Annotated in this window: 101 protein-coding genes, 2 tRNA genes, 2 pseudogenes and 1 riboswitch (1 of these 106 running past the window's edge); of the genes and pseudogenes, 55 read left to right on the top strand and 50 right to left on the bottom strand. The window is 69.9% G+C overall.

The window, feature by feature from the left end:
* A protein-coding gene (locus OOJ98_RS30625) for an MFS transporter (RefSeq protein ID WP_267058380.1) crosses the window boundary here: on the top strand, nt 1–1,127 show its 3' portion. Its footprint begins 193 nt before the window's first position; 1,127 of the gene's 1,320 nt are visible here — the last part of the coding sequence; its start codon lies off the left edge, out of view; it ends in the stop codon at nt 1,125–1,127.
* Between the two features lie 289 nt (nt 1,128–1,416).
* On the top strand, nt 1,417–2,142 hold the full coding sequence (locus OOJ98_RS30620) for a hypothetical protein (RefSeq protein ID WP_267058379.1): 726 nt from the start codon (nt 1,417–1,419) through the stop codon (nt 2,140–2,142).
* Nucleotides 2,143–2,225: 83 nt separating this feature from the next.
* Here the strand turns inward: OOJ98_RS30620 and OOJ98_RS30615 are convergent, their stop codons facing one another.
* Genes OOJ98_RS30615 through OOJ98_RS30600 form a run of 4 tightly spaced genes read right to left on the bottom strand, consistent with a single transcriptional unit; the run spans nt 2,226 to nt 5,781 of the window.
* The gene (locus OOJ98_RS30615; protein ID WP_267058378.1) at nt 2,226–2,948 is read right to left on the bottom strand and encodes an ABC transporter permease; all 723 of its coding nucleotides are present in this window, start codon (nt 2,946–2,948) and stop codon (nt 2,226–2,228) included.
* Nucleotides 2,949–2,976: 28 nt separating this feature from the next.
* Nucleotides 2,977–3,888 carry an ABC transporter ATP-binding protein gene (locus OOJ98_RS30610; protein ID WP_267058377.1) on the bottom strand — a complete coding sequence of 304 codons (912 nt, stop codon included), beginning with the start codon at nt 3,886–3,888 and terminating at the stop codon, nt 2,977–2,979.
* Nucleotides 3,885–4,772: an ABC transporter permease subunit gene (locus OOJ98_RS30605; protein ID WP_267058376.1), complete on the bottom strand. Its 888-nt coding sequence runs from the start codon at nt 4,770–4,772 to the stop codon at nt 3,885–3,887. Before OOJ98_RS30605 ends, OOJ98_RS30610 begins: the two co-directional genes overlap by 4 nt.
* Nucleotides 4,762–5,781 (bottom strand): ABC transporter ATP-binding protein, encoded by a 1,020-nt coding sequence (locus OOJ98_RS30600; RefSeq protein ID WP_267058721.1) that lies wholly within the window; start codon nt 5,779–5,781, stop codon nt 4,762–4,764. Before OOJ98_RS30600 ends, OOJ98_RS30605 begins: the two co-directional genes overlap by 11 nt.
* 257 nt (nt 5,782–6,038) lie before the next feature.
* Between OOJ98_RS30600 and OOJ98_RS30595 the strand changes: the two genes are divergently transcribed.
* From OOJ98_RS30595 to OOJ98_RS30580, 4 genes are read left to right on the top strand one after another with little or no spacing between them, the layout of a single operon-like run.
* Nucleotides 6,039–6,887, top strand: coding sequence for a M24 family metallopeptidase (locus OOJ98_RS30595; RefSeq protein WP_267058375.1), 849 nt, complete (start codon nt 6,039–6,041; stop codon nt 6,885–6,887).
* Between the two features lie 2 nt (nt 6,888–6,889).
* The gene (locus OOJ98_RS30590) at nt 6,890–8,659 is read left to right on the top strand and encodes an SDR family oxidoreductase (protein ID WP_267058720.1); all 1,770 of its coding nucleotides are present in this window, start codon (nt 6,890–6,892) and stop codon (nt 8,657–8,659) included.
* Nucleotides 8,656–9,588: a metal-dependent hydrolase gene (locus tag OOJ98_RS30585; protein ID WP_267058374.1), complete on the top strand. Its 933-nt coding sequence runs from the start codon at nt 8,656–8,658 to the stop codon at nt 9,586–9,588. The genes OOJ98_RS30590 and OOJ98_RS30585 overlap by 4 nt, the downstream gene beginning before the upstream one ends.
* An 11-nt stretch (nt 9,589–9,599) precedes the next feature.
* Nucleotides 9,600–10,562, top strand: coding sequence for a MerR family transcriptional regulator (locus OOJ98_RS30580; RefSeq protein ID WP_267058373.1), 963 nt, complete (start codon nt 9,600–9,602; stop codon nt 10,560–10,562).
* Nucleotides 10,563–10,715: 153 nt separating this feature from the next.
* Here OOJ98_RS30580 and OOJ98_RS30575 read toward each other — a convergent pair whose 3' ends face one another.
* Nucleotides 10,716–12,092 (bottom strand): carotenoid oxygenase family protein, encoded by a 1,377-nt coding sequence (locus OOJ98_RS30575; protein ID WP_267058372.1) that lies wholly within the window; start codon nt 12,090–12,092, stop codon nt 10,716–10,718.
* 2 nt (nt 12,093–12,094) lie between these two features.
* Nucleotides 12,095–12,652 (bottom strand): hypothetical protein, encoded by a 558-nt coding sequence (locus tag OOJ98_RS30570; RefSeq protein ID WP_267058371.1) that lies wholly within the window; start codon nt 12,650–12,652, stop codon nt 12,095–12,097.
* 114 nt (nt 12,653–12,766) lie between these two features.
* Between OOJ98_RS30570 and OOJ98_RS30565 the strand changes: the two genes are divergently transcribed.
* The 3 genes from OOJ98_RS30565 (at nt 12,767) to OOJ98_RS30555 (ending at nt 14,434) form a co-directional block, all read left to right on the top strand.
* On the top strand, nt 12,767–13,282 hold the full coding sequence (locus OOJ98_RS30565) for a PadR family transcriptional regulator (protein WP_267058370.1): 516 nt from the start codon (nt 12,767–12,769) through the stop codon (nt 13,280–13,282).
* A gap of 77 nt (nt 13,283–13,359) precedes the next feature.
* Nucleotides 13,360–13,950 carry an RNA 2'-phosphotransferase gene (locus tag OOJ98_RS30560; RefSeq protein WP_267058369.1) on the top strand — a complete coding sequence of 197 codons (591 nt, stop codon included), beginning with the start codon at nt 13,360–13,362 and terminating at the stop codon, nt 13,948–13,950.
* A gap of 25 nt (nt 13,951–13,975) precedes the next feature.
* Nucleotides 13,976–14,434 carry a hypothetical protein gene (locus tag OOJ98_RS30555; protein ID WP_267058368.1) on the top strand — a complete coding sequence of 153 codons (459 nt, stop codon included), beginning with the start codon at nt 13,976–13,978 and terminating at the stop codon, nt 14,432–14,434.
* 14 nt (nt 14,435–14,448) lie between these two features.
* On the opposite strand, the gene OOJ98_RS30550 is transcribed toward OOJ98_RS30555, so the two are convergent.
* Nucleotides 14,449–15,348, bottom strand: coding sequence for an LLM class flavin-dependent oxidoreductase (locus OOJ98_RS30550; protein ID WP_267058367.1), 900 nt, complete (start codon nt 15,346–15,348; stop codon nt 14,449–14,451).
* Nucleotides 15,339–16,223 (bottom strand): DUF72 domain-containing protein, encoded by an 885-nt coding sequence (locus tag OOJ98_RS30545; RefSeq protein WP_267058366.1) that lies wholly within the window; start codon nt 16,221–16,223, stop codon nt 15,339–15,341. The genes OOJ98_RS30550 and OOJ98_RS30545 overlap by 10 nt, the downstream gene beginning before the upstream one ends.
* A gap of 183 nt (nt 16,224–16,406) precedes the next feature.
* On the opposite strand from OOJ98_RS30545, the gene OOJ98_RS30540 reads away from it, so the two are divergent.
* A complete protein-coding gene (locus OOJ98_RS30540) occupies nt 16,407–17,276 on the top strand; it encodes an HAD-IIB family hydrolase (RefSeq protein WP_267058365.1) in 870 nt (289 codons plus the stop codon).
* A 120-nt stretch (nt 17,277–17,396) separates the two neighbouring features.
* Here the strand turns inward: OOJ98_RS30540 and OOJ98_RS30535 are convergent, their stop codons facing one another.
* From OOJ98_RS30535 to OOJ98_RS30520, 4 genes are all read right to left on the bottom strand, one after another.
* Nucleotides 17,397–19,154 (bottom strand): GAF domain-containing sensor histidine kinase, encoded by a 1,758-nt coding sequence (locus OOJ98_RS30535; protein ID WP_267058364.1) that lies wholly within the window; start codon nt 19,152–19,154, stop codon nt 17,397–17,399.
* Between the two features lie 19 nt (nt 19,155–19,173).
* Complete coding sequence (cydD, locus tag OOJ98_RS30530; protein WP_267058363.1) at nt 19,174–22,686, bottom strand: thiol reductant ABC exporter subunit CydD; 3,513 nt, start codon at nt 22,684–22,686, stop codon at nt 19,174–19,176.
* A 115-nt stretch (nt 22,687–22,801) separates the two neighbouring features.
* Complete coding sequence (gene cydB / locus OOJ98_RS30525) at nt 22,802–23,803, bottom strand: cytochrome d ubiquinol oxidase subunit II (RefSeq protein ID WP_267058362.1); 1,002 nt, start codon at nt 23,801–23,803, stop codon at nt 22,802–22,804.
* An 18-nt stretch (nt 23,804–23,821) separates the two neighbouring features.
* Nucleotides 23,822–25,330: a cytochrome ubiquinol oxidase subunit I gene (locus OOJ98_RS30520; protein ID WP_267058361.1), complete on the bottom strand. Its 1,509-nt coding sequence runs from the start codon at nt 25,328–25,330 to the stop codon at nt 23,822–23,824.
* A 251-nt stretch (nt 25,331–25,581) separates the two neighbouring features.
* On the opposite strand from OOJ98_RS30520, the gene OOJ98_RS30515 reads away from it, so the two are divergent.
* Entirely contained in the window at nt 25,582–25,962 is a 381-nt protein-coding gene (locus OOJ98_RS30515) for a cyclophilin-like fold protein (RefSeq protein WP_267058360.1), read from the top strand.
* A gap of 21 nt (nt 25,963–25,983) precedes the next feature.
* Here OOJ98_RS30515 and hisC read toward each other — a convergent pair whose 3' ends face one another.
* Nucleotides 25,984–27,066, bottom strand: a complete 1,083-nt coding sequence (gene hisC / locus OOJ98_RS30510) for a histidinol-phosphate transaminase (RefSeq protein WP_267058359.1) — start codon at nt 27,064–27,066, stop codon at nt 25,984–25,986.
* Between the two features lie 408 nt (nt 27,067–27,474).
* On the opposite strand from hisC, the gene OOJ98_RS30505 reads away from it, so the two are divergent.
* The 3 genes from OOJ98_RS30505 to OOJ98_RS30495 all read left to right on the top strand — a co-directional run bounded on the left by OOJ98_RS30505 (nt 27,475) and on the right by OOJ98_RS30495 (nt 31,160).
* Nucleotides 27,475–28,626 (top strand): LacI family DNA-binding transcriptional regulator, encoded by a 1,152-nt coding sequence (locus OOJ98_RS30505; RefSeq protein WP_267058358.1) that lies wholly within the window; start codon nt 27,475–27,477, stop codon nt 28,624–28,626.
* 243 nt (nt 28,627–28,869) lie between these two features.
* Nucleotides 28,870–30,147 (top strand): metallophosphoesterase, encoded by a 1,278-nt coding sequence (locus OOJ98_RS30500; protein ID WP_267058719.1) that lies wholly within the window; start codon nt 28,870–28,872, stop codon nt 30,145–30,147.
* A 173-nt stretch (nt 30,148–30,320) separates the two neighbouring features.
* Nucleotides 30,321–31,160 (top strand): hypothetical protein, encoded by an 840-nt coding sequence (locus tag OOJ98_RS30495; RefSeq protein WP_267058357.1) that lies wholly within the window; start codon nt 30,321–30,323, stop codon nt 31,158–31,160.
* A 65-nt stretch (nt 31,161–31,225) separates the two neighbouring features.
* Here the strand turns inward: OOJ98_RS30495 and thiC are convergent, their stop codons facing one another.
* Nucleotides 31,226–33,004 (bottom strand): phosphomethylpyrimidine synthase ThiC, encoded by a 1,779-nt coding sequence (gene thiC, locus OOJ98_RS30490; RefSeq protein WP_267058356.1) that lies wholly within the window; start codon nt 33,002–33,004, stop codon nt 31,226–31,228.
* Nucleotides 32,997–33,131, bottom strand: a riboswitch (TPP riboswitch). (Overlaps the previous gene by 8 nt.)
* A gap of 71 nt (nt 33,132–33,202) precedes the next feature.
* Between thiC and OOJ98_RS30485 the strand changes: the two genes are divergently transcribed.
* On the top strand, nt 33,203–34,549 hold the full coding sequence (locus OOJ98_RS30485) for a YibE/F family protein (RefSeq protein WP_267058355.1): 1,347 nt from the start codon (nt 33,203–33,205) through the stop codon (nt 34,547–34,549).
* A gap of 4 nt (nt 34,550–34,553) precedes the next feature.
* Here the strand turns inward: OOJ98_RS30485 and OOJ98_RS30480 are convergent, their stop codons facing one another.
* From OOJ98_RS30480 to OOJ98_RS30465, 4 genes are all read right to left on the bottom strand, one after another.
* On the bottom strand, nt 34,554–34,988 hold the full coding sequence (locus tag OOJ98_RS30480; RefSeq protein ID WP_267058718.1) for an SsgA family sporulation/cell division regulator: 435 nt from the start codon (nt 34,986–34,988) through the stop codon (nt 34,554–34,556).
* Between the two features lie 101 nt (nt 34,989–35,089).
* Nucleotides 35,090–35,860: an IclR family transcriptional regulator gene (locus OOJ98_RS30475; protein ID WP_267058354.1), complete on the bottom strand. Its 771-nt coding sequence runs from the start codon at nt 35,858–35,860 to the stop codon at nt 35,090–35,092.
* 286 nt (nt 35,861–36,146) lie between these two features.
* A complete protein-coding gene (locus OOJ98_RS30470; RefSeq protein ID WP_267058353.1) occupies nt 36,147–36,365 on the bottom strand; it encodes a DUF5326 family protein in 219 nt (72 codons plus the stop codon).
* Between the two features lie 150 nt (nt 36,366–36,515).
* Nucleotides 36,516–36,833: a cupin domain-containing protein gene (locus tag OOJ98_RS30465; protein ID WP_267058717.1), complete on the bottom strand. Its 318-nt coding sequence runs from the start codon at nt 36,831–36,833 to the stop codon at nt 36,516–36,518.
* A 50-nt stretch (nt 36,834–36,883) separates the two neighbouring features.
* Between OOJ98_RS30465 and OOJ98_RS30460 the strand changes: the two genes are divergently transcribed.
* The 4 genes from OOJ98_RS30460 to OOJ98_RS30445 all read left to right on the top strand — a co-directional run bounded on the left by OOJ98_RS30460 (nt 36,884) and on the right by OOJ98_RS30445 (nt 40,136).
* Entirely contained in the window at nt 36,884–37,264 is a 381-nt protein-coding gene (locus OOJ98_RS30460; RefSeq protein ID WP_267058352.1) for a phage holin family protein, read from the top strand.
* Nucleotides 37,265–37,343: 79 nt separating this feature from the next.
* On the top strand, nt 37,344–38,471 hold the full coding sequence (locus tag OOJ98_RS30455; protein WP_267058351.1) for a cystathionine gamma-lyase: 1,128 nt from the start codon (nt 37,344–37,346) through the stop codon (nt 38,469–38,471).
* A 226-nt stretch (nt 38,472–38,697) separates the two neighbouring features.
* Complete coding sequence (locus OOJ98_RS30450) at nt 38,698–39,594, top strand: LysR family transcriptional regulator (RefSeq protein WP_267058350.1); 897 nt, start codon at nt 38,698–38,700, stop codon at nt 39,592–39,594.
* A gap of 59 nt (nt 39,595–39,653) precedes the next feature.
* Nucleotides 39,654–40,136, top strand: coding sequence for an NUDIX domain-containing protein (locus tag OOJ98_RS30445; protein WP_267058349.1), 483 nt, complete (start codon nt 39,654–39,656; stop codon nt 40,134–40,136).
* Between the two features lie 9 nt (nt 40,137–40,145).
* Here OOJ98_RS30445 and OOJ98_RS30440 read toward each other — a convergent pair.
* A pseudogene (locus tag OOJ98_RS30440) lies at nt 40,146–40,271 on the bottom strand (hydrolase); the annotation flags it as partial.
* Between the two features lie 146 nt (nt 40,272–40,417).
* Between OOJ98_RS30440 and OOJ98_RS30435 the strand changes: the two are divergent.
* On the top strand, nt 40,418–40,939 hold the full coding sequence (locus tag OOJ98_RS30435; RefSeq protein ID WP_267058348.1) for a DUF2269 domain-containing protein: 522 nt from the start codon (nt 40,418–40,420) through the stop codon (nt 40,937–40,939).
* Nucleotides 40,940–40,944: 5 nt separating this feature from the next.
* Nucleotides 40,945–41,799 carry a GNAT family N-acetyltransferase gene (locus OOJ98_RS30430; RefSeq protein ID WP_267058347.1) on the top strand — a complete coding sequence of 285 codons (855 nt, stop codon included), beginning with the start codon at nt 40,945–40,947 and terminating at the stop codon, nt 41,797–41,799.
* Between the two features lie 85 nt (nt 41,800–41,884).
* Here OOJ98_RS30430 and OOJ98_RS30425 read toward each other — a convergent pair whose 3' ends face one another.
* Both OOJ98_RS30425 and OOJ98_RS30420 read right to left on the bottom strand, forming a co-directional pair.
* Entirely contained in the window at nt 41,885–42,316 is a 432-nt protein-coding gene (locus tag OOJ98_RS30425) for a heme-binding protein (RefSeq protein ID WP_267058346.1), read from the bottom strand.
* A 35-nt stretch (nt 42,317–42,351) separates the two neighbouring features.
* Complete coding sequence (locus OOJ98_RS30420) at nt 42,352–43,563, bottom strand: MFS transporter (protein WP_267058345.1); 1,212 nt, start codon at nt 43,561–43,563, stop codon at nt 42,352–42,354.
* Nucleotides 43,564–43,700: 137 nt separating this feature from the next.
* Between OOJ98_RS30420 and OOJ98_RS30415 the strand changes: the two genes are divergently transcribed.
* Nucleotides 43,701–44,159, top strand: coding sequence for a MarR family winged helix-turn-helix transcriptional regulator (locus OOJ98_RS30415; protein ID WP_267058344.1), 459 nt, complete (start codon nt 43,701–43,703; stop codon nt 44,157–44,159).
* Between the two features lie 85 nt (nt 44,160–44,244).
* The gene (locus OOJ98_RS30410; RefSeq protein ID WP_267058343.1) at nt 44,245–44,697 is read left to right on the top strand and encodes a GNAT family N-acetyltransferase; all 453 of its coding nucleotides are present in this window, start codon (nt 44,245–44,247) and stop codon (nt 44,695–44,697) included.
* Nucleotides 44,698–44,792: 95 nt separating this feature from the next.
* Here OOJ98_RS30410 and OOJ98_RS30405 read toward each other — a convergent pair whose 3' ends face one another.
* On the bottom strand, nt 44,793–46,196 hold the full coding sequence (locus tag OOJ98_RS30405) for a serine hydrolase (protein WP_267058342.1): 1,404 nt from the start codon (nt 46,194–46,196) through the stop codon (nt 44,793–44,795).
* A gap of 125 nt (nt 46,197–46,321) precedes the next feature.
* Here OOJ98_RS30405 and OOJ98_RS30400 point away from each other — a divergent pair, with 125 nt between their 5' ends.
* A complete protein-coding gene (locus OOJ98_RS30400) occupies nt 46,322–47,089 on the top strand; it encodes a dienelactone hydrolase family protein (RefSeq protein ID WP_267058341.1) in 768 nt (255 codons plus the stop codon).
* Nucleotides 47,090–47,162: 73 nt separating this feature from the next.
* On the opposite strand, the gene OOJ98_RS30395 is transcribed toward OOJ98_RS30400, so the two are convergent.
* Together OOJ98_RS30395 and OOJ98_RS30390 are read right to left on the bottom strand one after the other, a co-directional pair.
* Nucleotides 47,163–48,116: an NmrA family NAD(P)-binding protein gene (locus OOJ98_RS30395; RefSeq protein ID WP_267058340.1), complete on the bottom strand. Its 954-nt coding sequence runs from the start codon at nt 48,114–48,116 to the stop codon at nt 47,163–47,165.
* Entirely contained in the window at nt 48,113–48,937 is an 825-nt protein-coding gene (locus OOJ98_RS30390) for a polysaccharide deacetylase family protein (RefSeq protein ID WP_267058339.1), read from the bottom strand. The genes OOJ98_RS30395 and OOJ98_RS30390 overlap by 4 nt, the downstream gene beginning before the upstream one ends.
* An 88-nt stretch (nt 48,938–49,025) precedes the next feature.
* On the opposite strand from OOJ98_RS30390, the gene OOJ98_RS30385 reads away from it, so the two are divergent.
* On the top strand, nt 49,026–49,376 hold the full coding sequence (locus OOJ98_RS30385; RefSeq protein ID WP_267058338.1) for a helix-turn-helix domain-containing protein: 351 nt from the start codon (nt 49,026–49,028) through the stop codon (nt 49,374–49,376).
* 35 nt (nt 49,377–49,411) lie between these two features.
* Here the strand turns inward: OOJ98_RS30385 and OOJ98_RS30380 are convergent, their stop codons facing one another.
* Complete coding sequence (locus tag OOJ98_RS30380) at nt 49,412–50,620, bottom strand: NAD(P)/FAD-dependent oxidoreductase (protein WP_267058337.1); 1,209 nt, start codon at nt 50,618–50,620, stop codon at nt 49,412–49,414.
* A complete protein-coding gene (locus OOJ98_RS30375; protein WP_267058336.1) occupies nt 50,617–51,078 on the bottom strand; it encodes a hypothetical protein in 462 nt (153 codons plus the stop codon). Before OOJ98_RS30375 ends, OOJ98_RS30380 begins: the two co-directional genes overlap by 4 nt.
* A gap of 100 nt (nt 51,079–51,178) precedes the next feature.
* Here OOJ98_RS30375 and OOJ98_RS30370 point away from each other — a divergent pair, with 100 nt between their 5' ends.
* A complete protein-coding gene (locus tag OOJ98_RS30370; protein ID WP_267058335.1) occupies nt 51,179–51,793 on the top strand; it encodes a PadR family transcriptional regulator in 615 nt (204 codons plus the stop codon).
* Between the two features lie 155 nt (nt 51,794–51,948).
* Here OOJ98_RS30370 and dnaB read toward each other — a convergent pair whose 3' ends face one another.
* Complete coding sequence (gene dnaB / locus OOJ98_RS30365; RefSeq protein ID WP_267058334.1) at nt 51,949–53,442, bottom strand: replicative DNA helicase; 1,494 nt, start codon at nt 53,440–53,442, stop codon at nt 51,949–51,951.
* A gap of 423 nt (nt 53,443–53,865) precedes the next feature.
* On the opposite strand from dnaB, the gene OOJ98_RS30360 reads away from it, so the two are divergent.
* Nucleotides 53,866–55,215 (top strand): MATE family efflux transporter, encoded by a 1,350-nt coding sequence (locus OOJ98_RS30360; RefSeq protein ID WP_267058333.1) that lies wholly within the window; start codon nt 53,866–53,868, stop codon nt 55,213–55,215.
* Between the two features lie 150 nt (nt 55,216–55,365).
* Here the strand turns inward: OOJ98_RS30360 and rplI are convergent, their stop codons facing one another.
* The 4 genes from rplI to rpsF form a co-directional block, all read right to left on the bottom strand.
* The gene (gene rplI, locus OOJ98_RS30355; RefSeq protein ID WP_100575643.1) at nt 55,366–55,812 is read right to left on the bottom strand and encodes a 50S ribosomal protein L9; all 447 of its coding nucleotides are present in this window, start codon (nt 55,810–55,812) and stop codon (nt 55,366–55,368) included.
* Nucleotides 55,813–55,830: 18 nt separating this feature from the next.
* Nucleotides 55,831–56,067, bottom strand: coding sequence for a 30S ribosomal protein S18 (gene rpsR / locus OOJ98_RS30350; RefSeq protein ID WP_003956534.1), 237 nt, complete (start codon nt 56,065–56,067; stop codon nt 55,831–55,833).
* Nucleotides 56,068–56,108: 41 nt separating this feature from the next.
* Nucleotides 56,109–56,705 (bottom strand): single-stranded DNA-binding protein, encoded by a 597-nt coding sequence (locus OOJ98_RS30345; protein WP_267058331.1) that lies wholly within the window; start codon nt 56,703–56,705, stop codon nt 56,109–56,111.
* 74 nt (nt 56,706–56,779) lie between these two features.
* On the bottom strand, nt 56,780–57,070 hold the full coding sequence (rpsF, locus tag OOJ98_RS30340; protein ID WP_067162183.1) for a 30S ribosomal protein S6: 291 nt from the start codon (nt 57,068–57,070) through the stop codon (nt 56,780–56,782).
* A gap of 264 nt (nt 57,071–57,334) precedes the next feature.
* On the opposite strand from rpsF, the gene OOJ98_RS30335 reads away from it, so the two are divergent.
* The 3 genes from OOJ98_RS30335 to OOJ98_RS30325 all read left to right on the top strand — a co-directional run bounded on the left by OOJ98_RS30335 (nt 57,335) and on the right by OOJ98_RS30325 (nt 60,010).
* Nucleotides 57,335–57,649, top strand: coding sequence for a hypothetical protein (locus OOJ98_RS30335; RefSeq protein ID WP_267058329.1), 315 nt, complete (start codon nt 57,335–57,337; stop codon nt 57,647–57,649).
* A 145-nt stretch (nt 57,650–57,794) separates the two neighbouring features.
* Complete coding sequence (locus OOJ98_RS30330; protein WP_267058328.1) at nt 57,795–58,913, top strand: peptidoglycan bridge formation glycyltransferase FemA/FemB family protein; 1,119 nt, start codon at nt 57,795–57,797, stop codon at nt 58,911–58,913.
* A gap of 65 nt (nt 58,914–58,978) precedes the next feature.
* Nucleotides 58,979–60,010, top strand: a complete 1,032-nt coding sequence (locus OOJ98_RS30325) for an alanine racemase (RefSeq protein ID WP_267058327.1) — start codon at nt 58,979–58,981, stop codon at nt 60,008–60,010.
* Nucleotides 60,011–60,095: 85 nt separating this feature from the next.
* On the opposite strand, the gene OOJ98_RS30320 is transcribed toward OOJ98_RS30325, so the two are convergent.
* Nucleotides 60,096–61,604 (bottom strand): glycosyltransferase family 87 protein, encoded by a 1,509-nt coding sequence (locus tag OOJ98_RS30320; RefSeq protein ID WP_267058326.1) that lies wholly within the window; start codon nt 61,602–61,604, stop codon nt 60,096–60,098.
* A gap of 135 nt (nt 61,605–61,739) precedes the next feature.
* Nucleotides 61,740–64,421, bottom strand: a complete 2,682-nt coding sequence (locus tag OOJ98_RS30315; RefSeq protein ID WP_267058325.1) for a transglycosylase domain-containing protein — start codon at nt 64,419–64,421, stop codon at nt 61,740–61,742.
* Nucleotides 64,422–64,796: 375 nt separating this feature from the next.
* On the opposite strand from OOJ98_RS30315, the gene OOJ98_RS30310 reads away from it, so the two are divergent.
* The 3 genes from OOJ98_RS30310 to OOJ98_RS30300 all read left to right on the top strand — a co-directional run bounded on the left by OOJ98_RS30310 (nt 64,797) and on the right by OOJ98_RS30300 (nt 67,968).
* On the top strand, nt 64,797–65,480 hold the full coding sequence (locus tag OOJ98_RS30310; protein WP_267058324.1) for a PadR family transcriptional regulator: 684 nt from the start codon (nt 64,797–64,799) through the stop codon (nt 65,478–65,480).
* 50 nt (nt 65,481–65,530) lie between these two features.
* Nucleotides 65,531–66,613 (top strand): inositol-3-phosphate synthase, encoded by a 1,083-nt coding sequence (locus tag OOJ98_RS30305; RefSeq protein WP_267058323.1) that lies wholly within the window; start codon nt 65,531–65,533, stop codon nt 66,611–66,613.
* Nucleotides 66,614–66,696: 83 nt separating this feature from the next.
* A complete protein-coding gene (locus OOJ98_RS30300; RefSeq protein WP_267058322.1) occupies nt 66,697–67,968 on the top strand; it encodes an MFS transporter in 1,272 nt (423 codons plus the stop codon).
* A 105-nt stretch (nt 67,969–68,073) separates the two neighbouring features.
* On the opposite strand, the gene OOJ98_RS30295 is transcribed toward OOJ98_RS30300, so the two are convergent.
* A complete protein-coding gene (locus tag OOJ98_RS30295) occupies nt 68,074–69,516 on the bottom strand; it encodes a CCA tRNA nucleotidyltransferase (RefSeq protein WP_267058321.1) in 1,443 nt (480 codons plus the stop codon).
* Between the two features lie 217 nt (nt 69,517–69,733).
* On the opposite strand from OOJ98_RS30295, the gene OOJ98_RS30290 reads away from it, so the two are divergent.
* The 7 genes from OOJ98_RS30290 to trxA all read left to right on the top strand — a co-directional run bounded on the left by OOJ98_RS30290 (nt 69,734) and on the right by trxA (nt 79,324).
* Nucleotides 69,734–72,049, top strand: coding sequence for a DUF6049 family protein (locus OOJ98_RS30290; RefSeq protein ID WP_267058320.1), 2,316 nt, complete (start codon nt 69,734–69,736; stop codon nt 72,047–72,049).
* A 44-nt stretch (nt 72,050–72,093) separates the two neighbouring features.
* A complete protein-coding gene (gene murJ / locus OOJ98_RS30285; protein WP_267058319.1) occupies nt 72,094–74,259 on the top strand; it encodes a murein biosynthesis integral membrane protein MurJ in 2,166 nt (721 codons plus the stop codon).
* Nucleotides 74,260–74,387: 128 nt separating this feature from the next.
* Nucleotides 74,388–76,124, top strand: a complete 1,737-nt coding sequence (locus OOJ98_RS30280) for a protein kinase family protein (RefSeq protein WP_267058318.1) — start codon at nt 74,388–74,390, stop codon at nt 76,122–76,124.
* A gap of 25 nt (nt 76,125–76,149) precedes the next feature.
* Nucleotides 76,150–76,878: an RNA polymerase sigma factor SigM gene (gene sigM / locus OOJ98_RS30275; RefSeq protein WP_267058317.1), complete on the top strand. Its 729-nt coding sequence runs from the start codon at nt 76,150–76,152 to the stop codon at nt 76,876–76,878.
* Nucleotides 76,875–77,828: a hypothetical protein gene (locus tag OOJ98_RS30270; protein ID WP_267058316.1), complete on the top strand. Its 954-nt coding sequence runs from the start codon at nt 76,875–76,877 to the stop codon at nt 77,826–77,828. The genes sigM and OOJ98_RS30270 overlap by 4 nt, the downstream gene beginning before the upstream one ends.
* A gap of 149 nt (nt 77,829–77,977) precedes the next feature.
* Complete coding sequence (trxB, locus tag OOJ98_RS30265) at nt 77,978–78,937, top strand: thioredoxin-disulfide reductase (RefSeq protein WP_267058315.1); 960 nt, start codon at nt 77,978–77,980, stop codon at nt 78,935–78,937.
* A 51-nt stretch (nt 78,938–78,988) separates the two neighbouring features.
* Nucleotides 78,989–79,324 carry a thioredoxin gene (gene trxA, locus OOJ98_RS30260; RefSeq protein ID WP_267058314.1) on the top strand — a complete coding sequence of 112 codons (336 nt, stop codon included), beginning with the start codon at nt 78,989–78,991 and terminating at the stop codon, nt 79,322–79,324.
* A 101-nt stretch (nt 79,325–79,425) separates the two neighbouring features.
* Here trxA and OOJ98_RS30255 read toward each other — a convergent pair whose 3' ends face one another.
* From OOJ98_RS30255 to rpmH, 9 genes are all read right to left on the bottom strand, one after another.
* Nucleotides 79,426–80,043 carry a GNAT family N-acetyltransferase gene (locus OOJ98_RS30255; protein WP_267058313.1) on the bottom strand — a complete coding sequence of 206 codons (618 nt, stop codon included), beginning with the start codon at nt 80,041–80,043 and terminating at the stop codon, nt 79,426–79,428.
* Between the two features lie 306 nt (nt 80,044–80,349).
* A complete protein-coding gene (locus tag OOJ98_RS30250) occupies nt 80,350–81,441 on the bottom strand; it encodes a ParB/RepB/Spo0J family partition protein (RefSeq protein WP_267058312.1) in 1,092 nt (363 codons plus the stop codon).
* Nucleotides 81,438–82,514: a ParA family protein gene (locus OOJ98_RS30245; protein WP_267058716.1), complete on the bottom strand. Its 1,077-nt coding sequence runs from the start codon at nt 82,512–82,514 to the stop codon at nt 81,438–81,440. Before OOJ98_RS30245 ends, OOJ98_RS30250 begins: the two co-directional genes overlap by 4 nt.
* 314 nt (nt 82,515–82,828) lie before the next feature.
* Nucleotides 82,829–83,554: a 16S rRNA (guanine(527)-N(7))-methyltransferase RsmG gene (gene rsmG / locus OOJ98_RS30240; RefSeq protein ID WP_120722438.1), complete on the bottom strand. Its 726-nt coding sequence runs from the start codon at nt 83,552–83,554 to the stop codon at nt 82,829–82,831.
* A 113-nt stretch (nt 83,555–83,667) separates the two neighbouring features.
* Entirely contained in the window at nt 83,668–84,180 is a 513-nt protein-coding gene (locus OOJ98_RS30235; protein ID WP_267058311.1) for a R3H domain-containing nucleic acid-binding protein, read from the bottom strand.
* A gap of 14 nt (nt 84,181–84,194) precedes the next feature.
* Entirely contained in the window at nt 84,195–85,487 is a 1,293-nt protein-coding gene (yidC, locus tag OOJ98_RS30230) for a membrane protein insertase YidC (RefSeq protein WP_267058310.1), read from the bottom strand.
* 3 nt (nt 85,488–85,490) lie between these two features.
* Nucleotides 85,491–85,826, bottom strand: coding sequence for a membrane protein insertion efficiency factor YidD (gene yidD / locus OOJ98_RS30225; protein WP_267058309.1), 336 nt, complete (start codon nt 85,824–85,826; stop codon nt 85,491–85,493).
* Nucleotides 85,823–86,194 carry a ribonuclease P protein component gene (gene rnpA / locus OOJ98_RS30220; RefSeq protein WP_267058308.1) on the bottom strand — a complete coding sequence of 124 codons (372 nt, stop codon included), beginning with the start codon at nt 86,192–86,194 and terminating at the stop codon, nt 85,823–85,825. The genes yidD and rnpA overlap by 4 nt, the downstream gene beginning before the upstream one ends.
* An 18-nt stretch (nt 86,195–86,212) precedes the next feature.
* Nucleotides 86,213–86,350: a 50S ribosomal protein L34 gene (rpmH, locus tag OOJ98_RS30215; protein WP_006381191.1), complete on the bottom strand. Its 138-nt coding sequence runs from the start codon at nt 86,348–86,350 to the stop codon at nt 86,213–86,215.
* Between the two features lie 381 nt (nt 86,351–86,731).
* Between rpmH and dnaA the strand changes: the two genes are divergently transcribed.
* The 9 genes from dnaA (at nt 86,732) to OOJ98_RS30170 (ending at nt 99,299) form a co-directional block, all read left to right on the top strand.
* Nucleotides 86,732–88,555 (top strand): chromosomal replication initiator protein DnaA, encoded by a 1,824-nt coding sequence (dnaA, locus tag OOJ98_RS30210; protein ID WP_267058307.1) that lies wholly within the window; start codon nt 86,732–86,734, stop codon nt 88,553–88,555.
* A gap of 970 nt (nt 88,556–89,525) precedes the next feature.
* A complete protein-coding gene (gene dnaN / locus OOJ98_RS30205) occupies nt 89,526–90,656 on the top strand; it encodes a DNA polymerase III subunit beta (RefSeq protein WP_267058306.1) in 1,131 nt (376 codons plus the stop codon).
* A 129-nt stretch (nt 90,657–90,785) separates the two neighbouring features.
* A complete protein-coding gene (gene gnd, locus OOJ98_RS30200; protein ID WP_267058305.1) occupies nt 90,786–91,661 on the top strand; it encodes a phosphogluconate dehydrogenase (NAD(+)-dependent, decarboxylating) in 876 nt (291 codons plus the stop codon).
* Between the two features lie 42 nt (nt 91,662–91,703).
* Nucleotides 91,704–92,825: a DNA replication/repair protein RecF gene (gene recF / locus OOJ98_RS30195; RefSeq protein WP_267058304.1), complete on the top strand. Its 1,122-nt coding sequence runs from the start codon at nt 91,704–91,706 to the stop codon at nt 92,823–92,825.
* On the top strand, nt 92,822–93,373 hold the full coding sequence (locus OOJ98_RS30190) for a DUF721 domain-containing protein (protein ID WP_267058303.1): 552 nt from the start codon (nt 92,822–92,824) through the stop codon (nt 93,371–93,373). Before recF ends, OOJ98_RS30190 begins: the two co-directional genes overlap by 4 nt.
* 389 nt (nt 93,374–93,762) lie before the next feature.
* Nucleotides 93,763–95,826 carry a DNA topoisomerase (ATP-hydrolyzing) subunit B gene (gene gyrB, locus OOJ98_RS30185; protein WP_323177949.1) on the top strand — a complete coding sequence of 688 codons (2,064 nt, stop codon included), beginning with the start codon at nt 93,763–93,765 and terminating at the stop codon, nt 95,824–95,826.
* Between the two features lie 44 nt (nt 95,827–95,870).
* Nucleotides 95,871–98,486, top strand: a complete 2,616-nt coding sequence (gene gyrA / locus OOJ98_RS30180; RefSeq protein WP_267058301.1) for a DNA gyrase subunit A — start codon at nt 95,871–95,873, stop codon at nt 98,484–98,486.
* 3 nt (nt 98,487–98,489) lie between these two features.
* Nucleotides 98,490–99,128 (top strand): DUF3566 domain-containing protein, encoded by a 639-nt coding sequence (locus tag OOJ98_RS30175; RefSeq protein ID WP_267058300.1) that lies wholly within the window; start codon nt 98,490–98,492, stop codon nt 99,126–99,128.
* A gap of 97 nt (nt 99,129–99,225) precedes the next feature.
* Nucleotides 99,226–99,299: transfer RNA gene (locus tag OOJ98_RS30170), tRNA-Ile, on the top strand.
* A gap of 219 nt (nt 99,300–99,518) precedes the next feature.
* Here the strand turns inward: OOJ98_RS30170 and OOJ98_RS30165 are convergent.
* From OOJ98_RS30165 to OOJ98_RS30155, 3 genes are all read right to left on the bottom strand, one after another.
* Nucleotides 99,519–103,550 carry an AAA family ATPase gene (locus OOJ98_RS30165; RefSeq protein WP_267058299.1) on the bottom strand — a complete coding sequence of 1,344 codons (4,032 nt, stop codon included), beginning with the start codon at nt 103,548–103,550 and terminating at the stop codon, nt 99,519–99,521.
* Nucleotides 103,551–103,968: 418 nt separating this feature from the next.
* Complete coding sequence (locus tag OOJ98_RS30160) at nt 103,969–104,571, bottom strand: hypothetical protein (RefSeq protein WP_267058298.1); 603 nt, start codon at nt 104,569–104,571, stop codon at nt 103,969–103,971.
* Nucleotides 104,572–104,654: 83 nt separating this feature from the next.
* On the bottom strand, nt 104,655–105,104 hold the full coding sequence (locus OOJ98_RS30155; RefSeq protein WP_267058297.1) for a DoxX family protein: 450 nt from the start codon (nt 105,102–105,104) through the stop codon (nt 104,655–104,657).
* 182 nt (nt 105,105–105,286) lie between these two features.
* Between OOJ98_RS30155 and OOJ98_RS30150 the strand changes: the two genes are divergently transcribed.
* On the top strand, nt 105,287–106,510 hold the full coding sequence (locus OOJ98_RS30150; RefSeq protein WP_267058296.1) for an amidohydrolase family protein: 1,224 nt from the start codon (nt 105,287–105,289) through the stop codon (nt 106,508–106,510).
* Between the two features lie 82 nt (nt 106,511–106,592).
* A complete protein-coding gene (locus tag OOJ98_RS30145) occupies nt 106,593–107,513 on the top strand; it encodes an FkbM family methyltransferase (protein ID WP_267058295.1) in 921 nt (306 codons plus the stop codon).
* A 34-nt stretch (nt 107,514–107,547) separates the two neighbouring features.
* On the opposite strand, the gene OOJ98_RS30140 is transcribed toward OOJ98_RS30145, so the two are convergent.
* Together OOJ98_RS30140 and OOJ98_RS30135 are read right to left on the bottom strand one after the other, a co-directional pair.
* Entirely contained in the window at nt 107,548–108,309 is a 762-nt protein-coding gene (locus OOJ98_RS30140; RefSeq protein ID WP_267058294.1) for a glycosyltransferase family 2 protein, read from the bottom strand.
* A 315-nt stretch (nt 108,310–108,624) separates the two neighbouring features.
* The gene (locus OOJ98_RS30135; RefSeq protein WP_267058293.1) at nt 108,625–108,999 is read right to left on the bottom strand and encodes a DUF6344 domain-containing protein; all 375 of its coding nucleotides are present in this window, start codon (nt 108,997–108,999) and stop codon (nt 108,625–108,627) included.
* A 222-nt stretch (nt 109,000–109,221) separates the two neighbouring features.
* On the opposite strand from OOJ98_RS30135, the gene OOJ98_RS30130 reads away from it, so the two are divergent.
* Nucleotides 109,222–109,356, top strand: a complete 135-nt coding sequence (locus OOJ98_RS30130) for a DLW-39 family protein (protein WP_003958712.1) — start codon at nt 109,222–109,224, stop codon at nt 109,354–109,356.
* Between the two features lie 137 nt (nt 109,357–109,493).
* Nucleotides 109,494–110,852, top strand: a complete 1,359-nt coding sequence (locus tag OOJ98_RS30125; RefSeq protein WP_267058292.1) for a hypothetical protein — start codon at nt 109,494–109,496, stop codon at nt 110,850–110,852.
* Nucleotides 110,853–110,874: 22 nt separating this feature from the next.
* Here OOJ98_RS30125 and OOJ98_RS30120 read toward each other — a convergent pair whose 3' ends face one another.
* Nucleotides 110,875–112,812 (bottom strand): serine/threonine-protein kinase, encoded by a 1,938-nt coding sequence (locus tag OOJ98_RS30120; protein WP_267058291.1) that lies wholly within the window; start codon nt 112,810–112,812, stop codon nt 110,875–110,877.
* A 31-nt stretch (nt 112,813–112,843) separates the two neighbouring features.
* A complete protein-coding gene (locus OOJ98_RS30115; RefSeq protein ID WP_267058290.1) occupies nt 112,844–113,392 on the bottom strand; it encodes a DNA-binding protein in 549 nt (182 codons plus the stop codon).
* 152 nt (nt 113,393–113,544) lie between these two features.
* On the opposite strand from OOJ98_RS30115, the gene OOJ98_RS30110 reads away from it, so the two are divergent.
* A tRNA-Ala gene (locus tag OOJ98_RS30110) sits at nt 113,545–113,617 on the top strand.
* A gap of 1,375 nt (nt 113,618–114,992) precedes the next feature.
* A pseudogene (locus OOJ98_RS30105) lies at nt 114,993–115,343 on the top strand (hypothetical protein); the annotation flags it as partial.

Raw genomic sequence — 115,343 nt, 5'->3', positions numbered from 1 at the left:
AATCGTTCGGCCTCTCGTCGACCGCGAGCAGCCTGGTGACGTCCGTACCGGTGCTCTTCCTGGGGCTCGGCGCGCTGGTCGCGCCGTGGCTGGCCCGCCGCTTCGGCAGCGAGCCGGTGCTGCTGTTCGCGCTGCTGCTCCTCGCGGTCGGCATCGTGGTGCGGGTGGCGCCGTCGGCGGTGGCGCTGTACGGCGGCGGGGTGCTCGTCGGCACGGCGATAGCCCTGCTCAACGTGCTGATGCCCGGTCTGATCAAGCGCGACTTCCCCGACAAGGCGGCGTCGATGACGTCGGTCTACACCGGCGCGATGATCGCGGGCGCGACGCTCGTGGCCGCGTCGTCGGTGCCGCTGGAGAAGGCGTTCGGCGGCAGCTGGGAGGCCTCCCTCGCGGTGTGGTCGCTCCTCGCGGTGCTCGCGGCCGTGGCGTGGCTGCCGCAGGTCGTGATCGCACGGGGGCGTACGGGCCACGAGGTGCGCGTCGGCGCCACGGCGGGCTCCGCCTCCGGTGCCGCGTCCGGGTCTGCAGGGTCTGCAGGGTCTGCAGGGTCTGCAGGCAGGAGCGTGTGGCGCTCCGCTCTCGCCTGGCAGGTCACCCTCTTCATGGGCCTCCAGTCGCTCTGGTCGTACGTCCTGATCGCGTGGATGCCGACGATCTTCACGGACCACGGCATGAGCCGCTCCACGGCCGGCGTGATCTTCGCGTTCAACAACTTGATCCAGGTGGCGGGCGCGTTCGGCGTGCCGCTCCTGGCCGGCCGGATGCGTAGCCAGCGCCCGCTGATCGTGCTGGTCACGTCGCTGGTCGCCGCGGGTTATGCGGGCCTGATGATCGCCCCGGTGAGCGGCGCCTGGCTGTGGTCGGGGGTGCTCGGCATCGGACAGGGCGGGGCGGTGGGCCTGGCCCTCACCCTGATCGTGCTGCGCTCGGGCGACGCCCGTACGGCGGCCCGGCTCTCCGGCATGGCCCAGACGGTCGGCTACCTCCTGGCCGCCGCCGGCCCGCTCGCCGCGGGCGCCGTCCACCAGGCGACGGGCGGCTGGACCGTACCGATCGCCCTGGTCCTCTGCGTCTGCGCGGCGGCCCTGGCGGTGGGCCTCTTCGCGGCCCGCGACCGGACGGTGTGAGGGCTCGACGCGTGGGGCGGGGGCGCGCCGGGCAGGGCGGCCTGGCGAAACGTCTGTTCCCAACATGTGTTCCCCGGATGCGTGACCTGTACGAAAGTCCGCTCGTTGTACCCGGTGCGTGGAGGCAACTGGGGTTAGCGGCGTCGTACCTTTCGTGAATTCGGGGATTGCCGGTCGCGGTACGGACCGGTCATTGAGTCAGTGGCGTAGATGAGCGGACCTCCACCCCCGCGGCCCGGGGTGAGGGCGTCCCTGTCATGCACCGACGACCATGAACGGAAGGCCGACCATGCCATCCGAAGTCGCCCTACTCGAATCGCGCACCCTGCGCGCCGACCACCTGGGACGCGTCGACGTCCTGGAGAAGGTCAGGGCGTTGCAGCTGCTACCCGATGGTCTGCACGTGACCACGGAAGGCGTCGCCCAGTACTTCGCTGTCCACAAGGACGCTGTGCACAGCATCGTCAGGCGACACCGCGAGGAGCTGACCTCCAATGGAATGACCACTCTTAGTGGCAATGACCTGCGCGTTGATGACGTGGTCAAGTTGACCACGCCACCCTGCGCCACCCCGGAAAGTTATCCACAGGGGCGCTCGCACCTCCGCCTCTTCACCCGCCGAACCGTCCTCAACATAGCCATGCTCCTTCGCGACAGCGAAGTGGCGCGGTGTGTGCGGACCTACCTCCTCGACACCGAGGAGTCCCCCCGCACCCGGACCGTCATCGCGAGCGACCCCCGCTACGACGGCCTCGACCACCGGGTCACCGATCTGGAGAGCTCCATGGCCCGGATCGGGCCCGCCCTCCAGGAGCTCGGTCCGGTGCTGAGCCGGATGTCGACACGGCTCGACTCCATGGACCGGCGGCTGGAGTCCGTGGACCGGCGGCTCGACGCCACCAACCGTGTCGTCGGGTCCATGAGCGTCCGCGTCACGGATCTCTCCGAGGACATCGCCGACCTCAAGCGCCGGCTGCCGCACCCTCCGCCCCCGCCCCGTAAGCGCCACAGGTAGCGGGAAGCCCCGGACGGACAATAAAGCGGGGCCCGGCGACCGCGATGCGGTGCCGGGCCCCGCCCCTGTCCGGGGAGCCCCCGTCACTCCTCCCCGGCCAGCTTCAGGGTGCGCAGCTTCTGGCCCGCGTACCAGGTGGCCACCACGGTCACGCCCACCAGGAGCGTCACCGCGAGCGGCAGCCCCACGTCGGAGGAGATGACTCCGTTCTCGCCGATCCGCTGGGCGAGCGCGAGCGACCACTGCTGCACGCTCAGCGTGCGGGCGCCCGGCACCAGGTTGCCGAAGAGCGCCTCCCAGACCAGCGCGTACACCAGGCCGAAGACCACGGCGTGCCGGGTGATGGTGCCGAGGAGCAGGAAGACCGCGGCGTACGCGATGGAGGCGACCAGGGCCGCCACGGTGTAGGCGATGGCGATCTGCTGGCCGTTGCCGTTCAGGATGAACCCGGCGATCAGCGTGGGGATCGCGGAGAACGCCATCGTCACGGCGATCGCGACGATGAGCTTGGTGAAGATGATCGTCGACCGGCTCACCGGCTTGGCGAGCAGATAGACGATGGAGCCGTCGTCGATCTCGGGGCCGATCGCGCCGGTGCCGGCGATGACACCGATCAGCGGCACCATCGTGGCGAGCGCGAAGCTGCCGAGGAGGTCGGCGGCGACCTGGTCGTCGGCTCCGCTGCTGAACGACCGTACGGCGACGGAGATCACGATCAGCAGGGCCGGCAGGACGAAGAGGATGGCGGCCCGGCGGCGGCCGAGCAGAGCCCGGTAGGTGAGCCGGGCGACGGTCGGGTTGTACATGGGAACGTCCGCTCCTTTCTGGAGGCGCTCAGGCCGCTACGAGGTAGGAGAAGACGGATTCGAGGGACTCGTCCGAGGGCGAGACCGTCAGCAGCCGGATGCCGTTCGCCTTGGCCACCTGCGGAAGCAAGGTGGTGAACCGGCCGAAGTCGACGGCCTGGACGCGCAGCGCGCCCTCCTTGAGGTCCACCTCGATCCCGGCGGTCGAGGGGTCCGCGATCAGCGCCGCGGCCAGCGCGCGGTCGTCGCTGGAGCGGATCAGATAGCGGTGCGGGCGGTCCGTCATGAGGCGGCGGATCTTGCGGAAGTCGCCACTGGCCGCGTGCCGGCCGGCCACGATGACCTCGATGTGCGAGGCGAGCTGCTCGACCTCTTCGAGGATGTGCGAGGAGAACAGGACCGTGCGGCCCTCGGCCCCCATCCGCCGCAGCAGCTCCATGAGTTGCATGCGCTGGCGCGGGTCCATGCCGTTGAACGGCTCGTCGAGCAGCAGCACCGACGGGTTGTGGACGAGGGCGGACGCCATCTTGACGCGCTGGCGCATGCCCTTGCTGTACGTCTGGATCTTGCGGTCCTGCGCGTACTCCATCTCGACCGTGGCCAGGGCCTGCCCCGCCTCACGCGCGCCGAGGCCGTGCAACTCGGCGTTGGCGACGACGAATTCGCGGCCCGTGAGGAAGTCGTACATGGCTTCCCGCTCGGGGACGATGCCGATCTTCTTGTAGACGGACTCGTTGCGCCAGATCTGCTCGCCGTCGAGCGTGACCGTTCCCGTGGAGGGCGCGAGGAAACCGCCCATCATGTTGATGAGGGTCGACTTTCCGGCCCCGTTGGGGCCGAGCAGCCCGGTGACGCCGGGGCCGATCGTCATCGTGACGTCGTTGACCGCCACCACGTTGCCGAACCAGCGTGAGGTGTGGTCGATGTCGATGGTGGTCACAGCCCCACCTTCCGGTAGCGGCGGGTCAGCACGGCGTACGAGCCGTAGATGAGCGCGAGGACGACGAGCAGGTAGACCACACCGGTCCCGGATCCCGGGCCCTGTTGACCGGGGAAGTTGGAGCTCGCCCCGAGGAACGCGGTCTGCACGCCGTCGATGAGCGTCATGGGGGAGAACAGCCCGATCCACTGGACCGCTCCGGGGGAGCCCTGGTTGAAGGCGATGGCCTGGACCGCGGAGACGGCGCCGTAGGAGACCGTCAGGACGGCGATGACGGCGGCGACTCCGAAGCCGCGGCGCGGCGTCAGGGCGGCGATGACCAGGCCGAGCCCGGCGAAGAGGAGGGAGAGCAGTGCCACCGAGACCAGCCCCTCGGCGAACCCCTTGGTCTGGTCCGCGAAGTCGAGTTTGGCGAGAAGGGCGCCGATGTAGAGGATCACCAGGGGCGCGCCCGTGATGATGAACAGCGCCGACGCCATGGCGGCGAACTTGGCCAGGACGTAGTCGACGTGCTCGATCGGCCGCGAGAAGTACAGCGGAACCGTCTTGAAGCGCAGGTCGCGTGAGACGGACTGGGGCGCCTGTGCCGCGATGAACAGGCCGATGACGGCCTGCAACAGGACCGCGTACCGCGTGTACTGCACGGGCAGGGCACTGCCCTTCGTGGCGACGGCGACCGCGACGATGATGGCCGCGGGCACGCACATCACCGCGAACAGGAGCATCGGCAGGACCTTGGACTTGGCGCTGCGGCCCAGTCCGTACGTGCCGCGCAGCGACTGCGAGAAGAGCGCGCGGCGCGCATAGGCCCGCCCGAGGCGCGGCCCGTCGTAGCTGCGGTAGCCGATGTTGTGGATCTGGGTCTGGGCGCTGTCAGTTGCCATCGTGGCCGCCTCCCTTCTGCTCGGTGCCGGCCGCGGTGGCTGCCCATGCGGCGGCGCGTTCGGAGACCGGCTCCCGTGCCGGGGTCTGGAACACCTCGGCGATGTGGTGGCGGCGCTGTTCCATCCGTACGAGACCGAGGCCGAGGCGGGCGACGGTGTCGCGGACCGTGTCGTAGACCTCTTCACCGGTGGCCTCGACGAGGAGGATGTGCCCGGCGCCGGGCAGCCCGTCCTCGATGCCCGCGTGCAGGGTGAGGCCGGCCTCGGCCAGGGCCTTGCGGACCGCCTCCGTGCCGTCGGCGTGGGTGTCGGAGTCGGTGACCTCGACCGCGAGGGTGGTGGTGGTCTGGGTGAAGTCGCTGGTGGAACTGGAGCGCAGCAACCGGCCGCCGTCGACGACCACGACATGGTCGCAGGTGCGCTCCAGCTCGCCCAGGAGGTGCGAGGTGACGAGCACCGAGATGCCGAAGTCGGTGTGGATGCGGCGGATCAGGCCGAGCATCTCGTCGCGTCCGACCGGGTCGAGACCGTTGGTCGGCTCGTCCAGGAGGACCAACTGCGGGTCGTGGACGAGGGCTTGGGCGAGCTTCACACGCTGCTTCATGCCGGTCGAATAGCCGCCGATCGGGCGGTAGCGCTCCTCGTAGAGGCCCACGTGGCGCAGCGTGTCCGCGGTGCGTTCGCGGGCCGCGGTCGCCGGCAGCCCCGACATGCGCGCCATGTGCACGACGAACTCGGTGGCCGAGACGTCGGGCGGCAGGCAGTCGTGCTCCGGCATGTAGCCCACCCGCTCCCGGATCTCGGCGCCGCTGGTGGCGACGTCCAGGCCGAGCACGGCGGCGGTGCCCTCCGTGGCGGGCGAGAGACCAAGAAGGATCTTGATCAACGTGGACTTGCCGGCTCCGTTGGCGCCCACCAGCCCGGTCACACCGGGTCCGATGTCCAACGAGAGCCGGTCAAGCGCGGTCACCCTGGGGAACCGCTTGCTCAGGCTTTCGGTCGCGATCACAGTCACGTCATCGACGGTAGTGGCGCGGGCCACATGAATCGTCAGCCCAGACGGCTGGATCGATGTCCGACTCCAGAGGTACGGCCCCGTAGGGGACCCCGTACGTGAGGCTGATGGGTTCCCCGTCCCGAGCGACGCGGTTGTCCACAAACACGCCGTTGTCCACAGGCTGACGCAGGCCTCTTGACGCAGCCGCTGAGCATTGTCACATTCATCAGTGTCAAGTTACGCACGCGTAGGGCGACAGGGGTGGACGGATGCCATCGGCAGTGAAGGCTCGGCCCGACACGCGGCTGAGCGGGTTCAGAGAGGTGCAGAGCCTCGCGTACGAGTGCGCGGAGGCGGTCGCCGCCCAGCTCAAGCCGGGAGTGACCGAGCGGGAGGCGGCCCGCATGCAGCGGGAGTGGCTCGGTGAGCGGGGCGTGCGGGACTGGTTCCATCTGCCGTTCGCCTGGTTCGGTGACCGCACGGCGTTCGTGAACTTCCGGGTGCCGCTGCAGTTCTTCCCCACCAACCGGCGCCTCGAGGCGGGGATGCCCTTCATCCTCGACATGGCCCCGGTCTACAAGGGCTTCACCGCCGACGTCGGCTACTCGGGCTGCCTCGGTCTCAACCCGGTGCACGACCGGCTGCTGGCCGACCTGGAGGCGCACCGCGCGCTGATCCTGCGCGAGATACGCGAGAAGCGGCCGCTGCGCGAGATCTACGAGAGCGTGGACCGGCTCATGGTCCGCCAGGGCTATGCCAACCGGCACCGCGCCTATCCGTTCGGCGTGATCGCCCACAAGATCGACCAGGTGAAGGAGCGCCGCTGGTCGCCGAAGGTCTTCGGATTCGGCACCCAGGCGCTGAAGGGCCTGGCGAGCGACGCGCTCCACGGCCACCGGGACGGCTGGTCGCCCCTGTGGTCCCCCTACAAGTTCTCCGACCACCCGCCCCACCCGGGGCTGTGGGCGGTCGAGCCGCACCTCGGCTTCCGGGGTACGGGCGCGAAGTTCGAGGAGATCCTGGTCGTCACCGACTCCAGGGACCCGGAGCAGAGCGCGTTCTGGCTGGACGACGACCTGCCGCATGTGCGGCGCTGGGCCGAGGAGAAGGCGGCGTGAGCGTGACGAACGGGCATATCGAGGGGCCGCGCGAGCGCTGGGTGCGGACCGGCGGCATAGAGCTGTGCGTGGCGGAACTGGGCGACGACGCCCAGCCGACCGTGGTGCTCGTGCACGGCTACCCCGACAGCAAGGAGGTGTGGTCCGAGGTCGCCCGGCGGCTCGCCGAACACTTCCACGTGGTGCTGTACGACGTCCGCGGCCACGGCCGTTCCACCGCGCCGGCGCCGTTGCGCGGCGGCTTCACCCTGGAGAAGCTGACCGACGACTTCCTGGCGGTCGCGGACGCGGTCAGCCCCGGCCGGCCGGTCCATCTGGTGGGCCACGACTGGGGGTCGGTGCAGGGCTGGGAGTTCGCGACCGTCGAGCGCACCGAGGGCCGCATAGCCTCCTTCACCTCGATGTCGGGCCCCTCGCTCGACCACTTCGGCCACTGGATCAAGCAGCGGATGCGCCGCCCGGGACCGCGCGCGACGGCCCAACTGCTCGGTCAGGGCGCCAAGTCCTGGTACGTGTACATGCTGCACACACCGGTCCTTCCCGAGCTCGCCTGGCGCGGTCCTCTGGGCAAGCAGTGGCCCAAGATCCTTCAGCGGGTGGAGAAGGTGGCCGCCGACGGCTATCCCACGGGCTCGCTGCCGCAGGACGCGGCGCACGGCGCCTGGCTCTACCGCGACAACGTCCGCACCCGGCTGCGCCGCCCCCGCCCCGACGCGTACGCGCATGTGCCCGTCCAGCTGATCACTCCGCTCGACGACGCCTTCCTCTCGCCGAAGCTCTCCGCCGGCCTGGAGCACTGGGCGCCCCGCCTGGTGCGGCGCACCCTGCCGGCCAAGCACTGGGTGCCGCGGACGCGGCCGGACCAACTCGCCTCCTGGATCAGCGAGTTCGTGCGCGCCAACGAGGACGGCATCCCGGCGCAGGACGCCGTCGCGACGGGACCGCACGCCGACCGGTTCGGCGGGCAGCTCGTCCTGGTGACGGGCGCCGCGAGCGGCATCGGCCGCGCCACGGCCTTCGCGTTCGCCGAGGCGGGGGCGCGCGTCGTCGCCGTGGACCGGGACGCCGAGGGCGCCATCCGGACCGCCGAGATGTCCCGCCTGATCGGCGCGCCCGAGGCCTGGGGCGAGGCCGTCGACGTCAGCGACGAGCAGGCGATGGAGAAGCTCGCCGCGAAGGTGGCCTCCGAGTACGGCATCGTCGACGTCCTGGTCAACAACGCCGGGATCGGGCTCTCCGGTTCGTTCTTCGACACCACCGCCGAGGACTGGAAGAAGGTCCTCGACGTCAATCTGTGGGGCGTCATCCACGGCTGCCGCATCTTCGGCAAGCAGATGGCCGACCGCGGGCAGGGCGGCCACATCGTCAACACCGCCTCGGCCGCCGCCTACCAGCCCTCCCGCGCGCTGCCCGCCTACAGCACCTCGAAGGCGGCGGTCCTGATGCTCAGCGAATGCCTGCGCGCCGAACTGGCCGGACAGGGCATCGGTGTCTCGGCGATCTGTCCCGGCCTGGTCAACACCAACATCACCTCGACCACGCGCTTCGCCGGGGCGGACGCCACGGAGGAGAAGCGCCTCCAGAAGAAGACCTCGCGCCTGTACGGACTGCGCAACTTCCCGCCGGATAAGGTCGCTTCGGCGATCCTGCGCGCCGTGGTGAAGAACCAGGCGGTGGTGCCGGTGACACCCGAGGCGCGCGGCGCCCACCTCATGTCCCGGTTCACCCCGAGGGCACTGCGCGCGATCGCCCGGCTGGAGCCGCCGCTGTGAGCACGGAGCGCCGAGAGGGCCCGCAGGGCGAGCAGCACCACCCGATATCCCCGCGCCGGGTCTCGTTCGACTGGGACGGGACGCCGCTGCACTGGATACCGGACGAGCCCACGGCCACCCATGTCATCAATGTGCTGCACCTGCTGCTGCCGGCGGGCGAGCGCTGGTTCGTGAAGGTGTTCAAGGAGGCCCTGCCGCTGGTCACCGACCCGGTGCTGCTCAAGGACGTCAAGGGGTTCATGGGCCAGGAGGCCACCCACAGCGTGCAACACGCCTACGTCCTGGACCATCTGGCACGCCAGCGGCTCGACACGGAGCCCTACACGCGGCACGTCGACTTCCTCTTCGAGAAGCTCCTCGGCGAGGCGCCGCCGTTCGGCGCCCCGATCCCGACGCAGGAATGGCTGCGCTTCCGGCTCTCGCTGATCGCCGCCATCGAGCAGTTCACGGCCGTCCTCGGCACGTGGGTGCTGGACGCCGAGGGCCTGGACGGGGCCGGCTGCGACGCGGTCATGCTCGATCTGCTGCGCTGGCACGGCGCGGAGGAGGTCGAGCACCGGGCCGTCGCCTTCGACATGTACCAGCACTGCGGCGGCGCGGGCCTGCCCCGGTACGCCCGCCGGATCGAGGGGATGGCCGTCGTCGCCCCGGTGCTGTTGTGGCTGTGGGCGTGGGGAGCCTCCTATCTGATCCGGCACGACCCCCAACTCGCGGGCCGGGCACGCTATTCACTGCGTGAGCACAACCGGGCCGTACGCCGTGGTCTGCTGCCCACCTGGAAGGAGCTGGGCTCGGCCATACCCCGCTACCTGCGCCGGTCGTACCATCCCTCGCAGGAGGGCTCCCTGCGCAAGGCCGTCGAATACCTCGCGACCTCGCCGGCGGCCCGAGCGGCGGCGGGCGCGGTGGGCCGCGCCGCCCTGGGTTAGAGGGAGTGGGTTTGTCCGGGCAGTCAGCAGTTCAGCAGGTGGCGCCGCAGCCCCCGGCTCCGGCCGAGTACCGGATCGAGGACCTGGCGCACGCCAGCGGCGCCACGGTCCGCACCATCCGCGCCTACCAGGACCGCGGACTGCTGCCCCGGCCCGAGCGGCGCGGTCGCTCCAACGTGTACGGCGACACCCATCTGGCCCGGCTGCACCAGATCGCCGATCTGCTCGACCGCGGCTACACCCTGGCCTCCATCAAGGAGCTCCTGGAGGCCTGGGACGCCGGCCGCGGGCTCGGCGGCGTGCTCGGCCTCGTCGTCGAGGTCGACGGGCCGTGGACCGACGAGGAGGCGGCGCGGATCTCCCGCGCGGATCTCGACGCGACCTTCGGCGGCGATCCCGACGACGACGCGGTCGCCGAAGCGGTCGAGCTCGGCATCCTGGAACGCATACCGGACAACGACACCGAATTCCTCGTGCCCAGCCCTCAAGAGCTGGCGGTGGCAGCCGAGTTGCACGCCGCCGGCGTCCCGCTCGCCGCCATCTCCGGTCACCTGCGCGAACTGCGCGGCCAGGTCGAGCACATCGCGGCCCGCTTCCTCGACTTCACCACGGAACATGTCTTCGCCCGCTACCTGGGACCCCACCCCCCGACCGACATGGACGCCACCGAGGCGGCCGATCTGGTGCGCCGACTGCGCCCCCTGGCCCAGCAGACGGTCGATGCCGAACTGGCCCGCGCCATGCGCCTGTTCGCCACTCGCCATCTCCAGAAGCACCTGGGCGCCCCCGCTGCCGCACCGTCCGAACCGGACCCCGCCCCCGTGACACTGCCCGCCCCCACGCTCCGGGCCGTTCAGGCCCTGGTCGGGCAGGACAACGTCGCCGCGTTCATCGCCGCCGCCACTGAACGCGAGCTGCAGGCAAGGACGCTGGACGCCCTGTCGGGTCAACGCGGGACAGGTGCGGATCGCTGATCACGCAATTCACGTCCATTGACGACATATTGAGCAAATACCCTAAATAGGGCGCCACTTGTCCACAGTCGCGCCAAAATACCTGTGGATAACCGGACTTCACTGTGGAACAAACGCAACTGGCGTGCTCTGAAGGGTGATTGACGTCACGTTTTAGCGGTCCGGGAGCCAGTTGCCGTGGAAGCCGAACGGCACGCGCTGCGGAAGATGGACCGTCGCGACCGGCGCAGCCGCGAGGTTGTCCGCATCCAGGATGACGAGATCGCTGGCGTCCTTGGCGGCGTCGTAGACATAGCTGAGCAGCCAGCCCGGACCACCCGGCCGGTCGTCCGCCGGGGCGAACGCCGCCTCGGCCGGCGTCCGCCCCGGCGCGAAGTCGTGCCGCGTGACCGCTCCCGTCCGCAGGTCGTACCGGAGCAGCGCCCCCGGTATGGGCCCGGACGACGGTGACTGCGCCACCGTGACATGCCCGAAGCGAGCCTCCACACCGGCCAGCCGGTCGTCGATCCGGGGGAACTCGCACACGCGGTCGTCGACCTGCTCCTCGTGGACCACTCCGGTACCCAGGCCCAGCGTCCACTTCCACAGGGAGGGCCGCCCGGCCCCCAAGTGCTCGTACCGCACCACGTGCAGCACGATCCGCTCCCCGCGCCCGGCGCCGTCGCCCGGCTCGTCATACGCGTTCAGGGCGTGGAAGACGTAGCAGGGGTCGATCGGCAGCCACCGCACCTCGCCGTAGGGATCGTCCCTGCGCAGCACGCCCAGGCGCGCCCCGTGCTCCGCGTCCCAGCGGTAGGGCAGCCCGCCGCCGGGCCGTATCGCCGTCTCCAGGTCGAAGACCGCGGGGAGATCCATGAACACCACATGGGCGGCGGTGAGGTGGAAGTCGTGCATCATCGTCGCCGCCGGCACCTCCACGGGCCGGCTCACCACCAACTCGCCCCGCGCGTCGGCACGGTGATAGGTGAGGAACGGCTCGCGCATCATGCCGTACCCGAAGAAGTGCAGCTCCCCGGTGGCCGGGCAGGTCTTGGGGTGGGCGGTCATGGCGGTGGTGAGCCGCCCGTCGAAGTCGTACGCCCCCAGCGTCTCCAGTTCGTGTCCGGGCCGGCAGTCCAGCTCGTACGGGAAGGACGACTCGACCAGGGCCAGGGTGCGGCCGGCGTGCCGCACCACGTGGGTGTTGGCGACACCGGCGGTGAGGTCGGCGTTGCCCTCCCGGTCGTGGACCCGCGCCCCCTCGGTGAGGGTGGAGGTGCGCACCCAGCGGTTGCGGTAGGAGCGGGCCCTGCCGCCTTCGAGTCGCACCCCGTGGACCATCCCGTCCCCGAAGAACCAGTGCGGCGACGCGGCGTCCTGCGGGTTGGGGCCGTTGCGGACGTACCAGCCGGACAGCTCCGGCGGTATGGCGCCGGTGACCGGCAGCTCGTAGGTGGTCAGCTCTTCCGGGACCGGGGCGAAGTTGCCCGCGAGGTACGCGGCCGGCGTCGCCTGTGCCCGCGTCGTCGCGGTACCGCGCGTCGATGTCATGGTCAGGCCCCCTTGTGGACGGCCGCGCGGCGGGCGCGCTCCGGGTACTGGGCGGTGATGACGGCCGGGATGGCGAAGCCGGCGACCTGGGCAGCGATCGAGGCGGTGCTGCCCAGCGACTCCGCGTCGATGGCGGCGAGGGCCAGGGCGGTCAGCGTGAAGGCGAGGGCCCAGACCGAGGTCAGCACCACGTTGATCCGGAGGAACACCGGGTTGGTCCACACCTCGCGCGGCGCCTGCCGCTTGGCGATTCCGGTGGTGAAGGGCTTGCGGACGGCGAGCGTGGCCCAGGCGGTCAGCGCCAGCCAGCCGGTGGCCAGCGCACCGCCGTACTCGCGCAGCCCGCTGTCCGTGGCGGCGAACGCTATGACGCTCAAGACGGCGAAGAAGGCGATCGTGGACTGCTCCAGGATCAGGGAGTCGGTGGGCACCCCGCGCCTGCGGTCCATGGCGAAGAGGTAGGCGGCCGTGACGAGGGCGGCGAGGGCGCCCCACTGCCAGTGCGCGCTGCCGACGGCGGCGAAGACGATCCACGGGATGAAGCCGCGCAGGTAGTTCATGGGAGTCCCCCTTTGTTCCGGGTGTCTCCACCCGGCTCCACATTCCAACTTCGACATGTCGAATGTAGAGGTTCCTCGATTGACGTGTCAAGAGTGGAAGGTAGAGTGGTCCGCATGAGCCTCCGCCACGCAGTCCTGGGCCTGCTGTCCGACCGTCCGGCCAGCGGCTACGACCTGATGAAGCTGTTCGAGACCTCGCTCGCCCACGTCTGGTCGGCGACGCAGAGCCAGGTCTACGGAGAGCTGGGCAAACTCGCCGACGCCACGCTGGTCGAGGTCTCCGCCGAAGGCCCGCGCGGGCGCAAGGAATACGCGATCACCACCGCGGGCCGCGCCGAGCTGCGCCACTGGCTCACCGAAGTGGAGCCGGCCCGCACCCGCCGGAGCGACTCCTTGCTCCGGGTCTTCTTCCTCGGCGAGCTCACGCGTATCGAGGCGCAAACGTATCTGCTCACCGAGGCCGAGCGCTCGGCCCGCCAACTCGCGGGCCTCAAGCACGCGGAGGCGACCATCGACTGGGACGACGACGGGATCTCGGTGCACGGCCGCCTCGCCCTGGAGTACGGAAAGCGGCTGAGCGCCATGCACGAGGAGTGGGCGCGATGGGCCGCGCAGCAGATCGCGCCCTGACGGAGCCCGCCCTGACGGAGTGCGCCCGCAAGGAAATTGGGGTGCCGTGCGCGAGCGCCGCCCGGCACCCTTGCGCCATGACACACACCCCGCAGGAGCCGCCGCACGACGACGCGCGACTCCTCCCGGACGACAGACGCACCGTGAAGGTGTCCAAGTACCTGTCGAAACACCTGCGCCATCAGCCCGAACGGATCGGTCTCGCGCTCGACCCGAACGGCTGGGTGGAGATCGACGTGCTGCTGCGGGCAGCGGCCGCGCACCGCTTCCCCATCACCCGCGCCGAGCTCGATCATGTGGTCGCCACCAACGACAAGCGGCGCTTCGCCGTGGAGGGCGGCCGGATCCGGGCCAGCCAGGGCCACACCGTCGCCGTCGACCTGGACCTGCCGCCCGCCGAACCGCCCGCGTACCTCTACCACGGCACCGTGGCCCGCTCCCTGGACGCGATCCGTGCCGAAGGCCTGCGACCGATGGACCGTCACCACGTCCACCTCTCGCCCGACCGGGAGACCGCAGGCCGGGTCGGCGCCCGCCGCGGCCGGCCCGTGGTGCTGAGCGTGGACGCCGGAGCCATGCACCGCGCCGGCCACGTCTTCCATGTCAGCGCCAACGGCGTCTGGCTCACCGGCGCGGTGCCGCCGCGGTACATCCGGCTACCGGGCTGAGCCCGCGCTTGGCATGATCGGCGTCATGATCTATCCGCGACTGCCCACCACCGAGTCCGTGGTCGGCGCGATTCGCTTGATCGCCGCCGAGCACCGGCTGGAGGTCGAGGTCACCGACGACATCGGCGCCGACCGCACCTCACGGCGCACCTCCGCCGGCGCGTTCACGGTGCTCGACCCGGACGGATCGCTGCCGCACGAGGCATTCGTCGAACTCGGCGGATCCCCGTCCGTGACCGTACGGGTGTATCCGGAGGACGACGCCCAGATCACCGTCGACGGTGTGCAGTTCGACGATGTCCCGCGCGACCACGTGCCGGCGTTCCTGCGCTCCCTCTACGGTGGGATCGCCCACGTCAAGGGCCGTCGTTTCCCGCCCGGCTGGTGGCTGGTCGTGCCCCTTCCCGGCGACGAGACCTACAAGGAGCTGGTCCCGCTGGGCGCGCTCACCCCCTGGATGAGCGCGCGGGCCCGCGGCAGGTAGGGCTGACCACTGCCCTAGCCGCCGAGCTGCGCGAGCCCTTCGGTCGCGATCCGCTCGAAGACCTGCCGGTCGGCGGCGAAGTCGGAGTCCGGGATCGGTGTGTGCAGGACGATCTCGGTGATGCCGCGCTCGAAGTGCCGGCCGGCGAAGTCCACGAAGGCGTCGAGAGATTCCAGGTGACGCCTCGGCTCCGGGGTGAAGCCGGTGAGCAGGATCTTGTCCAGCTCGTCCGCGTCCCTGCCGATCTCCTCGCAGGCCACGCCCAGCTTCTTGAGCTGGCCTGAGATCGCGTCGAGGGACTGCTCGGGCGTGCCGGACTCGAACAGCTTCGGATCGCCCGTGGTCACCCACGCCTGCCCGTGCCGCGCGGCCAGCTTCAGCCCGCGCGGACCGGTCGCGGCCACCGCGAAGGGGATCCTGGGCCGCTGGACGCAGCCGGGGATGTTGCGCGCCTCGACCGCCGAGTAGAAGGTGCCGTCGTACGTCACCGAGTCCTCGGTGAGCAGCCGGTCGAGCAGCGGCACGAACTCGCCGAAGCGGTCGGCCCGTTCGCGCGGCGTCCACGCCTCCTGTCCCAGCACGGTGGCGTCGAAGCCGTTGCCGCCCGCGCCGATCCCGAGGGTGAGCCGGCCACCGGAGACGTCGTCGAGGGTGAGCAGGTCCTTGGCGAGCGTCACCGGGTGGCGGAAGTTCGGCGAGGTGACCAGCGTGCCGAGCCGCATCCGCGTGGTGGCGGCAGCGGCGGCGGTGAGTGTGGGGACCGCGCCGAACCACGGGCCGTCCCGGAAGGTCCGCCAGGACAGGTGGTCGTAGGTGTACGCCGTGTGGAAGCCCAGCTCCTCGGCGCGCAGCCAAGTGTCGCGGCCACCGTCGTGCCAGCGGTCGATCGGCAGGATCACAGTGCTCAGTCGCATGGCACGACCCTACGAGAGCCGAGCAGGTGCCGCATCGACCGGGCGGCCCGCACGGCGGCATCACCGCAGCAGTTGTTGAACAGGACGTGCACCTCCCGGGCCTGCTCGGCCATCGCACGGACGCGCGGCGCCCACTCGGCGAGCTCCTCGGGTGTGTACTCGTGGCGGAACCGCTCCTCCTTGCTGCCGGTACCCCACGCGCTGTTGCGACCGTGGAGACGCACCAGGGCAAGCTCCGGGCTGGTGACCCGCACGACCGGTGGCACTGAGGTGGGGAGCGTCTGCACCATGTCCACGGCGACGGCGGCCGTGCCCAGCTCCGACAGGAGGGCGGTCGTCGCCTCGACGCGGTCGGCGCGCCACCAGTCGGGGTGCCGGAACTCCACAGCCATCGGCCACCCCTCGGCCCGCTCACGGCACCGGCGGAGGAACTCCGCGGCGGCCTGCCCCGGTGCGAGCCGGGGCGGGAACTGGAAGAGGAGCGTGCCGAGGCGGCCGGACGCGCGCAGCGGTTCGAGACCGGCGGCGAACCGGTTCCACACCTCGTCGAGCAGCCCGTCATCGCTGCCCGTCCGCTGCCGCGCGAGGGCCGGGCGCAGATCGGCGGGCAGCGCCTCCGGCCGCGTCGGGTGGCCGGTGAGCAGGGAGAACGCCTTCACGTCGAACCGGAAGCCCTCCGGGGTGCGGTCGACCCACAGAAGGCTGTTGCGGGTGCTCGGGAGCCCGTAATACGTGGAGTCCACCTCGGCGACCGGGAACTGTTCGGCGTAGTGACGCAGTCTTCCCTCCGCGTCACGCCGGCCGCGGGGATACCAGCCACTGGAGACCAGCGCCTTGTCCGTCCACGAGCAGGTGCCGACCCGGATCTCTCCCATCACGCCAGCCTTCCCCGCACCCGGCGGCGAATTCGTTCCGCATCCGCGCACCCGCCGAGCGCGGCCGGCTCGGGGCACCCCCAGCGTCGCGTACGCCCCCCTGTGATCCAGGCGCACCGGCCGGCGCTCTCATCTGTGCGGCCACTCGCACGCCCGTGCGCTCACATACGGGACAATGAGCCGGTGACCTCTGCTACCGATCCCGCTCCGGCCATCCGCCCCATTCCGACCACGCCGCGGCTCATCGCGACCGACCTGGACGGCACCCTGCTGCGTGACGACAAGTCTGTGTCGGACCGTACGGTCGCGGCCCTGGCCGCCGCCGAGGAGGCGGGCATCGAGGTCTTCTTCGTCACCGGCCGCCCGGCCCGCTGGATGGGCGTCGTCAGCGGCCATGTGCACGGCCACGGCCTGGCCATCTGCGGCAACGGCGCGGCCGTCGTCGATCTGCACGGCGACAGTGACGGACCCCGCTTCGTGAAGGTACGGCCCCTGGAGGGGCCCGCCGCGCGCGATGTCGTCGCCCTGCTCCGCGCGGCAGTGCCCGGCACGTCCTTCGCGGTCGAGCGCACCAGCGGCTTCCACCACGAACTCGCCTATCCGCCGCTGCACATGGACCCGGCGGCGAGCATCGCCCCTGCCGAGAAACTGCTGGCAGAGGACGCCGACGCGTCCGGCCAGCCGATTCTCAAGGTGCTCGCCTTCCACCCGGAGCTGGCCCCCGACGACTTCCTCGCGCTGGCCCGTACCGCGGTGGGAGCCCGCGCCGAAGTCACCCGGTCCAGTCCGACGGCACTCCTGGAGATCAGCGGCGCCGGCGTCTCCAAGGCGTCGACCCTGGCCCTGTGCTGTGCCGAGCGCGGAATCTCGCCCGCCGAGGTGGTGGCCTTCGGCGACATGCCGAACGACATGGAGATGCTGAGCTGGGCGGGCACGTCCTATGCGATGGGCAACGCCCACCCCGATGTCCTCGCCACCGCGTCCGGGCGCACCACCCCCAACAACGAGGACGGCGTCGCGGTCGTGATCGAGCAGATCCTCAAGGCTCTCTGAGCACCCCCGAGGAGCGAGGCGTCGACGGCTCGGTCCGTGCGGGCCGCCGCCGTTTCACGTGAAACAGCGGCGGAGGCGGTCCCCGAGGGGCGTTTCACGTGAAACGCCCCTCGGGGACCGTCACAGCGGTGCCTCCCACAGGACCGTCGTGCCGCCTCCGCCGTCCCCGATCCCGGGGCCGTAGGAGCTCGATCCGCCTAGCGCCTCGGCCCGCCGCTGAAGGTTGCGCAGTCCGCTGCGGCGCCCGCCGGGAGGGATACCGACGCCGTTGTCCGCGACCGTGAGCCGGACCCCGGGGCTACCGTCCGGCAGTTGGGCCGTGGCGTCGACGGCGACCTCGATCCGGGACGCCTCGGCGTGCCGGAAGGCGTTGGAGAGCGCTTCGCGCAGCGCCGCGATCAGGTTCTTGCCGGTCAGCTCGCCGACCAGGGTGTCGACGGCGCCGAGGAAGCGATGCGCCGGCTTGAAGCCGAGCGGTACCGCCGCCATGTTGATCTCCCGCAGCACACGGGTGCGCAGCCCGGAGGGCGCCTCGGCCGGGCCCTGCTGGAGCGCGAAGATCGCGGTGCGGATCTCCTGGATGGTGACGTCGAGTTCATCGACAGCCTTCCCGATGCCGCCCTGCACCTCGGGCACGATGGACTTGCGCTGGGCCCCCTCCAGCATCATCCCGGTGGCGAACAGCCGCTGGATGACCAGGTCGTGCAGGTCGCGGGCGATGCGGTCACGGTCCTCGTACACCGCGAGCCGCTCGCGGTCCCGCTGGGCCTCCGCCATCATCAGGGCGAGCGCGGCCTGCGAGGCGAACTGGCCGGCCAGCGTCCGCTCGGCCTCGGTGAAGGGGCGCCCGCCCAGCACCCGGGGTGTGGCGAGGGCGCCCAGGACCCGGCCGCCGCTCTGCAGTGGCAGCAGCATGCTCGGCCCGTAGCGCTCCGACAACTTGGTGATCGCGCGGGGGTCCGACGCCGCGTCGTCGACGAAGACCGCCTCGCCGTCGAGGAGGCTGGCCACGACCGGGCTCTCCGGCGGGACCACCATGCCGAGCGAGACCTGCGGATTGTCGGCGGAGACCGCGACGATTTCGAGGCCGCCCTCCTCGGCGGGCAGCAGCACGATGCCGGCGTCGGCGTCGGCCAGATGGCGGGCCTGTTCGGCGACGACCTCCAGGGCGTCGTCCGCGTCGCCGCCCGAGAGCAGGGCGGTGGTGACGGCGACCGAGCCGTCGATCCACCGCTCGCGCTGGCGCGCCGCCTCGTAGAGCCGGGCGTTGCCGATGGCGATCCCGGCCTCGGTGGCGAGCACCCGCACCATGTGCAGGTCGTAGTCGTTGAAGTCGCCCCCGCTGTGCTTCTCCGTCAGATAGAGGTTGCCGAAGATCTCGCCCTGCACGCGGATGGGGACGCCGAGGAAGGTACGCATCGGCGGGTGGTTCGGCGGCAGCCCGGCCGAGCGGGGGTCGGCGGAGATCTCGGCGAGCCGTAGCGGTTCGGGGTGGTGGATCAGCCAGCCGAGCAACCCGCGGTGCCCGTCGGGCCGGTGCCCGATCGCTAGGGCCTCGGCCTCACTGACGCCGTACGTCACGAAGTCGGAGAGCCCCCTGCCCTCCTCGTCGACGACTCCGATCGCCGCGTACCGCGCGTCGGCGAGTTCGGCCGCGGTCTCGCAGATCCGGTCGAGGGTGGAGTGCAGTTCGAGGCCCGTCCCCACCGAACGCATCGCCTCGAGGAGCTGGGGCACCCGCGCGGTGAGCTCGGTGGACAGCCCTTGCAGGCTGCGGGTGGCCCGGGTCGCCGCTTCGAGCGGATCCTGGTCCCCGCGGTCCAGGCCCTGGGCGTCCTGGTGGCCCGGCGGTCTCTTCGGGTCTCGCGGCACTGACATGCCTTGAGAGTAGTTAGTCCTATTTGGCGAGGAAAGTCGGGTCCTGGCGGGCCTCGGTCTCCCGCTCTCGTTCCAGCATGCGCCGCAGCGGCCCGTCGACCAGCGCGAGATCCTCATACGGGCCGCGCTGCACGGTCCTGCCCTCGTCGAGGACGATCACTTCGTCGACGCCTTCGAGACCGCGCAGCCGATGCGTGATCAGCACGGTGGTGCGGCCTTCCGTGAGGTCGAGCAGGTCCCGGGTGAGGGCGTCGGCGGTCGCCAGGTCCAGGTGTTCCGCGGGCTCGTCCAGGACGAGCACCGGGAAGTCGGCGAGGAGTGCGCGGGCCAGGGCGAGCCGCTGGCGCTGACCGCCGGACAGCCGGGCCCCGTGCTCGCCCACGAGGGTGTCGAGACCGTCGGGCAGGGCGTCGACCCAGTCGAGGAGCCGGGCCCGGTCCAGGGCTCCGCGCAGGTCGTCGTCGGTGGCGTCGGTGCGGGCGAGCCGCAGGTTCTCCCGCACCGAGCTGTCGAAGAGGTGCGCGTCCTGGGCGCAGAGCCCCACGAGCCGCCGCACATCGTCGCCGTCCAGCCCCGTCGCGTCGCTCCGGCCGACCGCGTACGTGCCCCGCGTGGGGTCGAGGAAACGCAGCAGCACCTGGGCGAGGGTGGTCTTGCCGGACCCCGAGGTGCCGACGACGGCCACCCGCATGCCCTGGGTGAGGCGCAGCCCGAAGTCGTGCAGCGCGTCCCGCTCCTGCCCCGCGTACCGCGCGTGAAGGCCCCGCAGCTCCAGCGGGAACGGCGTGGCGGGCGGGGCGGCGGGCGTGGGCGGTTCCTGTACCGGGGCGGGCGCGTCGAGCACCTCGTAGACGCGCTCGGCGCTGCGCCGGACCCGCTGGCGCGACTGCACCGCCAACGGAAGAGCGGTCACCCCCTCGAAAGCGGCGAGCGGAACCAGCACCACCACGGCGAGCAGCACCCCGTCGAGCCGGCCGGCCGCGACCGCCTGCACGCCGGCCAGTGCGGCGCCCGCCACGGTGACCCCGCACACCAGCGCGGAGAGCCCGCCGCCGAGCGCGGTGGCGGCGGCGCCCCGCGAGGCGATCCGGGTCAGCGTCGCATCGGCGTCCTTGACGTCGCGGGCGCGGCGTCCGAGGGCCCCGGCCACCGTCAGCTCGCCGGTTCCGGTGAGCAGATCGGCCACTCGGGTGGCGAGCAGGCCCCGTGCCGGAGCGAGCTGCCGCTCGGCCCGCCGCGCCAGCGCCCCGCTGACACAGGGGACCACGACCCCGGCGACGAACAGACCCGCGGCGAGTACGGCGCCGGCCTCGGGCAGCAGCCACGCGGTGAACCCGGCGCTCAGGACCGACACGACGACAGCGACGCCGGCCGGGAGCGCCCAGCGCAGCCAGTAGTCCTGGAGTTCGTCGACGTCGGCGACCAGACGCGCGAGCAGGTCCCCGCGGCGCGTCTCCCGCAGCCCCGCCGGCGCGATTCGCTCAAGGCGTCGGTAGACCGCGACCCGCAGCTCCGCGAGCATGCGCAGGACGGCGTCGTGCGAGACGAGACGCTCGGCGTAACGGAACACGGCCCGCCCGATCCCGAAAGTACGGGTCGCGGTGACGGCCACCATCAGGTAGAGCACCGGCGGCTGTTGAGCCGCGCGCGAGATGAGCCAGCCCGACGTGGCCATGAGGCCCACGGCCGAGCCGAGCGCCAACGCGCCGAGGAGCAGCGCGAGGGCGATGCGACCGCGTACTCCGCGCGCCGCGGCACGCACCCGGGCCAGCGGGTTGCGACCGGCCGGGGGCCCCGATACGTCGCCAGGATCGTCGGTCTCAACAGGCTTTGCCTGAGCGGCAGTTGACGCAGCGGCGGGTGTCTCCTGCACCGGGGCACGCTCCGGTGTGTCGGTGGCCCTCAGTTCGACCACGCGGTCCGCGACCGCGAGCAACGCCGGGCGGTGCACGACGAGCAGGACCGTACGGCCCACCGCCAGCCTGCGTACCGCCTCGACGACGCCGGCTTCGGTATCGCCGTCCAGCGCGGCCGTCGGCTCGTCGAGCAGCAGCACCGGCCGGTCGGCCAGGAAGGCACGTGCCAGGGCGAGGCGTTGGCGCTGCCCCGCCGAGAGCCCGGCGCCGCCCTCGCCGAGGGCGGTGGCCGCGCCGTCCGGCAGCGCGGCCACGAAGTCGTGCGCACCCGCGTCGCGCAGGGCGCCGAGCACGGCCGCGTCGTCCGCGTCGGGCCGGGCCAGTCGGACGTTCTCCGCGATCGTGCCCGCGAACAGGTGGGGCCGCTGTGGGACCCAGGCGATTCGCTCGCGCCACTGCGCGAGGGAGAGCGTCGAGAGATCCGTGCCGGACACGAGGATCCGTCCGCCGTCCCGCGGTGTCACGAAGCCGAGCAGCGCGTTGAGGAGCGTGGACTTGCCGACGCCGCTCGGCCCGGTCAGGGCGACCGTCTCGCCTGGCTCGACGACCAGGGAGGCGTCGGCCAGGGAGGGGTCGGTGCGGCCGGGGTGGCGCACGGTGACGGCGTCCACTTCGATGCGGACCGGCCCCGCGGGCACTTCGGCCCTCCCGCCCTCGGGCAGCGGGGTCTCCAGGACCTCGAAGATCTCTTCCGCAGCGGACAGCCCCTCCGCCGCCGCGTGGTACTGCGCGCCGACCTGGCGCAGGGGCAGATAGGCCTCCGGGGCCAGGATCAGGATCACGAGGCCGGTGGAGAGATCGAGGTCACCCTGGACCAGCCGCATGCCGATGCCCACCGCGACCAGCGCCACCGAGATCGTCGCGAGCAGTTCCAGAGCGAAGGAGGAGATGAAGGCTATCCGCAGGGTCTTCAGGGTCGCCCTGCGGTAGTCGGACGTGATCGTCCTGATCGCCTCGGCCTGCGCCTTGGCCCGGCCGAACACCTTGAGCGTCGGCAGCCCGGCCACCACGTCGAGGAAGTGCCCCGACAGCCGGGACAGCAGCCGCCACTGCCGGTCCATCTGCGACTGGGTCGCCCAGCCGATGAGCATCATGAACAGCGGAATGAGCGGCAGTGTGACGACGATGGTCGCCGCGGAGACCCAGTCCTCGGTGACGATCCGCGCAAGCACGGCCACCGGCACCACGACCGCGAGACCCAACTGCGGCAGATAGCGCGCGAAGTAGTCGTCGAGCGCGTCGACACCACGCGTGGCGAGTGCCACCAGGGAGCCCGTGCGCTGACCGCTCAGCCACTCCGGTCCGAGCCCCGCCGCCCGCTCCAGGAGCCGGCCCCGCAGCTCCGACTTGACCGCTGCGCTCGCCCGGTGGGCGGCGAGCTCCGTGAGCCAGGTGACCAGGGCCCGACCAACCGCGACGGCCACGAGATACAGCAGCGGTGTCCTCAGCCCGGCCACGTCGTCACCGTGCTGGAACGCCCCCACCACGACCTCGGCGATGAGCATGGCCTGGGCGATGATCAGACCCGCCCCGACCAGCCCGAGGGCGACCACCGCGGCAAGGAAGAAGCGGGTGGCGCGGGCGTACCGCAGCAGGCGTGGGTCGATCGGTTTCACGTGAAACATCCCCCAACGGAGAGGGTCGGAGTGGGGCGGAGCCCGACAGGGTGCGTTTCACGTGAAACACACCCTGTGGGCCGTGGGGCCTCCGGCGAACCGTGCGGCCCCGCGGTCAGTGCGCTTCGGCGATGTTCTTCGTGCCGATCCGCTTGCGGAACACCCAGTACGTCCAGCCCTGGTAGAGCAGCACGATCGGGGTCGCGACCCCCGCACACCACGTCATGATCTTGAGGGTGTACGGACTGGACGAGGCGTTGGTGACCGTGAGGTTCCAGGCGTCGTTCAGCGAGGACGGCATGACGTTCGGGAAGAGCGTCAGGAAGAGCATCGCCACCGCGGCGGCGATGGTGATGCCCGACAGCGCGAAGGACCAGCCCTCACGCCCCGCCTTGATGGCACCGATCGCACCGACCAGCGCCAGCACGGCGATGGCCATCGCGATCAGGCTCTTCGTGTCCCCGTCCACGGCCTGGGTCCAGATCAGGAAGGCGAGCGCCAGCACGGCAGCGGCGAGGCCCAGCTTGAGCGCCATCGCACGGGCGCGTTGGCGGATGTCACCGAGCGTCTTGAGCGAGGCGAACACCGCTCCGTGGAAGGTGAAGAGGGAGAGCGTGACGAGGCCGCCCAGGATCGCGTACGGGTTGAGCAGATCCCAGAAACCGCCCACGTACTCCATGTGCGCGTCGATCTTCACGCCGTGCACGATGTTGGCGAAGGCGACGCCCCAGAGGAACGCCGGGATGAGCGAGGTCCAGAAGATGGCCTGTTCCCAGTTGCGCTGCCACTTCTCCTCCGGCCGCTTCGCCCGGTACTCGAAGGCGACACCGCGGACGATCAGGCAGACCAGGATGACCAGCAGCGGCAGGTAGAAGCCGGAGAAGAGCGTCGCGTACCACTCGGGGAAGGCGGCGAAGGTCGCACCGCCCGCCGTGAGCAGCCACACCTCGTTGCCGTCCCAGACGGGACCGATGGTGTTGATCAGGACGCGCTTCTCGGTCCGGTCCCTGGCCAGCAGCTTGGTCAGGATGCCGATCCCGAAGTCGAATCCCTCCAGGAAGAAGTAGCCGATCCACAGGACGGCGATGAGTACGAACCAGACGTCGTGGAGTTCCATGCCTCGATCTCCTCAGCCTCAGTACGAGAAGGCCATCGGCCGGTCGGGGTCGCGGTCGTCCCCGCCGATCTTGGTGGGCGGATTGAGGTCGGCCTCGGTGAGCTCGGGCGGGCCGGCCTTCACGTACTTCACGAGCAGTCGGACCTCGACCACGGCGAGCACGGCGTAGAGCAGGGTGAAGACGATCATCGAGGTGAGGACCTCGCCCTGCGAGACGCTGGGGGAGACCGCGTCCCGGGTGCGCAGGACGCCGTAGACGACCCAGGGCTGGCGGCCCATCTCGGTGAAGATCCAGCCCCACGAGTTGGCGATCAGGGGGAAGCCGAGCGTCCAGACGGCGGCGAACCAGTACCACTTGGTCAGGCGGGTGCCGAGCGCCTTGCTCTTGAAGAGCACCAGATGGGGCACTTCGTCCTCACCGGTCCGCATCCCCGGCGCCAGCATGAACTTCTTGCGGGTGAGCCAGAGTCCGACGAGGCCGATGGCGAAGGACGTCATGCCGAAGCCGATCATCCAGCGGAAGCCCCAGAAGGTGACCGGGATGTTGGGCCGGTAGTCGCCGGGCCCGAACTTCTGCTGCTCGGCCTTGTTCACGTCGTTGATGCCGGGGACGTACGACGAGAAGTTGCTGTCGGCCAGGAAGGACAGCACGCCGGGGATCGAGATCTCGACGTCGTTGTGGCCCTTGGCCACGTCGCCGACGGCGAAGATCGAGAACGGCGCGGGCTTCTCGCCGTCCCACAGCGCTTCGGCGGCGGCCATCTTCATGGGCTGCTGCTTGAACATGACCTTGCCGAGCGAGTCGCCGCTGACGGCCGTGAGCAGTCCCCCGATCACCAGCGTGACGAGGCCGAGCCGCAGCGATGTGCGCATCACGGGGATGTGCTTCTTGCGGCGCAGGTGGATGGCGGCGACGCCGACCATGAACGCGCCTCCGGTGAGGAAGGCGGCGGTCAGGGTGTGGAAGACGACGACCAGGGTGGTGTCCTGGGTCAGGACCTTCCAGAAGTCGGTGAGCTCCGCGCGCCCGGTGACCTTGTTGAGCTTGAAGCCGACGGGGTGCTGCATCCAGGAGTTGGCCGCCAGGATGAAGTAGGCGGACAGGATGGTGCCGATGGAGACCATCCAGATGCAGGCGCAGTGGATCTTCTTCGGCAGCTTGTCCCAGCCGAAGATCCACAGCCCGACGAACGTGGACTCGAAGAAGAAGGCGATGAGCGCCTCGAAGGCGAGCGGGGCACCGAAGATGTCGCCGACGAACCGCGAGTAGTCGGACCAGTTCATGCCGAACTGGAATTCCTGGACGATGCCCGTGACCACACCCATCGCGATGTTGATCAGGAAGAGCTTGCCCCAGAACTTGGTCGCCTTGAGGTACTTCTCCTTGCCGGTTCGCACCCAGGCGGTCTCCAGGCCGGCGACGAGCGCGGCGAGCGAGATCGTCAAGGGCACGAAGAGGAAGTGGTAGACGGTGGTGATGCCGAACTGCCATCGCGCCAGGGTCTCCGGCGCCAGAGCCAGGTCCACGTCGGCACTCTCCTTACATCGCCGGGTCACAGCCACAGGCTTGCCCCTTAAATCCCCCCGATCATGGGAGGAAGCGGGACACGCTTGTGAACGCGTTCACATTCACAAGCATTATGTCGTACTGGTTGTCGAGCCCTCCAGGGGGGTCCTCTAGGGCGTGCGCCACATGTGCGCCACGGAGAATCGACGGAGAAGGGCGGGCGTGGACACCCCCTTCCCAAGGCTTTCAACATCTTGTTGAATTCGGCGCCATGGAGAACCAGCTACGGATACGCGTCTCATGGCCTGCGGGCAGCCTCACCGCGACCCTCGAAGAAACCCCCACGAGCACGGCGCTCGCGGGGGCACTCCCGATCGTTTCCACCGCCCACACCTGGGGCGAGGAGGTCTACTTCGACACCCCGGTCTCCCTGGCCCAGGAACCCGACGCGCGACAGGTCGTGGAGCCGGGCACGGTGGCGTTCTGGACCGACGGCGACGCACTCGCGCTGCCGTACGGCCCCACCCCCATCTCGCGCGGCGACGAATGCCGGCTCGCGAGCCCCTGCAACATCCTCGGCCGGATCGACGGCGACCCCCGGCAGCTCGCCACGGTCCGCTCCGGCGACCCGATCCGGGTCGACGCCATCTGACCGGGCGACGGCCCCGGGAGGTCAGACCTGCTTGCGGAAGCCCTCCGCGACCTTGAGGAACAGGTCGTTGGCCTCGCTCTCACCGATCGTGACGCGCACGCCCTCGCCGGCGAACGGCCGGACCACGACGCCCGCGGCCTCGCACGCCGCGGCGAAGTCGACCGTGCGCTCCCCGAGGCGCAGCCAGACGAAGTTCGCCTGCGTCTCGGGCACGGTCCAGCCCTGCTGCACCAGACCCCCGTACACCCGGTCCCGCTCGCAGACCAACGAGCCGACGCGACCCATCAGTTCGTCCTCGGCACGCAGCGAGGCGACCGCCGCGTCCTGGGCGAGCTGGCTGACGCCGAAGGGCACGGCCGTCTTGCGCAGCGCCGCGGCGACCGGCTCGTGGGCCACCGCGAATCCGACCCGCAGCCCCGCGAGCCCGTACGCCTTGGAGAAGGTGCGCAGGACGGCCACGTTGGGGCGGTCCCGGTAGATCTCGATGCCGTCCGGCACCTCGGCGTCGCGGATGAACTCCCGGTACGCCTCGTCGAGCACCACCAGGACATCGGAGGGCACCCGGTCGAGGAATCGTTCCAGCTCGGCCCGGCGCACCACGGTGCCGGTCGGGTTGTTCGGGTTGCAGACGAAGATCAGCCGGGTCCGGTCGGTGATCGCGTCCGCCATCGCGTCCAGGTCGTGCACATCGCCCGGCGTCAGCGGCACCCGGACCGACGTCGCTCCACTGATCTGGGTGATGATCGGGTACGCCTCGAAGGAGCGCCAGGCGTAGATCACCTCGTCGCCGGGGCCCGAGGTGGACTGCACGAGCGACTGCGCCACCCCCACCGAGCCGGTGCCCGTGGCCAGGTGCGTGTGCGGCACCCCGAACCGCTCGGCCAGCTCGTTCATCAGCCCCGTGCACGCCATGTCCGGGTAGCGGTTGAAGGCGCCCGCGGCCGCGACGGCGCTCTCCATCACGCCGGGGAGCGGCGGGTAGGGGTTCTCGTTCGAGGACAGCTTGTAGGCGACCGGTCCCTCGGCCGCGGCAGCGGGCTTGCCGGGCTTGTAGGTGGGGATGCCGTCCAGCTCGGCGCGCAGTTTGGGGCTCGTCTCGCTCACCGCAGGTCCTCCTCGACCGTCGCGTACAGATGCTGTGCACGCCGCCGCGGACAGCTCCGTACACATCCAATACTCCTCACCTTATGAGGATTCGGCTCCCCTGCGAATAGCGGACGGGCGCCGGTTCCTGGCGGGCGTACGAGCAGGGGGGAGCGCTCCTCCCCCTGGCGCGCGCCGGTGGCCCGCGCCCTGGCGCGCGTCACCCGTGAAGGTGAGTTGAGACCTCTTCGAGACCTCGGGCAGTTGGCAGCCGCCCGGGGGTCGACAAGCGCCACCACAACGCCTGACCCTCGAACTCCCTTGCATATCAAGGTCATTGACTGTTTACGATCATGCAGAAACGTGCCTGTCAACGCGTGCATATGCACCCGGGCCAACCGCCCGTCATCGCCCTACTATCGGCTCGCCATGACAGCAGCAGGGAAGCACCAGGTGAGCCGGTCGACCGGTCGCCGGCTGGGGCGGGCGGGCATTCGGGACGTGGCCGCCGCCGCCGGTGTCTCCATCACGACCGTCTCAGACGCGCTCAACGGCAAGGGCCGGCTCCCCGACGCCACCCGCCGCCACGTCCGCGAGGTCGCAGACCGGCTGGGCTACCGCCCATCCGCAGCGGCCCGCACGCTCCGTACCGGCAAGTCCGGCCTCATCGGCCTGACCGTGACGACCTACGGGGATGAACCTTTCACCTTCACCGAATTCGCCTACTTCGCCGAAATGGCGAGAGCCGCGACCTCCGCCGCGCTGGCCCGCGGCTACGCCCTCGTCATCCTTCCCGCCACCTCACGCCGCAGCCCCGCGGACGTCTGGTCGAACGTCGCCCTCGACGGCACCGTCGTCATCGACCCCTCCGACCAGGACCCCGTGGTCACCGAACTCGTACGCCAGGGCCTTCCCGTCGTCTCCGACGGCCGCCCGGCGGGCAGCCTGCCCGTCACGGCGTGGGTGGACAACGACCACGAGGCCGCCGTCCTCGACCTGCTCGACCATCTCGCCGCCGCCGGCGCCCGCCGGATCGGACTGCTCACCGGAACCACCACCGACACCTACACCCGCCTGTCCACCGAGGCCTATCTGACCTGGTGCGGACGGGTCGGCCAGGACCCGGTGTACGAGTCCTACCCGGCCCACGACCCCTGTGCGGGCGCCGTCGCAGCCGACCGGCTGCTCGCCCGCCCGGACCGGCCCGACGCCGTCTACGGACTCTTCGACCCCAACGGCACCGACCTGCTCGCGGCCGCCCGGCGCTACGGGCTGCGCGTACCGGAGGACCTCCTCCTGGTGTGCTGCAGCGAATCCACCGTCTACGCCACGACCGAACCGCCCATCACCACGCTCTCGCTCAAACCGCGGCGCATCGGCACGGCCGTCGTCCAGCTCCTCATCGACGCGATCGAAGGGATCGACAACGGACACCCCATCGAGCAGGTGATACCGACCGAACTGATCGTGCGGACGTCCTCCCAACGCCGTCCGCCGCGCACCACGGTCAGCCCGCCGCGCTCGCCCGCGACGGGTCAGCCCGGCCCGTCCGGTCAGCCGGGTCAGCCCGGTCAGAACTGAGGGAGATCCGGCCGGGTGACACCACCCGGCCGGGTGGCGGGCGACCCCGGGTCGTCGGAAGGGCGAAGATCAGCCGGGATCGGACCGCCACATTGGGGACATAACCACCCGCGAACCCTGCTCGCACCCGGATTGACCACCCCTGGTGCGTCACACAGCATGAGGCGCATTCCTATGATGGGCGCACGACACCACGGATCCCCGCCCGACCTGGCGGGTCCCACGGTGTACGGCGGCGCGACGGTGGTGGAGGGGTCGATGACTCAGGGGGCCGGTCAGGGACCCGTGCGGACGGAGACGTTGCGTGACTTCCGGGTGCCGCCGTACGCACAACAGAACCCCGTGCCACCACCCGGGGAACAGGGCGCCTGGCCGCCCCCGCCCGCCCCGGAGCTCCACCAGGAGCCGACGGGGGAGCTCTCCTCCATGGAGCCCGCCACGGAACCTCACCCCATGCCGGTGGCACCGGAGTTCGGTCAAGAGCCCCCGGCCCCGGAGTTCCGCGCGGAGCCCCCGGTGACGCAGCCCGAGGCGCCCGCGCCCCAGGCGCCCGGCCCGGCGCCCGGCGCAACCCCCTATCCGGGCGATGAGCCGCCCGAGGGATACACGCCGACCGCCCGTGACCTCCCGATCATCAACCGGGGGGACACCGTCCAGGTGCCCGTGGTCGAGCAGCCCGCCCCCGCGCAGGCACCCGACGGCCCCGGCCCGCTGTACGTCGTCGGTGACGTCCACGGCTACCTCGACGAACTCCTGGCCGCCCTGCGCGCACAGGGCCTCATCAACGAATCCGGCAACTGGAGCGCCGGTACCGCGCGCCTGTGGTTCCTCGGCGACTTCACCGACCGCGGCCCCGACGGCATCGGCGTCATCGACCTGGTCATGCGGCTCTCCGCCGAGGCCGCGGCCGCCGGCGGCTACTGCAAGGCCCTCATGGGCAACCACGAGCTGCTGCTCATCGGCGCCAAGCGGTTCGCCGACACCCCCGTCAACTCCGGTGCGGGCACCGCCACGTTCCAGGCCGCCTGGCTCCTCAACGGCGGCCAGAAGGCCGACATGGACCGGCTCCAGGACGTACACCTCCAGTGGATGTCCCGGCTCGACGCCATCGAGCAGGAGGACGACCACCTGCTGATGCACTCCGACACGACCGCCTATCTGGATTACGGCGACTCCATCGAGGCGGTCAACGACACCGTCCACGCCATCCTCAACCGCAATGACGCCGACGAGTGCTGGGACCTGTTCCGCAAGCTCACCAAGCGGTTCGCGTTCCGCGACGGTACGGGCCCCGAGGCCGCGCGCGAGCTGCTCGCGGCATACGGCGGGCAGCGCGTGGTGCACGGCCACAGCCCGATCCCGTATCTCCTCGGCGAGGTGGGTACCGAGGACGGCGAGGAGGACTCGCGCCCCGTCGTCGAGGGCCCGCACCTGTACGCCGACGGTCTGGCCATCGCCATGGACGGCGGCGTGACCATGGCCGGAAAACTGCTGGTCCAGCAGCTCCCGCTGCATGGCTGAGGGGTGACCGGGAAGGCCTTCCGCAAAGCGCCGGGTATGCCATTTCCGGAAACACCCTGTCACCCCGTGCCGTAGCGGCTCTACCATCGGGTTATCCGTAGCAGGCTCTCCTCCGTTTCCGCCCAACTGCCCGTTCACCAGGCGGGCTTCCCGGCCCTACGGAGCATCGGGGGATGCACATGAACAGCGCTCCGCACCTGCTTCCCGAGGACCGCCAGGAGTTCGAGCGGATCCTCGACGAGGCGCTGCGCACCGCGCACGAACGGCCCGGTCTCTCCGCCATCGGCGAGCGTCTCAACGCCGTGCAGCTGCGCACCATGGTGCTGGCCGCCGGCACCTTCGTCACCGAGCGGGCGGCCCCGGAGTACGACCACTACGTCAGAACACGCCAAGCCCTGAAGGCCTCCGGCGACACCGCCGCGCACGACTCGGCCCTGCTGCCCCCGGACGGGGCGTCGCTGGAGCCCCTGGGCGCTGGTGTCGGCGCCGTCGTCACGGTGCTGGCCCCGGTTCTTGCCGGGACCGCGGCCGCGATCTTCCTGCTGGTCGGTTACATCCTGAAGATGCTGAAGCCGGTGCCCGCCTTCGCCGACACCATGGTGACGGCCGGCTGGTTCTTCGGCGCGCTGACCGCCGCCGCGATCCTCGCCGCCGCCGTCGGCCTCCTGATCACCGCGGTGCGCAACGGCGCGACGCAGGTCGTGGCCGTCGACGAGGACGGCGAGGCGGACGCACCCGACGAACACGTCCAGGAACTCTCCCGTGCCCGCGAGGCGTGGCGCCACGCCCTGTTGGAGCGCGGCATCTACCCGTTCCTGCGCGACGCGCTCGCCGACCCGAGCGTCGACCCCGCGACCCCGGCACGCCGCCCGACGGGCCGCATCCCCTCCCTCGGCTACGACCGTCCGGGCTTCGGCAGTCCCGACGAGGGCGAATCCTCGGGCCACCCCAGTTTCACCAGCCCGGACTTCACCAGCCCCGACTTCGGCGGCCCCGAACACCAGCCGGACTGAGGACATCGGCGGGGCGCTGTCCCGGAGGCCGCCGGCTCCCGGGACAGCGCGCGCCAGGCATCGCCTCAGTCGGCGATCGGCAGATAGACCCGGTTGCCCGCGTCGGCGAACTCCTTGGACTTCTCCGCCATCCCCGCTTCGATCTCGTCCGCCTTCAGATCGCCGCCGTGCTCGCGCCTGATGTCCTGGGAGATCTTCATCGAGCAGAACTTCGGGCCGCACATCGAGCAGAAGTGCGCGGTCTTGGCCGGCTCCGCGGGCAGCGTCTCGTCGTGGAACTCCCGGGCGGTGTCCGGGTCGAGGGCCAGGTTGAACTGGTCCTCCCAGCGGAACTCGAACCGGGCGTCCGAGAGCGCGTCGTCCCACTCCTGCGCGCCGGGGTGCCCCTTGGCCAGGTCCGCCGCGTGTGCGGCGATCTTGTACGTGATGACGCCGGTCTTCACGTCATCGCGGTTGGGCAGGCCGAGGTGCTCCTTGGGCGTGACGTAGCAGAGCATCGCGGTGCCCCACCAGGCGATCATCGCCGCACCGATGCCGGAGGTGATGTGGTCGTAGGCGGGCGCCACATCGGTGGTCAGCGGCCCCAGGGTGTAGAACGGGGCCTCCTCACAGATCTCCTGCTGGAGGTCGATGTTCTCCTTGATCTTGTGCATCGGGACGTGTCCCGGGCCCTCGATCATCGTCTGTACGTTGTGACGCTTGGCGATCGTGTTGAGTTCCCCGAGCGTGCGGAGCTCCGCGAACTGCGCCTCGTCGTTGGCGTCCGCGATGGAGCCGGGGCGCAGGCCGTCGCCGAGCGAGTACGTCACGTCGTAGGACGCGAGGATCTCGCACAGCTCCTCGAAGTTCTCGTACAGGAACGACTCCTTGTGGTGCGCCAGGCACCAGGCCGCCATGATCGAGCCGCCGCGCGAGACGATGCCGGTCTTGCGGCGGGCGGTCAGTGGCACGTACCGCAGCAGGACACCCGCGTGGACCGTCATGTAGTCGACGCCCTGCTCGGCCTGCTCGATGACGGTGTCCTTGTAGATCTCCCAGGTCAGGTCCTCGGCGCGGCCGTCGACCTTCTCCAGGGCCTGGTACAGCGGCACCGTGCCGATCGGGACGGGCGAGTTGCGCAGCACCCACTCACGGGTGGTGTGGATGTTGCGGCCCGTGGAGAGGTCCATGACCGTGTCGGCGCCCCACTTGGTGGCCCAGGTCATCTTGTCGACCTCCTCCTCAATGGAGGAGGTGACGGCGGAGTTCCCGATGTTGGCGTTGACCTTCACCAGGAACCGCTTGCCGATGATCATCGGCTCGATCTCGGGGTGGTTGATGTTGGCGGGCAGCACCGCGCGACCCGCCGCGATCTCCTCCCGCACGACCTCGGGGGAGACGTTCTCGCGGATCGCGACGTACTCCATCTCCGGGGTGATCTCGCCGCGCCGCGCGTAGGCGAGCTGGCTGACGGCCTGGCCGCCGCGACCTCGGCGGGGCTGGCGCGGACGGCCGGGGAAGACCGCGTCGAGGTTCTTCAGGCCCCCGCGCGGCGAGGTGTGCTTGATGCCGTCGTCCTCGGGACGGACCGGACGCCCGGCGTACTCCTCGGTGTCGCCGCGCCCGATGATCCAGTTCTCGCGGAGCGGGGCGAGGCCGCGCCGGACGTCCGTGTCGATGGTGGGATCGGTGTACGGCCCCGACGTGTCGTACAGCGTCACGGCCTTGCCGTTGGTGAGGTGCACCTGGCGGACCGGCACCTTGAGGTCGGGGCGCGATCCCTCGATGTACCCCTTGTGCCAGCCGATGGACTTCCCGCTCTCCTCAGAGCTGGAGGCAGGCGTGCTTGTGTCCTGAACGGTCATGAGACCTACTCCCTACGCCGGCATTACCCGGTAACAGGTTCGGCGGTCGGCGCAGCCTCTTCCGTACGGTTCGTACGGTATTCAGCGCCCTCTCAGCCCGGTGCTCCGAGCTCCCGCGTGTGCAAAGGTGTCACCACGCTAGCGTCCTCACTGGCGCGCTGAACAGAGGGCCCCCTCTGTTCTTGCGATGATCGGGCGGTGACCTCACCAGAACCGCACCCACCGCACCCTTCCGGCGGATCCGGCCACGGACACGGCCACTCGCACAGCCACGGGCCCGCCGCACCCGTGTCGAAGCACCTCCGCAAGGTCATCGCCGCGGTGCTGATTCCCTTCTCCACAGCGGTACTTGTGGGCCTTGTGGTCCTCTGGCCCGGGGGCGCCCCGCCGCACCAGCGGACCGGCGTCGGCTTCGACCGCCAGACCCAGCAAGCCAAAGTCGTAAAAGTGGACAAGGTGGACTGCAAATCGGTCAACGCCGGTCAAGCTCCATCGAACGGCGACACCTCCACCGCCGAGAGCCAGTCGGCGCGGGAAGCACCCCCGAGGTGGTGCGGCAAGGCCACCGTCGAGGTCACCTCGGGCAAGGAGAAGGGCCGCACCTTCACCGAGATCGTCCAGCCCGACTCGCCCCGCCAACTGCACGCGGGCCAGGACGTGATCGTCTCGTACGCCCCCGACGCCCCGCACGACCTGCAGTATTCGGTGACCGACGTGAACCGGCGCCTTCCGATGGCTCTGCTGGCGGGGATCTTCGCGCTCGCGGTCGTGCTCGTGGGCCGGCTGCGCGGGGTGATGGCACTGGTGGCGCTGGTGGTCTCGTTCGCCGTGCTGACCCTGTTCATCCTTCCGGCGGTGTTGCAGGGCTCCAATCCGCTGCTTGTGGCGGTGGTCGGCGCGAGCGCCATCATGCTGATCGCGCTCTACATGTGCCACGGACTGTCCGCGCGCACCTCCGTCGCCGTCCTCGGCACCCTCGTCTCCTTGATGCTGATCGGGGTGCTCGGTTCGCTCTTCATCGGCTGGGCCGCCCTCACCGGCAACACCGACGACAACACCGGCCTCATCCACGGCCTCTACCCGAACATCGACATGTCCGGCCTGCTGCTCGCCGGCGTCATCATCGGCTCGCTCGGGGTGCTCGACGACGTGACCGTCACCCAGACCTCGGCGGTCTGGGAGCTGCACGAGGCGAACCCGACGATGGGCCCGCGCGGCCTGTACCGGGCGGGCATCCGCATCGGCCGCGACCACATCGCGTCGGTGGTCAACACGCTGGTGCTCGCCTACGCGGGTGCCGCGCTGCCCCTTTTGCTGCTGTTCTCGATCGCGCAGAGCAGCGTGGGCACGGTGGCCAACAGTGAGCTGGTGGCGGAGGAGATCGTCCGCACCCTGGTCGGATCGATCGGCCTCGTCGCCTCGGTGCCGCTGACCACGGCGCTGGCCGCCCTCGTGGTCTCCGCCGACCGGCCGGCCCCGGGTGGCCGCACGGCGCCGCGGCTGGGCGCCAAGCGCGGCTCCGGCGGCCATCGCCGCAAGAAGTAGCGGGTCAGCCGGCGTTCTCCTCCGCCAGGATCCGCCCGAGCGCGTCCTCCAGGTGCTCGTCGAAATCCCCCAGCGTCCACTCCTGGCCCAGGGGTACGAGCTTGTCGGTCCGGTCGAGGAAGGCCACCAGCGGGGCGGCGCCGGCGCGGAACAGGGCCCGGTCGGCGCCCACTTGCAGCCGGATGTGCACGTCGCAGAGCTCATCGGGTTCGCTGGGTTCGATCCGCACGTCGCCGTCGCCGGTCGGGCCGTTGATGCCGTCGAGCAGCAGTTCCCGCCCGAAGGCCCAGGTGACGGGCGCGTCGCCGGGGAGGTGGAAGGTCATGCGCACCGCGTAGGGGTCCGTCGCCTCGTACGTCAGCTCCACCGGGATCCGGAAGGAAAGCTCCTCGGAGACGAGGAAGCTCATCATCACTTCTGCCTGAACCGACTCACGCATCGTCACGTACCCCGCTTTAGCTGAAACCGGCCAGGAACAACCTCAGAGCCTTCTTGACGCCATCGTGCTGTACGTGCCAACAGATCACAAGGAGTGATATTTCAGATACTGATAGAGAACACCAGGGAGCTGAAGAGGGCACCGACCTCACCACGGAGCTGTTCGATCGCGGGCAGAAGGCGTTCTTGCTGGTGGAGGGGGACGGAGATGGCCATCGTCGCGGCGCTGGAGCCGGCCGTGATGGGGATCGCGGCGCAGACGGTACCCAGGGCGTACTCCTGCCGTTCGACCACCGGTTGCATACGCTCCGTAGTCGCGAGGCGCTCCGCCAGGGCCCAGCGGTCGCGCACGGTGTAGGGCGTGATCGCCTCCACCGGGTGCCGGTCCAGGTAGTCCTCGCGCGTCCGGTGGTCGAGCTGGCTCAGCAGGCACTGGCCGATCGCGTGGGCGTGCGCGGTCTCGCGGAAGTCGGCCCATTCCTCGACGGCGGGCGCGGTGGGGGTGTCGGCAACCCCGGCGATCTCGATCTCACCCTCGCGGTAGACGGCGAAGTAGACGGGCGCCCCGATCGTGTCCCGCCACCGGGCGAGTGAGTCGGCGATCTTGCTGCGACGATTCTGCAGCGCCCCGCCATGTGCCAGGCGCTCTGCTGCGGGGCCGAGGACGAACACCCCGCTCTCGCGCCGCAGATAGTCCTCATGGGTCAGGGTGCGCAGCAGGTGGTACGCCGTGGGGAGCGGCAGTCCGGCCTCACGCGCCAGTTGTTTGGCGGGGGCCCCGTCGGGGTGGGCGGCGACCGCTTCGAGAAGTCGCAGGGCTCGCTGGACCGAGCCGATCAGGGTAGGGACGGCGGCGTTCGAAGCCGTGGCCACAGGTCACCCCCAGGCGTACCGACGGGCGACGTGCCCGCCCGCGGGGGCCGCCCCCGCGCGGCTGCCGCGCCTCGGGGTGCGGCGGCACGGGCCGGTCGGGCCGGTGGTCGGGCGCGGTCGGGACCCGTGGTTCCCAGGGGGCGGCAGAGACTCGCCACTCTAATGGCCGAGGCTGTAGCGGAAGGCGGTTTGTCCAGGTCAATCCCCCGGCCGGGCTAATCCGCCGCGCGCCCGGACGGGGTCCGCCACGCGGGCCGGGGAGGCCGCGCCGGCGTGGCGGGCTCCGCTACCAGTCGCCGCGCGAGGAGGACAAGGACATGAACCGCCGCACCACGTAGATCAGACCGCCGACGAGAGCCACGAAGACCAGGAGCTTGAACAGCAGTCCGAACAGGAAGCCGACCACGCTCGCGATCAGACCGCCGAACACGACCAGGGCGATGACGGGCACGGCGACCCACTTCACCCACCAGGGCATCCCCGCGAATATCTCCCGTGCCGCCATCGTCCTTACCTCTTTCTGTCAGTTTTCGGTCTCCGCACGCATTCCGTGCTTTCGACACTCTCGATGCTAGAGGCGACAGGGTGCCGCGCGGGGCACTCACAGCCCTTGAACTCCCCTGACCGAACCCCTAGGGAGAGTCGGGGGCGGCCCTCAGCTCTCAGGCGGAGAGAAGACCACCAGAACCCTCAGGTCCTCGGTGATGTGGTGGAACTTGTGGGCCACTCCGGCCGGTACGTAGACCACGCTGCCGCGCGAGACCTGCGTCGTCTCCAGGCCCACGGTGATCGACGCCCGGCCGCTGGCCACGAAGTAGATCTCGTCCTGGGCATGTGGGGACTGCGGGTCGTGCGCGCCGGCGTCGAGGGCGTACAGCCCCGCCGACATGTTCCGCTCCCGCAGGAACTGCAGATACGCCCCGTCGTTGGCGGCGCGTTCCGCCTCCAACTCGTCGAGCCGGAAATCTTTCATCGCCATCCGCCCCTGCACTTGTGCCGATCACGTCTGCCACGATCGGACCCATGAAGAATTTTGTAGTCAAGACGATCGCCAACGCGGCTGCCCTGGCAGTAGCCATCTGGTTGGTGAAGAACATCACCCTGACCGGCGACAACACCGGCAAGAAGGCGCTGACGCTGGTTCTGGTGGCGCTGGTCTTCGGTGTGGTGAATTTCGTCGTGAAGCCCATCGTGAAGCTGCTGTCCTTCCCCCTGTTCATCCTCACGCTCGGCCTGATCACGCTGGTGATCAACGCCTTGATGCTGCTGTTGACCTCCTGGCTCGCCGACAAGCTGAACCTCAGCTTCCACGTCGAGGGCTTCTGGACCGCCGTGGTCGGCGCCCTGATCATCTCGATCGTGTCGTGGGCGATGCACATCGTCCTCCCCGACGACAACGACTGAGCCGACGACGACCGAGCGGTGGCCGCCCCCGGCCGGATCTTCCGGCCCGCCGCCATCCGCAGTGATTGGAGCACGACGTATGACAGGTGACGGCACGCGGTCCGTACGCGCCGGCCTTCCCGACCCGGTCGCCCACGAACCCACCCTGCCCGGTCCGGTGTTCGCCGCCCACTTCCACCTGCCCGGCGAGGCGACCGGGCCCTACACCTACGGCCGCGACACCAACCCGACGTGGACCCACCTGGAACGGGCCATCGCCGACCTCGAATCACCCGACGAGAGCGCCGAGGCGATCGTCTTCGCGTCCGGGATGGCGGCGATCTCAGCCGTGCTGCTCTCCCAGGCGCGCGCGGGCGACACCGTGGTCCTGCCGGACGACGGCTATCAGGCCCTGCCCCTGGTCCGTGAGCAGTTGGAGGCGTACGGCATCGAGGTGCGCACCGCGCCGACCGCCGACGACGCCCAACTGGCGCACCTCGACGGCGCCAGGCTGCTCTGGATCGAAACCCCGTCCAACCCCGGTCTCGACGTGTGCGACGTGCGCCGGCTCGCACGGGCCGCCCACGACGCCGGCACTCTGGTCGCGGTGGACAACACCCTGGCCACGCCGCTCGGGCAGCGCCCCCTCGATCTCGGCGCGGACTTCGCCGTCGCCAGCGGCACCAAGGGGCTGACCGGGCACGGCGATCTCCTGCTCGGCTACGTGGTGTGCCGCGACGCGGACCTCGCCGCTCGGGTACGCAAGTGGCGCAAGGTCGTCGGGGCGATCCCGGGGCCCATGGAGGCCTGGCTGGCCCACCGCTCCCTCGCGACCCTGCACCTGCGCGCCGACCGGCAGGCCGCGAACGCCCTGGCCCTCGCCGAGGCTCTGGCCGAACGAGCCGAGGTGACGGGCCTGCGCTACCCCGGTCTGCCCTCGGACCCCTCGTACCGTCTGGCCTGCGCGCAGATGCGGCGCTTCGGCTGTGTGGTCTCCTTCGACCTGCCCGACCGCGGCTTCGCCGAGCGGTTCCTCGATGCGCTGCGCCTGGTCGACGACGCGACCAGCTTCGGCAGTGTGCGCTCCACGGCGGAACGGCGCGGCCGCTGGGGCGGCGACGCGGTGGGGGAGGGCTTCATCCGCTTCTCGGTCGGCGCCGAGGACGCCCCGGACCTGATCGCGGACGTGGAGCGCGCCCTGGACGAGGCGGGCAAACAGCGCCCGTAGGGCCCTCGGCCCGGTCGCGGCCACCCCGGCCACGGAAGACGGACGGTCCGAGCCTCCCCCCTCGTGGCTCGGACCGTCCCGGTTCTCGCGCGCTGAGAACCACCTGGACAAGGCTAGTTGACTCTGCGTCAGTGTCCAATCACCCTAGCGACAGGGGCCTATCGACATATTTATAGTGGTGCCCGGCCGGGGGCGTCGTGAGGCAGTGCGGGACGGGAGGCGCGGCATGGACCTTGCCCTGCTGCGTACCTTCGTCACCGTGCACCGGGCCGGCTCCTTCACCCGGGCCGCGGCGCTGCTCGGGCTCTCACAGCCCGCGGTGACCGGCCAGATCCGCACGCTGGAGCGGCAGTTGGGCCGCCCGCTCTTTCTGCGTCAGGCGCGCGGTGTGACCCCCACGACCATCGGTGACGAGCTGGCCCAGCGGGCGGCGCCGCATCTGGACGCCCTCGTCGAGCTCACCGAGCCGGCCCTCGGTGAGGAACCGGGCTCGCGGACGGTGCACCTGGCCGGGCCGCCGGAGTTCACCGCCCTGCGCGCCCTGCCCGCGCTCACCCCGCTCATCCCCCACGGCCTCGCACTGCGCGCCTCCTTCGGCAGTGCCGAGGAGACCCTGGAAGGCCTGGCCGCCGGCCACCACGACCTGGCCATCGCCACGGCCCGGCCCCGCGGCGGGCTGCTGACCTCGACCCCGCTGTGCGACGAGGAGCACGTGCTGGTCGCCGGGGTGCGCTGGGCGGCACGGCTCGGGCCGGGCGCGGTGCGGCATGGCGGGCCTCGGGCGCTGGAGCCCATCCCGGTGGTGGAGGTCCATGAGTCGCTGCCGCTGGTGACGCGCTACTGGGCGTCCGTCTTCGACGCCAAGCCCGCCGCCGCCGGCACGGTGGTCGCCCCCGACCTGCGGGCGGTCCTGGCCGCGGTGACGGCCGGCGCGGGACTCGCGGTGCTGCCGCGCTATCTGTGCGAGACGGCGCTGGAACAAGGTGCGGTGGTGGCGCTGCTCGACCCGCCGGTGCCGCCCCTGCGGACCTATTTCCTCGCGGCGCGCACCGGCACACTCGGCCTCGCGCACATCGCGCGGGCGCAGGACTGGCTGCTGCGTGCCGCGGCCGACTGGGGCTGAGCGGCGGCGGGAAGGGCCCGAAGAGTTTCGCAGGGGTTCCTTCGGGCCACATTTCTCCCATGCCCGTACGTCCAGTGGTCAAGCGCACCGCCCGAGCCGTTCTGCTCGACGGCGACGACCTCATTCTGATCAAGCGGACCAAGCCCGGCATGGATCCGTACTGGGTCACTCCCGGCGGCGGGGTCGAGCCCGAGGACTCCACGGTCGTCGAGGCGCTCCACCGTGAAGTGCACGAGGAACTCGGCGCGAAGATCACCGACGTGGTGCCGTGCTTCGTCGACACCGTCGAACACATCGGCGCCGACGGGGGCGCGACCGGAGTGAAGGTGCAGCACTTCTTCGTCTGCCGCCTCGACTCCATGGACCCCTCACTGCGGCACGGCCCCGAGATCGAGGATCCGTGCGGCGAGTACGAGATCGTGCGCATCCCGTTCACGCGTGTCGGGATCGCCTCGGTGCACCTCGTCCCGCTCTCGCTCCGGCATTACCTGGACGGCAACATCGAGGGCGTGCGCGCGATGCACGCACCCGATCTCGGCTGACGCCCGTCATCACCGCGCGGAGCTGACCAGGGCGTAGGCCTCCCGCAGGTCTCCGCCCGTGTACGCGTGCGTGGCGATCCCGGCCAGGTGATGATCGGCGTTTCCCGCGACCGATACGGGTACCGCAGCGAAGAGGTGAAGTCTCGCCATGTACGCCGAGGCCAGTACGAGGGCTTACTCCCCCTGTCGGACGCCCTCCATGGCCTCTCGGCGGCACTCTGTTTCACGTGAAACACCCACCTCTTCCCCCGTCCCGTCGCCCGCGCCGCGCGCCGTTTCACGTGAAACATCTCCGTCGGCCCGCGCGCAGGGGCTGGCTGGTGGCCCACATAGCCGTCTCCGTGAGTTGGCTGGGCCTCACTCTCGGCTTGCTCGCCCTCGGCATCACGGCCTGCACGACGGACTCACCCGCCATGACCGAGGCCGCCTACCGCGCCATGAAGGTGTTCGGCGACTGGCTGGTGGTGCCCATTGCGCTGGTGTCCCTGGGAACCGGAGTGGTGCTGTCCCTGGGCACCCGGTGGGGACTGGCTCGTCATCACTGGGTCTGGGTCAAGTTCTGGCTGACCCTGGTGACGCTCTGCCTGTCGGCCTTTTCGCTGCGGCCCGAGATCAACGGCGCGGTCACTGCCGGCGTTCCCGACATCAGCCTGGTGGCCGCCCCGGTCGTCTCCTCCAGCGCCTACTTCTTCATGACCGCGGTCTCGGTGCTCAAGCCCTGGGGGCTGACCAGCCGGGGCAGGAAGCACCGTGCGCAGGAGCGGAAAGCGGTGGACGCGGCATCGGCGCGTCCGACAATCTGACCCTCATGCCCTCACCGCTCACCGAACTCCCCTTGCGCCGCCTCACCATCGAAGACCTCGTCGCCTGCGCCGACCTCTCCGAAGACAGGGGCTGGCCTCGCGAGGAGCACAAATGGGGGCTCCTCCTCACGGCGGGCACCGGGTACGGCGTCGACGCCCCAGACGGCAAGGGCCTGCTCACCGCCTGCGTCGTCACCTCGTACGGTCCGGGCCTGGCCGCCATCGGCATGGTCCTGGTGGCCGGCCGCTTCGCCCGGCAGGGAGTCGGGCGCCGCCTGATGAAGGACGTTCTGCGGGAGCTGCGGGGCACGCCGCTCACTCTCCATGCCACCCCGTACGGCCGCCCGTTGTACGAGGAGCTGGGGTTCGAGGCCGTCGGCCGCGCCGAGATGGTCACGGGCCACTTCCGCCCGTCCGGTCCGGCTCCCACGGTGTCCACGCGCCCCGCGACCGCCGACGACCTGCCCGCGATCCTCCGGCTCGACGCCGAGGTCTTCGGCGAGGACCGCACCCATCTGATCGCCCGGCTGCCGGCCTTCAGCGACCAGCTGCGGGTGGCGGAGGACTCGGCCGGCCTGACCGGCTTCGCGGCCGCCTGGCCCAACGTGACCACACACGTGGTGGGCCCGCTGATCGCCCGGGACACGGCGACGGCGAAGGCCCTCGTCGCCTCGCTCGCGGCCGGCACGGACCGCCCCCTGCGCACGGATGTGGATGTGCGCCACGAGGAGCTGCTCGACTGGCTGAAGGAGTCCGGCCTGGAGTCGGTCGCCTTCAACACGGTAATGGCGTCCGCCATCCCGGCTCTGCCCGGCGACTGGACGCGACGCTTCGCGCCCCTCACCGTGGCGGCCGGGTAACTCCCGCCGGGCCCGCATACCGGCGATGCTGCCTCCCCCATGTGCAGCACCGTGGACGGCACTTGGGGACGCACGCTCGCGACGGTCAGCGCCGAGCCAGGGCCTCCACGGCCGTGCTCGCGAACCCGTGGTCCTGATCGGGGGCTCCGCCACCGACGCCGATGGCGCCGATCAGCCGCCCGTCGCGGTGGACGGGGACGCCTCCCGCGATGAAGAGGAGCGGGCGGTCGAGGGCGGTCGGCAGGGTGTGGAAGAGGCCGCCCGGCTGGACCGCGTCCACCAGATCGGCGGTCGGGGCGTTCAACTGGAGCGCCGTGTACGCCTTGCGGGTGCTGGTCTCACCGGCGATGAGGACGGCCCGGTCGTCCCGGCGGAAGGCGAGCAGATGGCCGCCCGCGTCCAGGACGGTGACCGCGACGGTGACTCCAGCTGCCTCGGCGGCGGCGCGGGCCGCTTCGACGAGGGCTTCCGCGTCCTGGATGGTGAGCGGGGCTACGGCGATGGTGGGGGTGCTCATGCGGGATGACTCCTTGGACGTGCGGTGCGGTGTGTTCAGCGAGGAGAGGCGGTGGCCCGTACCGGCTCGGGCACGGATCCCGCGGTGATGCGGCTGTTCGTGTCCGTACGCCGCTCCAGGGCGCTGGAGACGAGGGCGAGCACGAGGGCGGAGGCGGCGAGTGCCGCGCCGACCCAGTTGGGGGCGGTGTAGCCGAGGCCCGCCGCGATGACGATGCCGCCGAGCCAGGCGGAGAGCGCGTTGCCGAGGTTGAAGGCGCCGATGTTCACGGCGGACGCGAGGGTGGGAGCGCCGGCTGCCTGGTCGAGCACCCGCTTCTGCAGCGGGGGCACGGTGGCGAAGCCCAGAGCGCCGATGAGGAAGATCATGACGGCGGAGGCAAGCTTGTCGTGGGCGGCCACGGTGAACAGCGCGAGGACCACGGCGAGCCCGGTGAGCGACACATAGAGCATCGGCATCAGAGCGCGGTCGGCGAAGCGGCCGCCGACGAGGTTTCCCGCGACCATGCCGAGGCCGAAGAGGACGAGCAGCCACGTGACCGAGGTGTCGGCGTAGCCGGCGACGCCCGTCATCATCGGCGTGATGTAGGTGATCGCCGCGAACACTCCGCCGAAGCCGAGCACGGTCATCGCCATGGCGAGCAGCACCTGGACGTTCCGGAACGCGGCGATCTCGTGCCGCAGCCGCACGCCCTCGGCCTTCGGCAGGTCGGGGACGAGCTTGGCCACTCCGACCAGGCCCAGCACGCCGAGCGCAGCGACGACGATGAAGGTCGCCCGCCAGCCGGCCTGCTGGCCGATGAGTGTGCCGGCCGGCACACCGACGACATTGGCGACGGTCAGACCCGTGAACATCATGGCGATCGCCCCCGCCTTCTTCTCCGGGGCAACCAGTTCGGCCGCGACGACCGAACCGATCCCGAAGAAGGCGCCGTGCGCCAGGGAGGCGACGATCCGGCCGGCCAGCATCAGCCCGAAGACGGGCGCGACCGCCGAGAGCACGTTGCCGACGATGAAGAGGCCCATCAGCAGCATCAGCATCCGCTTGCGGGAGATCTTCGTGCCCAGGATGGTCATCAGCGGGGCGCCGAGCGTCACGCCGACCGCATAGCCGCTGACCAGAAAACCGGCGGTGGGGATGGAGACACCGAAGGTTCCGGCGACCTCGGGGAGCAGCCCCATGATCACGAACTCTGTGGTGCCGATACCGAACGCCCCGATGGCGAGGGCTAGGAGCGCGAGTGGCATGGGATGACCTTCCAGGAGATTGCGTGAGCCCCTTACGAGCGTCCACAATAATTGCAGACGCTGGCTAATTGCAAACGCGGGCTATTGCGCACGTGGACTATCCTGAGGAGAAGCTGCTCCGGACGGAGGACACACGTATGACCGCGACGGATCCCGCACTCACCGCCCTCTCCCAGGGCTGGTGCGCGCTCTCCCTGCTGCACAGCAGGATCGATGCCCACATCGAGCGCGCCCTGCAGACGGGGCACGACCTCAGCGTGCGCGAGTATTCGCTGCTCGACGTCCTCAGCCGTCAGCACAACGGCCCCGGCGGCCACCTCCAGATGAAGCAGGTCGCCGACGCCGTCGTCCTCAGCCAGTCGGCCACGACGCGGCTCGTCACCCGGCTCGAAGACCGCGGCCTGCTGACCCGGTACCTCTGCGACACCGACCGGCGCGGCATCTACACCGACGTGACCGAGGCCGGCCTCGCCCTGCTCGCATCGGCCCGTCCCACCAACGACCGGGCCCTGCGCGAAGCCCTGGACGAAGCGGCGAAGAACGCCGAACTGGCTCCCCTGGTCCGCGCGGTCGAGGAACTGCACGTCGCCGCCTGAGCGACCCGGAGCGTGCCGGAACGACCCGGAGTACGCCGCAGCGACCGCGAGTACGCCGGAGTGACCCCGGAGTATCGTCCGGGCCATGAGTGATCTTGAAATCAGGCCTGCGACACCCGAGGACATCCCGGCGATCGTGGCGATGCTGGCGGATGACGCGCTGGGCGCCCAGCGCGAGTCGCCCGACGACCTCACGCCCTACCTCGCCGCCTTCGACCGGCTCGCGAGCGACCCGAACCAGCAGGTAGTGGTGGCCGACCGGGGCGGCGAGGTCGTCGGAACGCTCCAGCTCACCATCATCCCGGGCCTGTCCCGGCGCGGCACTACGCGCTCCATCATCGAGGGGGTACGGGTGCATGGCGCGGAGCGCGGCAGCGGCCTGGGCACCCAGCTCATCGAATGGGCCGTCGATGAGTCGAGGCGCCAGGGGTGCCGACTGGTCCAGCTGACCTCCGACGCCACCCGCACCGATGCCCACCGCTTCTATGAGCGGCTGGGTTTCGAGGCCTCCCACGTGGGATTCAAGAAGACCCTCTAGGCCCCGCGGCGGTCTCTGTTTCACGTGAAACAGAGACCGCCTCAGCCTGCGCTGGGTGTTTCACGTGGAACACCCAGCGCGTTTCACGTGAAACGTCAGACCCCCCGCCATCCATCGGGGTCCACACCGCCCGGCACCGCTGAAGCGTCGGGCCCGTAGGGCTCGCGGGTGAAGACGAACGACCCCAGGTCGAGATGGCTCACTGTTCCGTCCGGCCGCAGCACCACTCGGAGCGTCTCGCCCCGGTGGTAGCCGTCGAGGCCGATCCAGGTGTCATCGGCGACAGCCCGGAACCGGGAGGGCCGACCGCTGCCGCGCAGGGGCTCCAGCGCCATCCCCTGGTCCGCCGTGAGACGCAGCCCGTATACGTGGGTGCCCCAGTACCAGGGGCCGGTGAGCCCGAGGAGCCGCTCATCCACCTCGGGGAGGGGGCGCCAGGGCTCGGGGAGACGCGGCTCGGCCTCTGCCACGATCTGCACGAGCTCGGCCGCCAGCGTGCCGCACAGCGGGCCGGAGGTCGCGTTGGACAGCGCGACGGCTGCCACCCCGTCAGCCGCGCTCATCCACAGACCCGCGACGAATCCGGGCAACGACCCCGTGTGTCCGGCGAGTTCACGGCCCTTCGCACACGCCAGCTGCATGCCCAGCCCGTACCCGCCCTCCCAGCCGCCCGGCTCGGGCGCCACGGCCGGTGTACGCATCTCCGCCAACGATTCGGCGCGCAGGACCCGTTCGTCTCCCTCGATGAGGAAGACGGCGAAGCGGCAGAGGTCCCGTGCCGTCGACCACAGCTGGCCGGCGGGCGCCATCAGGCCCAGATCCTGGGACGGTTCGGGCAGCAGGACATCCGCCCACGGGTGCACGGCCCAGCCTCCCGCATGGGGATGCTCCGGCTGCGTACTCGTACGGTCGAGCCCCAACGGCTCCAGGACCTCCGCGCGCAGCGCTTCGTCCCAGGGCACGCCACGCACCGCTTCCACCAGGGAGCCGAGCAGGGCGTAGCCCGGGTTGGAGTAGTGGTGCAGCCGGCCCGCGGGGTGCAGTCGCGGCTGCCCGCCCAGCACGTCGGCGAGCTCGGGCCGCAGGTCCCCGGGCGTCCGCTCCCACCAGGGCGATGGCGCCTCGGCGGGCAACCCGGCTGTGTGAGAAAGGAGTTGGGCAATGGTCGCTCCGCCGGCCGACGTGCCGGGGAGGTGCTTCTCCAGCGGATCGGCCAGGTCGAGCAGCCCCTCGTCACGCAGCCGCATCACCAGCACGGCGGTGAACGTCTTGGTGATGGAGCCGACGCGGTACTGGACGTCGGCATCCGGGCCATGCCCGTCCACGGAGGTGCGTGACCCTGACCAGACCATCCGCCCGTCCCTCGCCACAGCCGCGACGAGGGAGGGGGCCCGGCCCTCGGACTGCGCGACCGCGATGCGATGGAGCAGGGCACGCTGTGTCGCGGGCAGCAGTTCTTCGAATGAGGACGGAGATGCGGCGGAGCTGGATGACGTCATGGGCAAGGTCTAGCCCGGCATCCCGCCGACGTCGAACCCATTTCGCCGGCACACCGGCGCAGACGTCTTCCGCCGGCCGTGAACAGGGCCACGCTCCACCCGCCCGGTCATTACCGTCCATCCGTATGACAGCGACGACGACAGCGGTTACGACGCGAACGGTGGAGTATCCGGCCGACGGCCTGACGATGGTGGGACACCTGGCGCTCCCGGCCGGCACCGGCCGAAGGCCGGCCGTCCTGGTCGGGCCCGAGGGCACCGGGCTCAACGACTTCCAGCGGCGCCGGGCGGACGCCCTGGCCGAACTCGGTTATGTGGCACTTGCCTTCGACATCCACGGCGGACGCTGGTTCACGGACCCCGAGGAGATGATGGCGCGCGCGATGCCTCTGCTCGCGGATCCCGAGCGGCTGCGGGACATCGGCCGGGCGGCACTCGACGTATTGCGTGCCGAAGCACGCACGGACCCCGACCGGATCGCCGCCATCGGGTATGGCACAGGAGGCGCCATTCTGCTCGAACTCGGCCGAGCCGGTGTCGAGTTCCGCGCGATCGGCACGGTCAACGCCCTGACCACAGGCCGTCCGGGCGAGGCGGCGCGCATCCGCTGTCCGGTCTGGGCAGGTGTCGGCTCGGAGGACCCGATCATGGCGCCCGCGCAGAGGGAGGCGTTCGCCGCTGAGATGCAGAGCGCGGGTGTCGACTGGCGCCTCACGGTCTACGGCGGCGCCCTGCACGCCTTCCACCACCCGCCGGTCGACCAAGCCGTGCGACCGGGCGTCGGCCACCACCCTCAGCACGCGCAACGCGCCTGGAACGACGTCGTGGCCCTGCTCAACGAGTGCGTACCGATCGACGATCCCGCCGACGAACCGAGCCCGCCGACACGATGACGGCGAGCGCGGGGAAGGCACGAGGGGCCCTGGGTCCCAGATGCCTCAACCCCACGGCAGCGCATCCAGGTGGTCATCCGTCCGTGCCGGCGGTGCCGTCCTGACCTGCCCATCCCGTGTGGTGCAGCCAGTCCTCGAAGGTCATCAAGCCGGGGTGCAGGCGGCGCAGGAGGCTGATGTCCCGGTCTCGGGAGTAGAGATCACGGTCGGCGAAGAACTGGAACATCGCCGCGTAGTCGTGGCCGAAGTCGGGGACGGTGGCGCACAGGTCGTCGTGCGACATCGGCGCGTACGTACTGGGGACACCCGTGACCCGAGCGAAGACCGCCGCGATCTCGTCGCCGGTGAGGCTGTCGCCGATCACCGCGAGGTCGCGGGAGCCCCAGGACTGCCAGTTGTCGAACATGTGGCAGGCGAACCGGGCGATGTCGTCCAGGGCGATGAGCGGGTAGCGGGCGGCGCCGAGGGGGAGCCGGAAGGTCAGGCCGCCGTGGCCGTCCGGCCCGGGGGCGAGCCGGTCCCGCAGGTTCTCGAAGTACGGCGCCGTGGTCAGTACCGAGACGTGGTCCGTGTACCAGCCGTCGGTCTCCTTGCGGAGCATCTCCTCCGACCGCATCAGACCGATGTGGGACGCGACCGCGCCCTTGCTGTCGAAGTGCGGGACGGGGCGGCCGGTCAGGGACACCGCGCTGTCCAGCGAGGACCAGATGAAACGGTCCACGCCGGCCCGTTCCGCGGCGGCCAGCAGGTGCAGCCCCTGCCGGTACTCACCGACGGCGCTGCCCGTGGCAAAGAAGTCGGTGTTGGCGAAGACGCGATCGGCCTGGCCGAGCAGGACGTCGAGATCCTCCGGGTCGGAGCGGACCAGCCGCACGCGGTCGGGGGCCGTGGCGGCGAGTTCGGTGGCGTGGGCGGACTCCGGGTGGCGGGTGGGGACGGCGAGGGTGGCATCGGTGGTGGCCAGCAGGTGCTGGACCACACGGCTGCCCATGGCGCCGGTTCCGCCGACCACGAGCACGCGGGTCATCGCGTTCCTCCCCGGTGCGCCAGGAGGTGTTCGGCGACTTGGGCGTGGGTGGCGACCCAGACGTCGTCGGACGCCCGTAGGTCGTCGAGGACCTGGCCGATCATGCCCGCGAGGAGCGGCCGGCCCCCGACATGCGCGTGGACGGTCAGGCGGAACACCCCCGGGCCGGGGGCGTCGAGCGCCTGGTTCAGCAGTTCGCGGTGCAGGTCGCGGTAGGCGTACGGGCCGGCCGCCGCGTCGCGGACGTCGGAATGGTCGCTGTGCATGAGGGAGACCAGGGGGCCGTGGGCGGTGGACAGGATCTGCGGGAAATCGTGGTCGCAGTGGTCGCCGGTCCAGCGGTAGCCGGCCTCGGCGAGCAGGTCGGCCGTGTGGTGCGAACCGGTGGCCCGCGGGCTCATCCACCCCGTCGGGCGAACGCCGGTGACGCCGTGGAGAACGTCGGTGCAGCGACGGATATTGGTCCGCTCGGCGTCGGCATCGAGCATCCCGGGCACCACGTCCTGGGCCCAGGAGTGCGCGGCGATCTCGTGCCCCGCCTCGTGCACGGCCACGACGGTCCCGGGGTGCAGCTCGGCCACCAGTCCGTTGACGCCGACGGTGGCGGGCAGGTCACCGAGGAGGTCGAGCAGCCGGCGCATGCCGGTGGTGACGCCGTACTTCGCCCATGACGTGCTGTGCGTGTCGTCGACGCCGGGCATCGGCCATGCCGCGGCCATCGGCGCGTAGGCGGGCCAGTGGCCCGGCGACCACAGCTCCAGCGCGACGGTGACGAGGGCGACGACCTTGCGCCCGCCCGGCCAGTCGGTCCCAGCTCTCATTCGCTTCCCCTTCTCGGCAGCTTCCGACGGGGACGCTAGTGAGGCGGCGGGTACCTCCAGGTTCCTTGCCGCGGACTACCGTCGGGGGATGCGTGCGTACCCCGGCAGCGTCTTCCTCGCCGACTGCCCGGCTCGGCTGGCCATCGAGATCATCGCCGACAAATGGGCGGTGGTCGTGCTGTTCGCGTTGAGCCGGAGACCGTGCAGGCACGGTGAGTTGACCGCCCTGATCGGCGGGATCTCACGGAAGGTCCTGACCCAGACGCTCCGGCGGTTGCAGGGGTACGGCCTGGTCGACCGCCACGCCGAAGGCGGAAAGGTCGAGTACGTGCTGACGGACCTGGGCGGGACGCTGGTGAAGCCGATTGCCGTGCTGACCGAATGGGCGCACGAGCACGGCGCGGCCGTGGTGGGATTCCGGGAACCCGCCACGGACTGAGCGCGCCTCGCCCGTGGTGGGGAGCCGGCCGGAGTTCAGGTGAGCGGGGCGGCCTTCGTGTTCCAGTCGATGTGGTGGTCGAACTGCCAGGCTGTCTTCTCCGGGTTGACCAGCTTCATGGCCGCCGGCATCACGAGGTCGCGCACGACGCGTCCGACCGGGCCTGCGGTCTTGTTGCTGTTCGTACGGGCGCCGAGCCTGATGATGCGTTCGACGCGGGGCCGGCGCAGCTGTTCGTACGTCGCGAAAGCCTGGTCGTAGGGCAGGTCCCTGAGGCAGCGCGCCAGTTCGACGGCGCTCTCGGTGGCGATGGAGGCGCCCTGCCCCGAGCTGGACGAGGCGGCGTGGGCCGCGTCGCCGATCAGGGTCATGCGGCCGCGGGTCCAGGTCGGGACCCTTGGCATGTTCTCCATCGGGCCGGTGATGAGGAGCCGGCCGGGGTCGGTACGGCTGATCATTTCGAGGGCGGGGGTGCGGTCGTCGGCGCATGCGGTCCGCAGCGTACGCATCCAGTGCTCCGCGCCGATCGCGCGGGCCTCGGCGACGGTCATCGGGAGGCCGTGGGGCAGGTTGACGAACCACATCGCCGAGGGGTCGTCGAAGACCTGGTAGCCGAAGAAGGCACGCTTGCCGAAGCACATGTACATGACGCCGTTGGTGGAGGGAAGCCCGGATCGGTCCATGCGGGCTCCGAAGCAGACCAGGCCGGCGTAGTTCGGCTGCGGCGCGAGCGGGTCGATGAGGGGGCGGACCGTGGAGCGGATGCCGTCGGCGCCGATCAGGATGTCGGCGTCGGCCCGGGTGCCGTCCGCGAAGTGCGCGGTGACGCCGGAGCCGGTGTCCGTCGCGTGGGTCAGCCGCTTGCCGTGGTGGATGGGTACCGAGCGGCGCTCCGCCTCGGCGTAGACCGCACGGTAGAAGTCGGCGCGCCAGACGAACTGCAGCGCCGGGAGGCGGGAGGGCGGGGCGAACTGGGCGAGGTGCTTGCCCGTCCAGCTCCGCAGGCCCATGGCGGTGACCGGTGTGCCGATGTCACGGACGACGGCACCCGCGCCGATCGCGTCGAGGGCGTTCTGGCCGTTGGGGGCAATGGTCATGGCGCCTCCGACCCCGTCGGCCGTGGAGTCGTACGCCTCGTAGACGGCGGCTTCGATGCCTGCGCGGTGGAGGGCCATCGCGGCGACGGGGCCCGCGATCCCGCCGCCGATGACGAGCGCCGTGCGGACCGTGCCGATGCGGGTCATGACCGGTTCCCCCTGGTCGGGTCGTCGATCGTCGGAACGCCGCCGGTCCTGTGGGCGCGGCGCACATCCTGGACGTAGGCGCGGGAGAACATCGCCGACAGGATCGCGATGCCACCCCGGTGGATGCGGATCTCGCTGTTCGTGGCCGAGCCGGACAGATGGATACGGCGGCCGGTCTCCTTGTCTCCGGTGGAGGAGGGCCGGGAGTCCTTGATCTTCCCGCGCGAGTTCCACCTCAGGTTCCCGTGGTCAAGGGCGGTGCTGTCGTCGACCAGGAGCTTCACCAGGGCGCGGTCCATGTCGAGGTGAATCTCGAGGTCATCGGGGAGGCCGGGGGAACGGAGGTCCAGGACGGCGGCCCCGTGGCGGGCCTTGACCTCGAAACGGCCGGCCTCGGTCCACCTTCCCAGGTGCTTGACGAGGCCGTGATCGCAGTGGATGCGCTCGGTGAGGGACATTTCGGTGGTTCCTCTCTGGGCTGCGTTGCGTTGACCACTCGATAGTTGCACTGCAACTAGTTTCTCGTCAACTAGTTGTTCCGGGGCTAAAGTGAAGGGCATGACTTCCTCTGCTCCGCGCAGTTCGCCCCTCGCCCTGACCGTCCTGGCCCTGCTGCACTACAAGCCGCTGCACCCGTACGGCATCCAGCGCCTGGTCAAGGACTGGGGCAAGGAGCAGGTGGTCAACGTCAAGCAGCGCGCGAACCTCTACCGCACGATCGAGCGGCTCAACGGCGAAGGGCTGATCGCGGTTCGCGAGACGGAGCGCGATCAGCAGTACCCCGAACGGACCGTGTACGACGTCACCGACGCGGGGCGCGCGACCGCCCGCGCCTGGCTGGAGGAGATGCTCTCCACGCCCAAGCAGGAATTCCCGGAGTTCCCGGCCGCCCTGTCGAACCTGCTGCTGCTCACGCCGGGAGAGATGGCGAACGTACTGGGGCTGCGGGCCGACGCCCTCGCGGAGAAGCTGGACCGCCTGGAAGCGGCCATGGCCGCGGAGGCGGACCGGGGGCTGCCGCGCATCACCCGCCTGGAGACCGAGTACCTGCGAGCCGTCACGGCCGCGGAGCTTGAGTGGGTGCGCGCGGTGGTCGACGACCTGCGGACCGGGGCGCTGGCGTGGTCGAAGGACCAGCTGGACGCCCTCGCGGAGGGGCCGGCGGACCAGTGAGGCCGTCCCCGGGGACGCCGGGGACGGCATGAAGCGATGCGCTCACGCGGGGGTCGGCCCCCGGCCGCTCGCCTCGCTTCCCCGCCCTTCGGGCCGGCCAAAGGAGATCGCCGGGGAGGGCAGGGCACGGAAGGCGCGGATCCGCGCCTCTCCCGTCAGGTCTGCGCCATGTCCACGAAGCGCGAGTAGTGGCCCTGGAACGCGACCGTGATGGTGGCCGTCGGGCCGTTACGGTGCTTGGCCACGATCAGGTCCGCCTCGCCCGCGCGGGGCGACTCCTTCTCGTAGGCGTCCTCACGGTGCAGCAGGATGACCATGTCCGCGTCCTGCTCGATGGAGCCGGATTCGCGGAGGTCGGACACCATCGGCTTCTTGTCCGTGCGCTGCTCGGGGCCACGGTTCAGCTGCGAGAGCGCGATGACCGGGAGCTGCAGCTCCTTGGCGAGGAGCTTCAGGTTTCGCGACATGTCCGAGACTTCCTGCTGCCGGCTCTCGGCGCGCTTCGAACCGCCGGACTGCATCAGCTGCAGATAGTCGATGACGACGAGGCGGAGGTCGTTGCGCTGCTTCAACCGCCGGCATTTGGCGCGGATTTCCATCATCGACAGGTTGGGCGAGTCGTCGATGTAGAGCGGCGCCTGGGAGACGTCCGGCATACGGCGGGCCAGGCGGGTCCAGTCCTCGTCGGTCATGGTGCCGGAGCGCATGTGGTGGAGCGCGACCCGGGCCTCTGCCGACAGCAGACGCATCGCGATCTCGTTGCGTCCCATTTCGAGCGAGAAGATCACGCTCGGCAGGTTGTGCTTGATGGAACAGGCCCGCGCGAAGTCGAGCGCCAGGGTCGACTTACCCATGGCGGGTCGGGCGGCGATGACGACCATCTGGCCTGGATGCAGGCCGTTGGTGAGCGAGTCGAAGTCGGTGAAGCCGGTGGGCACTCCGGTCATCTCGCCGCTGCGCGAGCCGATCGCCTCGATCTCGTCGAGGGCGCCCTCCATGATGTCGCCGAGCGGCAGATAGTCCTCGCTGGTGCGCTGCTCGGTGACCGCGTAGATCTCGGCCTGGGCGGAGTTGACGATGTCGTCGACGTCGCCGTCCGCCGCGTATCCCATTTGCGTGATCTTCGTGCCTGCCTCGACGAGCCGGCGCAGCACCGCACGCTCGTGGACGATCTCCGCGTAGTACGAGGCGTTGGCCGCCGTCGGCACCGACTGGACCAGCGTGTGCAGGTACGAGGCGCCGCCGACCCGGGTGATCTCGCCGCGCTTGACCAGCTCCGCGGCGACCGTGATGGGGTCGGCGGGCTCACCCTTGGCATAGAGGTCGAGGATCGCCGTGTAGACGGTCTCGTGCGCGGGCTTGTAGAAGTCGTGGCCCTTGATGATCTCCACGACGTCCGCGATGGCGTCCTTGGAGAGCAGCATGCCGCCCAGGACCGACTGTTCGGCGTCGATGTCCTGCGGGGGTACCCGCTCGAATCCGGAGGAACCGCCGTCCCAGTCGTCCTGACCGCGGTCGTGCTGATCGTCACGGCCTCTGCCGCGGCCACGGCCTCGGCCCTCGCTGTCGCCGCGTTGGCGGGAAACAGGCAGACGGTCGCTCGGACCGGTATCGGCCCAGGGCTCGTCCAACGGCTCGGGAATGCTCACCGGGCCACCTCCTCCCGTCCGCTCCGCGGACCTAGCCGTGCCACTCTTTTTACGGCACGACACTGACAAATCGAGATGCCCGACTCCGGTTCCGGCGCGTCGGGCGCCGGACCACGTTAGGCCCGCGAGCGGCGTCAGCCAATCTGGTTATCCACAGGGCATGTGGACGAACGACCGGATGCTGTGGAGAAGTCTCCGGAACCTGTGCACGGACCGGGGGACAGCACTGTGGACAAAGTCATAGCGCCTCCGCGATCACGGCTCTGACCTGCAGATTCTCCGTCCACCGGCTGTGGGGGAGAAAAACTTTCCCGACTGGCTCAAGATCGGAGCGGATGGCCCGCACACGAACCCGGAACGGACTCCGAAGTAAGGACCAGAGATGCATTGCGTCCATTACCTGTGGAAGATTAGATTGACCCCATGACACAGGCTCCCGCGGCGCCGGAGAACGACCGGCGCCCGTCCAGACGACGCCACGACCGCGAGATCGTGGCCCTCGCCGTGCCCGCCTTCGGCGCCCTGGTCGCCGAGCCTCTCTTCGTGATGGCCGACAGCGCGATCGTGGGTCACCTCGGCACTCCGCAACTGGCCGGTTTGGGTATTGCTGCGACCCTGCTCAGCACCGCCGTGAGCGTCTTCATCTTTCTCGCGTACGCCACCACCGCCGCCGTCTCGCGACGCGTCGGCGCGGGCGATCTGCGGGCCGCGATACGTCAGGGCATGGACGGCATCTGGCTCGCCCTGCTCCTGGGCGCCGTGGTCGTCGTCGCCGTTCTCCCCTCCGCCCCCTGGCTGGTCGAACTCTTCGGGGCCTCCGACACCGCGGCTCCGTTCGCCGTCACCTATCTCCGCATATCCGCGCTCGGCATTCCCGCCATGCTCATGGTGCTCGCCTCGACCGGCATCCTGCGGGGTCTTCAGAACACCAGGACGCCCCTGTACGTCGCCATCGGCGGCTTCGCCGTGAACGGCGCGCTCAATGTGGGGCTCGTCTACGGAGCCGGGCTCGGCATCGCCGGATCGGCATGGGGCACCGTCATCGCCCAGTTCGGCATGGCGGCCGTCTATCTCACCGTGGTCGTGCGCGGGGCGCGGCGTCACGGCGCCTCCCTGCGGCCCGACGCCGCGGGCATCAGGAACAGCGCACAGGCAGGCGTGCCCCTCCTCGTCCGTACGCTCTCGCTGCGTGCCGTCCTCATGATCGCCACCGCCGTCGCCGCCGGTCTGGGCGACGCCGACATCGCCGCCCACCAGATCATCCTGTCCCTCTGGAGCCTGATGGCCTTCGCGCTCGACGCGATCGCCATCGCCGGACAGGCGATCATCGGCCGCTATCTGGGGTCCGAAGACACCGAGGGGGCCCGCCAGGCCTGTCGGCGCATGGTCGAGTGGGGTGTCGCCTTCGGAGTTCTGCTCGGCCTGCTCGTGGTGGTCACCCGCCCTCTGTTCATGCCGCTCTTCACCAGCGACCACACCGTCCAGGACACCCTGCTTCCCGCTCTGCTGGTGGTGGCCGTCATCCAGCCGGTGGCCGGCGTGGTCTTCGTGCTCGACGGCGTACTGATGGGCGCGGGCGACGGCCCCTATCTGGCCTGGGCGATGCTGGTGACCCTCGCCGTCTTCGCCCCGGTCGCCCTGCTCGTGCCGACGCTGGGCGGCGGACTGACCGCACTGTGGTGGGCCATGGGCCTGATGATGGTGGTCCGGATGCTGACCCTTGCCTGGCGGGCCCGCTCCGGGCGCTGGCTGGTCACCGGCGCGACGCGCTGACCACGACACCGCATACGCCCTGTCCACGTCTGTTTCACGTGAAACGGACGCCCCCGGCGCGGCGGCGCACAAGGAGTCTCTTCTCTGTTTCACGTGAAACAGAGAACGGGCCGCACCCCAAAGGGTGCGGCCCGTTCTGCTGTGCAGTGCTTAGGCGGCGATGACCTCGACGCCAAGCTTCGCGACAACGTCGGCGTGCAGACGCACGGACACCTGGTGGGCACCAAGGGTCTTGATCGGCGCACCGAGCTCGACGCGGCGCTTGTCCACGTCCGGGCCACCGGCGGCCTTGATCGCCGAAGCGACGTCAGCCTGGGTGACGGAGCCGAAGAGACGGCCGGCGTCGCCGGAGCGAACAGCCAGACGCACCTTCACGCCTTCGAGACGGGCCTTGACCTCGTTGGCCTGCTCGATGGTCGCGATCTCGTGGATCTTGCGCGCACGACGGATCTGCGCGACATCCTTCTCGCCACCCTTGGTCCAGCGGATCGCGAAACCACGCGGGACCAGGTAGTTGCGAGCGTAGCCGTCCTTGACGTCAACGACGTCGCCGGCAGTGCCGAGGCCAGAGACCTCGTGGGTGAGGATGATCTTCATTTTTCGGTCACCCTTCCCTTATCGCGCGGTGGACGTGTAGGGCAGCAGCGCCATCTCACGGCTGTTCTTGACGGCCGTGGCGACGTCACGCTGGTGCTGCGTGCAGTTGCCGGTCACGCGGCGGGCACGGATCTTGCCGCGGTCGGAAATGAACTTCCGCAGCATGTTCGTGTCCTTGTAGTCCACGTAGACGGTCTTGTCCTTGCAGAAAGCGCAGACCTTCTTCTTAGGCTTGCGCACAGGCGGCTTCGCCATGGTGTTTCTCCTGTGTGATCAAGAAGTGGGGTTGAGCTGCCCTAGAAGGGCGGCTCGTCCGAGTAGCCGCCGCCGGAGCTTCCGCCCCAGCCACCGCCGCCGCCGCTGCCGCCACCCTGCTGCGGCTGTCCGCCGCCGGCCGGCGCGCTGGAGGCCCACGGGTCGTCGGCGGGAGCACCGCCGCCGCCCTGCTGGCCACCGCTGGGGGCTCCGCCCCAGCTGCCGCCGCCCTGCTGCTGACCGCCGCCGCCGTATCCACCCTGGCCACCGCGACCGGTGGTCTTGGTGACCTTGGCCGTGGCGCTCTTGAGGCTGGGGCCGACTTCCTCGACGTCCAGCTCGTAGACCGTGCGCTTGACGCCCTCGCGGTCCTCGTAGGACCGCTGCCTCAGCCGGCCCTGCACGACTACGCGCATGCCTCGCTGAAGCGACTCCGCGACGTTCTCCGCCGCCTGACGCCAGACCGAGCAGGTCAGGAACAGGCTTTCGCCGTCCTTCCACTCATTGGTCTGACGGTCGAAGGTGCGGGGAGTGGACGCGACACGGAACTTCGCGACGGCCGCACCGGAGGGGGTGAAGCGCAGCTCGGGGTCGTCGACGAGATTGCCGACGACCGTGATGACGGTCTCGCCTGCCATGGATGAACCTCTCGGCGGGGATTGCTGCTGGCTGCTGTGTTGCTACTCGGACCCGATTACCTCTGAGCGAAAGCTCAGTGGGTCTCGGGGCGGAGGACCTTGGTCCGGAGGACCGACTCGTTCAGGTTCATCTGACGGTCGAGCTCCTTGACGACCGCAGGCTCGGCCTGGAGGTCGATGACCGTGTAGATGCCCTCGGGCTTCTTCTTGATCTCGTAAGAGAGACGACGACGGCCCCAGGTGTCGACCTTCTCAACCTTTCCGTTGCCCTCGCGGACGACGGAGAGGAAGTTCTCGATCAGGGGAGAGACAGCGCGCTCCTCCAGATCGGGGTCGAGGATGACCATCACCTCGTAGTGACGCATGTGGAACCCACCTCCTTTGGACTCAGCGGCCACGGTCGTTCCGTGGCAGGAGGGTCGTGATGCGTTAGCAACGGTATCCGCACCCACTGACAATCCCCCTCCGTGAGGAGCGGGAGGGCATGCGGGCACGACTGACACCGGTGCAGACCGTCCAGAGTACCTGTTGACCTGCTTCCGGTTGAAATCCGGTGGGCAGGGGACGCAATCTGTACACATCGGTGTGTGCGGCGTCACTCGGCGCCGCCGTCCGCCAGGAGGTGCCCCATGGCACAAGCAGTGCGACCGAACTCCCCTGTTTCGCTCTTCGCCACCGACGGCAAGCCCCACCCGCTCCAGGACACGCTGATGGCCGTCACGGTCGTCCTGGGCGTGCTGGCCTTCACCACGGCCTGGTTCTACAACCTCCACCTGGTCAGCTCCTGGGCCGGTCTCATCGGGATCCTCACGGGTGCGTACGGCCAGTTCATCTCGGTGACGACGCGCGAGCGGTTCCTGTTGATCCTCGGCCTCGGCGCCTCGGCCGTCGGCTTCTTTCTCGGAATGGCACACGGCGGACTCTTCGGCGGCGTCGTCGGCTGACGGCCGCACGGCGACCGACACCACGGATGGCCGTACGGCGCTGTGCCGTGCGGCCATCCAGCGCGCTCCTGTGGCCCAGTAGGCTTCGGCACGAGAGCCGGAGCCCCTGACCCCATGGGGACACACCTGCCGAGGAGCGCCCCGCATGAGCCTGACCCTGAGGACCATCAGCCGTGAGCAGCATCTGGCGTACATCCAGAGCCTGCCCGCGGCGAGCCACTGCCAGGTCCCGGCGTGGGCTGACGTCAAGACGGAGTGGCGTTCGGAGAGCCTCGGCTGGTTCGACAAGAACGGCCAGCTCGTAGGCGCCGGCCTCGTCCTCTACCGCCAGCTCCCCAAGGTCAAGCGGTACTTGGCGTACCTGCCCGAGGGCCCGGTCATCAACTGGTACGCGCCCAACCTGGACGAGTGGCTGAAGCCGATGCTCGCCCACCTCAAGCAGCAGGGCGCGTTCTCGGTGAAGATGGGCCCTCCGGTCGTCATCCGCCGCTGGGACTCCGCGGCCATCAAGTCCGGCATCCAGGACCCCGATGTGAAGCGCCTGCGCGACGTCGAGGCCACCCACATCGAGGCGCGTGCCTTCGAAGTCGCCGACCGCCTGCGCAAGATGGGCTGGCAGCAGGGCGAGGACGGCGGCGCCGGGTTCGGTGACGTCCAGCCGCGTTACGTCTTCCAGGTGCCGCTGGCCAACCGCTCCCTCGACGACGTCCTCAAGGGCTTCAACCAGCTGTGGCGCCGCAACATCAAGAAGGCCGAGAAGGCCGGCGTCGAGGTCGTGCAGGGCGGCTACGAGGACCTCGCCGAGTGGCAGCGCCTGTACGAGATCACCGCGGTGCGCGACCACTTCCGGCCGCGCCCCCTGTCGTACTTCCAGCGCATGTGGACGGTCCTCAACTCCGAGGATCCCAACCGGATGCGGCTCTACTTCGCGCGCCACAACGGTGTGAACCTCTCGGCCGCGACGATGCTCGTCGTCGGCGGGCACGTCTGGTACTCCTACGGCGCCTCCGACAACATCGGCCGCGAGGTGCGTCCGTCCAACGCGATGCAGTGGCGGATGCTCCGCGACGCCTACGCGATGGGCGCGACCGTCTACGACCTCCGCGGCATCTCCGACTCCCTGGACGAGACCGACCACCTCTTCGGTCTGATCCAGTTCAAGGTGGGCACCGGTGGTGAGGCGGCCGAGTACCTCGGCGAGTGGGACTTCCCGCTCAACAAGCTGCTCCACAAGGCGCTGGACATGTATATGTCGCGCCGCTGACCGGTTGCGTAACCTCGTTCCCCGTACCTGCGACACATCGCAGCCATCAGAAAGGTCCGGACGGCATGGCGCTCACCCTCTACGTCGACTCCGCTCGCTGGCGGGCGCACCAGAAGTCCGTGATCGACCAGTTCCCGGGCATCGTCCCGGTCTGCAAGGGCAACGGCTACGGCTTCGGCCATGAGCGGCTCGCGGACGAGGTGTCCCGGTTCGGCTCGGACATCCTGGCGGTCGGCACCACCTATGAGGCCGCCAAGATCAAGGACTGGTTCAGCGGCGACCTACTCGTCCTGACGCCGTTCCGGCGCGGCGAGGAGCCGGTGCCGCTGCCGGACCGCGTCATCCGTTCGGTCTCGTCGGTCGACGGCGTGCACGCCCTGGTGGGCGCCCGCGTGGTCATCGAGTGCATGAGCTCGATGAAGCGCCACGGCGTGAAGGAGGAGGAGCTCGGCCTGCTCCGCTCCGCCATCGAGGACGTACGGCTCGAAGGCTTCGCGCTGCACCTGCCGCTCGACCGGACCGACGGCTCGGACGCCGTCGAGGAGGTCATCGCGTGGATGGACCGGCTGCGCGCGGCCCGGCTTCCGCTGCACACCATGTTCGTCAGCCACCTGCGCGCCGAGGAGCAGGCCCGGCTGCAGCAGCAGTTCCCGCAGACCCGGTTCCGGGCCCGCATCGGCACGCGGCTGTGGCTCGGCGACCACGAGGCGACCGAGTACCGGGGCTCCGTCCTCGACGTCACCCGGGTCACCAAGGGCGACCGGTTCGGCTACCGCCAGCAGAAGGTCGCATCCGACGGCTGGCTGGTCGTGGTGGCCGGCGGCACCTCGCACGGCGTGGGCCTCGAGGCTCCGAAGGCGCTGCACGGTGTGATGCCTCGGGCCAAGGGCGTCGCCCGTGCCGGGCTCGCCACCGTCAACCGCAATCTGTCGCCGTTCGTCTGGGCGGGCAAGCAGCGCTGGTTCGCGGAGCCGCCGCACATGCAGGTGTCCATCCTGTTCGTGCCGTCGGACTCGCAGGAGCCGCACGTAGGTGACGAGTTGGTCGCCCATCTGCGCCACACGACCACGCAGTTCGACCGCCTCATCGAGCGCTAGCGGGGTTTCCCCGCACGTTGCACTTCGGGCCCCTGACCGACGACAGCCGCCGTCGCTCAGGGGCCCGACTCCTGTTACCGGCCTTTCAGCGCGCGGGAGTTCGCATGCCCCACTCGACCCGCGGCCCTTCGTCGAGCATGGCCGCGTGACGCGGGGGGTGCGCCGCCTGGCCGAGCACGAAGACGTCCTCGGCCCGGTCCAGTACGCCACCCGACGGGTCGTCCGAGCCGTCTCGCCGTACAACGTCCCGGTCCGGCATCAGGATGTCGCGCACCACCACGCCACAGAGGTACAGCGTGGTCAACAGGTGGACGGCGATGGCCAGTTGATACCCCTCGGTCGGCAGCCCCTGGTGCTTCTCGCCGCTCATCGTGTAGGCGAGGTACAGCCAGATTCCCAGGAAGTACACGACCTCGCCGGCCTGCCAGATGAGGAAGTCCCGCCAGCGCGGCCGGGCAAGCACGGCCAACGGGATCAGCCACAGGACGTACTGCGGTGAGTAGACCTTGTTGGTGATGATGAACGCGGCGACGATCAGGAAGGCGAGCTGAGCGAAGCGCGGGCGACGCGGCGCGGTCAGCGTGAGCACCGTGATCCCGACGCACGCGAGCACCATGAGGATCAGGGCCAGCGTGTTCACCAGGTCGGTGTCCAGGCCCTGGCCCGTGCGCTGCGAAATGATCAGCCAGAACGATCCGAAGTCGACGGACCGCTCCTGGCTGAAGGTGTAGAACTTCTTCCACCCCTCCGGCGCGAGCATCATCACCGGCAGGTTCACGACCAGCCAGGCACCGGCGGCGCCCAGCGCCGCGGCGCCGAACTCGCGCCACTTCCCGGCCCGCCAGCACAGGACGAGCAGGGGGCCGAGGATCAGTACGGGGTACAGCTTCGCGGCGGTCGCCAGGCCGATCAGGATGCCGAAGGCGAGCGGTCGGCTGCGCGACCACATCAGCAGGGCGGCCGCGGTGAGGGCGACGGCGAAGAGGTCCCAGTTGATGGTGGCCGTGAGCGCGAACGCGGGGGCCAGGGCGACCAGGAGGGCGTCCCAGGGGCGCCTGCGGTGGGTGCGTGCGACGCACACGGCGATGACGGCCGTGCAGACCATCAGCATTCCCGCGTTGGCCATCCAGTACATCTGCTCGCGGTGCTGCATGTCGCCGCTGCCCGGCGTGAGCCAGGAGGCGACCTCCATGAACAGCCCGGTCAGCACCGGGTATTCGAGGTAGTTCATGTCGCCGTTGAGCCGGTCGAAATACGGCACGAGATTGTCGGCGAACCCACGGAGCGAGTACAGGTGCGGGATGTCCGAATAGCAGGCGTGCGTGTACTGCGAATTGGCGCCCCGGAACCAGGCCCAGTCGTAGCAGGGCAGCTTCTGCGCCATCCCGAGGGCGAACATCCCGATCGCGACGAGCACCACGATCCTGACCGGGGTGAGCCACCGGTGGCCGGGCCCGGCCCACCGGCCGAGCGGGCCGCCGATCAGCTGGCTGCCCGCCGCGGCGACCTCGTCCTGTTCCGTGGGGCGCACGACGGGTTCCGCGGAGTCTCCGCGCCGGTCCTCGTACGCACGGGGGCTCGTCTCGCTCGTCATGCCGGACATCCTGCCGTACACCGCTGTGGATACGGGGAGCGGCCGTGTTTCACGTGAAACGAGGTCGCTGTTTCACGTGAAACGGGGGGTGGTGTTTCACGTGAAACACCACCCCCCGTTCCTCAGCCGGCCGGTCTAGCCGCCGTTGGTTCCTCCGAACCAACCGCCGGGTCCCGCTCCGCCGGTCCCGCCGCCGGGTTTGGTTCGGCTGGGCGTCGGGCTGGGGGTCGGCCCGCCGTCCGTCCCGCCGTTCGTCGGCCCCTGATTCGCGCCACCCGTGTTGTCGTTGCAGGTCCAGTCCCACCGGCTGCACGTGCTGCTGGGGCTCGGAGACGGGGACATCGTCGGAGTCTGGGACGGCTTGATGGACGGGGACGGCGAGGGCGGGGTGCTCGGGGTCGCCACCGGGGTGGGGCTGGGCGACATGCCGCCGCCGTAGACCTTGTCGCCGATCTTCTCCGGCGCGGGGAAGGGCACGGCGGGGGAGCCGCCGAGCGCCTCCTGCATGTAGTCGTGCCAGATGGTCGACGGGAAGGACGCACCATGGATCTTCTCCTGGCCACCCGTCCCGAACATCTTCAGGAACTCGCGCTTCTTACTGGTCTCGTTGTCGTCGAGGCGGTACATGCCGACGGCGGTCGAGTACTGCGGGGTGTAGCCGACGAACCATGCCGACCGGTTGCCGTCGGTGGTACCGGTCTTGCCCGCCACCTGCCGGCCGCTGAGCTTGGCGTTGGTTCCGGTGCCCTTGTCGACGACGTTCTTCAGGACGTCCGTGACGTTGTTGGCCACGGCGGCAGGGAAGGCGCTCTTGGACTGGTCCTCGTGTGTGTAGATCACCCGCCCGTTCTTCTTGACCTGAGTCACGGAGAACGGGTCTCGCTGGGTGCCGCTGGCCGCGAAGGTGGCGTATGCGCCCGCCATGCGGATCGCGCTGGGCGACGAGGTGCCGATGGAGAAGGACGGGACGCTGGAGGAGGCCATGCTGGTCTTGCTGTCGCGCAGCCCCGCCGCCATGGCCGCCTGCTTGACCTTGTCGGTTCCTACGTCCATACCGAGCTGGACGTAGGGGGTGTTCACCGACTCCTGCATCGCGTACCGCAGGTCGATGGCGTAGCTCGGCGGGTTGTACGACTCATCGCCGTCGTTGGTCTGCAGCCATTCGTTGCCGTTCTCGTCCTTCCAGACGGTCCCGTCATAGTTCTTGATCTTCAGCTTGTTCTTGCCGCTGTAGATGCTGTCCGGAGAGACGGGGGTACGGGAGGAGTCGCCCTGTGAGGCGGGCTTGTTCGGATCGCGCTTGCCGTACTCCATGCCGGCCGCGAGGACGAACGGCTTGAAGGTCGAACCGACCTGGGCGCCGGTCTCGTCGGCGTTGTTGGTGAAGTGCTTGGTCGCGTCGTCGCCGCCGTAGATGGCCACGATGGCCCCGGTCTTCACATCCACCGAAGCGGCGCCGAACTGGACGAACGTGTCCTTGGTGGGGCGCTTCTTGGGGTCGATGTTCTTGTCCCGGACCTTCTTGACCACGCCCTCCATCTCCTGGACCTTCTTCTTGTCGAAGGTCGTGAAGATCTGGTAGCCGCCCTGAGACAGGTTCATGTCCGGGTTGCTGTTCTTCGCGGACGCCTGGGCCAGGGAGACGAGGTAGCCGATCTGCCCGCTCAGGTTGGCGCCCTTCTTGGGCTTGTCGGGCATCGGGAAGACCCGGTACTTGTCCCGCTCGGCTTGGGCCATGTGCTTGTCCTTGACCTCTTGGTCGAGGATCCACGTCCAGCGTTCGGTGGCGTTCTTGGTGTTCTGCTCGGCGGTGGCCGCGGGGTCGATCTCGGGGGCACCGGCCGGGTCGAAGTAGGTAGCACCCTTGAGGAGCGAGGCGAGGAAGGCGCACTGGCTCGGGTCGAGGCTCTTGGCGTCCTTGCCGTAATACGTGCGGGCGGCGGCCTGCAGGCCGTAGGCGCCGCGCCCGTAGTAGGCGGTGTTCAGATAGCCCGCCATGATCTCGGACTTCTTCTTGGTCGCGCCGACCTTGATGGAGATGAAGAGCTCTTTGAACTTACGCGTGATCGTCTGCGACTGGTCGTTGAGCTGGGCGTTCTTCACGTACTGCTGCGTGATGGTCGAACCGCCCTGCGTCTGGCCGCCCTTGGCCATGTTCAGGAGCGCGCGGGCGATGCCCTGGGGGTCGACACCGCTGTCGGTCTCGAAGGTCTTGTTCTCCGCCGAGATGACGGCGTACCGCATCGCCGAGGGGATCTGCTCGTACGGGATGATCTGACGGTTGACCTCACCGCCGGTGGCGACCATCTGCGACCCGTCGGCCCAGTAGTAGACGTTGTTCTGCGCCTTCGCCGCCTGCGCGACATCGGGGATGGCCACCATGTAGTAGGCCGCGCCGATGAAGGCGACGAGCAGGCCGAAACAGGCCAGCGAGCAGGCGCTGACGAGCTTCCAGGACGGCACCCAGCGCCGCCAGCCCTGTTTGCCGAAGCGCGGATAGTCGATGAAGCGCTTCTTGCCGGAACCGCCGGAGGCACTCCGGCGGCCCGGCCCCCTGGGCGGACCCGCGACGTCCGGTGCGCGCCGGCGGCCGCCGCGCTGGGCCTTGCGGGCCTCGGCCCGGCCGCCGTAAGCGGGGTCCTCCTCGCGCGGGGTGGACGTCGATCCGTACGCACCGGACGACGAGTGGGCCGATGGCCCCGGAGAACCGGACGTCGGCCTGGCCCCCCTGCGACCGGAGGGCTGCTGCGCGGCGCGCCGGGCCGCGGCACGCCCACCGCCTTGGGGCTGCGGCGGTTTGCGACGGTGCTCGCTCATCGAACGACTACTCCTCGGGCAGGCGAGAGCGCCTGGAAACGGCAGCTGAGTTCCTGTCCCCCCGGTGCGCCCGGCCGCCCCGCGAGGGACGGCGACGCGCTGCATCCCGTGTGCCGATGGCGCTGAACACGCCGACGCCCCCTGACGTCACTCGGCACACAGTGGTCTGCATGGCGCACAGACTACGCACGGTCAAAACCTCCTTAGGGCCGAAGTTCACCCCAAATCAGGCAACTTGCTCCCTGTGAATCCAGGATGTGACGCCGTTCACCATGGCTCCCCTTGCCGCGGCTGCCGCACCGCCCTATCGTGCTGATGTATCGAGTCGATACATCAGCACGGCATAAAGGTCCCCGACAGCCGAGGAGGCGAAGGATGAGCAGACGCTCCGGCATCCTCGAATTCGCCGTACTCGGCCTGCTCCGCGAGGCCCCGATGCACGGTTATGAGCTGCGCAAGCGGCTCAACACCTCGCTGGGGATCTTCCGGGCCTTCAGTTACGGGACCCTCTACCCCTGCCTCAAGACGCTGGTCGCCAACGGCTGGTTGATCGAGGAGCCGGGCAGCGCGCCCGAGGAGGCGCTCGCCGCTTCACTCGCAGGGCGCCGCGCCAAGATCGTCTACCGGTTGACGGCGGAAGGTAAGGAGCACTTCGAGGAGCTGCTCTCCCACACCGGCCCCGACACCTGGGAGGACGAGCACTTCGCCGCCCGTTTCGCCTTCTTCGGCCAGACGGAGCGAGAGGTGCGGATGCGCGTGCTGGAAGGGCGCCGTAGCCGGCTGGAGGAGCGTCTTGAGAAGATGCGCGCCTCCCTGGCCCGTACGCGCGAGCGCCTGGACGACTACACGCTTGAGCTGCAGCGCCACGGCATGGAGTCCGTGGAGCGCGAAGTGCGCTGGCTGAACGAGCTCATCGAGAGCGAGCGGGCGGGACGGGATCAGCGATCCGGCCCCGCCACCGGCTCCGCTCAGCAGGACCACACATCAGGAGAGACGGGCGGCCTGCCCCGGCACCGGGACAGCACCCGGCCGGATCCGTCCGAGGACACCGCCAACTGAAGGCCCTGCACTCGCAGGACTTCGAAAAGATCGAACAGGGAGCAACCGGAATGGGTTCGGTTCGCGTAGCCATCGTCGGCGTGGGCAACTGCGCCGCCTCGCTGGTGCAGGGCGTCGAGTACTACAAGGACGCCGATCCGGCCGCCAAGGTCCCGGGTCTCATGCACGTCCAGTTCGGCGAGTACCACGTCGGTGACGTGGAGTTCGTCGCCGCGTTCGACGTCGACGCCAAGAAGGTCGGCCTCGACCTCTCGGACGCCATCGGCGCCAGCGAGAACAACACCATCAAGATCTGCGACGTCCCGAACAAGGGCGTCACGGTCCAGCGCGGCCACACCCTGGACGGTCTCGGCAAGTACTACCGCATGACCATCGAGGAGTCCCCCGAGGCTCCCGTCGATGTCGTCCAGATCCTCAAGGACAAGCAGGTCGACGTCCTGATCTGCTACCTGCCGGTCGGCTCCGAGGACGCGGCGAAGTTCTACGCGCAGTGCGCCATCGACGCCAAGGTCGCGTTCGTCAACGCCCTCCCGGTCTTCATCGCCGGCACCAAGGAGTGGGCGGACAAGTTCACCGAGGCGGGCGTCCCGATCGTCGGCGACGACATCAAGTCGCAGGTCGGCGCCACCATCACGCACCGCGTGATGGCCAAGCTGTTCGAGGACCGCGGTGTCCGTCTTGAGCGCACCATGCAGCTCAACGTCGGCGGCAACATGGACTTCAAGAACATGCTGGAGCGCGACCGCCTGGAGTCGAAGAAGATCTCCAAGACGCAGGCCGTCACCTCGCAGATCCCCGACCGCGACCTGGGCGAGAAGAACGTCCACATCGGTCCGTCGGACTACGTGGCGTGGCTGGACGACCGCAAGTGGGCGTACGTGCGCCTCGAGGGCCGTGCCTTCGGCGACGTTCCGCTGAACCTCGAGTACAAGCTCGAGGTCTGGGACTCCCCGAACTCGGCGGGTGTCATCATCGACGCCCTCCGTGCCGCGAAGATCGCCAAGGACCGCGGCATCGGCGGCCCGATCCTGTCGGCGTCGAGCTACTTCATGAAGTCCCCGCCGGTGCAGTACTTCGACGACGAGGCCTACGCCAACGTCGAGAAGTTCATCAAGGGCGAGGTCGAGCGCTAGAGCTCGCACCCCTGAGGACTGCCGAAGGGTCCCTGTGCGCCGAGTGCGCACAGGGACCCTTCGGGTATGTGACGCTTGCTTCCATGCCCGTCGTACGTGATCTCCGCGTGCTCCTGCGCCTGAAGCACTTCCGGCACCTGCTGGCGGTGCGGCTGCTGTCCCAGGCGGCCGACGGCGTCTACCAGGTCGCCCTCGCCACGTACGTCGTCTTCTCCCCCGAGAAACAGGCCTCGCCGGGCGCGATCGCCTCCGCCATGGCGGTCCTGCTCCTTCCGTACTCGCTCGTCGGACCCTTCGCGGGCGTCCTGCTCGACCGATGGCGCCGCCGCCAGGTCTTCCTCTACGGCAACCTGTTGCGCACAGCGCTGGCCGGCTGCACCGCGCTGCTCGTCCTCGGCCACGTCCCCGACTGGCTCTTCTACGCCTCCGCCCTCGCCGTGACGGCCGTCAACCGCTTCGTGCTCGCCGGACTCTCGGCCTCCCTGCCCCGGGTGGTCGACGAAGAGCGGCTCGTCATGGCCAACTCGCTCTCCCCGACCGCCGGCACGCTGGCCGCCACGGCGGGCGGCGGGCTCGCCTTCGCCCTGCGCCTCGTGATCGACGCGGATGCCGCGACCGTCCTTCTGGGCGCCGTCCTCTATCTCTGCGCATCCCTGGCCTCCCTGCGCCTGCCGGCGGGGCTGCTCGGCCCCGACCCCACGATGGTCCGGCCAGGCATCGCCGCGGTGCTCCGCTCCACGGCCCGTGGACTCGCCGACGGCGTACGGCACTTGAACGAGCGCAGATCCGCCGCGCGCGTCCTCACCGCCATGACCCTGATGCGGTTCTGCTACGGCGCGCTCACCGTGATGCTGCTGATGCTCTGCCGCTATGCCTGGGCCGACGGGGCGAGCGGGGGGACGGGCGGTCTCGCTCTTCTCGGGCTCGCCGTGGGTGTCTCGGGAGCGGGCTTCTTCGTGGCGGCGCTCGTCACTCCGTGGGCGGTGGCCCGGCTGGGCCAGTACCGGTGGATCATGGTGTGTGCGGCCGCCGCCGCGGTGCTCGAACCGGCGCTCGGGCTGCCCTTCGCCCCCGCTCCGATGATCGTGGCCGCCTTCGTCCTCGGCCTCGTCACGCAGGGCGCGAAGATCACGACGGACACGGTGATCCAGTCGACGGTGGACGACGCGTTCCGGGGCCGGATCTTCTCCCTCTACGACGTCCTGTTCAACATGGCGTTCGTCGGGGCGGCAGCGGTTGCCGCCCTCATGCTCCCCGCGGACGGCCGCTCCGCCTCCCTCGTCCTGACGGTGTCCGTCATCTATGCGGGGGTGGCCGTTCTCATGACCCGGTTTTCGCTGGCGCGCGTCTCCTAGGGGGTCGGCGGCTGCCGGCCTTTCACGGCGAGGGGCGGTGTTTCACGTGAAACACCGCCCCTCGCTCAGGCCGCCGAGCCGTCGTGTTTCACGTGAAACACGGCCTCAGCCCTGAGCGGCCCACCACTCCTTCAGCGCCGCGATCGCCGCCTCGTGATCCATGGGGCCGTTCTCCAGCCGCAGCTCCAGCAGGTGCTTGTACGCCTGCCCGATCGCGGGACCCGGCCCGACACCCAGGATCTCCATGATCTGGTTGCCGTCCAGGTCGGGACGGATCGAGTCCAGCTCCTCCTGCTGCTGAAGCTCCGCGATCCGCTCCTCCAGGCCGTCGTACGCCCGCGACAGCGCGTTCGCCTTGCGCTTGTTGCGCGTGGTGCAGTCCGAGCGCGTGAGCTTGTGCAGCCGGTCGAGGAGGGGCCCCGCGTCACGGACGTACCGCCGCACCGCCGAGTCGGTCCACTCTCCGGTGCCGTAGCCGTGGAAGCGCAGATGCAGCTCCACGAGCTGCGAGACGTCCTTGACCATGTCGTTCGAGTACTTCAGCGCACTCATCCGCTTCTTGGTCATCTTCGCTCCGACCACCTCGTGGTGGTGGAAGGAGACCCGCCCGTCCGACTCGAAGCGCCGCGTCCTCGGCTTGCCGATGTCGTGCAGCAGCGCGGCCAGCCGCAGCACCAGGTCCGGGCCGTTCTCCTCCAGGTCGATCGCCTGGTCGAGGACGATCAGCGAGTGCTCGTAGACGTCCTTGTGCCGGTGGTGTTCGTCACTCTCCAGCCGCAGGGCCGGCAGCTCCGGCAGGACGTGGTCGGCGAGCCCGGTGTCGACGAGGAGCCGCAGGCCCTTCTTCGGGTGCGCGGAGAGCAGCAGCTTGTTCAGCTCGTCCCGTACGCGCTCCGCGGAGACGATCTCGATGCGGCCCGACATGTCCGTCATGGCCGTGACGACCTCGGGGGCCACCTCGAAGTCCAGCTGGGCGGCGAAGCGCGCGGCGCGCATCATCCGGAGCGGATCGTCGGAGAAGGACTCCTCGGGCGTCCCGGGCGTGCGCAGGACGCGTGCGGCCAGGTCTTCGAGGCCGCCGTACGGGTCGACGAACTCCTTCTGCGGCAGGGCCACCGCCATGGCGTTCACGGTGAAGTCGCGGCGTACCAGGTCCTGCTCGATGGAGTCGCCGTAGGACACCTCGGGCTTGCGCGAGGTCCGGTCGTACGCCTCGGAGCGGTACGTCGTCACCTCGATGAGGTAGCCGTCCTTCTGGCAGCCGACCGTGCCGAAGGCGATCCCGACCTCCCAGACCGCGTCCGCCCAGGGCCGCACGATCTTCAGCACGTCCTCGGGGCGGGCATCGGTGGTGAAGTCCAGGTCGTTGCCGAGGCGCCCGAGCAGCGCGTCCCGGACCGAGCCGCCGACCAGGGCGAGCGAGAAGCCCGCCTCCTCGAATCGGACGGCGAGGTCGTCCGCGACTGGGGAGACCCGCAGCAGTTCGCTCACCGCGCGGCGCTGCACCTGGCTCAGTGCACTGGGATTGTCTTCGTTGGCGTTCGGCACAACAGAAAAGGGTACGTGGCCCGGCCGACCGGGACGTCACCCTTTATCGCGGCCCCGTGAGCACCGGCGGGACGGACCCCCGGTCGGCGCACGTGCCGGTCGGTACGGCACTCTTCCGATCATGTGGAGCAGACCGCGGCACTTCGCCACAGTCCGCATCGTTACCATGCGTGGACGCAGCAACCGAAAGCGACGACATCGAGGGACGGGCGAGCGCGTGGCCGAGGCGGCAGTTTCTCAGGGGATGTCCCCCTCTCCTGCCCGCCGGTGGCTGCGCCGCACGGCGGCGCTGCTCGTGGGCGCCCCGCTGTTCGCCGGCCTCCTGTCCGCGACGGCCTCCCCGGCGGCCCAAGCGGCGGCCGATCCGGGCCAGGGCGTACACGTGTCGCTGGACTCGATGGCCCCCCAGGCCCCCGTCAAGAGCGACACGCTGACGATCTCCGGAACGGTGACCAACACCGGCAAGCAGGCCGTCACCGGCGCCCACGTGGGGCTGCGGGTGGGGTCCAAGCTCTCCGGGCGCAGCGCGATCGACGAGACGGCGAACCGCAAGGCCTACGTACCGGGAATCGACGCGGCGGAACTCGGGGACGGTCCCACGGTCAAGTTCGCGCGGCTGGACGCCGGGATCAGCCAGGACTTCACGCTCTCCGTGCCGGTCTCCAAACTGGGCCTCGGCGAGGACGGGGTGTACCCGCTCGGCGTCTCCGTGTCCGGTCAGGCCTCCGGCCGTCAGTCCGAGCGGGTGCTCGGCATCGAGCGGACCTTCCTGCCGTGGCAGCCGGACGCCACCGAGGGCAAGAAGACCCAGCTCACGTTCATGTGGCCGCTGATCTCCTCGACGCACCTCACCGCTCAGACGGGCTCGGACGCCCAGCAGACACCGGTCTTCGCCGACGACTCCCTGGCGAGGGACATCGGGCCCGGCGGCAGGCTGAACCAGATGGTCTCGCTCGGCAAGCAGCTGCCCGTGACCTGGGTCATCGACCCCGATCTGCTGGCCACCGTCGACGCGATGACCCGCAATTACAAGATCAAGGTCGGGGACAACCTGGTCAACGGCACCGGCCAGGACGTGGCCAAGGCGTGGCTCAGCGCCCTGGAGGCCGCGGTCCAGGGCGAGAAGGTCGTCTCGCTGCCGTTCGCCGACCCCGATCTGGCCTCGCTCGCCCACCACGGCAGGGACGTCCCCGGTTCGCTGGGCCACCTCCAGAGCGCCACCGAAGTCGCACAGAAGACCATCGACACGATCCTGCACGTGACGCCGTCGGTCGACTACGCGTGGCCCGTGGAGGGCGCCGTCGACCCCTCCATCGTCGACGTGGCCACCTCGGCCGGCGCGCACAACGTGATCGCACGCAGCGACAGCCTCCGGGACGGCTCGCTGCCGTACGCGCCCACCGCGGTCAGACCGATCGGCGGCGGCGCCAGCGCCATCGTGGCCGACGCCGGGCTCTCCACGGCGTTCCAGGGCGACCTGTCCATGGCCGACGCCTCGACCCTCTCCGTGCAGGACTTCCTCGCGCAGACCCTCGCGATCACGCTCCAGGACTCCGACAAACAACGCAGCATCGTGGTCGCGCCCCAGCGCACTCCGTCCGTCAGCCAGGCGCAGTCGATGGCCACGGCGCTGCACGCGCTCGACCCGCAGCGCTGGACCCAGCCGCTCGACCTGTCCGGAGCGGCCACGGCCAAACCCGATCCGGGTGTCACCACGCGTGTGCCCGGCGCGGGCGCGTACCCCGACGCGCTGCGGCGGCAGGAACTGCCGGTCGACGCCTTCCAGGACATGAAGGACACCCAGGGCACCCTGGACAGGTTCAAGGTGATCCTGGCCGCACCCGACCGCGTGGTGACGCCGTTCGGCAACGCCATCAACCGGGAGATGTCGACGTCCTGGCGCGGCGACCCGGGCGGCGCGCAGACATACCGGTCGGGGGTCCAGCTCTATCTGGACGGGCTCGCCAACCAGGTCCATCTGATCCAGAAGTCGACCGCGACCATGTCGGGCCGCAGCGCGACCATCGCCGTCACCGTGCAGAACAAGCTGGTGCAGGGCGTCGGCCATCTGGTGCTGCGGATCCAGCCGAAGAGCCCCACCCGTCTCCAGCTGGGCGAGGACGGCGCCGCGATCGGCGAACAGCCGGTGAAGGTCGACGGCGACCGCAGCCAGTCGGTGAAGTTCACCGCCATCGCCAACGCCAACGGCCCCGTCCCGGTGACGGCGCGGCTCTACACCGAGGACGGCACGCCGTACGGTGACCCGATGGAGTTCACCGTCCAGGTCTCCGAGATCACTCCGACGGTGATGCTGGTCATCGCCGGCGGTGTCCTGCTCCTGGTGCTCGCGGGCATCAGGATGTACACCCACCGCAAGCGCTCCATGGCGCGCGACGAGCCCGAGGGCGACGACGGCCCCGGCACGCCGAACGGTTCGGCGGACGCCGATCCCGGGCAGCCGAGTGACCCGACACCGGACACCGGTCCCGAAAGCGGGGCCTCACCCGGCCCGGGTGAGAAAGTGGACCATTGAGCTATGTCGTGGCCGTCGGCCGGGGACGATGAGGTGGGGTAACCATGAACGCGCCGTACGACGGTGACCGTGGGCAGGGCGCAGGCAGTGGTGCCGCGCCCGCCGGGGGCATGCCCCCGGCACCCGCCCAGCAGGGCCAGGTCCCGCCGCCGCAGTCAGCGCCTGATCCGTATGTCCAGGACGCCTACGCCTACGACCCGTACCGGTCGCAGGATCTCTCCGCCCAGGACCCGGTGACCGAGGCGCTCTACGACCGTGCGGCGCACCCGCCGCCGCCTCCGGGCACCTACGCCGAGCAGCCGCCGCTCTACCAGCAGCCGACCGCTCAGCAGTACGCGCCCGATCCGCGCATCTGGGCGCAGACGCCGCCGCCCGAGCCGGAGGGGCCCTCGCGCCATCTGCCCTACGGCGACGACGCCCGGACCACGCAGTTCGTGGGCGTCGACGACCTGGTCACCCAGGCGGGCGAGGAGCTGCCCGAGCAGGACGCCTTCGCCCATCTCTACCGGGACCAGCAGCAGGCAGGACCGCCCGTGCCCGCCGCACCCGAGCCGGTCCCCGCGCCGGCCCGGAAGGCGGGCGGCCGCGCCTCCAGCCTGATGAAGTCCAGCGCCGTCATGGCGGCCGGCACTCTCGTGTCGCGGCTCACCGGCTTCGTACGCAGCCTGGTGATCACCGCAGCCCTGGGCGCCGCCCTGCTCGGCGACACGTTCACCATCGCGCTCACCCTGCCGACGATGATCTACATCCTCACCGTCGGCGGCGGCCTGAACTCGGTGTTCGTGCCCCAGCTGGTGCGCTCCATGAAGGACGACGAGGACGGCGGCGAGGCCTACGCCAACCGCCTCCTGACGCTCGTCATGGTGGCGCTCGGCACCATCGTCGCCCTGGCCGTCATCGGGGCGCCGATGCTGATCCAGCTGATGTCGCCCACCATCGGCAACGACGCGGCCGCCAACAGCGTCGCCGTGACGTTCGCCCGCTACTGCCTGCCCACGATCTTCTTCATGGGCGTGCACGTGGTGATGGGACAGATCCTCAACGCGCGCGGCAAGTTCGGCGCGATGATGTGGACTCCGGTCCTCAACAACATCGTGATGATCTGCACGTTCGGCCTGTTCATCTGGGTCTACGGCACCTCCGCCCAGTCCCACATGGGCGTCCAGACCATCCCGCACGACGGCGTCCGGCTGCTCGGCATCGGCACCCTGCTCGGCCTGGTCGTGCAGGCCCTGGCGATGCTTCCCTACCTCCGCGAGACCGGGTTCCGCTTCCGGCCCCGCTTCGACTGGAAGGGCCACGGGCTCGGCAAGACGGTCAAGCTCGCCAAGTGGACCGTCATGTTCGTGCTCGCCAACCAGGCCGGCGTCATCGTCGTCACCCGGCTCGCCACGGCCGCGGGCAAGCAGTCGGGGCGTGACGGCGCCGGCTTCCTCGCCTACTCCAACGCCCAGCTGATCTGGGGCATGCCGCAGGCCATCATCACCGTCTCGGTCATGGCCGCGCTGCTCCCGCGCATCTCGCGTGCCGCGCACGACAACGACCCGGGCGCGGTCCGCGACGACATCTCGCAGGGCCTGCGGAACTCGGCGGTCGCCATCGTGCCGGTCGCGTTCGCGTTCCTGGCGCTCGGCGTCCCCATGTGCACCCTGCTGTACGCGTCGAGCGGCATCCAGGCCGCCCAGTCCATGGGCTTCATCCTGATGGCGTTCGCGCTCGGCCTGATCCCGTACTCGGTGCAGTACGTCGTCCTGCGCGGCTTCTACGCCTACGAGGACACCCGCACGCCGTTCTACAACACGGTCATCGTGGCCGCCGTCAACGCGGCGGTCTCGGCCGCCTGCTACGTAGTGCTGCCCGCCCGATGGGCGGTCGTGGGGATGGCCGCCGCGTACGGGCTGGCCTACGCCGTGGGCGTCGGAGTGGCGTGGCGGCGGCTGCGCAACCGGCTGGGCGGCGATCTGGACGGCGCGCACGTCCTGCGTACGTACGCCCGCCTGTGCCTCGCCGCGGTTCCCGCCGCGGTGGTGGGTGGCGCGGTCGGCTTCGGCCTGCTGAAGTTCCTGGGCGAGGGCGCGGGAGGATCGGTCGTGGCACTGGTCGTCGGCGGCGGGGTGCTGATGGGAGTCTTCTTCGTCGCGGCCAAGCGGATGCGCATCGAAGAGCTCAACGCGATGGTCGGCATGGTGCGCGGGCGGCTCGGCCGCTGAGGCCGGGGCGGGCGCACAACCATCGTCGGCCACCGCGTGTCGTGCATAGTGCTGGACTGTGGGCACAATTGGCATGACTTTGCATGGCTGGCCAACAGCACGCAACGGATGGGGAGGCAGGAGCGACGGTGGCGGAACGTAGCACGGCTGCCGTCGACGTAGCCGACAACAGCGGTGACACACCGCTGACCGCCAAGGCGGACCAGGCGACGACCGACGGGGTGACGGAGTCCATCGACACGGCAGACACGGCGGAGCAGAGCACGAACGGCACCGGCGGCGAGCGCAAGGCCGCTGAGCCGTCCATCGCGACGCCCGAACTGCACAGCGGTCACAAGCTGGCCAGGCGCTACCGCCTGGAGGAGTGCGTCACCCGTCTGGACGGTTTCAGCAGCTGGCGTGCGGTCGACGAGAAACTCCGCCGCGCGGTCGGCGTCCACCTGCTGCCCGCCGACCACGCGCGGGCCCGCTCCGTGCTGGCCGCGGCACGCTCCTCCGCGCTGCTCGGCGACCCCCGCTTCGTGCAGGTCCTGGACGCCGTCGAGGAGAACGACCTCGTCTACGTCGTCCACGAGTGGCTCCCGGACGCCACCGAACTCACCGCCCTGCTCGCGCTCGGCCCGCTGGAGGCGCACGACGCCTACCAGATGGTCACCCAGGTCTCCCAGGCCATGGCCGCCGCCCACCGCGAGGGCCTCGCGCACCTCCGTCTCACCCCGAGCGCGGTCCTGCGGACCTCCACCGGGCAGTACCGCATCCGCGGCCTCGCCGTGGCCGCGGCACTGCGCGGCATCACCTCCGACACGCCTCAGCGCACCGACACCGAGGCCATCGGAGCACTGCTGTACGCCGTGCTCACCCAGCGCTGGCCGTACGAAAGCGACGCGTACGGGCTGCACGGCCTGCCCAAGGGCGTCGGCCTGATCGCTCCCGACCAGGTACGGGCCGGCGTCCACCGCGGCCTGTCCGAGCTCGCCATGCGGGCGCTGGTCAACGACGGGGCCACCGCGTCCCGCCAGGAGCCGCCCTGCACCACCCCGGACGAGCTGGTCAAGGCGATCGGGGAGATGCCGCGCATCAAGCCTCCGGAGCCCGCGTTCACCGCACCGCCCGAATACCAGCGCACCACCTACCAGCAGGGAACGTACGGCCGCCCCACTACGGGTCCCGGGCCGTCCACCCCCCAGGCCGTCGTGCCGCCGCCCCCGCCGCTCCAGGGCCGCACCGGCAAGGCGCTCAAGTGGGCCGTCTCCGCCCTCCTGATCGCCGCGCTCGGCCTCGGCAGCTGGCAGCTCGCCGACGCCCTGCTCCAGCGCGACAAGGGCGGCTCCAACGAGACCGGGAACACCCGAACCACGGACAGCGGCGATGACGGGGACAAGCCGAAGGCGCCCCTGCCGCTCACGATCCAGGGCGCCCAGGAGTACGCGCCGGACGGATCGCCGCAGAACGCCGCCGACGTGAGGAACACGTACGACGGCAGCGCCTCCTCGTTCTGGCGCACCAAGAGCTTCTACGACGGCCCGGACCTCGTGCCCTCCGTGAAGGCCGGCGTGGGCATCGTCTACGACCTGGGCTCGTCCAAGAACATCTCGACCGCGTCGATACTGTTGCGCTACGGCGGAGATCACACCACCATCACGCTGTACGCCACCGACTCGCTCACCCCCTCGACAGGGGTGAAGGGCATGAAGAAGATCGCGACTTCGCAGACCAGCGGCAAGAAGATCGATCTCAAGGCAAGCTCTCCCGTCGCCTCGCGTTACGTGCTTCTGTGGATGACCGCGATGCCCGAGGCGGCCGGGGACGGGTACAGCGACCCCGGCCACAAGCAGGGCATCACGGATGTGAAGTTCACCGGCTGACCGAACGGCAGGGGGAGGCTCACCGTTGGACGACGCCACGCTGGGCGACATGAGCGACCAGGACCTCCTGGCGCGCCATGTCGACGGCGACCCCGATGCCTTCGGTGAGATCGTGCGACGCCACCGCGACCGATTGTGGGCGGTGGCTCTGCGCACCCTGGGGGACCGCGAGGAGGCCGCCGACGCCGTCCAGGACGCTCTCGTCTCCGCCTACCGGGCCGCCCACACCTTCCGCGGCCAGTCGGCCGTCACCACCTGGCTGCACCGCATCACGGTGAACGCCTGTCTCGACCGGGCCCGCAAGGCCGCCTCCCGCAAGACGTCCCCGGTCGACGACACCGAGCGCCTTGACCAGCTCCTCGAACCGCACGAGTCGGCCGAGGCGCCGGCCGAGCGGCAGGAACTGCACCGGCAGCTCATCGAGGCCCTGGGCACGCTGCCACCGGACCAGCGCGCCGCGCTCGTCCTCGTCGACATGCAGGGCTACCCCGTCGCCGAAGCCGCCGCCGTGCTCGATGTGCCCACCGGCACGGTGAAGAGCCGCTGTGCCCGTGGCCGCGCACGGCTGGTGCCCCTTCTCACTCATCTGCGCGCGGATACAGCGGATACCAGGGGTAGCGACGAGTCCCGTGGGGGAAGGAACCGGACGCCAGGGACATCCGTCCCACCTGCGTCGGACACGAACGACACAGGATCAAGCGATGCAGGACCGAGCGATTCGGCTGCCGTGAAGGGCGGAGGTGGGCGCGCGTGACATCCACGACCGGAACAACGGAACACCCGGACGTCTCGGAGATCTCCGAACTCACCGAGGGCCTGTTGCCGCCGGCCCGCACGGCGGACGTACGCCGCCATCTTCAGGGCTGCGCGCTGTGTGCCGATGTACGCGACTCCCTGGAGGAGATCCGGGATCTGCTCGGGACGCTCCCCGGCCCACCGCGCATGCCCGCCGATGTGGTGGGACGCATCGACGCGGCGCTCGCCGCGGAAGCCCTCCTGAACGCCACGGCCCCCGGGGGCGGGCCGCGTGAAACGGCCGGTGTTTCACGTGAAACACCGGAGACACCCACGACACCGGCATCCGCCGCTCCCTCGACCCCGTCCGGAACCCCTCCGCACGACCGCCCTGCCGGGCACGCCCGTGCGGCCGCCGGTCCGGGGCCCGGCCGCGGCAGGAAGAACCGGCGCCGCGCCGCCGTACTCACCGCGGTGCTCGGCGCCGCGGCCGTCGGGGCGGGGATCTTCTTCGTGCAGAGCCTGCAGTCGCCCACGACCGCCCCCCGTGCCGAGCACGCCGAGTCCCAGGCGGCGCCCTCCGACGGAACCTCCTTCTCGGCGGGCAGCCTCGAAGGACACGTGCAGTCGCTGCTGGCGTCCCAGGGCGCCCAGAGCACACAGAAGGCCCCTTCGGCACAGATCGCCCCGTCCACGAAGAACGCACCGAACAGCGAGAAGTCCTCGGACACCGTCCGGTCCGCCGCCGCGGTCCCGCCCTGTGTCCAAGCGGGTACCGGCCGCCCCTCGGAGACGCCGCTCGCCACCGAGCAGGGCACGTACGAGGGAACCCGGGTGTATCTCGTCGTGCTGCCCGACCAGGGAGATCCCTCCGCCGTGGAGGCGTACGTCGTCGACGCGGCCTGCGAGAACGCCGGGCCCTCCGCCCACGGGAAGGTCCTGCTGGCCCGCTCCTACCCGCGCCACTGAGGCCCGCCGGGGCCCGACGAGACCGGGGTCTCCATGGCGCCCGTCCGGCTCGGGAATGCAACCCCCGTAGGATCCGTTGGGTGGGGTGAGAGTCCTGGACCGGGGCCCCGACAGGCAGTAGGCAGTCCGTAGAGACGAGGAAGAAACCCGTGAGCGACGTCCGTAACGTGATCATCATTGGCTCGGGCCCGGCCGGATACACCGCCGCGCTGTACACCGCACGTGCGTCGCTGAAGCCGCTGGTGTTCGAGGGCGCCGTCACCGCCGGCGGCGCGCTGATGAACACCACCGAGGTGGAGAACTTCCCCGGCTTCCAGGACGGCATCATGGGCCCGGAGCTCATGGACAACATGCGCGGCCAGGCCGAGCGCTTCGGCGCCGAGCTGGTGCCGGACGATGTCGTCGCCGTCGACCTGACCGGTGACATCAAGACCGTCACGGACACCTCCGGCACGGTCCACCGCGCCAAGGCCGTCATCGTCACCACCGGCTCGCAGCACCGCAAGCTGGCTCTGCCCAACGAGGACAAGCTGTCGGGCCGCGGCGTCTCGTGGTGCGCCACGTGTGACGGGTTCTTCTTCAAGGACCAGGACATCGCCGTGGTCGGCGGCGGCGACACCGCGATGGAGGAGGCGACCTTCCTCTCGCGCTTCGCCAAGTCGGTCACGATCATCCACCGCCGGGACACCCTGCGCGCCTCCAAGGCGATGCAGGAGCGTGCCATCGCCGACGAGAAGATCAAGTTCGCGTGGGACAGCGAGGTCGCCGAGATCCACGGTGAGCAGAAGCTCTCCCACCTGACGCTGCGCAACACCAAGACGGGCGCCACGTCCGAGCTCGCGGTGACCGGCCTCTTCATCGCCGTCGGCCACGACCCGCGCACCGAGCTCTTCAAGGGCCAGCTCGACCTCGACGGGGAGGGCTACCTGAAGGTGGACGCCCCCTCGACCCGCACCAACCTGACGGGTGTCTTCGGCGCCGGCGACGTCGTCGACCACACCTACCGGCAGGCCATCACGGCCGCCGGCACCGGCTGCTCCGCCGCCCTCGACGCGGAGCGCTTCCTCGCGGCCCTGGCCGACAGCGAGAAGGCCGCAGCCACCGTCTGATCCGCACCTTCCCTCTCCTCCCTCCCCCCCAACACCCCTTAGGAGACTGCCGTGGCCGGCACCCTGAAGCACGTGACCGACGCCGACTTCGACGAGGTCGTCCTCAACAGCGGCAAGCCCGTTCTGGTGGACTTCTGGGCGGAGTGGTGCGGCCCCTGCCGCCAGATCGCCCCGTCGCTCGAGGCCATCGCCGCCGAGCACGGCGACGACATCGAGATCGTCAAGCTCAACATCGACCAGAACCCGACCACGGCCGCCAAGTACGGTGTGATGTCGATTCCGACGCTCAACGTCTACCAGGGCGGCGAGGTCGTGAAGACGATCGTCGGCGCCAAGCCGAAGGCCGCGCTCCTGCGTGACCTCGACGGTTTCATCACCGAGAAGTAAGGCGCGACGCGCTCGCTGTTTCACGTGAAACGGGCCCGCTCCCTCCTGGGGGCGGGCCCGTTTCCCATGGACTGACTTCTCCGGCGGCAGCCTTCTCGCTTCTACAGCGGCCTGAGGGCCGGCTCCTTCTGCACCGCGCCGAGCAGCCGGTCGAGGGCCAGCTCGACATCTTCCTTCCAGGACAGTGTCGTACGCAGTTCGAGACGCAGCCGTGGGTACCGGGGGTGGGGCCGTACGGTCTTGAATCCCACCGACAGCAGATAGTCGGCCGGCAATACGCAGGCCGGCTCCTTCCACCGCGCGTCCCCGAACGCCTCGATGGCCTTGAAGTTACGACGCAACAGGTCCTTGGCCACCGTCTGCACGAGAACCCTCCCGAGCCCCTGGCCCTGATAGCCCGGCATGATCCATCCGGTCATCAGCTGGACGGCGTCGGCGGCCACCGGGCTGGTGGGAAAGGCGGTGGAACGGGGCACATAGGCCGGCGGCGCGTACAGCACATAGCCGACCGGGATGTCGTCGACGTAGACGACCCGGCCGCAGGAGCCCCATTCCAGGAGCACCCCGGAGATCCAGGATTCCTTCTCGACTTCGGGACGCCCCGCCTTTAACGCCGCTTCTCCGCTGACGGGGTCGAGTTCCCAGAAGACACAGCCGCGGCAGCGCTTGGGGAGGTCCGCAAGGTTGTCCAGCGTGAGCGGTACGAGCCGACGCCCCATGGAGGCTGTTCCTCACTTCCCTCACCTGCCGCCCCCTGCGCGGCCGACAGTGCGTTCAACTCCCGCAGCAGGCTGCCGACGAATCCGCCGACCGCCCCGAGACCGAGCCCTGCTGTCACCAGCCGAGTGCGGCTCACCGTTCGCATGGCCCCGCCCTCCCTAGAGGATGGATCAAGGTCGATGTGCCATACCAGAACGCATCGTATCCACCCCTTCACGGCAGCGACACCGTCCTCATGCAAAGGGCGGGCCGTGTTCCCGTATGACCGGGAAACACGGCCCGCCCGTGAGCGGCGGCGACCGCAGTCAGCTGTCGCCGTCCTCCGAGGCCTGCTCGGCGAGGCCCTTCGTCAGGACCCGCCCCTCGCCCGGGGCGAGGGTGCCGAGGATCCTCTCCAGATCGTCTATCGATGCGAACTCGACGACGATCTTCCCCTTCTTCTGACCCAGATCGACCTTCACCCGCGTCTCGAAGCGGTCCGAGAGACGGGTCGCCAGATCGCTGAGCGCCGGCGAGAGGAGCGCGCCCGCCCGGGGGCCCTTGGCCTTCGGGGCGTTCTTGGGCTCCGAGTTGAGCAGCGTCACGATCTCTTCGACCGTGCGCACGGAGAGCCCCTCGGCCACGATCCGCTTGGCGAGGCTGTCCTGCTCCTCGGAGTCCTCCACCGAGAGCAGCGCCCGCGCGTGCCCCGCCGAGATGACTCCGGCGGCGACCCGCTTCTGGACCGACGGCGAAAGGCGCAGCAGGCGCAGGGTGTTGGAGACCTGGGGCCGGGAGCGGCCGATACGGTCGGCCAGCTGGTCATGGGTGCACTTGAAGTCCCTGAGCAACTGGTCGTAGGCGGCAGCCTCTTCCAGCGGGTTCAGCTGTGCGCGGTGAAGGTTCTCCAGCAGGGCGTCGAGAAGGAGCTTCTCGTCGTCCGTCTCCCGGACGATCGCGGGGATCCGCTCCAGGCCGGCCTCGCGGCAGGACCTCCAGCGCCGCTCGCCCATGATGAGTTCGTAGCGCTCGGGGCCGGTCTGCCGGACGATGACGGGCTGCAGAAGCCCGACTTCCTTGATGGAGGTGACGAGCTCGGAGAGCGCGTCCTCGTCGAACACCTCGCGCGGCTGGCGCGGGTTGGGCGTGATCGAGTCGATCGGCAGCTCGGCGAAGAACACACCGGCCGGCGCGTCGGATTCCGCAACGGCCTCCGGCTCCACAACCGTTTCACGTGAAACAGCGGCCGGCGGCAGCGTCGCCACCTTCGCGGCCGCCACCCCCCGCTCGGCGGTGAGCACCGGAACCGCCGACGGGGACGTGGACGCCGTCCCCACCGACGAACCCGGCTTCTCCTGTGCGGCAGAAGGAATCAGCGCACCGAGCCCCCGTCCCAGTCCTCTGCGTCGCTCGCTCACTGGATCCCCTCCGACATGCTGTGCTGGTTGTTCTGGCTGACCACATGCGCGTGCGTGGGGTCGTACTGCATTCCGACGCCGCGCAGGGCGATCTCGCGGGCAGCTTCGAGGTAGGAAAGCGAGCCACTGGAGCCGGGGTCGTAGGTGAGGACCGTCTGCCCGTAGCTCGGCGCCTCGGAGATGCGGACCGAACGCGGAATGCTGGTCCGCAGCACCTCCTTGCCGAAGTGGCTGCGCACCTCGTCGGCCACCTGGGAGGCGAGCCTGGTCCTGCCGTCATACATGGTGAGCAGGATCGTCGAGACATGCAGCGTCGGGTTGAGGTGCCCCCGCACCAGATCGACGTTCCTCAGGAGCTGACCCAGCCCCTCCAGCGCGTAGTACTCGCACTGGATCGGGATCAGCACCTCGGCCCCCGCGACGAGCGCGTTGACCGTCAACAGGCCCAGCGAGGGCGGGCAGTCGATGAGGATGTAGTCCAGCGGCTGCTCGTACGCCTGGATGGCGCGCTGCAGCCGGCTCTCTCGTGCGACCAGCGACACGAGCTCGATCTCCGCACCGGCGAGATCGATCGTGGCAGGCGCGCAGAAGAGACCCTCGACGTCCGGGACGGGCTGGACCACTTCGGAGAGTGGTCTGCTTTCGACCAGAACGTCATAGATCGAGGGGACTTCGGCATGGTGGTCGATGCCCAGCGCCGTCGAAGCGTTGCCCTGTGGATCGAGGTCGACCACCAGGACCCGCGCACCGTGCAGTGCGAGGGAGGCAGCGAGGTTGACCGTGGAAGTGGTCTTTCCTACGCCGCCCTTCTGGTTGGCCACGACCATGATTCGGGTCTGCTCCGGCCGCGGCAGGCCCTCGCCGGCACGGCCGAGAGCTTCCACCGCCAGCTGGGCAGCACGACCAATGGGGGTGTCGTCCATCGGGGGCGGTGTTTCACGTGAAACATCCTCCCCCGCCGATTCGGTACGGGGACCGGGGACCGGATCGGTCATCGGTCCCGCGATGTTGGCGTCGGACCGCAAGGATTCACTCTCCTCGACATCAGGCTCGCAATGAACAGAGCCTCCCATGCCTTCGGGGTCGTGAACCAGCGAGGCCCGGTCTTCTGTGGATGAATCCACCTCTGTGGACAACTCCGTAGCCCCTGCGGGGGACTCAAGGCCCCCAGCAAAAGGCTTACGGTCGCGCGGAGAGGAAGCCGCACGGCCGCGGCTGATGATTCCATGCAGCAGTGAGCGACGTTTCACGTGAAACACGATGCATCCGCGCTCCCCGGAGACCGTTACGACACTCCGAAATGCGTACGTATGCCGCCTTCTATGGAGCATTTACCCACAACGCCCCGAAGCGGACGAAATCTCAACGTCGGCGGGCCCTGCTCGCCTCAACGGCGGCGTCGGGTCCTGCTCGTCCTGGCGGCCTTGGCGCGCTTGGCGGCGAACCGCACACCCCCAGGACTCTCGCCGACCTCGACCCGTACGACCGTGGACAGCGGGTCCACCACGCCCTCACCGACGTGGAGCACCGAGGTCTCCACCACACCGAGCTTGCTCAGCGCGGCACGTGCCCCCACGATCTCCTCCTCGGCCGTGTCGCCCTTGAGCGCGAGCATCTCGCCGTAGGGACGCAGCAGCGGAACCCCCCAGCCGGCCAGCCGGTCGAGCGGCGCCACCGCACGCGCGGTCACCACATGGACCGGCGTGACCTTGCCCAGCATCTCCTCCGCCCGGCCGCGCACCACGGTCACATGGTCGAGGCCGAGGAGTTCCACGACCTCCTGGAGGAAATTGGTGCGCCGCAGCAGCGGCTCAAGGAGGGTGATCTTCAGGTCCGGGCGCACCAGCGCCAGGGGAATGCCGGGCAGCCCCGCTCCCGAACCGACATCACACACCGTGACGCCCTCGGGAACGACCTCGGAGAGCACCGCGCAGTTCAGCAGATGCCGCTCCCACAGACGCGGCACCTCACGCGGCCCGATCAGACCGCGCTTGACCCCCGCATCCGCGAGCAGCTCCGCATACCGCACGGCCTCGGGGAAGAACTCCCCGAAGACCGCCCGCGCCTCTTCGGGCGCCGGGGGAAGCTCCGCTGCTGCCTCTGCCTCCGTCACGGGGACCGTCCTTCCCTACCTACGCGGCGATACCGCACTGTGGTGGCTGACTATCAGGCTGACAAAGATCGGCCCCGCCTGCGAACAGACGGGGCCGAGAAAGCAATGACCGCTCAGGCGGGCAGCACGACGACGAAGCGCTGCGGCTCCTCGCCCTCCGACTCGCTGCGCAGCCCCGCGGCCGCCACCGCGTCGTGCACGACCTTGCGCTCGAACGGCGTCATCGGGTCCATCTTCACCGGCTCACCGGTGCTCTTCACCTCGTCCGCCGCCTTGGCGCCCAGCGCGGCGAGCTCCGTGCGCTTCTGGGCCCGGTAGCCGCCGATGTCCAGCATCAGACGGCTGCGGTCACCGGTTTCCCGGTGCACGGCAAGGCGGGTGAGCTCCTGGAGCGCCTCCAGGACCTCGCCGTCACGGCCGACAAGTTTCTGCAGGTCACGGCTGTTGCTGTCACTGATGATCGAGACCGCGGCTCGGTCCGCCTCGACGTCCATGTCGATATCGCCGTCGAGGTCGGCGATGTCGAGCAGGCCCTCCAGGTAATCGGCGGCGATCTCCCCCTCCTGCTCCAGGCGGGAGAGGGCGTCGACGCCCTCAGCGGCCGGGGCGGTGGTGCCTTCCGTCACGGATGGACTCCTTCTTACTTCTTGGACGGGTGCTTGGGCCGCTGCTGACCCTTGCGCTGACCCGACTTGGCTCGTGCCTGGCCGGCCGTGGGCTTGCCCTGCTTCGGCTTGGCATCCTGCTTGGGCTTCGCGTCCTGCGGTTCGGCCGGCTCGTCGGCGGGCTCGGCCGCGGCGTCGTCAGCGGTCGCCCCCTTCGACAGCGAGGTCTTCGCGGCCACGTCGTCCTGCTGAGTGGCACCGGCCTGGCGCTGCGCCTTGGTCTGCCGCTTGGGCTGCTGGCGCCTGGAGGCCGCGTTCTCCGCCTCGAGCGTCGCCGGGTCCGCCTTCACCACGGAGCCGTCGGCCTGGGCCGCGAAGCCCTGCTTGGACAGCCCGGTGATGAACTTGCGCTCGTTGTCGTTGCGGTCCGGGCCCTTGGCCACGATCGCCTGCACGATGGTGCGGCGCTTCTTGCCGCGCACCTCGCCGTGCGTGCTGACGCTCTTGATCAGGCGGTCCAGGTAGTGGGCCTGCGCCTTGGATCCCGGCGTCGGGTTCTGGTTGATGACGTACATCTGCTGGCCCATGGTCCACACGTTGGTGGTCAGCCAGTAGACGAGGACACCGACGGGGAAGTTGATGCCCATCACGGCGAACATGACGGGGAAGACGTACATCAGCATCTTCTGCTGCTGCATGAACGGCGTCTTGACCGTGAGGTCCACGTTCTTCGTCATCAGCTGGCGCTGGGTGAAGAACTGCGAGGCCGACATCATCACGATCATGATCGCGGTGACGACGCGGACATCGGTCAGGGAGGCGCCGAGGCCTTCGACCTTGGAGGCGCTGTCCATGAACTTCGCGGCCAGCGGAGCACCGAAGATGTGGGCCTTCTGGGCGCTCTCGAGCAGCGGCTGGTTGATGACGCCGATGGTCTTGCCGTTGGCGATGCCGGCGAGCACGTGGTACAGCGCGAAGAAGAACGGCGACTGCGCGATGATCGGCAGGCACGAGGAGAGCGGGTTGGTGCCCGTCTCCTTGTACAGCTTCATCATCTCTTCGGACTGACGCTGCTTGTCGCTCTTGTAGCGCTCCTGGATCGCCTTCATCTTCGGCTGGAGCGCCTGCATGTTCCGCGTCGACTTGATCTGCTTCACGAAGAGCGGGATCAGACAGATACGGATGAGCACCACGAGGGACACGATCGACAGGCCCCAGGCCCAGCCCGTGTCCGGCCCGAAGATCGCGCCGTACAACGTGTGGAACTGGACGATGACCCAGGAAACAGGCCAGGTGATGAAGCTGAACAGACTGGCAATCGTGTCCACTAATCAGGCTCCTTGAGCTTTGGGCGGGGTCTCTGCGGCCGGGCTTGTCTCGGTCTCAGCGGCGGACTGCCCGCCCTTGTCGCCGCGCCAGGCAGCGCGCAGCGCCTCATGCCATCGAGGTCGCTTGCGCTCCGGTACGTAGTCCACACCGCCCGGCGACCACGGGTTGCACCGCAGAATGCGCCAGGCGGTCAGGGCTGTGCCTTTGACGGCACCGTGCCGGTCGATCGCCGTATATCCATAGTGGGAACACGACGGGTAGTACCGGCAGACGGGCCCAAGAAGTGGGCTGATCGTCCACTGGTACAGCTTGATCAGGGCCAGCAGCGGGTACTTCATCGCGCGCCCCCTCCCAGCAGCCGCGCGAGGGCGGCGTCCAGGTCTCGGGCCAGCTGTGCATGGTCGGCATCGCCCGCACCGGGCAATGCCCGTACGACCACCAGGCTACCGGCGGGCAACTGGGAGAGTCGTTCGCGCATGAGATGGCGGAGCCTGCGCTTCACCAGATTGCGGACGACGGCCACGCCGACGGCCTTGCTGACAACGAAACCCGCACGCGTCAGGGGAGCGCTCTCCCCAGGCGCGTGCGGGTCCGTTGTACCGCTGCGTAGATGGACGACGAGGAGCGGGCGACCGGCCCGGCGTCCTCGGCGAACCGCGGTCGCGAAGTCCTCGCGCCGCCTCAGCCGATTCTCGGTAGGCAGCACGTCATGACCTGTTAGCTATTACGCGGACAGGCTTGCGCGACCCTTGCCACGGCGGTTCGCGAGAATCGCGCGGCCGGCACGGGTACGCATCCGCAGGCGGAAGCCGTGGGTCTTGGCGCGGCGACGGTTGTTCGGCTGGAAGGTGCGCTTGCTCACTCGGGGGCTCCAGAAATGATTCGTTGGCGGCGGGACATCGCCTGGCTGTCACCGTGCGCCCACGAGTAGCTCGCGTATACGCCCGTGTGCACCGCTTCACGACCACAGATCGTGATCTTTGCCCATCGGAGGCAGGCGGCAGCAGCCATCGACAACTCGACCTGGGTACGGTACGCGCGGCTACGCCATCCGGTCAAACCGGCTCCTCACCGGCCCGCGGTATGCACAGGCTGTGGACAACAACTTGAACCACGTCAGTGGGCCCGACTACCGTGGCTGAACTCCGAGTCTTCTCCCCATCTGTCCTCGCCTGTCTGTCTATGCCATCCCATACCGTCCCGAGAACCACACATTCGTGGGACCTGCGAGAGAGCGTGCCCTGTGGCTGACGTACCTGCCGATCTTGCCGCAGTGTGGCCACGAGTGCTGGAGCATCTCCTCGGAGAGGGGCAGCAGGGCATCGAGCCCAAGGACAAGCAGTGGATCGAGCGCTGCCAGCCGCTCGCCCTGGTCGCCGACACCGCACTGCTCGCCGTCCCCAATGAATGGGGCAAGCGCGTCCTGGAGGGCCGGCTCGCCCCGCTGATCAGCGAGACCCTCAGCCGCGAGTGCGGCCGCACCATCCGGATCGCGATCACCGTCGACGACTCGGTGGGCGAGCCCGCGCCGCCCGCCCCGCAGCAGCCCGCGCCGCAACAGCAGCAGCCGCGCTACCAGGACGACCCCTACGGCCGCCCCGCCGACGACGGCCTGCCCACCGCGCGCCCCGCCTACCCCGGCGAGTACCAGCAGCGTTCCGAGCCGGGCGCCTGGCCGCGCGCTCAGGAAGACCTCTGGCAGCAGCCGCGGCTCGGCGGCTTCCAGGACCGCGACGCGCCGGGCGAGCAGTGGCGCGAGCCGTACGGCGCCGGCCGCCCGCAGCAGCCCCAGCGCGACTACCGCTCCCCCCAGCCGCCCGAGCGCGGACCGTACGACCAGGACCGCGGTCAGTACGACCAGGGCCGGAGCCAGTACGACCAGCCCAAGCCGCCCTCGTACGAGCAGCAGCGCCACGATCAGCGGCCCGAGCGGCGGGAGCTTCCCGACGGGCAGCCCGCGCAGCGCGGCGGCTCCGGCCACCTCGCGCCCTCACCGTCCGGCGGCGCGTCCGCACAGGGCGGCCCCGGCGAGCCGCAGGCGCGGCTGAACCCCAAGTACCTCTTCGACACCTTCGTCATCGGCTCGTCGAACCGGTTCGCGCACGCCGCGGCCGTCGCGGTCGCCGAGGCGCCGGCCAAGGCCTACAACCCCCTCTTCATCTATGGGGAGTCGGGCCTCGGCAAGACACACCTCCTGCACGCGATCGGCCACTACGCGCGCAGCCTGTACCCCGGCACCCGGGTGCGGTACGTGAGCTCGGAGGAGTTCACCAACGAGTTCATCAACTCGATCCGCGACGGCAAGGGCGACACCTTCCGCAAGCGGTACCGCGATGTCGACATCCTCCTGGTGGACGACATCCAGTTCCTGGCGAGCAAGGAGTCGACGCAGGAGGAGTTCTTCCACACCTTCAACACGCTCCACAACGCCAACAAGCAGATCGTGCTCTCCTCGGACCGGCCGCCCAAGCAGCTGATGACCCTGGAGGACCGGCTGCGCAACCGCTTCGAGTGGGGTCTGACCACCGATGTGCAGCCGCCCGAGCTGGAGACGCGCATCGCGATCCTCCGCAAGAAGGCGGTGCAGGAGCAGCTCAACGCCCCGCCGGAGGTGCTGGAGTTCATCGCGTCCCGGATCTCGCGGAACATCCGTGAGCTGGAGGGCGCGCTGATCCGCGTCACCGCGTTCGCCTCCCTCAACCGGCAGCCGGTGGACCTCGGGCTCACCGAGATCGTCCTGAAGGACCTGATCCCCGGTGGCGAGGACGCGGCGCCGGAGATCACCGCGAGCGCCATCATGGCCGCGACCGCCGACTACTTCGGTCTGACGGTGGAGGACCTCTGCGGCTCCTCGCGCAGCCGGGTCCTGGTGACGGCCCGCCAGATCGCCATGTACCTGTGCCGCGAGCTCACCGACCTGTCGCTGCCCAAGATCGGGGCCCAGTTCGGCGGCCGCGACCACACGACGGTGATGCACGCCGACCGCAAGATCCGCGCACTGATGGCGGAGCGGCGCTCCATCTACAACCAGGTCACCGAGCTCACCAACCGCATCAAGAACGGCTGAGCCGGCCGGCACCACGCCGGCTGAGGGCGCCCGGAGATCGATTCTCCGGGCGCCCTCAGTCGTTCCAGGAGCCTTCCTCAGGTGTTCCAGGAGCCTTCCTCGGGCATCCCCGAAGCCCTTCCGGACCCTCCCCGGGCCCTCCCCGAGCCCTCGAAAACGCGCTCATGGAGCCCCGGGAAGCGTGTGTACGGCCCCGGAGGAAGCGTGTGTACGAGTCCCAGGCGCGTCGCGGTGTTCGAATACCGGCTGGTCAGAGGGGGTTCTCCACAGATCTGGGGGTTTCTGGCCGTCCACACCCTGGGGACCGCGAAGTTGTCCAGATTGCGTCCACAGGCGCGGCGGCTGATACTCCATCACCCCAGGTCAACAGCCTGTGGATTTGTGGGCATCGCTACTCCACAGCTTGTGGACGAATCCTCTGTCCACAGCCTGTGGGAAGAGTTGTCCACCGGCGGCCCACAGCTCTTGATCCGTTGTCCCCAGCTTCTCCACAGCCCTGTCCACTGTTCGGCAACGCAACACCCCCGATCACCGGACCGAGTGAAAGCCGTCACACCAAGGGGGCAGGTTGGCCTGTGGGGAACCGGGGTAAAGCTGGGGACAGGGCTGGGGAGAACCGCCCCTCTTCTGTGCATGGGGTGTGCAGAACTTTCGGGCGTCCACAGAAACCCCGAGTTGTCCACGGGTTCCACCCACAGGGCCGGTGGACAAAAAACTGCGGGTGACCTGCGAAAACGGGGTTATCCACGGTTTCCACAGGCCCTACTACTACTCCCACTTAGAGTTAGCTGGGAATCCGCTTCGAAGTGGGGCCTGTGCACAACTGGCCGCCGGAGCTCCCGCCGCGCCTCGACGCGACTTGACCCCGACGCGCACCGACTGTCAGCGGCGTACGTCAGACTGGTCCCCGGCGATACAGCCGACGACGAAAGCCAGCAGGGCGAGCCAGCAACAGCAGGAGGCGGTTCCGGTGAAGATCCGGGTGGAGCGCGATGTACTCGCGGAGGCGGTGGCCTGGGTGGCCCGCAGCCTCCCGGCCCGTCCGCCCGCGCCCGTACTCGCGGGCCTTCTTCTGAAGGCGGAGGACGGCGCGCTCAGCTTCTCCAGCTTCGACTACGAGGTCTCGGCACGGGTCTCGGTCGACGCGGAGGTCGACGAGGACGGCACGGTGCTCGTCTCCGGCCGCCTGCTCGCCGACATCTGCCGCGCCCTGCCCAACCGGCCGGTGGAGATTTCCACAGACGGTGTACGGGCGACCGTGGTCTGCGGCTCTTCCCGCTTCACCCTCCACACCCTTCCCGTGGAGGAGTACCCGGCGCTGCCGCAGATGCCGACCGCCACCGGCACCGTTCCCGGTGAGGTCTTCGCCTCGGCCGCGTCCCAGGTCGCCATCGCGGCCGGCCGCGACGACACCCTGCCCGTCCTGACCGGTGTGCGCATCGAGATCGAGGGCGACACCGTCACCCTGGCCTCCACCGACCGCTACCGCTTCGCGGTCCGCGAGTTCCTGTGGAAGCCGGAGAACCCGGACGCCTCCGCGGTCGCCCTGGTCCCCGCCAAGACGCTCCTGGACACCGCCAAGGCGCTCACGAGCGGCGACACGGTCACCCTGGCGCTCTCGGGCTCCGGCGCCGGTGAGGGCCTGATCGGCTTCGAGGGCGCGGGGCGGCGCACCACCACCCGTCTGCTCGAAGGCGACCTGCCGAAGTACCGCACCCTCTTCCCGACCGAGTTCAACTCGGTCGCGGTGATCGAGACCGCCCCGTTCGTCGAGGCCGTCAAGCGCGTCTCCCTGGTGGCCGAGCGCAACACGCCCGTCCGGCTCAGCTTCGAGCAGGGCGTGCTCATCCTGGAGGCCGGCTCCAGCGACGACGCACAGGCTGTGGAAAGGGTCGACGCCAACCTGGAGGGCGACGACATCTCGATCGCCTTCAACCCGACCTTCCTGCTCGACGGCCTGAGCGCGATCGACTCGCCCGTCGCCCAGCTCGCCTTCACCACCTCGACCAAGCCGGCGCTGCTCAGCGGCAAGCCCGCGCAGGACGCCGAGGCGGACGACGCGTACAAGTACCTGATCATGCCGGTGCGCCTGTCCGGCTGAGCGGCTTGAGGGCGTACGTCCCGGGCACTCGGGACGTACGTCTGAGCGGCTGACCCCGCAGGTGTGTACAAGGGCTCCGGCGTAGGCTCGGACGCGGGTACGAACGCCTCAACGTCAAAGGATTCTGTGATGGAGCTCGGTCTCGTCGGCCTCGGCAAAATGGGCGGCAACATGCGCGAGCGCATCCGCCGCGCAGGGCACACCGTCATCGGTTACGACCGCAACGCGGACGTCGCCGATGTCCACAGCCTCAAGGAGCTTGTGGACACTCTCAAGGGCCCGCGCGTCGTGTGGGTGATGGTTCCGGCGGGCGCGGCGACGCAGTCCACCATCGACGAACTCGCCGAGCTCCTGTCGCCCGGTGACGTCGTCGTCGACGGCGGAAACTCCCGCTGGACGGATGACGAGAAGCACGCCGTCGAGCTGGGCATCAAGGACATCGGCTTCGTCGACTGCGGCGTCTCCGGCGGCGTCTGGGGCCTGGAGAACGGCTACGCGCTGATGTACGGCGGCACCGCCGAGAACGTCGCGAAGGTCCAGCCGATCTTCGACGCGCTCAAGCCCGAGGGCGAGTTCGGCGCGGTGCACGCCGGCAAGGTCGGCTCCGGCCACTTCTCGAAGATGGTCCACAACGGCATCGAGTACGCCATGATGCAGGCCTACGCCGAGGGCTGGGAGCTCCTGGAGAAGGTCGACTCGGTCACCGACGTCCGCGAGGTGTTCCGCAGCTGGCAGGAGGGCACGGTCATCCGTTCCTGGCTGCTCGACCTCGCGGTCAACGCCCTGGACGACGACGAGCACCTCGACAAGCTCAAGGGCTTCGCGCAGGACTCCGGCGAGGGCCGGTGGACGGTGGAGGCCGCCATCGACAACGCCGTGCCGCTCCCCGCGATCACCGCGTCCCTCTTCGCCCGCTTCGCGTCCCGTCAGGACGACTCCCCGCAGATGAAGATGATCGCCGCGCTGCGCAACCAGTTCGGCGGCCACGCGGTCGAGTCCAAGTAGCCGTACCGAGCAGTAGGTAAGCCGGGGGAGGTCGGCGACACCATGCACGTCACCCATCTCTCGCTGGCCGACTTCCGCTCGTACGCCCGGGTCGAGGTTCCGCTCGACCCGGGCGTCACCGCTTTCGTGGGCGCCAACGGCCAGGGCAAGACCAACCTGGTCGAGGCCGTCGGCTACCTCGCCTCGCTCGGCAGCCACCGGGTCTCGTCGGACGCGCCGCTGGTCCGCATGGGCGCCGAGCGCGCCGTGATCCGGGCCGCCGTCACCCAGGGCGAGCGCTCCCAGCTGATCGAGCTCGAACTGAACCCGGGCCGCGCCAACCGGGCCCGTATCAACAGGTCGTCGCAGGTCAGACCCCGCGATGTGCTGGGGATCGTCCGTACGGTGCTGTTCGCGCCGGAGGACCTCGCCCTGGTCAAGGGCGATCCGGGCGAGCGCCGCCGCTTCCTCGACGAGCTGATCACCGCCCGCTCCCCCCGGATGGCGGCCGTGCGCTCCGACTACGACCGCGTCCTCAAACAGCGCAACACCCTCCTGAAGTCCGCCGCGATGGCCCGCAGGCACGGCGGCCGCGGCATGGACCTCTCCACGCTCGACGTGTGGGACCAGCACCTGGCCCAGGCCGGCGCCGAGCTGCTCGCCCAGCGCCTCGACCTGATCGCCGCCCTCCAGCCGCTCGCCGACAAGGCGTACGACCAACTCGCCCCGGGCGGCGGCCCGTTGGCCCTGGAGTACAAGCCGTCCGCGCCCGGCGACGGGCACACCCGCGAGGAGCTGTACGGGCAGCTCATCGAGGCGTTCGCGGAGGTGCGCAAGCAGGAGATCGAGCGCGGGGTGACGCTGGCGGGCCCGCACCGCGACGACCTGCTGCTGCGCCTGGGCGAGCTGCCCGCGAAGGGGTACGCGAGCCACGGCGAGTCCTGGTCGTACGCGCTCGCGCTGCGCCTGGCCTCGTACGACCTGCTGCGGGCCGAGGGCAACGAGCCGGTGCTCGTGCTCGACGACGTCTTCGCCGAGCTGGACGCCAGGCGCCGCGAGCGGCTGGCGGAACTGGTGGCGCCGGGCGAGCAGGTCCTGGTGACGGCCGCGGTGGACGACGACGTTCCGGGCATCCTGGCGGGCGTCCGGTACGAGGTCGCGGCGGGCGAGGTGGCGCGGGCATGAGCGATCCCTCCGGCCAGGGCGAGCCGGCAGCGGCGCCCAAGGTTCCCGAGTCCTCCGGCGTGGACCTCGCGCGGGTCGCGCTGCGCGCCGCCAAGGAGCAGGCCAGGGCGCGGGGCGACGCCGCGCAGCAGAAGAAGCAGGCCCGCAGGGGCGGCGGGCTGCGCTCGGGTGCGCGTGCGGACGGGCGCGATCCGCTGCCGCTGGGCGCCGCGATCAACCGGCTGATCAATGAGCGCGGCTGGGAGGCGCCCGCCGCGGTGGGCGGTGTGATGGGCCGCTGGCCGCAGATCGTCGGCGAGGACCTGGCCAACCACTGTGTGCCGAAGTCGTACGACCAGGCCGACGCCGTCCTGACCGTGCAGTGCGACTCGACGGCGTGGGCCACCGAGCTGCGCCTCTTCGCACCCCAGCTGGTGGCCCGCATCAACGCCGACCTCGGGCACGGCACGGTCCGGCTGATCAAGGTGCTCGGCCCCGGCGGGCCCCCGCAGCGCTACGGCCGGCTGCGGGCGCCGGGCAGCACCGGGCCCGGCGACACCTACGGGTGAGGGCGCCCCGTGCGCCCGTGTGCCTCAGGCGCACCCCCTGTGACGTGGGAAAACGTGACTTCTGTGCGCCCTGGAACCCCCTGATGGGCATGAGGTGTCCCTCACGGTAGTCGGAGGTTGACAGGCCGAAGCGCTGAATGCCCGTGTGAGGCTCTTGGGGCCCCTCCCCGGATATGGGGAGTCGGAAGGCGCCCGCTCAGGGCGGCACATGCGGACTCAGGTACCGGCAAACCCCCATTCATGTCGGCGCTACCGGTAGACTGGTCAATAATCCCGCCGTCCTCGCGGGACCCACCGAAAGACGTGATCGGACGCCTGCCGCCACGGCGGCGCCCGACGCTGACCATCGCTGAACGACGCAGCCGCTCCTGCCTGTACAGGGGAGGCTTGTGCTGTGCCAGAAAGGGCGCTTCGTGGCCGATTCCGGCAACCCCAACGAGAAGACCCCGTCCACTGCCGTCGGTGAGAACGGCGAGGTAACCACCTCGTACGACGCCAGCGCGATTACCGTCCTCGAAGGTCTGGACGCGGTCCGCAAGCGACCCGGCATGTACATCGGCTCGACCGGTGAGCGTGGTCTGCATCACCTTGTGTACGAGGTCGTCGACAACTCGGTCGACGAGGCCCTGGCCGGGCACGCGGACACGATCGACGTCACGATCCTGCCCGACGGCGGTGTCCGCGTCGTCGACAACGGCCGCGGCATCCCCGTGGGCATCGTTCCCTCCGAAGGGAAGCCGGCCGTCGAGGTCGTGCTCACCGTGCTGCACGCGGGCGGAAAGTTCGGCGGCGGCGGGTACGCCGTCTCCGGCGGTCTGCACGGCGTCGGCGTGTCCGTGGTGAACGCGCTGTCCACCAGGGTCGCCGTCGAGGTCAGGACGGACGGCTACCGCTGGACGCAGGAGTACAAGCTGGGCGTCCCGACGGCGCCGCTCGCCAAGCACGAGGCGATCGAGAAGTCGGGCACCTCGGTCACGTTCTGGGCCGACGGGGACATCTTCGAGACCACCGAGTACTCCTTCGAGACGCTGTCGCGGCGTTTCCAGGAGATGGCGTTCCTCAACAAGGGCCTGACGATCAGGCTGACCGACGAGCGCGAGTCGGCGCGGGCGGTCTCGGGAGCGGACTCGGCCGAGGAGGGCGAGCAGCCGCAGCCCCTGACGGTGACGTACTTCTACGAGGGCGGCATCGTCGACTTCGTGAAGTACCTCAACTCGCGCAAGGGCGAGCTGATCCACCCGACCGTGATCGACATCGAGGCCGAGGACAAGGAGCGACTCCTCTCGGCCGAGATCGCGATGCAGTGGAACTCTCAGTACAGCGAGGGCGTTTACTCCTTTGCGAACACCATCCACACGCATGAGGGGGGTACGCATGAGGAGGGATTCCGCGCCGCGCTCACGGGCCTGGTCAACCGGTACGCCCGTGACAAGAAGCTGCTGCGCGAGAAGGACGACAACCTCTCGGGCGAGGATATCCGCGAGGGTCTGACGGCGATCATCTCCGTCAAGCTGGGCGAGCCGCAGTTCGAGGGCCAGACCAAGACCAAGCTGGGCAACACCGAGGCGAAGACGTTCGTCCAGAAGGTGGTGCACGAGCACCTCACCGACTGGTTCGACCGCAACCCCGTCGAGGCCGCGGACATCATCCGCAAGTCGATCCAGGCGCAGACGGCCCGTGTCGCCGCCCGCAAGGCGCGCGACCTGACGCGGCGCAAGGGGCTGCTCGAATCGGCGTCGCTGCCCGGCAAGCTGTCGGACTGTCAGTCCAACGACCCCACCAAGTGCGAGATCTTCATCGTCGAGGGTGACTCCGCCGGCGGTTCGGCGAAGTCCGGCCGCAACCCGATGTACCAGGCGATCCTGCCCATCCGAGGCAAGATCCTGAACGTCGAGAAGGCGCGGATCGACAAGATCCTGCAGAACACCGAGGTCCAGGCGCTGATCTCGGCGTTCGGTACCGGGGTCCACGAGGACTTCGACATCGAGAAGCTCCGCTATCACAAGATCATCCTGATGGCGGACGCCGACGTCGACGGCCAGCACATCAACACCCTGCTGCTGACCTTCCTGTTCCGCTTCATGCGGCCGCTGGTCGAGGCCGGCCACGTGTACCTGTCGCGTCCCCCGCTCTACAAGATCAAGTGGGGCCGGGACGACTTCGAGTACGCGTACTCCGACCGTGAGCGCGACGCGCTCGTGGCCCTCGGCAAGCAGAACGGCAAGCGGATCCGCGAGGACTCGATCCAGCGCTTCAAGGGTCTTGGCGAGATGAACGCCGAGGAGCTGCGCGTCACCACGATGGACGTCGAGCACCGTGTGCTCGGCCAGGTCACCCTGGACGACGCGGCCCAGGCCGACGACCTGTTCTCGGTGCTGATGGGCGAGGACGTCGAGGCACGCCGTTCGTTCATCCAGCGCAACGCGCGGGACGTCCGCTTCCTCGACATCTGACTCGGTCTGTCGCTGACCGCTTCGAAAGGACTTGAGAACCAGCAATGGCCGACGAAAACACGCCCACGCCCGCTGAAGCCGCCGAGGCGGCCGTCGCCGCCGAGGAAGCCCTCGCCCTGCGCATCGAGCCCGTCGGGCTCGAGACGGAGATGCAGCGCTCCTACCTCGACTACGCGATGTCCGTCATCGTCTCGCGTGCGCTGCCCGACGTCCGGGACGGCCTGAAGCCCGTCCACCGCCGCGTCCTGTACGCGATGTACGACGGCGGGTACCGGCCCGAGAAGGGCTTCTACAAGTGCGCCCGCGTCGTGGGTGACGTCATGGGTACGTACCACCCGCACGGCGACTCCTCGATCTACGACGCCCTGGTGCGCCTCGCCCAGCACTGGTCGATGCGCATGCCGCTGGTGGACTCCAACGGAAACTTCGGCTCCCCGGGCAACGACCCGGCCGCCGCCATGCGGTACACCGAGTGCAAGCTCATGCCGCTGGCCATGGAGATGGTCCGTGACATCGACGAGGAGACCGTCGACTTCACGGACAACTACGACGGCCGCAACCAGGAGCCGACGGTCCTGCCGGCGCGCTTCCCCAACCTCCTGGTCAACGGCTCGGCCGGCATCGCGGTGGGCATGGCCACCAACATCCCGCCGCACAACCTGCGCGAGGTCGCCGAGGGCGCCCAGTGGTACCTGGCCCACCCGGAGGCCTCGCACGAGGAGCTCCTGGACGCGCTGATCGAGCGCATCAAGGGCCCCGACTTCCCGACCGGCGCGCTGGTCGTGGGCCGCAAGGGCATCGAGGAGGCGTACCGCACCGGCCGTGGCTCCATCACGATGCGCGCGGTCGTCGCGGTCGAGGAGATCCAGAACCGCCAGTGCCTGGTGGTCACGGAGCTGCCGTACCAGACCAACCCGGACAACCTCGCGCAGAAGATCGCCGACCTGGTGAAGGACGGCAAGGTCGGCGGCATCGCCGACGTCCGCGACGAGACGTCCTCGCGCACCGGCCAGCGCCTGGTCATCGTCCTGAAGCGGGACGCGGTCGCCAAGGTCGTCCTGAACAACCTGTACAAGCACACCGACCTCCAGACCAACTTCGGCGCCAACATGCTGGCGCTGGTCGACGGGGTGCCGCGCACGCTCTCGATCGACGCGTTCATCCGCCACTGGGTGACGCACCAGATCGAGGTCATCGTCCGGCGTACGAAGTTCCGGCTGCGCAAGGCCGAGGAGCGGGCCCACATCCTGCGCGGCCTGCTCAAGGCGCTCGACGCGATCGACGAGGTCATCGCGCTGATCCGGCGCAGCGACACGGTCGACGTGGCGCGCGTGGGCCTGATGGAGCTGCTCTCCATCGACGAGATCCAGGCCAACGCCATCCTGGAGATGCAGCTGCGCCGGCTGGCGGCCCTGGAGCGCCAGAAGATCGTCGCGGAGCACGACGAGCTCCAGGCGAAGATCAACGAGTACAACGCGATCCTCGCCTCGCCGGAGAAGCAGCGCGCGATCGTCAGCGAGGAACTGGCCGCGATCGTCGACAAGTTCGGCGACGACCGCCGCTCGGCCCTGGTGCCGTTCGACGGCGACATGTCCATCGAGGACCTGATCGCCGAAGAGGACATCGTCGTCACCATCACCAACGGCGGCTACGTCAAGCGCACCAAGACCGAGGACTACCGCTCGCAGAAGCGCGGCGGCAAGGGCGTGCGGGGCACCAAGCTGAAGCAGGACGACATCGTCGACCACTTCTTCGTCTCCACCACCCACCACTGGCTGCTGTTCTTCACCAACAAGGGCCGCGTCTACCGGGCCAAGGCGTACGAACTGCCGGACGCCGGGCGGGACGCGCGCGGCCAGCACGTCGCCAACCTGCTGGCCTTCCAGCCGGACGAGAAGATCGCCCAGATCCTCGCGATCCGCGACTACGACGCGGCGCCCTATCTGATCCTGGCCACCAAGGCCGGCCTGGTGAAGAAGACCTCGCTCAAGGACTACGACTCGCCCCGTTCGGGTGGTGTCATCGCCATCAACCTGCGGGAGACCGCGGACGGCGGCGACGACGAACTGATCGGCGCGGAGCTGGTCTCGGCCGAGGACGACCTGCTCCTCGTCAGCAAGAAGGCGCAGTCCATCCGCTTCACCGCGACCGACGACGCGCTGCGCCCCATGGGACGTGCCACGTCCGGCGTCAAGGGCATGAGTTTCCGCGAGGGAGACGAGCTGCTCTCGATGAATGTCGTCAGGACCGGTACGTTCGTCTTCACCGCAACCGATGGCGGGTACGCGAAGCGCACCCCCGTCGACGAGTACCGCGTCCAGGGCCGCGGCGGTCTCGGCATCAAGGCAGCCAAGATCGTGGAGGACCGGGGCTCGCTGGTCGGCGCGCTGGTGGTCGAGGAAACGGACGAAATCCTCGCCATCACCCTCGGCGGCGGTGTGATTCGTACGCGAGTCAACGAGGTCAGGGAGACGGGCCGTGACACCATGGGCGTCCAACTGATCAACCTGGGCAAGCGCGATGCCGTGGTCGGCATCGCCCGTAACGCCGAGGCGGGCAGCGAGGCCGAAGAGGTCGACGGGGCCGACGACGCCGAGGGCGCTATTGCCGAGGCTGCTGCCGAGGGCGTCCAGCCGTCGGCCGGGGAGCACGAGGAGTAAAGCGTGAGTGGAGCCACGGGCGCCGGAGCGGCCGCTTCCGGAGCGAACGGTGCCCGTGGCCCTGCCGCGGACTCCCAGGGGGTAACGGTGACGGAAACCCGCGGGGCCAAGGGCCGGGCGGAGTACGAGGGTGGCGGCGCGCTGCCCGGCGAGCGCGAGAAGACCGGGCAGGGCGGCCAGCAGCCGTACCACCCGCCGCAGGCCTATCCGGCGCCGCAGCGCACCGGTGACGGAGTGCGCCGGCCGCGCACGGGGGCCCGCACGGCGCCCCGTACGCGCAAGGCGCGGCTGCGGGTGGCCAAGGCCGACCCGTGGTCGGTGATGAAGGTCAGCTTCCTGCTGTCCATCGCGCTCGGCATCTGCACGGTCGTCGCCGCGGCGGTGCTGTGGATGGTCATGGACGCCATGGGTGTGTTCTCCACGGTCGGCGGCACGATCAGCGAGGCCACGGGCTCGAACGAGTCCAACGGCTTCGACCTCCAGTCGTTCCTCTCGCTGCCGCGGGTGCTGCTCTTCACGTCGGTCATCGCGGTGATCGACGTGGTGCTCGCCACGGCCCTCGCGACGCTCGGCGCCTTCATCTACAACCTCTCCGCGGGCTTCGTGGGCGGTGTCGAGCTCACTCTGGCCGAGGACGAGTAGCCGCAGTTCACGGCGGCACGGATACCGATTTTGGGACTGGCCGTCCCGTGCGCTAATCTTCAGAGGTCGGCGCGCGGGACATCCCGCACAGCGCGGCGGGGCTATAGCTCAGTTGGTTAGAGCGCATCCCTGATAAGGATGAGGCCACAGGTTCAAATCCTGTTAGCCCCACAGAAGCAGTACCGGTGAAGAGGGCGTCTCCCCACGTGGGAGGCGCCCTCTTCGCGTATGTGCCGGGAGGGCGCGGGGCGGCATGGAAAGGCCCGACCGCTGGCGACGGGGGATGCACCAGCGGTCGGGCTTGTAGGCACCCTAACAACGCGGCCCGGGGAGCGGGGCCTGACTGTTCGTCCGGGATCGCGATTTGTGACGGGGATCACCGTGGCGTGGTCAGGGGGCGCACGGCGGTGCGTAGGAGAGCCGGGGCAGGTTCTCGTGCCACTTCTCCGGTGTCAGGACGCCCCGGGTGGTGGAGCAGATGCGGCTCCTGGCCTCGTCGGCGTCGAGGTTCCAGAGCCGGACGGTGTCGCTGCCGCTCGACACGCCGAGCATGTGGCTGGTGGGGCTGAACGACAGGAAGTTCCCCGTCTTGGCGTTGGGGCTCATCGACTGGCCGATCGGCGAGGCCATGGACGGGTGCGCGATGTCCCAGAGCCGGACCGTGTTGTCGTTGCCGCCGCTGGCCAGGGTGCGGCCGTCCTGGCTGAACGTCAGCGACACGACCGCTTCGGTGTGACCGGTCAGCGGGGCGCCCAGCCGGCGTGCCGTGGACGGGTGGGCGGTGTTCCAGAGCCGGACGGTGTCGTCGTCGCTGCCGCTGGCCAGGGTCTTGCCGTCCGGGCTGTAGGAGAGCGCGTTGACCGGTCCGAGATGTCCCGTGAGGGGCGCTCCGAGGGGCGCCGCGTGGCGCGGGTCGGCCACGTTCCACAGTCGGATGCTGTCGTCCGCGCTGCCGCTGGCCAGTGTCCGCCCGTCCGGGCTGAAGACAAGGGAGTTGACGTACCCCTTGTGACCGGTGAGCGGCGCGCCGAGCGGACGGTGGCGGGACGGGTCGCTGATGTCCCACAGTTGAATGGTGCGGTCGTCGTAGTCGGTGGCCAGCGTCTTGCCGTCGGGGCTGAAGGCCAGCGCCTCGGCGCCCGAGAACCGGGTCCGCAGCAGCAGGGGCGGCCCGTGCGGGACGGGCCGGGCGGGATCGGTGACGTTCCACAGGCGTATCGACTGGTTTCCCATGAGCACCGCGAGCGTGTGGCCGTCGGGGGAGAACACCAGGGACCGTGCGTCGCCCTCCCCGGACGGCGTGAAGGGGCGGCCCAGCGGCACGGGCCGGCCCGGGGTGTCCACATCCCACAGCCGCACCCGGTCGTCGCGCGCGGCCGTCGCGAGGACCCGCCCGTCCGGCCGGAACGCTCCGACGCGGCCGATCATGTCCGAGGCCGGGATCGACCACAGACGGACCTTGCTGTCGCCGCTCCCGGTGGCGAGGGTGTGGCCGTCGGGGCTGAACGCCAGGGCGTACATTTCGCCGCTGCTTCCCGCGAGAGGCTCGCCCACCTGGGACGGGTAGGCGGGATCGCTGACGTTCCACAGGCTGGCCGTGCTGTCGGCGCTGCCGACGGCGAGCATGCTCCCGTCGGGGCTGAAGGCCACCGACCAGATGGGGCCCGTGTGGCCGGTGAGCGGCGAACCGATGGCCGCCGCGTGCTGCGGGTCGCTCACGTTCCAGAGCCGGACGGTGTCGTCCGAGCCGCCGCTGGCCAGCGTCCGGCCGTCGGGGCTGAACGCCACGGAGTGCACCGTGCTCGTGTGGCCGGTCAGGACGGTCTCGATCGGCGCCGGACGAGCCGGATCGGCCATGTCCCACAGTCTGATCGCACCGTTGTCGGCGCCCGCCGCCAGCGTCCGGCCGTCGGGGCTGAACGCCAGCGAGCGCACGGCGGCGGTGTGACCCGTCAGGACCTCACGGCTCGTGGGCCTGCGGGGGTCCGCCACGTCCCACAGGCGGACGGTGTGGTCCTCCGTGGCGCCGGCCAGGGTATGGCCGTCCGGGCTGAAGGCCAGCAGGTAGATCGTGCCGTCATGGCCGGTCATCGGCGCACCGAGCGGTTGCGGGTGACGGGGGTCCCGTACGTCCCACAGCCGGATCGTGCCGTCGTCCGAAGCGCTGGCGAGGGTGTGGCCGTCCGGGCTGAAGACCGCGCTGCTCACCCAACTCGTATGGCCGGTGAGGGGGTTCCCCAGCGGCTTGGGACGCGACGGGTCCGCGACGTCCCACAGGCGTACGGTCCGGTCGTAGCTGGCGGTGGCGAGGGTCCGGCCGTCGGGGCTGAACGAGGTGAGGTAGACGGCGCCGGTGTGGCCGAGGAGGGGGGTGGCCAGCGGCGCGTTCACGATCGAGATCAGCCGGTTGTTCGCCCCCTCGTCGTCCGGCCGCAAGTCGTGCGCCACCAGGGCCAGCTGCGCCGACAGCGAGGGATCCGTGTGCTGGACGCGATCGGCTTCGGCGACGACCTGCTCGAACACGGCGTCGTCCCGCTGCTGCCAGGCGACCACCGCCGCACCGACGGCGAGCATCGCCAGGACGACCAGGGCCGAGATCGCCCCGCGCATGATCCAGACCGTGCGCCTGCGGAGCTTGACCGAGGACGCCAGGAACTCCACCGCGGCCCGGGTCAGGAACCTGTCGCCGGCGGACTTCGCCCAGGCGCGGGCCTGTTCCAGCCGGGAGCCCCGGTAGAGCAGGGAGGTGTCGCGGTGCGATTCCTCCCAGGCCCTGCCGTCCTCCTCCAGCCGCTGACGCAGCAGGTTGCCGGCCCGGTCCTCGTCGATCCAGTCGCGCAGGCGCGGCCAGGCGTGGAGCAACGCCTCATGCGTGATCTCCACGGTTTCCGCGTCGAGCGTCACCAACCGGGCGCGCACCAGCGCTTCGAGCGATTCCTCCGTCTTGTGGGAGTCCGTCGACTCCTCCGCGAGTTGGCGTCGTGTCCCCCGTCTGCGGGTGGCCTGGGTGTCTTCGCCCAGCCTGACCAGCCGGAGCAGGAGCAGCCGCGCGGCCGCGCGGGCCGCCGGGTCGAGGTCGGACCAGGCGCGCTCGGCGGTCGCCGCCACCGCTCCCTGTATTCCGCCCGCCGCGCGATAGCCGGCCAGCGTCAGCCGTCCTCCCTTGCGCCGTTGCCAGGTCGCGAGCAGGGCGTGGGAGAGGAGCGGCAGCGCGCCCGCGTTCTGCGCCGCCCGTGGGCCGTCGGTGCTCACCTCCCGGACGATGAGTTCGGTCAGTCCGGGTTCGAGTTCCATGCCCACGGCCTTGGCCGGGCCGGTCACCGCCTCCCGCAGCTCCGCGGCGGTCAGCGGGCCGAGCACCATGTGCCGGTGCTGCAGCGCGTCGGCGAGTTCCGGATGGGCCAGGCACTGCTCGTAGAAGTCGGCGCGTATGCCGAGGACGACGAGGACGGGGGCCGGGTCACCCGGGCCGGCGGGCGTGCAGGCCGCGTGGAGCAGCTTGATGAACCGGCGCCGGTCCGCCTCGTCGGAGCAGAGCGTGAACGCTTCCTCGAACTGGTCCACGATGATCACTGGCGGGGGGCCGGAAGGGGCCTGTCGCTGCCCCCAGGCCGAGAAGGCCTGCCGCACCGCGTGCCCGAAGTGCGGGGTGTCAGGGGCTTCGGGAGAGGCGGAGGCCGGCTTCCGCAGGGCGGAGACGACGGGGGCCAGCTCAGGGATGCGGAGGGTCAGCTCCCCGACGGGATCGGCTCCCGGCACGAAGGGAAGCGTCGCCCGCGACCGGCCGCTGTCGTCGCTCAGGGCGCCGTCCTGCAGCGTGGGCACCAGACCGGCGTTGAGCAGGGACGACTTCCCCGCCCCCGAGGCGCCCACGAGCATGACCAGGCCCCCGGTCCCCTCCACCGCGCGGAGCTGGGCCACGAGGGCGTCCGTGCTGCGCTCACGGCCGAAGAACCAGCGGGCGTCCTCGGGACGGTAGGAAGCCAGACCCCGGTAGGGGCACACGCCTCCGGGGACCGCCGGGGCCTCGGCCTGCGGGGGCTCCTTCTCCTCGGAGGAGGGCGCGGGCCGGTCGCCGCCGATCGGGTCGGCGACCGCGTGCTCCCACAGGCGCTGCCAGTGCGCCAGGTCGTACAGGCCGGGGGAGACGGGCGCGGCGCGTGAACGCCGCGCCTCGGGTATCAGGATGTGCAGCACGACGGCGAGGGCGGCGAACTGGGCAGGCACGTTCCTGGCCCGTCGCCAGTCGCTGATCCGCTGAGCGGATACGCGCACCGGACGTCCTCGTTCGTCGACGCGCTGAAGCCGGACGACGGCCTCCGCGACGCGCTTGAGGGGAGGGTCGCCGGCCTCCTTGTACAGCAACGCGAGACGTTCCGCGAAAGCCGTGCGTGCCCCTGAGCCTGGACTCAAGGTCTCCACCTCTCACTGTCTTCCGCACCTGGCATCCGGACCGGAAAACTCACCCTATACGGCTGACCTGCGAAGAAGGTGTCCGTGAGGTGAGCGGGCCTCCTCACGCGAAGCCGCAGCTGGCAGGATCTGGCCGTAGCGGGACAGCCACAGGGCGTGACCCGCTCGGACCACCAGGTCCGGGTCCGGAGAGGCCCGTCACGACGTCACACGTTCTCGGTCAACTTGTGGCGGAGTCGGGTGACGGGGTCCGGCCTCTGCTTGATCCGTGCCGCACCGGTGCGGATCGACGTCGCCTGTGTGGTGCGGTACCGGTCCCAACAGGGGAGGGACCGGTGCCGCAGCATACGGGCGCTCCGCGTGCGCCGGGCGGCCGGGGAGCTGCCGGCCGCCCGTGACGCCCGCCGGGCGCCGCGGCGCCCGCGCGTCAGAAGTGCATCATCGCCATCACATCGGCGCTCCTGGTGCCGGTCGCGACCGGCTGGATCTGCTCCCCCGGACGTATCCAGCCGGCGGCCTCGGCGGCTGCTACGGCGGCCTTCTCGGCCGCGTCCGCCTCGGCGTTCAAGGTCTCGTTCTCGCCCACCGCCCCCGCCACCGCGGCGGCCCCGGCGGCCTGGGCCGCCTTGACCGCGGCCCGGGAGGCCGCCGTGGCGGCTTCGCCGCCGTCGTCGTGGAGCTGCCCCATCTGCGCGGCCTGGGACGCGGCGGCGGCGGCGTTCCGGGCACAGCGGGAGTCGGCCGCGGGATGGGGTCGGCTCTCCAGGAGAACGGCGATGGCCTGCGCGGCCGTCCGTGCCGCGTGGTTGGCCTTGAAGAGGATCTCGGCCCGTGCGGATCCCTCCGGGCCCGTCTCGCCGGCGCCGGAGGCTTCGACGTGGCGCAGGAGGGCGGCCGCGCGTGAGGCGGCGCTCCGGGCGCGTGCCAGGTGCCCGGCCCGGAAGGGGTCCTCCGGCTCCCGGTGCTCGGCGGCGGCGGACGGCGTGTCCGCCTCGGTGCCGGGGCCGGGGTCGTGACTCTGCTCGCTCATTGCCTTCTCCTCGTCGAAGGGTGACGTGCCGGGCATGAACAGACCGGTGGTGCGGAGCCCAGGTGCCCAGCTGCCCAGGTGCCCTAGAGGAACCAGCCGAGCGCCGCGTCCAGTGACCACGCCTGCCAGCAGACGCCCAGCAGTCCTGTGACGGAGATCAGGGCCATCATGAGGTTCTGCCCCTGCTCGGCCACGTCGTGGATCATCAGGACGAGATAGATCAGAACCAGCGCGAGACCGCAGACGAGGGCGACCGGCGTCAGGAGACCGACGACCAGGCCCAGGCCGAGCGCCAGCTCCGCGTAGGCCACCACGTACGCCATCGTCCGGGGCCGCGGCTTGACCACCACGTCGAAGCCGGAGCGGACGAAGGACCACCGGTGCTTGTCGGCGATGCCGGCCGCCCACGCGATCCCGCCGCCGCCGAACCAGGTCGTCTTGTCCTTGTGGCGCCAGCTCTCCAGCCACCACAGGCCGAGCCCGATCCGCAGCACGGCGAACCACTCGGCTCCGCTGAGCCACATCGTCTGCACTTGGCCGCGCCTCCTCCGGTCATACCTGATGGTGCGTCAGTTCAGCCGATCTCCCGCGAACGCGCAAGGGGTCCGGTTCCGGTGGAGCGCTTGCCGTCGACAGAGGTGCGCCATACGCTGAATCTGATGGATCGTCAGATTCGGTGTCGGTGGAACCGGCAGGCAGCTGGGGGTTAAGTACCGTGGTCAGTAAGGACATTGACAGCCAGGAGCTTCCCCGCGTCATCAGCGTGGACGACCATGTGATCGAGCCGGCCCACCTCTTCGAGACCTGGCTCCCGGGCAAGTACCGCGACCGGGGGCCGAAGCCCTTCACGGCGGGGATCGGGGAGCTGGCGTACATCGGGGGGAAGTACAGGTTCACCACCGACCCGCAGGGGCAGGTCACGGACTGGTGGGAGTACGAGGGCGGCATCTTCCCGTACAAGCGCATCATCGCGGCCGTGGGCTTCTCCCGGGACGAGATGACGCTCGACGGCATCACGCGTGAGCAGATGCGGCGCGGGTGCTGGGATCCCAAGGCCCGCCTGGAGGACATGGACCTCAACCATGTCGAGGCGTCCCTCTGCTTCCCCACCTTCCCGCGCTTCTGCGGCCAGACCTTCGCGGAGGCCAAGGACAAGGAGGTGGCGCTCGCCTGCGTCCGCGCCTACAACGACTGGATGGTCGAGGAGTGGTGCGGGGACAGCGGCGGCCGGCTGATCCCGCTGTGCCTCATCCCGCTGTGGGACGTCGGCCTCGCGGTCGCGGAGATCAAGCGCAACGCCGCCCGTGGCGTGCGCGCCGTGACCTTCTCCGAGATCCCGACGTACCTCGGTCTCCCCTCCATCCACTCCGGCTACTGGGACCCGTTCTTCGCCGCGTGCGAGGAGACGGAGACCGTGGTGAACATGCACATCGGCTCGTCGTCGCAGATGCCCGCCGCCTCCCCCGACGCCCCGCCCGCCGTGCAGGCCTCGCTGAGCTTCAACAACGCCATGGCGTCGATGATGGACTTCCTCTTCTCCGGCGTCCTGGTGAAGTTCCCGCGGCTCAAACTCGCCTACAGCGAAGGCCAGATGGGGTGGATCCCGTACGCGTTGGAGCGGGCCGACGACGTCTGGGAGGAGCACCGGGCCTGGGGCGGGGTCAAGGACCTGATCCCGGAACCGCCCTCCTCCTACTACTACCGGCAGATCTTCTGCTGCTTCTTCCGCGACAAGCACGGGATCGAGGCCATCGAGACGGTCGGGGTGAACAACGCGACCTTCGAGACGGACTATCCGCACGTCGACTCGACATGGCCGCACACCAAGCAGGTGGCCGCCGAGCACATGGCCGGGCTCTCCGCGGACGTCGCGTACAAACTGCTCAGGGGGAACGCCATTCGCATGCTGGGCCTTCCGCTCGACCAGGACCGCCGCTGACCCGGCGGGAACGGGCCGCCCGGGTATCTCCCGTGATCACGCCGAGGGTTACGGTGTCCCGGGCTGCACGGAAGGCGGGCACATGGCTACCCCTCTCTCAGACGCGCTGGTCACCCTCGGCCGCAAGTACGTGCGGGACGCTCCGGGCGGCGTGGGCAAGGCCGCGGTGGCCGAGCGCCTCCTGAACCCCTACCTCCGGGACCATCCCCGGCGACGCGTGGTCGAGGCCCGGTCCGGGGCGAGGTTCGCGGTCGACACACAGGACCTGATTCAGCGCTACCTCTACCTGTTCGGGGTGTGGGAGCCCCACATGACGCACTGGCTGCGGAGCCGGCTGCGTCCGGGCGACGTGTTCGTCGACGTCGGGGCCAACATCGGGGCGTTCTCCGTGCTGGGCTCCCGCCTGGTGGGGGACGAGGGCGGTGTCGTGGCCATCGAGGCGTCCCCCGAGTTCCACCGCCGCGTGCTGCACCACGTCGAACTCAACGGCTGCGGCAACGTCCGCGCGCTCAACGTCGCCGTGGCCGACAGCCGCAAGACCCTGACCTTCATCCTCGCCAGCTCGAACAACAAGGGCGCCAACTCGATCGTCCCGTACGACGGTCCCGCCGAGTCCACCTTCGAGATGGCGGCGCTCCCCCTGGCGGAGCTCCTGCGCCCCGAGGAGGTGGCGAGGGCGCGCGTGATCAAGATCGATGTCGAGGGCGCGGAGGGCGGGGCCGTCCGCGGGCTGGCCCCCGTGCTCGACGAGCTGCGGGCCGACGTCGAGATCGCCGTCGAGGTGACGCCGGAGCGGATGGCCCAACTCGGCGACAGCGTGGACGAGTTGACGGCGACCATGGCGAAGCACGGGTTCAACGCCTACCGGCTCGTGAACGACTACTCCCCGGCGAGCTACCCCCGCGCCGTGCGCAACCCCGTCCCGCCCACCCGGTGGCGGGGGCCGATCGTCGGGGAGACGGAGCTCGTGTTCTCGCGCGTGGACGCCGGATCGCTGGAATGACGCGCGCCGCGGCTGCCCGGCCGGGCAGCCGCGGTCACTCCGAGCCGGTCGGGCTGCGCCACCGGAAGTGGTCCAGCGCCCGCGCCCGCGCCTCGACGACCGCCATCCGCGCGTTCCGCTCCGAGGTGTCGGTGTGCGCGGACTGGCCCGTGACCTGGCCCTCCCACTTGCGGTAGAGCAGCCCCACCTCCGACGAGAACCAGCCGCGTGCCACCGCGTTCAGGGCGAGCAGGAGACCGGTGTCCTCGGAGGCCGGCAGCGCCATCCATCCGCCGAGGGCAATGAGCAGGTCGCGGCGGACGAAGAGCGTCGCGGGGTGGACCTGCGCGCGGTAGTCGTGCGCGGCCCAGTAGTCGAGCACCGTCTTCCGCTCGATCGCTCCGGGTTCCGGGTCGCCGGGGAAGCCGGCGGTCGTCCCGTCGGGCAGCAGGTCGAGGACCCGGGACGTCGCCCAGCCGATCGACGGATCGGCTTCGAGGGCGGCGAGGTCGCGCGCCAGCGCACCCGGGGCGAGCTGGTCGTCCGCGTCCAGGACCTTCACGTAGTCACCGTCGGCGCGCGCCAGCGCGATGGTGCGCGCGACACCGGGACCGCCGCGGCGTCCCTGCCGGAACGAGACGCGTTCATCGGCCGGCACATGGGGGGCGACATCGTCGCCCGCGCCGTCCTCCTGGATCAGCCAACGCCACTCCCAGCCGGCCGGGAGCTCCTGGGCACGGAGGGACGCGAAGGCCTCCGACAGGAAAGGGGCGGAAGGCCCGTGGACGGCCGTGACGATGATGATGCGCCGGGTCACGGCTCACCACCTTTCCAAGTGGGTCGTGAACAGCACTTCCATACGGTCACCGGGCCACATGACCGGGGCGGACGGGGCCCGCTCGGCGCTGTGCGAGACGGGGTCACCGCGCCCCACCAGGGCGGCGCCCCGGGACTCAGCATATGGCTCGTGAAGTGGAGTTGACGGGTGGGGGAGGCGGCGGGCGGCAGACCCGGCGGTGGCGCACGCGGGTGGACGGTGGCGCGCGTATATAGAGGACACGGGCCGGGACACCGAAGAGCCCGGCGACTCCTCGGAGTCGCCGGGCTCGCAGCTCGGGCAGAGCGGGTGGGGTCAGGGGGAGGGCGGGGCGTCGGCCCCGGCCGGATCCTGGGCCGGTTCCTCGGCGGCGCCTTCGCCGCCCTGCACGGCGTCCTCCGCCGCGTCACGGACGTCGCCGCGGTGGCGCGAGGAGGGCGAGGAGCCGTGGGCCTCGGCCCGGATGCGCTGCTTCATCGTGGGCGGCAGCGCCGATGCGGAGGGCAGGGCCCATTGCACGGCCGGCGCAACGGAGGTGGCTGGTTCGCTGCGGTTGTACGTCACGTCGTGCTGCGGTACGGAAGCCGCGGGGGCGGCGGCGGCCTGGCCGGCCAGACCGAGGGAGGCGAGAAGCGCGACCAGCGCGCCGATGAGTGCGGTCCACCAGGTCGTGAGCTTGCTGGTTGCCATGACGTCCTCGCTTCTTCCGTGAGCAGACACTGCTGTTGGGTTGCCCGAATTGCGTTGTATCCGATGATGTGCGGGGGCGGCGTGCGAGGCGAGGAACGACGCACCGTATCGACGGATCTTCCGATGAACTACACACGGATGGAGCATCACCGATTGATATCGATCGGTGTGTATAGTCGGGCGGCAGAGGTCCCTTACGTCAAGGAAAGACGAGGTCGCGCGGTGAAGAAGCTTCTCCTGGTCGCACTGGCCGCCATCGGCGGGCTCCTCGTGTACCGCCAGATCCAGGCGGATCGCGCCGAGCAGGATCTGTGGACGGAGGCGACCGACTCCGTGCCCGCAGGTTCGGGTGTGTGAGACCGAAAGACCCGGTTGCGAAGCCCCGGCCACTGAGGTGGCCGGGGCTTCGTGCTGTCCCGGGGCGGGCCCCGGGCACCGGCGAGTTCACGTGAGCGAAGAGCTGACTTGCGAGGGCAAAGGTGGGGCGGGGCGACGTGCGGACGAGGACCGGGACGAAGGCGCGGCACGGCGGGTACCGGGCGAGCACACCGGTGGCGGGCGCGGCACCGCCCCACCTGCGCGCGGCGAGGGCAGCCGCCCTGGCCGGCGCGCTCTGTGTGCTCCTGGCGGCGCCGGGGCCCGTGTTTGCGGCGGGGACGCCGTCCTCGTACCGCTTCCCCGAGGGCGTACGGAACGTATCGGGCGGTGGGCAGGAGACCGACGCACCGGCACTGGCGGCCGACACCGCCTACAGGTCGGTCATCAAGCCGGGCGGCAAGCTCTATTTCCGCCTCGTTCTCGACGACAAGAAGGAGGCCTACGCCTCGGCCGTCGCCCTGCCGGGACCCGCCGGCGCCAAGCTCGCCTACGGCGACTCGGTCCGGGTGTCGATCCAGGACGCCGACGGCGAGACCTGCGACGCGCAGCGCCGTTCGATCGGCTCGGCCCAGTACCCGCACCCCTTCGCCGCGTACGCCTACCGTGCCGTACGCCCGAGCCTGTCGACCTGTCAGGAGCCCGGCTCCTACTACATGGTGGTCGAGCGGGAGAGCGATCCCGGCTCCACGACCGCCGACTGGGGCCTGGACCTGCGGTACTCGACCGAGCCCACCCGCGCGGGCACGGGGCCCGGCACGGCGCCCTCCGGCTGGCCCTCCGCATCCCCGGCGCCACCGGCCGGCGCCCCGCGCAGGGTGCACGGCGGCACCGGATTCCATGACGCCGCCGAGCTCTCCGACGGCCAGTGGAAGGACGCCGTACGGCCGGGCGAGACCCTCTTCTTCCGGGTGCCGCTCGACTGGGGCAGGCAGCTCTTCGTCAGCGGAGGCCTGGACGCCGTCACGACCGCGCGGACCGGGTACGTCGGCACCGCGCTCTCCCTCCAGCTCTACAACCCCGAGCGGGGCCCGGTCGCCGGGGCGTCGGCTCCGTACGACGGGCGGAGCAAGGAGGCCTCGCTCGATCCGCTGGCCCCGGTCGCGTACGAGAACCGGTACGCGCCGTCGGACGAGACCTCGGCGATGCGGATCAACGGCCCCTACTACCTGGCCGTCTCGCTCAGCCCCGAGGTCGGGCAGACCTTCGGCGACGCGCCCTACGACGTGACGCTGAAGCTGACCGTGCGGGGAGCGAAGGCACCCGCCCCCGCGTACGCGGGCCCCGCGCCCGACTTCGGCCCGGCCGGCCCCGCTGCCGGCGCCGCCTCGATGAAACTCCTCGCGGCCCTCGGAATCGGCTCGGGCACGGTGCTGCTGGCGGGGCTCGGGGTGTGGACGGTGGTGACCCGTCGGCGCGCGGCGGCGGGCGCCCCCGGACCGGGCTCCCAGGGCTTCGGCCCGCCCGGCCCCTGGTGACCGGCATCGCCTCTCGCCGCGCTCAGATCCGCGCCAGCGCCCAGAAGCCGACCGCGAAGCAGACCAGAGCCAGCAGCAGTACGGGAACGGCGACCTTGGCGGGCGGCCCGGGACGCGCCTTTGCCCGGCGCGCCCGCCGCCCCCGCCGTGAAGATCCCTCCAACGGGGCTGACCGGACGGGAACTTGGGGCTGCGCGACGGCATTGGGGTACGGAGTGGCGGGCGATGCGGCGTACGGCTCCGCCGCGTACGAAGCCGGGTAGGGCGCCGTGTACGGGGTGGTCGCCGGTGTGGGCGGCGTCCGGTCGTAGTACAGAGGCAGGTACGAGGGCGCGGGTGCCGCCGGAGCCTGGGTCGGAGGGGTGGGCGGCTGCGCCGGGGCCGGGGGGAGGCCGGCCGCACCCGACCGCCCCGGGAGAGCGGAGCCCTCCGGGGGAGCCGAGCCCTCCGGGGGAGCGGAGGTTGCCCGTGGGGCGGAGGTTGCCCATGGGGCGGAGGCTCCTCGTGGAGCCGAGCCGCCTGCCGTGGTCCGGCCCGCTACCGGGGCCGGGCCCCCTGCCACGGCTGAGCCCTCTGCCGGAGCCGAGCCGTCTGCGGGGGTCCAGCTTCCTGCCGGGGCCGGGCCGCCTGCCCTGGTCCGGCCCCCTGCCACAGCCGAGCCGCCTCCCGGGGCCGAGCCCCCTGCCGGAGCCGAGCCCCCTGCCGTGGTCCAGCCTCCCGCCGGGGCTGCGCCCCCTGCCACGGCTGAGCCCTCTGCCGGAGCCGAGCCGCCTGCCACGGGCCGACCGCCTCCCGGAGCCGAGCCCCCTACCGTGGTCCAGCCTCCCGCCGGGGCCGAGCCCCCTGCCGGAGCCGAGCCGTCTGCCGTGGTCCAGCCTCCCGCCGGGGCTGCGCCCCCCGCCAGGGATGCGCCCCCCGCCGAGGCCGGGCCCTCCGCCGGGGCCGGGCCCCCCGCCGGGGCCGGGCCCTCCGCCGGAGCCGGGCCTTGCCGTGGGGCCGCGTGCTCGCTCGGGGCCGAGCCCTCCGGTGGAGCGGGTGACGAACTCGCCCCCTCCCCCTCGTACCCGGCGGGAGCCCCCCGTTCCGGGCCCGCCTCGGCGAAGCCCGGCGGCAGGGGGCCGATCTGGTCGAAGACCTCGACGGGCTCCTCGTCCGGGTCCGGCTCGGGCAGCAGCTCCACCGCCGACGCCAGTGCCTTGCGCGCCCCCGTCGCCGTACGGAACCGGTTCTGCGGATGGGGCTGGAGCAGCCCCGCGAGGACCTGCCACAGCGGCTCGGGCACGCCCTGGGGGGCACCCGGGGTGCCGTGCGCGGCGAAGTACTCCACCAGGGCGCGCGCGTCGGGCTTGCTGCCCTCCAGGAGGTAGAGGGCGACCAGGCCGACCGCGAACAGGTCGGCCGGGAAATCGGGTTCGGCGCCCATCATCTGCTCGGGCGCGAAGTAACCCGGCGTCCCCACCACGTAGTTGGTCTCGGTGAGGCGGGGCTCGTCCTTGCGCAGGGAGATGCCGAAGTCGGACAGGCGCAGATGGGGACGGCCGCTTCCGGTGGCCTCCATCAGGATGTTGGCCGGCTTGATGTCGCGGTGGACGACGCCCTCCGCGTGGACGGCGGCGACGCCGGCCAGGAGCTGGTCGAGCAGGACGCACACGAAGCGGGGCGGCAGGGGGCCGTAGTCGCCGATGAGGTGGGCGAGCGAGCCGCCGCTCACCAGGTCCATGGTGAACAGGACCTTGTCGTCGTCGGCGGCCCAGCTGGCCGGCGCGAGCACATGCGGGTGATCGATCCTGAGGGCCTGCTCGCGGACGAACCGCAGCAGGGTGTGGGCGTCGCTCTGCTGGAGCACCTTCGCCGCCACATAGCGGCGCCGGCGCCGGTCCCAGGCGCGCCAGACGGCTCCGGCCCCGCCCCGTCCGACCGGGTCGACCAGCTCGTACCGGCCGGCGAAGACCTCACCCACCCGGCGCCCCCCAGGATCGATCCAACCGTTGTCAGCTCTGGTGTGCCTCGTAGTGCGCGACCGCCTCGGAGGTGCGCCCCGCGCCGTACACCCGGAGGAACTCTGCCAGTTCGGGGTGGGCGGGGGCGAGGGTCTCGGCGGCGTCGATGATGTCTCCGGCCGCCGCCACCGAGCGCAGCAGCGACTGGATCTCGCGTACCACGCGCCGTACCGTCGGGGCACCCGAACTGGACGTCGTCTGGCCGGTGTTGGTCAGCACCGAGCCTCCCTGCGACTTCTTGATCTCTTCCATGCGGTCGGTGGCCTCCACGGCGCTCACACTGCCGTCGGCGACCTGTCCCGCCAGGTCCTGGAGCGACTGGACGCGCTGCACGACGGCGGGATTGCCGATCTTGGCGCGCTGCCCGCTCATCAGCTGCGACAGCATGGGCGCCGAGAGCCCGAGAACAGCGGCGAGCCGGGCCTGGTTGAGCCCGAGGTCGTCTATGAGCCGGCGGAAGAGCGCGCCCAGCGGCTCTCCGTACCAGCTCCGCTGAAGCTCCCTCGCTCTGGCGGTCGCTTCCTGCTGTGCTGTGTCCATTGCGCGTCTCCCCATCGCTTCCCCATCGAGGCCGCTTCACGGGTGCGAACCTCGACGAGCATCTTACGGAGAGTGGTCGTTCACCGGGAGTCCCAATCCTTTTGCGAGAACCCCGGTACGACCCGGTACTCTGGTCCCGCACCACCTCACCCGGGGCCTTAGCTCAGTTGGTAGAGCGCTGCCTTTGCAAGGCAGATGTCAGGAGTTCGAATCTCCTAGGCTCCACATCAGTAGTGGCCTTCTGAACTGCGGAAACGCGGTTCAGAAGGCCACTTTCGTTGATGATGTCAGTACCGTGCCAGCACCGGTCTGCTGTGCGGTGCCCCAGACTGCGAGTCCTTCAGGTAATGGGACAGAAGCGACGAAACGACCAGCTTCAGGGACTGTTGGAACAGTCAGCGGAGCCCGCGGCGGCGAGAAGCAGTCCGAGATTTCGACGATGAGGCCCGTTGAGTGCTTCCGTGGCGGACGGCCACGGGACGTGGTGCCCTCCAGGCCGGACGTGAGGTCACGGCTTTGTCGCGGATGACGGCGTGCGATCACGAAGCTCGAACCCTCCTATATTCGACGGCATCCAGCCCCACCAGTCGGCCTGGAGCTGGTCCTGCGCTCGGCGGGCGCAGAGCCCATTCGACAGGTGTGATCGACGCGGACCGGCTGGTCCGGCCACGGGAAGGTGTCGGCCGTAGCGCCTCGGCAGGCCGGGTGCGGCTCGCCCGCCAGGGCGGGTACAAGTCGCCCAAGAGGCCGCGGCGAGCCCGAAGGCCGGCGCGCATGTCACGGTGATCGGGCGAATGACTTGAACCCCTCCGCGAAAAGCTGGTCGGTGATGTGCGGAGGCGCGGGTGCCCGGGGCCCGGCGCAGGACGATCTCGCTCTTACGTTGCAGGACGGCGACCAGGGCGTGCTGGTGATGCCCGATTCCGCCGGAGCCGATTTGCGAGACATCGGTCGGCGGTGAGGAATAGTTGCGGGGAGAAATTACCGTGTTCGCGTTCTGTGCCTGCGTCGGGTAGTCCAGGCCTTGGGCGGGACTGCCCGCGGGACGACTACCGACACGAGAGGGTCGGACCTGCGCTTCTCGTTGCCGATGAGGCCACTAACGGTGACTGACTCGTCGCCGATGAGTATGGCCGATCGGTCCACCGCGGTGACCCCGCCTGCGCGGCAATGTTCGCCTGGGTCATGGCTGGTCGGCAACATGGTCCTGTTTTGGGGGTTGATCGGCGCTGGTTGGCATCAGGGATTTCTGTTCGTGCGGTTTCCCGGAGTGCTGGGGGAAACGGAGAGCCTCCATGAGGTTTTAGGCAGAAAAATCCGACATGCCAAATTTTTCGCGTGCCTAATAATGGATAGGAGGAATGGCGTAATTCACTCGAAATGGATCCTTTTTGGATTATGAAAGATGTCTTAATATCTCCATTTGGTGACGCGTCCGTAGAAGTTGCGTAAAAGGGTGTATATTTTCGTCCGCTAAACCGTTCCGCCCATCCCGTGTAGCGGGTGGCGGGTGCAGTTAAATGCTTCGGTGCAAGGAAGGCTACGCGCCGTTTTTTGGGATCCGCTGAAGGCGGTAGATCAGTAGGGATGGATGGGGATCATGAAGATTACGTCGGTAAGTCGCCGGTTTGCTGCCCTGGCGTGCGCGTCGATTTCGGTAGTCGGAGTCACTGCGGTCAATGCACCCACCGCTCAGGCTGCGACGTCGTACGTCAATGACATGTGCAGCTATTCAAATCACTTCAGTTGCTTCCGTCTGTTCTACAACTCGAATTCTGGAGGAGCGGTCTTCGTCTCCAATTCAAGCCTGAATGACTACTCGGGCTACAGCCCCAACGGCGCCTCGGTCGTCCGCTACATGTTTGGCTACTACAGCACGAGTGACGGTACGAAGCGTATAATGAAAACGCGAAAGCGTTTCACGATAAACGTGAAACCTACCGTCGAGTCA

Origin of the sequence: Streptomyces sp. NBC_00083 (genome assembly GCF_026343295.1) — a bacterium.
Taxonomy (GTDB): domain Bacteria; phylum Actinomycetota; class Actinomycetes; order Streptomycetales; family Streptomycetaceae; genus Streptomyces.
The sequence above is the reverse complement of the archived record's forward strand: the minus strand, read 5'-3'. Positions and strand labels throughout refer to the sequence as shown.

Coding starts and splice junctions, on each gene's coding strand:
- OOJ98_RS30620 (WP_267058379.1), top strand. CDS start 1,417: ATGCCATCCGAAGTCGCCCTACTCGAATCGCGCACCCTGCGCGCCGAC.
- OOJ98_RS30615 (WP_267058378.1), bottom strand. CDS start 2,948: ATGTACAACCCGACCGTCGCCCGGCTCACCTACCGGGCTCTGCTCGGC.
- OOJ98_RS30605 (WP_267058376.1), bottom strand. CDS start 4,772: ATGGCAACTGACAGCGCCCAGACCCAGATCCACAACATCGGCTACCGC.
- OOJ98_RS30595 (WP_267058375.1), top strand. CDS start 6,039: ATGCCATCGGCAGTGAAGGCTCGGCCCGACACGCGGCTGAGCGGGTTC.
- OOJ98_RS30575 (WP_267058372.1), bottom strand. CDS start 12,092: ATGACATCGACGCGCGGTACCGCGACGACGCGGGCACAGGCGACGCCG.
- OOJ98_RS30570 (WP_267058371.1), bottom strand. CDS start 12,652: ATGAACTACCTGCGCGGCTTCATCCCGTGGATCGTCTTCGCCGCCGTC.
- OOJ98_RS30565 (WP_267058370.1), top strand. CDS start 12,767: ATGAGCCTCCGCCACGCAGTCCTGGGCCTGCTGTCCGACCGTCCGGCC.
- OOJ98_RS30560 (WP_267058369.1), top strand. CDS start 13,360: ATGACACACACCCCGCAGGAGCCGCCGCACGACGACGCGCGACTCCTC.
- OOJ98_RS30555 (WP_267058368.1), top strand. CDS start 13,976: ATGATCTATCCGCGACTGCCCACCACCGAGTCCGTGGTCGGCGCGATT.
- OOJ98_RS30550 (WP_267058367.1), bottom strand. CDS start 15,348: ATGCGACTGAGCACTGTGATCCTGCCGATCGACCGCTGGCACGACGGT.
- OOJ98_RS30545 (WP_267058366.1), bottom strand. CDS start 16,223: ATGGGAGAGATCCGGGTCGGCACCTGCTCGTGGACGGACAAGGCGCTG.
- OOJ98_RS30535 (WP_267058364.1), bottom strand. CDS start 19,154: ATGTCAGTGCCGCGAGACCCGAAGAGACCGCCGGGCCACCAGGACGCC.
- cydB (WP_267058362.1), bottom strand. CDS start 23,803: ATGGAACTCCACGACGTCTGGTTCGTACTCATCGCCGTCCTGTGGATC.
- OOJ98_RS30515 (WP_267058360.1), top strand. CDS start 25,582: ATGGAGAACCAGCTACGGATACGCGTCTCATGGCCTGCGGGCAGCCTC.
- OOJ98_RS30505 (WP_267058358.1), top strand. CDS start 27,475: ATGACAGCAGCAGGGAAGCACCAGGTGAGCCGGTCGACCGGTCGCCGG.
- OOJ98_RS30495 (WP_267058357.1), top strand. CDS start 30,321: ATGCACATGAACAGCGCTCCGCACCTGCTTCCCGAGGACCGCCAGGAG.
- thiC (WP_267058356.1), bottom strand. CDS start 33,004: ATGACCGTTCAGGACACAAGCACGCCTGCCTCCAGCTCTGAGGAGAGC.
- OOJ98_RS30480 (WP_267058718.1), bottom strand. CDS start 34,988: ATGCGTGAGTCGGTTCAGGCAGAAGTGATGATGAGCTTCCTCGTCTCC.
- OOJ98_RS30470 (WP_267058353.1), bottom strand. CDS start 36,365: ATGGCGGCACGGGAGATATTCGCGGGGATGCCCTGGTGGGTGAAGTGG.
- OOJ98_RS30465 (WP_267058717.1), bottom strand. CDS start 36,833: ATGAAAGATTTCCGGCTCGACGAGTTGGAGGCGGAACGCGCCGCCAAC.
- OOJ98_RS30460 (WP_267058352.1), top strand. CDS start 36,884: ATGAAGAATTTTGTAGTCAAGACGATCGCCAACGCGGCTGCCCTGGCA.
- OOJ98_RS30455 (WP_267058351.1), top strand. CDS start 37,344: ATGACAGGTGACGGCACGCGGTCCGTACGCGCCGGCCTTCCCGACCCG.
- OOJ98_RS30450 (WP_267058350.1), top strand. CDS start 38,698: ATGGACCTTGCCCTGCTGCGTACCTTCGTCACCGTGCACCGGGCCGGC.
- OOJ98_RS30445 (WP_267058349.1), top strand. CDS start 39,654: ATGCCCGTACGTCCAGTGGTCAAGCGCACCGCCCGAGCCGTTCTGCTC.
- OOJ98_RS30430 (WP_267058347.1), top strand. CDS start 40,945: ATGCCCTCACCGCTCACCGAACTCCCCTTGCGCCGCCTCACCATCGAA.
- OOJ98_RS30425 (WP_267058346.1), bottom strand. CDS start 42,316: ATGAGCACCCCCACCATCGCCGTAGCCCCGCTCACCATCCAGGACGCG.
- OOJ98_RS30420 (WP_267058345.1), bottom strand. CDS start 43,563: ATGCCACTCGCGCTCCTAGCCCTCGCCATCGGGGCGTTCGGTATCGGC.
- OOJ98_RS30415 (WP_267058344.1), top strand. CDS start 43,701: ATGACCGCGACGGATCCCGCACTCACCGCCCTCTCCCAGGGCTGGTGC.
- OOJ98_RS30410 (WP_267058343.1), top strand. CDS start 44,245: ATGAGTGATCTTGAAATCAGGCCTGCGACACCCGAGGACATCCCGGCG.
- OOJ98_RS30405 (WP_267058342.1), bottom strand. CDS start 46,196: ATGACGTCATCCAGCTCCGCCGCATCTCCGTCCTCATTCGAAGAACTG.
- OOJ98_RS30400 (WP_267058341.1), top strand. CDS start 46,322: ATGACAGCGACGACGACAGCGGTTACGACGCGAACGGTGGAGTATCCG.
- OOJ98_RS30395 (WP_267058340.1), bottom strand. CDS start 48,116: ATGACCCGCGTGCTCGTGGTCGGCGGAACCGGCGCCATGGGCAGCCGT.
- OOJ98_RS30390 (WP_267058339.1), bottom strand. CDS start 48,937: ATGAGAGCTGGGACCGACTGGCCGGGCGGGCGCAAGGTCGTCGCCCTC.
- OOJ98_RS30385 (WP_267058338.1), top strand. CDS start 49,026: ATGCGTGCGTACCCCGGCAGCGTCTTCCTCGCCGACTGCCCGGCTCGG.
- OOJ98_RS30380 (WP_267058337.1), bottom strand. CDS start 50,620: ATGACCCGCATCGGCACGGTCCGCACGGCGCTCGTCATCGGCGGCGGG.
- OOJ98_RS30375 (WP_267058336.1), bottom strand. CDS start 51,078: ATGTCCCTCACCGAGCGCATCCACTGCGATCACGGCCTCGTCAAGCAC.
- OOJ98_RS30370 (WP_267058335.1), top strand. CDS start 51,179: ATGACTTCCTCTGCTCCGCGCAGTTCGCCCCTCGCCCTGACCGTCCTG.
- OOJ98_RS30360 (WP_267058333.1), top strand. CDS start 53,866: ATGACACAGGCTCCCGCGGCGCCGGAGAACGACCGGCGCCCGTCCAGA.
- rplI (WP_100575643.1), bottom strand. CDS start 55,812: ATGAAGATCATCCTCACCCACGAGGTCTCTGGCCTCGGCACTGCCGGC.
- rpsR (WP_003956534.1), bottom strand. CDS start 56,067: ATGGCGAAGCCGCCTGTGCGCAAGCCTAAGAAGAAGGTCTGCGCTTTC.
- OOJ98_RS30345 (WP_267058331.1), bottom strand. CDS start 56,705: ATGGCAGGCGAGACCGTCATCACGGTCGTCGGCAATCTCGTCGACGAC.
- rpsF (WP_067162183.1), bottom strand. CDS start 57,070: ATGCGTCACTACGAGGTGATGGTCATCCTCGACCCCGATCTGGAGGAG.
- OOJ98_RS30335 (WP_267058329.1), top strand. CDS start 57,335: ATGGCACAAGCAGTGCGACCGAACTCCCCTGTTTCGCTCTTCGCCACC.
- OOJ98_RS30330 (WP_267058328.1), top strand. CDS start 57,795: ATGAGCCTGACCCTGAGGACCATCAGCCGTGAGCAGCATCTGGCGTAC.
- OOJ98_RS30325 (WP_267058327.1), top strand. CDS start 58,979: ATGGCGCTCACCCTCTACGTCGACTCCGCTCGCTGGCGGGCGCACCAG.
- OOJ98_RS30320 (WP_267058326.1), bottom strand. CDS start 61,604: ATGACGAGCGAGACGAGCCCCCGTGCGTACGAGGACCGGCGCGGAGAC.
- OOJ98_RS30315 (WP_267058325.1), bottom strand. CDS start 64,421: ATGAGCGAGCACCGTCGCAAACCGCCGCAGCCCCAAGGCGGTGGGCGT.
- OOJ98_RS30310 (WP_267058324.1), top strand. CDS start 64,797: ATGAGCAGACGCTCCGGCATCCTCGAATTCGCCGTACTCGGCCTGCTC.
- OOJ98_RS30305 (WP_267058323.1), top strand. CDS start 65,531: ATGGGTTCGGTTCGCGTAGCCATCGTCGGCGTGGGCAACTGCGCCGCC.
- OOJ98_RS30300 (WP_267058322.1), top strand. CDS start 66,697: ATGCCCGTCGTACGTGATCTCCGCGTGCTCCTGCGCCTGAAGCACTTC.
- murJ (WP_267058319.1), top strand. CDS start 72,094: ATGAACGCGCCGTACGACGGTGACCGTGGGCAGGGCGCAGGCAGTGGT.
- OOJ98_RS30255 (WP_267058313.1), bottom strand. CDS start 80,043: ATGGGGCGTCGGCTCGTACCGCTCACGCTGGACAACCTTGCGGACCTC.
- OOJ98_RS30245 (WP_267058716.1), bottom strand. CDS start 82,514: ATGGGAGGCTCTGTTCATTGCGAGCCTGATGTCGAGGAGAGTGAATCC.
- yidD (WP_267058309.1), bottom strand. CDS start 85,826: ATGAAGTACCCGCTGCTGGCCCTGATCAAGCTGTACCAGTGGACGATC.
- gnd (WP_267058305.1), top strand. CDS start 90,786: ATGGAGCTCGGTCTCGTCGGCCTCGGCAAAATGGGCGGCAACATGCGC.
- recF (WP_267058304.1), top strand. CDS start 91,704: ATGCACGTCACCCATCTCTCGCTGGCCGACTTCCGCTCGTACGCCCGG.
- OOJ98_RS30190 (WP_267058303.1), top strand. CDS start 92,822: ATGAGCGATCCCTCCGGCCAGGGCGAGCCGGCAGCGGCGCCCAAGGTT.
- gyrA (WP_267058301.1), top strand. CDS start 95,871: ATGGCCGACGAAAACACGCCCACGCCCGCTGAAGCCGCCGAGGCGGCC.
- OOJ98_RS30160 (WP_267058298.1), bottom strand. CDS start 104,571: ATGAGCGAGCAGAGTCACGACCCCGGCCCCGGCACCGAGGCGGACACG.
- OOJ98_RS30145 (WP_267058295.1), top strand. CDS start 106,593: ATGGCTACCCCTCTCTCAGACGCGCTGGTCACCCTCGGCCGCAAGTAC.
- OOJ98_RS30135 (WP_267058293.1), bottom strand. CDS start 108,999: ATGGCAACCAGCAAGCTCACGACCTGGTGGACCGCACTCATCGGCGCG.
- OOJ98_RS30115 (WP_267058290.1), bottom strand. CDS start 113,392: ATGGACACAGCACAGCAGGAAGCGACCGCCAGAGCGAGGGAGCTTCAG.